At 51.8% G+C, this 106,698-nt stretch carries 92 protein-coding genes (1 of these 92 running past the window's edge); 53 read left to right on the top strand and 39 right to left on the bottom strand.

Translation table 11 applies throughout. The features are described from left to right. The coding region (locus tag KDM89_RS09380) for a hypothetical protein (RefSeq protein ID WP_212687677.1) at window positions 1–205 on the bottom strand (205 nt) is incomplete at its 3' end. Window positions 206–321: 116 nt separating this feature from the next. Between KDM89_RS09380 and KDM89_RS09375 the strand changes: the two genes are divergently transcribed. Continuing rightward, entirely contained in the window at window positions 322–1,074 is a 753-nt protein-coding gene (locus tag KDM89_RS09375; RefSeq protein WP_212687676.1) for a substrate-binding periplasmic protein, read from the top strand. Window positions 1,075–1,093: 19 nt separating this feature from the next. Here KDM89_RS09375 and KDM89_RS09370 read toward each other — a convergent pair whose 3' ends face one another. The 7 genes from KDM89_RS09370 to KDM89_RS09340 form a co-directional block, all read right to left on the bottom strand. Further along, window positions 1,094–2,038 (bottom strand): M23 family metallopeptidase, encoded by a 945-nt coding sequence (locus KDM89_RS09370; RefSeq protein WP_230427779.1) that lies wholly within the window; start codon window positions 2,036–2,038, stop codon window positions 1,094–1,096. Continuing rightward, window positions 2,038–2,268 carry a hypothetical protein gene (locus KDM89_RS09365; RefSeq protein ID WP_212687674.1) on the bottom strand — a complete coding sequence of 77 codons (231 nt, stop codon included), beginning with the start codon at window positions 2,266–2,268 and terminating at the stop codon, window positions 2,038–2,040. The genes KDM89_RS09370 and KDM89_RS09365 overlap by 1 nt, the downstream gene beginning before the upstream one ends. Then, window positions 2,268–2,894: a hypothetical protein gene (locus KDM89_RS09360; protein WP_212687673.1), complete on the bottom strand. Its 627-nt coding sequence runs from the start codon at window positions 2,892–2,894 to the stop codon at window positions 2,268–2,270. Before KDM89_RS09360 ends, KDM89_RS09365 begins: the two co-directional genes overlap by 1 nt. Window positions 2,895–3,097: 203 nt before the next feature. Next, window positions 3,098–3,358, bottom strand: coding sequence for a DUF3297 family protein (locus tag KDM89_RS09355; RefSeq protein ID WP_189356559.1), 261 nt, complete (start codon window positions 3,356–3,358; stop codon window positions 3,098–3,100). A 66-nt stretch (window positions 3,359–3,424) separates the two neighbouring features. Then, complete coding sequence (locus tag KDM89_RS09350; RefSeq protein ID WP_212687672.1) at window positions 3,425–4,210, bottom strand: tRNA-uridine aminocarboxypropyltransferase; 786 nt, start codon at window positions 4,208–4,210, stop codon at window positions 3,425–3,427. 795 nt (window positions 4,211–5,005) lie between these two features. Beyond that, window positions 5,006–5,629 (bottom strand): glutathione S-transferase, encoded by a 624-nt coding sequence (locus KDM89_RS09345; protein WP_229793097.1) that lies wholly within the window; start codon window positions 5,627–5,629, stop codon window positions 5,006–5,008. Between the two features lie 241 nt (window positions 5,630–5,870). Next, window positions 5,871–6,218 (bottom strand): KTSC domain-containing protein, encoded by a 348-nt coding sequence (locus KDM89_RS09340; RefSeq protein WP_230427761.1) that lies wholly within the window; start codon window positions 6,216–6,218, stop codon window positions 5,871–5,873. Between the two features lie 94 nt (window positions 6,219–6,312). Between KDM89_RS09340 and KDM89_RS09335 the strand changes: the two genes are divergently transcribed. Beyond that, window positions 6,313–6,555, top strand: coding sequence for a helix-turn-helix domain-containing protein (locus tag KDM89_RS09335; RefSeq protein ID WP_212687670.1), 243 nt, complete (start codon window positions 6,313–6,315; stop codon window positions 6,553–6,555). Further along, the gene (locus tag KDM89_RS09330; protein WP_212687669.1) at window positions 6,552–8,498 is read left to right on the top strand and encodes a DUF2075 domain-containing protein; all 1,947 of its coding nucleotides are present in this window, start codon (window positions 6,552–6,554) and stop codon (window positions 8,496–8,498) included. The genes KDM89_RS09335 and KDM89_RS09330 overlap by 4 nt, the downstream gene beginning before the upstream one ends. A gap of 293 nt (window positions 8,499–8,791) precedes the next feature. On the opposite strand, the gene KDM89_RS09325 is transcribed toward KDM89_RS09330, so the two are convergent. Then, on the bottom strand, window positions 8,792–9,253 hold the full coding sequence (locus KDM89_RS09325; protein WP_212687668.1) for a hypothetical protein: 462 nt from the start codon (window positions 9,251–9,253) through the stop codon (window positions 8,792–8,794). A gap of 599 nt (window positions 9,254–9,852) precedes the next feature. Further along, window positions 9,853–13,725, bottom strand: a complete 3,873-nt coding sequence (locus tag KDM89_RS09320) for a CHAT domain-containing protein (protein WP_212687667.1) — start codon at window positions 13,723–13,725, stop codon at window positions 9,853–9,855. A 169-nt stretch (window positions 13,726–13,894) separates the two neighbouring features. Between KDM89_RS09320 and KDM89_RS09315 the strand changes: the two genes are divergently transcribed. Further along, a protein-coding gene (locus KDM89_RS09315; protein ID WP_212687666.1) for an IS3 family transposase occupies window positions 13,895–15,000 on the top strand; the annotation gives its coding sequence in 2 pieces (ribosomal slippage) (window positions 13,895–14,150 and window positions 14,150–15,000; 1,107 coding nt in all). 11 nt (window positions 15,001–15,011) lie between these two features. On the opposite strand, the gene KDM89_RS09310 is transcribed toward KDM89_RS09315, so the two are convergent. The 6 genes from KDM89_RS09310 to KDM89_RS09285 all read right to left on the bottom strand — a co-directional run bounded on the left by KDM89_RS09310 (window position 15,012) and on the right by KDM89_RS09285 (window position 23,389). Then, window positions 15,012–16,817 carry a hypothetical protein gene (locus KDM89_RS09310; RefSeq protein ID WP_212687665.1) on the bottom strand — a complete coding sequence of 602 codons (1,806 nt, stop codon included), beginning with the start codon at window positions 16,815–16,817 and terminating at the stop codon, window positions 15,012–15,014. Window positions 16,818–17,178: 361 nt separating this feature from the next. Next, window positions 17,179–19,035: a TniQ family protein gene (locus KDM89_RS09305; protein WP_212687664.1), complete on the bottom strand. Its 1,857-nt coding sequence runs from the start codon at window positions 19,033–19,035 to the stop codon at window positions 17,179–17,181. Then, window positions 19,032–20,015 carry a TniB family NTP-binding protein gene (locus KDM89_RS09300; protein WP_212687663.1) on the bottom strand — a complete coding sequence of 328 codons (984 nt, stop codon included), beginning with the start codon at window positions 20,013–20,015 and terminating at the stop codon, window positions 19,032–19,034. Before KDM89_RS09300 ends, KDM89_RS09305 begins: the two co-directional genes overlap by 4 nt. Beyond that, a complete protein-coding gene (locus KDM89_RS09295) occupies window positions 20,012–22,045 on the bottom strand; it encodes a transposase (protein ID WP_212687662.1) in 2,034 nt (677 codons plus the stop codon). The genes KDM89_RS09300 and KDM89_RS09295 overlap by 4 nt, the downstream gene beginning before the upstream one ends. Next, on the bottom strand, window positions 22,042–22,971 hold the full coding sequence (locus KDM89_RS09290; protein ID WP_230427760.1) for a hypothetical protein: 930 nt from the start codon (window positions 22,969–22,971) through the stop codon (window positions 22,042–22,044). The genes KDM89_RS09295 and KDM89_RS09290 overlap by 4 nt, the downstream gene beginning before the upstream one ends. Window positions 22,972–23,077: 106 nt before the next feature. Beyond that, window positions 23,078–23,389, bottom strand: coding sequence for a hypothetical protein (locus KDM89_RS09285; protein WP_212687661.1), 312 nt, complete (start codon window positions 23,387–23,389; stop codon window positions 23,078–23,080). A 194-nt stretch (window positions 23,390–23,583) separates the two neighbouring features. Here KDM89_RS09285 and KDM89_RS09280 point away from each other — a divergent pair, with 194 nt between their 5' ends. From KDM89_RS09280 to KDM89_RS09265, 4 genes are all read left to right on the top strand, one after another. Further along, window positions 23,584–24,537, top strand: coding sequence for a hypothetical protein (locus tag KDM89_RS09280; RefSeq protein WP_212687660.1), 954 nt, complete (start codon window positions 23,584–23,586; stop codon window positions 24,535–24,537). Between the two features lie 270 nt (window positions 24,538–24,807). After that, window positions 24,808–25,020 carry an NYN domain-containing protein gene (locus KDM89_RS22975; RefSeq protein ID WP_212687659.1) on the top strand — a complete coding sequence of 71 codons (213 nt, stop codon included), beginning with the start codon at window positions 24,808–24,810 and terminating at the stop codon, window positions 25,018–25,020. Between the two features lie 78 nt (window positions 25,021–25,098). Then, window positions 25,099–25,347: a hypothetical protein gene (locus KDM89_RS09270; protein ID WP_212687658.1), complete on the top strand. Its 249-nt coding sequence runs from the start codon at window positions 25,099–25,101 to the stop codon at window positions 25,345–25,347. Window positions 25,348–25,367: 20 nt separating this feature from the next. Then, a complete protein-coding gene (locus KDM89_RS09265) occupies window positions 25,368–25,595 on the top strand; it encodes a hypothetical protein (protein WP_212687657.1) in 228 nt (75 codons plus the stop codon). Window positions 25,596–25,729: 134 nt separating this feature from the next. Here the strand turns inward: KDM89_RS09265 and KDM89_RS09260 are convergent, their stop codons facing one another. Continuing rightward, window positions 25,730–26,290 carry a hypothetical protein gene (locus KDM89_RS09260; RefSeq protein ID WP_212687656.1) on the bottom strand — a complete coding sequence of 187 codons (561 nt, stop codon included), beginning with the start codon at window positions 26,288–26,290 and terminating at the stop codon, window positions 25,730–25,732. Window positions 26,291–26,394: 104 nt separating this feature from the next. On the opposite strand from KDM89_RS09260, the gene KDM89_RS09255 reads away from it, so the two are divergent. The 4 genes from KDM89_RS09255 (at window position 26,395) to KDM89_RS09245 (ending at window position 33,329) form a co-directional block, all read left to right on the top strand. Next, window positions 26,395–29,022, top strand: coding sequence for an AAA family ATPase (locus KDM89_RS09255; protein WP_212687655.1), 2,628 nt, complete (start codon window positions 26,395–26,397; stop codon window positions 29,020–29,022). Between the two features lie 292 nt (window positions 29,023–29,314). Further along, window positions 29,315–29,428 carry a DUF6471 domain-containing protein gene (locus KDM89_RS22460; protein WP_230427777.1) on the top strand — a complete coding sequence of 38 codons (114 nt, stop codon included), beginning with the start codon at window positions 29,315–29,317 and terminating at the stop codon, window positions 29,426–29,428. 362 nt (window positions 29,429–29,790) lie between these two features. Further along, window positions 29,791–30,765: a HamA C-terminal domain-containing protein gene (locus KDM89_RS09250; protein ID WP_212687654.1), complete on the top strand. Its 975-nt coding sequence runs from the start codon at window positions 29,791–29,793 to the stop codon at window positions 30,763–30,765. Beyond that, window positions 30,762–33,329 carry a DEAD/DEAH box helicase gene (locus KDM89_RS09245; protein WP_212687653.1) on the top strand — a complete coding sequence of 856 codons (2,568 nt, stop codon included), beginning with the start codon at window positions 30,762–30,764 and terminating at the stop codon, window positions 33,327–33,329. Before KDM89_RS09250 ends, KDM89_RS09245 begins: the two co-directional genes overlap by 4 nt. Before the next feature lie 378 nt (window positions 33,330–33,707). On the opposite strand, the gene gyrB is transcribed toward KDM89_RS09245, so the two are convergent. The 3 genes from gyrB to dnaA all read right to left on the bottom strand — a co-directional run bounded on the left by gyrB (window position 33,708) and on the right by dnaA (window position 39,073). Continuing rightward, a complete protein-coding gene (gene gyrB, locus KDM89_RS09240; protein ID WP_212687652.1) occupies window positions 33,708–36,206 on the bottom strand; it encodes a DNA topoisomerase (ATP-hydrolyzing) subunit B in 2,499 nt (832 codons plus the stop codon). 230 nt (window positions 36,207–36,436) lie between these two features. After that, window positions 36,437–37,543: a DNA polymerase III subunit beta gene (dnaN, locus tag KDM89_RS09235; RefSeq protein ID WP_212687651.1), complete on the bottom strand. Its 1,107-nt coding sequence runs from the start codon at window positions 37,541–37,543 to the stop codon at window positions 36,437–36,439. A gap of 129 nt (window positions 37,544–37,672) precedes the next feature. Further along, window positions 37,673–39,073 (bottom strand): chromosomal replication initiator protein DnaA, encoded by a 1,401-nt coding sequence (gene dnaA, locus KDM89_RS09230; protein WP_189356550.1) that lies wholly within the window; start codon window positions 39,071–39,073, stop codon window positions 37,673–37,675. Window positions 39,074–39,657: 584 nt separating this feature from the next. On the opposite strand from dnaA, the gene rpmH reads away from it, so the two are divergent. The 5 genes from rpmH to mnmE all read left to right on the top strand — a co-directional run bounded on the left by rpmH (window position 39,658) and on the right by mnmE (window position 43,838). Next, window positions 39,658–39,792 (top strand): 50S ribosomal protein L34, encoded by a 135-nt coding sequence (gene rpmH, locus KDM89_RS09225; RefSeq protein ID WP_057289000.1) that lies wholly within the window; start codon window positions 39,658–39,660, stop codon window positions 39,790–39,792. Window positions 39,793–39,828: 36 nt separating this feature from the next. After that, window positions 39,829–40,245 (top strand): ribonuclease P protein component, encoded by a 417-nt coding sequence (gene rnpA / locus KDM89_RS09220; RefSeq protein WP_189356549.1) that lies wholly within the window; start codon window positions 39,829–39,831, stop codon window positions 40,243–40,245. Continuing rightward, window positions 40,242–40,550: a membrane protein insertion efficiency factor YidD gene (gene yidD, locus KDM89_RS09215; RefSeq protein WP_212687650.1), complete on the top strand. Its 309-nt coding sequence runs from the start codon at window positions 40,242–40,244 to the stop codon at window positions 40,548–40,550. The genes rnpA and yidD overlap by 4 nt, the downstream gene beginning before the upstream one ends. Before the next feature lie 8 nt (window positions 40,551–40,558). Further along, window positions 40,559–42,286, top strand: coding sequence for a membrane protein insertase YidC (yidC, locus tag KDM89_RS09210; protein WP_212687649.1), 1,728 nt, complete (start codon window positions 40,559–40,561; stop codon window positions 42,284–42,286). Between the two features lie 142 nt (window positions 42,287–42,428). Continuing rightward, window positions 42,429–43,838, top strand: coding sequence for a tRNA uridine-5-carboxymethylaminomethyl(34) synthesis GTPase MnmE (gene mnmE / locus KDM89_RS09205; RefSeq protein ID WP_212687648.1), 1,410 nt, complete (start codon window positions 42,429–42,431; stop codon window positions 43,836–43,838). Between the two features lie 3 nt (window positions 43,839–43,841). Here the strand turns inward: mnmE and KDM89_RS22725 are convergent, their stop codons facing one another. Then, complete coding sequence (locus KDM89_RS22725; RefSeq protein ID WP_268977858.1) at window positions 43,842–43,973, bottom strand: hypothetical protein; 132 nt, start codon at window positions 43,971–43,973, stop codon at window positions 43,842–43,844. Between the two features lie 149 nt (window positions 43,974–44,122). Between KDM89_RS22725 and KDM89_RS09200 the strand changes: the two genes are divergently transcribed. Next, window positions 44,123–44,905 (top strand): class II glutamine amidotransferase, encoded by a 783-nt coding sequence (locus KDM89_RS09200; RefSeq protein WP_212687647.1) that lies wholly within the window; start codon window positions 44,123–44,125, stop codon window positions 44,903–44,905. Next, window positions 44,902–45,828, top strand: coding sequence for a LysR family transcriptional regulator (locus tag KDM89_RS09195; protein WP_212687646.1), 927 nt, complete (start codon window positions 44,902–44,904; stop codon window positions 45,826–45,828). The genes KDM89_RS09200 and KDM89_RS09195 overlap by 4 nt, the downstream gene beginning before the upstream one ends. 364 nt (window positions 45,829–46,192) lie before the next feature. Here KDM89_RS09195 and KDM89_RS09190 read toward each other — a convergent pair whose 3' ends face one another. The 5 genes from KDM89_RS09190 to KDM89_RS09170 all read right to left on the bottom strand — a co-directional run bounded on the left by KDM89_RS09190 (window position 46,193) and on the right by KDM89_RS09170 (window position 52,325). Next, the gene (locus KDM89_RS09190) at window positions 46,193–47,323 is read right to left on the bottom strand and encodes a BMP family ABC transporter substrate-binding protein (RefSeq protein WP_212687645.1); all 1,131 of its coding nucleotides are present in this window, start codon (window positions 47,321–47,323) and stop codon (window positions 46,193–46,195) included. Between the two features lie 49 nt (window positions 47,324–47,372). After that, the gene (locus KDM89_RS09185) at window positions 47,373–48,284 is read right to left on the bottom strand and encodes an ABC transporter permease (RefSeq protein ID WP_212687644.1); all 912 of its coding nucleotides are present in this window, start codon (window positions 48,282–48,284) and stop codon (window positions 47,373–47,375) included. A 1-nt stretch (window position 48,285) separates the two neighbouring features. Continuing rightward, entirely contained in the window at window positions 48,286–49,350 is a 1,065-nt protein-coding gene (locus KDM89_RS09180; RefSeq protein ID WP_212687643.1) for an ABC transporter permease, read from the bottom strand. Beyond that, complete coding sequence (locus KDM89_RS09175; protein WP_329604642.1) at window positions 49,343–50,890, bottom strand: ABC transporter ATP-binding protein; 1,548 nt, start codon at window positions 50,888–50,890, stop codon at window positions 49,343–49,345. Before KDM89_RS09175 ends, KDM89_RS09180 begins: the two co-directional genes overlap by 8 nt. A 169-nt stretch (window positions 50,891–51,059) precedes the next feature. Then, entirely contained in the window at window positions 51,060–52,325 is a 1,266-nt protein-coding gene (locus tag KDM89_RS09170; protein ID WP_212687642.1) for a glycerate kinase type-2 family protein, read from the bottom strand. Window positions 52,326–52,398: 73 nt separating this feature from the next. On the opposite strand from KDM89_RS09170, the gene KDM89_RS09165 reads away from it, so the two are divergent. The 5 genes from KDM89_RS09165 (at window position 52,399) to KDM89_RS22865 (ending at window position 58,839) form a co-directional block, all read left to right on the top strand. Next, the gene (locus KDM89_RS09165; RefSeq protein ID WP_212687641.1) at window positions 52,399–53,580 is read left to right on the top strand and encodes a serine hydrolase domain-containing protein; all 1,182 of its coding nucleotides are present in this window, start codon (window positions 52,399–52,401) and stop codon (window positions 53,578–53,580) included. Window positions 53,581–53,600: 20 nt separating this feature from the next. Continuing rightward, on the top strand, window positions 53,601–55,001 hold the full coding sequence (locus KDM89_RS09160; RefSeq protein ID WP_212687640.1) for a metallophosphoesterase family protein: 1,401 nt from the start codon (window positions 53,601–53,603) through the stop codon (window positions 54,999–55,001). A gap of 328 nt (window positions 55,002–55,329) precedes the next feature. Then, window positions 55,330–56,520, top strand: coding sequence for a porin (locus KDM89_RS09155; protein WP_212687639.1), 1,191 nt, complete (start codon window positions 55,330–55,332; stop codon window positions 56,518–56,520). A gap of 10 nt (window positions 56,521–56,530) precedes the next feature. Continuing rightward, the gene (locus KDM89_RS09150; RefSeq protein WP_212687638.1) at window positions 56,531–56,944 is read left to right on the top strand and encodes a type 2 periplasmic-binding domain-containing protein; all 414 of its coding nucleotides are present in this window, start codon (window positions 56,531–56,533) and stop codon (window positions 56,942–56,944) included. Window positions 56,945–57,099: 155 nt separating this feature from the next. Next, on the top strand, window positions 57,100–58,839 hold the full coding sequence (locus tag KDM89_RS22865; protein WP_212687637.1) for a methyl-accepting chemotaxis protein: 1,740 nt from the start codon (window positions 57,100–57,102) through the stop codon (window positions 58,837–58,839). A 393-nt stretch (window positions 58,840–59,232) separates the two neighbouring features. Here the strand turns inward: KDM89_RS22865 and KDM89_RS09140 are convergent, their stop codons facing one another. Further along, the gene (locus KDM89_RS09140; protein ID WP_212687636.1) at window positions 59,233–59,808 is read right to left on the bottom strand and encodes an ATP-dependent Clp protease proteolytic subunit; all 576 of its coding nucleotides are present in this window, start codon (window positions 59,806–59,808) and stop codon (window positions 59,233–59,235) included. Window positions 59,809–59,882: 74 nt separating this feature from the next. After that, window positions 59,883–61,070: a M20 aminoacylase family protein gene (locus tag KDM89_RS09135; RefSeq protein ID WP_212687635.1), complete on the bottom strand. Its 1,188-nt coding sequence runs from the start codon at window positions 61,068–61,070 to the stop codon at window positions 59,883–59,885. Window positions 61,071–61,990: 920 nt separating this feature from the next. On the opposite strand from KDM89_RS09135, the gene KDM89_RS09130 reads away from it, so the two are divergent. From KDM89_RS09130 to KDM89_RS09095, 8 genes are all read left to right on the top strand, one after another. Then, window positions 61,991–63,082 carry a porin gene (locus KDM89_RS09130; protein ID WP_230427759.1) on the top strand — a complete coding sequence of 364 codons (1,092 nt, stop codon included), beginning with the start codon at window positions 61,991–61,993 and terminating at the stop codon, window positions 63,080–63,082. Between the two features lie 561 nt (window positions 63,083–63,643). Continuing rightward, the gene (locus tag KDM89_RS09125; RefSeq protein WP_212687634.1) at window positions 63,644–64,141 is read left to right on the top strand and encodes a hypothetical protein; all 498 of its coding nucleotides are present in this window, start codon (window positions 63,644–63,646) and stop codon (window positions 64,139–64,141) included. Window positions 64,142–64,311: 170 nt separating this feature from the next. Further along, a complete protein-coding gene (locus tag KDM89_RS09120) occupies window positions 64,312–65,052 on the top strand; it encodes a DUF1700 domain-containing protein (RefSeq protein WP_212687633.1) in 741 nt (246 codons plus the stop codon). A gap of 25 nt (window positions 65,053–65,077) precedes the next feature. Then, a complete protein-coding gene (locus tag KDM89_RS09115) occupies window positions 65,078–65,887 on the top strand; it encodes a GIN domain-containing protein (protein ID WP_212687632.1) in 810 nt (269 codons plus the stop codon). Window positions 65,888–66,036: 149 nt separating this feature from the next. After that, window positions 66,037–67,542, top strand: coding sequence for a S41 family peptidase (locus KDM89_RS09110; protein ID WP_212687631.1), 1,506 nt, complete (start codon window positions 66,037–66,039; stop codon window positions 67,540–67,542). 269 nt (window positions 67,543–67,811) lie between these two features. Further along, the gene (locus KDM89_RS09105) at window positions 67,812–68,918 is read left to right on the top strand and encodes a substrate-binding domain-containing protein (protein ID WP_212687630.1); all 1,107 of its coding nucleotides are present in this window, start codon (window positions 67,812–67,814) and stop codon (window positions 68,916–68,918) included. Between the two features lie 254 nt (window positions 68,919–69,172). Then, window positions 69,173–71,053 (top strand): sensor histidine kinase, encoded by a 1,881-nt coding sequence (locus tag KDM89_RS09100; RefSeq protein WP_212687629.1) that lies wholly within the window; start codon window positions 69,173–69,175, stop codon window positions 71,051–71,053. Further along, window positions 71,046–73,298 carry a bifunctional diguanylate cyclase/phosphodiesterase gene (locus KDM89_RS09095; RefSeq protein ID WP_212687628.1) on the top strand — a complete coding sequence of 751 codons (2,253 nt, stop codon included), beginning with the start codon at window positions 71,046–71,048 and terminating at the stop codon, window positions 73,296–73,298. The genes KDM89_RS09100 and KDM89_RS09095 overlap by 8 nt, the downstream gene beginning before the upstream one ends. A 24-nt stretch (window positions 73,299–73,322) precedes the next feature. Here KDM89_RS09095 and KDM89_RS09090 read toward each other — a convergent pair whose 3' ends face one another. Genes KDM89_RS09090 through KDM89_RS09075 form a run of 4 tightly spaced genes read right to left on the bottom strand, consistent with a single transcriptional unit; the run spans window position 73,323 to window position 79,155 of the window. Continuing rightward, window positions 73,323–74,585 carry a TolC family protein gene (locus tag KDM89_RS09090; protein WP_212687627.1) on the bottom strand — a complete coding sequence of 421 codons (1,263 nt, stop codon included), beginning with the start codon at window positions 74,583–74,585 and terminating at the stop codon, window positions 73,323–73,325. Continuing rightward, entirely contained in the window at window positions 74,582–74,911 is a 330-nt protein-coding gene (locus tag KDM89_RS09085) for a DUF3240 family protein (RefSeq protein WP_212687626.1), read from the bottom strand. Before KDM89_RS09085 ends, KDM89_RS09090 begins: the two co-directional genes overlap by 4 nt. 3 nt (window positions 74,912–74,914) lie before the next feature. Further along, window positions 74,915–77,998 (bottom strand): efflux RND transporter permease subunit, encoded by a 3,084-nt coding sequence (locus KDM89_RS09080; RefSeq protein ID WP_212687625.1) that lies wholly within the window; start codon window positions 77,996–77,998, stop codon window positions 74,915–74,917. After that, window positions 77,998–79,155, bottom strand: coding sequence for an efflux RND transporter periplasmic adaptor subunit (locus KDM89_RS09075; protein WP_212687624.1), 1,158 nt, complete (start codon window positions 79,153–79,155; stop codon window positions 77,998–78,000). The genes KDM89_RS09080 and KDM89_RS09075 overlap by 1 nt, the downstream gene beginning before the upstream one ends. Before the next feature lie 229 nt (window positions 79,156–79,384). Between KDM89_RS09075 and KDM89_RS09070 the strand changes: the two genes are divergently transcribed. The 6 genes from KDM89_RS09070 to KDM89_RS09045 all read left to right on the top strand — a co-directional run bounded on the left by KDM89_RS09070 (window position 79,385) and on the right by KDM89_RS09045 (window position 84,022). Further along, window positions 79,385–80,059, top strand: a complete 675-nt coding sequence (locus KDM89_RS09070) for a response regulator transcription factor (RefSeq protein WP_212687623.1) — start codon at window positions 79,385–79,387, stop codon at window positions 80,057–80,059. After that, the gene (locus tag KDM89_RS09065) at window positions 80,059–81,438 is read left to right on the top strand and encodes an ATP-binding protein (protein ID WP_212687622.1); all 1,380 of its coding nucleotides are present in this window, start codon (window positions 80,059–80,061) and stop codon (window positions 81,436–81,438) included. The genes KDM89_RS09070 and KDM89_RS09065 overlap by 1 nt, the downstream gene beginning before the upstream one ends. A gap of 57 nt (window positions 81,439–81,495) precedes the next feature. Further along, complete coding sequence (locus KDM89_RS09060) at window positions 81,496–82,755, top strand: BaiN/RdsA family NAD(P)/FAD-dependent oxidoreductase (RefSeq protein ID WP_212687621.1); 1,260 nt, start codon at window positions 81,496–81,498, stop codon at window positions 82,753–82,755. 105 nt (window positions 82,756–82,860) lie between these two features. Further along, window positions 82,861–83,187, top strand: a complete 327-nt coding sequence (locus KDM89_RS09055) for a hypothetical protein (RefSeq protein ID WP_212687620.1) — start codon at window positions 82,861–82,863, stop codon at window positions 83,185–83,187. A 121-nt stretch (window positions 83,188–83,308) separates the two neighbouring features. Beyond that, window positions 83,309–83,809, top strand: coding sequence for a YbaK/EbsC family protein (locus tag KDM89_RS09050; RefSeq protein WP_212687619.1), 501 nt, complete (start codon window positions 83,309–83,311; stop codon window positions 83,807–83,809). Window positions 83,810–83,815: 6 nt separating this feature from the next. Beyond that, window positions 83,816–84,022, top strand: a complete 207-nt coding sequence (locus tag KDM89_RS09045) for a DUF1289 domain-containing protein (protein WP_212687618.1) — start codon at window positions 83,816–83,818, stop codon at window positions 84,020–84,022. A gap of 70 nt (window positions 84,023–84,092) precedes the next feature. On the opposite strand, the gene KDM89_RS09040 is transcribed toward KDM89_RS09045, so the two are convergent. Both KDM89_RS09040 and KDM89_RS09035 read right to left on the bottom strand, forming a co-directional pair. After that, window positions 84,093–84,947, bottom strand: a complete 855-nt coding sequence (locus KDM89_RS09040; protein WP_212687617.1) for an enoyl-CoA hydratase-related protein — start codon at window positions 84,945–84,947, stop codon at window positions 84,093–84,095. Further along, window positions 84,947–85,579 carry a TetR/AcrR family transcriptional regulator gene (locus KDM89_RS09035; RefSeq protein ID WP_212687616.1) on the bottom strand — a complete coding sequence of 211 codons (633 nt, stop codon included), beginning with the start codon at window positions 85,577–85,579 and terminating at the stop codon, window positions 84,947–84,949. Before KDM89_RS09035 ends, KDM89_RS09040 begins: the two co-directional genes overlap by 1 nt. Before the next feature lie 149 nt (window positions 85,580–85,728). Here KDM89_RS09035 and KDM89_RS09030 point away from each other — a divergent pair, with 149 nt between their 5' ends. Both KDM89_RS09030 and KDM89_RS09025 read left to right on the top strand, forming a co-directional pair. Continuing rightward, window positions 85,729–86,805 (top strand): carbonic anhydrase, encoded by a 1,077-nt coding sequence (locus tag KDM89_RS09030; RefSeq protein ID WP_212687615.1) that lies wholly within the window; start codon window positions 85,729–85,731, stop codon window positions 86,803–86,805. Window positions 86,806–87,151: 346 nt separating this feature from the next. Further along, entirely contained in the window at window positions 87,152–87,304 is a 153-nt protein-coding gene (locus tag KDM89_RS09025) for a hypothetical protein (RefSeq protein WP_212687614.1), read from the top strand. A gap of 74 nt (window positions 87,305–87,378) precedes the next feature. On the opposite strand, the gene KDM89_RS09020 is transcribed toward KDM89_RS09025, so the two are convergent. Further along, on the bottom strand, window positions 87,379–89,580 hold the full coding sequence (locus KDM89_RS09020) for a xanthine dehydrogenase family protein molybdopterin-binding subunit (protein WP_230427774.1): 2,202 nt from the start codon (window positions 89,578–89,580) through the stop codon (window positions 87,379–87,381). A gap of 32 nt (window positions 89,581–89,612) precedes the next feature. Then, complete coding sequence (locus KDM89_RS09015; RefSeq protein ID WP_212687612.1) at window positions 89,613–90,083, bottom strand: (2Fe-2S)-binding protein; 471 nt, start codon at window positions 90,081–90,083, stop codon at window positions 89,613–89,615. Window positions 90,084–90,281: 198 nt separating this feature from the next. Between KDM89_RS09015 and KDM89_RS09010 the strand changes: the two genes are divergently transcribed. Then, window positions 90,282–91,112 carry a Rossmann-like and DUF2520 domain-containing protein gene (locus KDM89_RS09010; RefSeq protein ID WP_329604641.1) on the top strand — a complete coding sequence of 277 codons (831 nt, stop codon included), beginning with the start codon at window positions 90,282–90,284 and terminating at the stop codon, window positions 91,110–91,112. Here the strand turns inward: KDM89_RS09010 and KDM89_RS09005 are convergent. Next, a complete protein-coding gene (locus KDM89_RS09005; protein ID WP_212687610.1) occupies window positions 91,097–92,557 on the bottom strand; it encodes a sensor domain-containing diguanylate cyclase in 1,461 nt (486 codons plus the stop codon). The genes KDM89_RS09010 and KDM89_RS09005 overlap by 16 nt on opposite strands. Window positions 92,558–92,836: 279 nt before the next feature. Here KDM89_RS09005 and KDM89_RS22860 point away from each other — a divergent pair, with 279 nt between their 5' ends. Then, a complete protein-coding gene (locus KDM89_RS22860) occupies window positions 92,837–94,402 on the top strand; it encodes a methyl-accepting chemotaxis protein (protein ID WP_212687609.1) in 1,566 nt (521 codons plus the stop codon). Window positions 94,403–94,731: 329 nt separating this feature from the next. On the opposite strand, the gene KDM89_RS08995 is transcribed toward KDM89_RS22860, so the two are convergent. Further along, entirely contained in the window at window positions 94,732–95,277 is a 546-nt protein-coding gene (locus tag KDM89_RS08995) for a glycine zipper 2TM domain-containing protein (RefSeq protein WP_189356509.1), read from the bottom strand. Window positions 95,278–95,619: 342 nt separating this feature from the next. On the opposite strand from KDM89_RS08995, the gene KDM89_RS08990 reads away from it, so the two are divergent. The 10 genes from KDM89_RS08990 to KDM89_RS08945 all read left to right on the top strand — a co-directional run bounded on the left by KDM89_RS08990 (window position 95,620) and on the right by KDM89_RS08945 (window position 105,136). Continuing rightward, window positions 95,620–96,648 carry an AI-2E family transporter gene (locus tag KDM89_RS08990; RefSeq protein WP_212687608.1) on the top strand — a complete coding sequence of 343 codons (1,029 nt, stop codon included), beginning with the start codon at window positions 95,620–95,622 and terminating at the stop codon, window positions 96,646–96,648. A gap of 135 nt (window positions 96,649–96,783) precedes the next feature. Next, window positions 96,784–97,086: an antibiotic biosynthesis monooxygenase family protein gene (locus tag KDM89_RS08985; protein ID WP_212687607.1), complete on the top strand. Its 303-nt coding sequence runs from the start codon at window positions 96,784–96,786 to the stop codon at window positions 97,084–97,086. Between the two features lie 138 nt (window positions 97,087–97,224). Beyond that, a complete protein-coding gene (gene gshA / locus KDM89_RS08980) occupies window positions 97,225–98,523 on the top strand; it encodes a glutamate--cysteine ligase (protein WP_212687606.1) in 1,299 nt (432 codons plus the stop codon). Between the two features lie 48 nt (window positions 98,524–98,571). Then, a complete protein-coding gene (gene gshB / locus KDM89_RS08975; protein WP_212687605.1) occupies window positions 98,572–99,516 on the top strand; it encodes a glutathione synthase in 945 nt (314 codons plus the stop codon). A gap of 123 nt (window positions 99,517–99,639) precedes the next feature. Then, window positions 99,640–100,038 (top strand): PTS sugar transporter subunit IIA, encoded by a 399-nt coding sequence (locus KDM89_RS08970; RefSeq protein WP_212687604.1) that lies wholly within the window; start codon window positions 99,640–99,642, stop codon window positions 100,036–100,038. 24 nt (window positions 100,039–100,062) lie between these two features. Continuing rightward, on the top strand, window positions 100,063–100,332 hold the full coding sequence (locus KDM89_RS08965; protein ID WP_212687603.1) for an HPr family phosphocarrier protein: 270 nt from the start codon (window positions 100,063–100,065) through the stop codon (window positions 100,330–100,332). 115 nt (window positions 100,333–100,447) lie between these two features. After that, window positions 100,448–102,214: a phosphoenolpyruvate--protein phosphotransferase gene (gene ptsP, locus KDM89_RS08960; RefSeq protein WP_212687602.1), complete on the top strand. Its 1,767-nt coding sequence runs from the start codon at window positions 100,448–100,450 to the stop codon at window positions 102,212–102,214. A gap of 237 nt (window positions 102,215–102,451) precedes the next feature. After that, the gene (gene metX, locus KDM89_RS08955) at window positions 102,452–103,603 is read left to right on the top strand and encodes a homoserine O-succinyltransferase MetX (RefSeq protein WP_212687601.1); all 1,152 of its coding nucleotides are present in this window, start codon (window positions 102,452–102,454) and stop codon (window positions 103,601–103,603) included. After that, the gene (gene metW / locus KDM89_RS08950; RefSeq protein WP_212687600.1) at window positions 103,600–104,211 is read left to right on the top strand and encodes a methionine biosynthesis protein MetW; all 612 of its coding nucleotides are present in this window, start codon (window positions 103,600–103,602) and stop codon (window positions 104,209–104,211) included. Before metX ends, metW begins: the two co-directional genes overlap by 4 nt. A 31-nt stretch (window positions 104,212–104,242) precedes the next feature. Then, window positions 104,243–105,136, top strand: coding sequence for a M48 family metallopeptidase (locus KDM89_RS08945; RefSeq protein ID WP_212687599.1), 894 nt, complete (start codon window positions 104,243–104,245; stop codon window positions 105,134–105,136). 498 nt (window positions 105,137–105,634) lie between these two features. Here KDM89_RS08945 and KDM89_RS08940 read toward each other — a convergent pair whose 3' ends face one another. Further along, on the bottom strand, window positions 105,635–105,787 hold the full coding sequence (locus KDM89_RS08940; protein ID WP_212687598.1) for a hypothetical protein: 153 nt from the start codon (window positions 105,785–105,787) through the stop codon (window positions 105,635–105,637). Between KDM89_RS08940 and KDM89_RS08935 the strand changes: the two genes are divergently transcribed. Beyond that, a protein-coding gene (locus tag KDM89_RS08935) for a TonB-dependent receptor (RefSeq protein ID WP_212687597.1) crosses the window boundary here: on the top strand, window positions 105,786–106,698 show its 5' portion. Its footprint extends 1,460 nt past the window's final position; the window shows 913 of its 2,373 coding nt (coding positions 1–913); the start codon lies at window positions 105,786–105,788; the stop codon falls past the right edge of the window. The two genes, KDM89_RS08940 and KDM89_RS08935, sit on opposite strands and share 2 nt — an antisense overlap.

Genomic DNA, 106,698 nt, shown 5'->3' with positions numbered 1-106,698 from the left:
CCGCCAGCGCGAAAGCAGAACCGAAACCAGTGGCAACGCCTGCTGCAACAGAAACGAAAGCGGCTGAAGCTAAAACAGAAGCGAAACCAAAGAAAGTAAAGAAAGCGAAAAAGCACGCTGAAGGCGGCGCGGAAGTGAAACCGGAAGTCAAAGCTGAAGTAGCAAAACCAGCAGCGACAAAATAAACCTGTCTTGCTGCATCCATGTCAACCGGGCCTTGCGCCCGGTTTTTTGTTGCCACTTGCCTTCAGGAAAAAACTATTTTACGATTCCCTTACTCCGAATATGGTTAAATGAGAATCTATTCAATTCATTGCGCTTATGAAACGTTTGCTGATTCCTCTGATTGCCATTTGTCTGGCGGGTCCGGCTGTTGCCGGTCCGCTGCGCCTTGGCATTTGGGAGGCGGCAGAACCTTATTTTATCCGTCAGGGCGATGAATGGACTGGTATGTGTGCCGACATTCTGCGTGCGGTGACGGCGAATAACCCGCGTCAGCAATTTGTATTGCCAACGCAGGCTATGCCAGTGCGCAGAGTGGAGCATGAAATGCTGGCCGGACGTGCAGATCTGGTTTGCGGGGCACGCATTACTGCTGCCAGACAGACTGCAGGCATGCAATTTTTGCGCGTACCGATACACATTACCAGCGCAAGGCTGGCGGTGCGCGCTGACGATCCGATTCAGATACGTCAGTGGGATGATGTGCGCCAGCTTGGTGACAAAGGCATCGTGCTGATCGTACAGGGCAATTCGGAAATTGAACGTTTGCAGCGCGACGGTATACGGCTGGATGCCGGCTCACCGTCCGGTGAGCAGAATATCCGCAAATTGCTGGCGGGGCGCGGGCGCTTCTTTTACGCCCGTGAATCTTACTTTCACTACGTTGCACCCAAGCTCAAAGAATTCTCGCAAGTCCGGTTGTTGCCGGTATCATTCGACAGCGGTGGTATCTTTCTGTTTGCCGCACCGCATGTACCGACTTCTACCGTGGAACAGTTGAATCAGGATTTACAGCAACTGGTGAAGTCCGGTGAACTGGCGCGTATCGTGCGCAGTTACGAAATCGATTAAACCCTTCTGTAATAAGACTTTACTGCGGATTACGCCGCATACAGTTCAGTACATCCTGATCAATCAGATTACCCGGTTTTTTGCAGTCTTTCAAAGGCTTGTGCTGACCCGTTTCACCTCTGATGATTTTCACAGCTTGCACCCGGGTGCCGGTTTTCGGGCGGTAGTAACCGCTGGCCGGGTCCCAGAAGCGAAACGGAACGGAAGTGATTTTTCCGCGCTGGTTTACCTGCACATCAAAGTGCAGATGCGGGCCACTGGAATAGCCGCTGTTACCGGATAAGCCAATCAGATCGCCAGTGGCAATGCGCTGTCCGGCGACCAGTGCGGACGAGTTTTGCTTCAGATGTATATACGATGCAAAGCTGCCGTCACCGTGCAATATCATCACATAGTTCGCCTGATCATTCAGGGCTCTGTCCAGTCTGCCCGTATCCGGAAAATGCTTCACATTCGCGACGACCACGCCTTCACGCGCTGCCATCACAGGCGTTCCCATCGGCAGATCAATATCCAGTGCGAAGTGATTTTCAGAGCTGTTATGACTGTTATTTAAACGGTCTTCTGCCTGATTGATTAATCGTGCATCCGGCCAGAAAAACGGTGGCAGATATTTCGCATTCTGGTCATGCACTGCCGACGGATCGCCATGTGTTAATGAGTATTGATAGTGATAGTAAAATGCCTGCTTCGGATTTGCCGGCCGGAATTCATTCAGTACCACAGTAGAACGCGGAAATACCTGTCTTTCCACCGGCATAGGAAAGCCGCTGGCAGTGTTAGTGCTGCTGTTCAGCCAGACGCGCACGGTTTGCGGAATCACGCCATTGTTATACGCCAGCATCTGATCGTAACCGGCTTTTTTCTCAATACGAATATTGAATTGCGACGATTGTGCGCAGGTGTTGGCGGCGATAACGCTCGCTGTCATCGCCACAGCGATACGGGAAATACGGTGTTTCATCAATTTCTTTTGCGGCGCCAGAGTACGCGTGATCCTATGTTTTTCTGTTCGAGAAAACCCTGTGCTTCAAGTCGTTGCAGTGCATCGGCGGTGATCATTTGGGATTCCGCTACATCCGGCCAGCGTATCCACCAGTTGTGTATGCCTTCCAGCGTATCTGCAGACTCCGGACGCGCATTCAGATAGTTCCTGATCTCGCACATAATAAAATCGAGTAGATTTTCATTCATCACGGCAACTTCCTTTCATGCATATAAATCACGCGAGGGCAGGGTTCTTTGCGGGCTTCTTTCGGGCACCAGTACGACACGCTGACAGACCAGCGCTTGCAGGAAATTTCCACCAGATCGGCGCGGTCGCCCATGCCGGTGCTGCAAACGGATTCCAGCGCCTTGTCGATGCTCATTCCCTGAAAATACTGATAGCGCCAGATGCTTTGCACGGTGTCGACTGCTTTTTCCGGTGCCAGACTGCCGGGGCGTACCAGCAATTCCCGTTTGCCGAGCGCGACGATGGTTTCCAGCTCATCCTGCGCACATACCCACTGGTTGCCATCGCGCGCGCACTGGGTCACGTAGTACAAAGGGCGCTGACGTAAAGCCTTGTGCGGGCGGCAGCGCACATCGGCATACGATGCTTTGCCATTCGGCGTGAAGCTGCGCGCATCAATTTCCGCCGCTTCCAGCCCGTGCGGTTCCAGACAGGCCTGCTGGCTGATCTGAATTTGTTCCTGACGGCTTAATCTGGCGGGAAAGGTTTGCTCTTCGGCGCGGGCGGCGGTGCTGAACAGGCTCAGGCCGCTGCAGGCGGCGAGTGCAGCAAACGCGGCGAACAGGGCGCGGTGGCGTAAGGTCATGGGTGAATTCCGGTGAATAAGGACTTTTGAAGCATCAGCAGCATTCGCAGCATTTACAGCATCTGCAATCTTGCCATTGTAACCATCGCCAGCCGCTTCGTGCAGCCCTTGCGCCTGCGTGCAGCGCAAAGCAGGGCAGAGCGCCCATGAAAAACGCCGCCGGACTTGCGTGCGGCGGCGTGATTGCAGATGCGTGTTAACGATCAGGCAGCGGATTCGTCCAGATAAAAGGCTTCTACCGTGCCTTTGATCTTCACCAGCATGGCGCGGCCGTAGCGGTCACGTGCGCGGCCAGCGGCGACTTTGATCCAGCCTTCGCTGATGCAAAACTCTTCCACATCGTTACGTTGTTTGCCGTTAATACGGATACCTATGTCATGCTCCAGGACGGCAGCATTGAAATGAGGGCTCTTTGGATCAATCGACAACTGATCCGGAATCGGGGGGCGTGTAGGTGCGTTCATGGCCGCGATTATCGCGCAAAGCGGATTCCGGTTCAATGCCTGTCGTGCAACGACAGGCGCGGCATTTCAGTCCGGCAACCCTGCTTCAGCCTGCGTTACCCGCGCTTTTAGCGCACACAATTGCTGATGCAATGCATCGTTCCAGTCTGCCGGAAGCTGCTGTTTGGCACGCAGATAATGATCGCTGAAAGCATCAAACCATAACTCCAGCGCGGCTGCTGCTTCGTTATCGCCGCTTTGCTGCAGACACAGCGCTGCCACTTCGGCGGTACACAAATGATCATCGCGGCGCGAACGGCGCAGCGCATAGCGCGACACTTGCTCCGGTTGCAGACTCAGCACCGGCATCTGCGCCAGATACGGACTTTTCTTAAAAATTTTGCGTGCTTCCGACCAGGTGGCATCCAGCAGAATAAACAAAGGCCGCTTGCCGCCGCTTTGCTGTACTTCCGCTGGCGGCAGCGCAGAAATCACCCGCGATGGTTCGACAAATTCGCCCGGAAACACCAGATACGGCTGCCATTGCGGATCTTGCAGCGCCGCCAGCATTGCCGCATCCGGCGCGGTGCGCGACCACTCAAACGCCATCGTATCCGGCACCACATCCGCAATCAGCCAGCCGGTATTGCTCGGCTTTAAGGCTTCATGTTCATGCATGATCAGGCAGACACCGGCGCGGGTAGCCTGCACCGGACGATGCGCGCACAGGCAATGGCTGGGCAGCAAACGGCAGCCGCCGCAACGCTCACCCTTTGGCCCGCCGCGCGCCAGAAACGGCCGTGTACTGCGCAATAAACGCTGACTGCGCAAACGCGATACCGCATGCGGCGCTGATCCTGCTTCCTGTTGCATCCTGACTCCTGAATTCTGATTCTGAACTACCAATACCGCCAAACCCCGCGCCACGCCTGTGTTCGCAGGTAGGGGGTCTGGAAAGCAGCGCCAGCCGGACTTCTCCAGCTTATCACCGCTGCAGCCCAGTGTTTCTGCGGACTTCCGGAGGGCCCCCTTGGAAACCCGCATGGATACCGGGGGGTGTTTTTCGGGTTTTCGGCGATTTGGGGCAAAAACCGGTTTTCCGTGCCGCTGAACGGCAAACCGCAGAAAAATTTTCACGCCACCCCGCCGAACCCCGCACCACGCCTGCGTTTGCAGGCAGGGGGTCTGGAAAGCCGCGCCAGCCGGACTTCTCCAGCTCATCACCGCTGCAGCCCAGTGTTTCTGCGGACTTCCGAAGGGCCCCCCTGGAAACCCGCATGGATACCGGGGTGTGTTTTTCGGGTTTTCGGCGATTTGCCGTAAAAACCGGTTTTCCGCGCTGCTGAACAGCAAACCGCAGAAAAATTTCCGCACTACCCCGTCGAACCCCGCTCCACGCCTGCGTTTGCAGGCAGGGGGTCTGGAAAGCCCCGCCAGCCGGACTTCTTCAGCCCATCACCGCTGCAGCCCAGTGTTTCTGCGGACTTCCGGAGGGCCCCCCTGGAAACCCGCATGAATACCGGGGGGTGTTTTTGAGGTTTTCCGCACAATCCCCGAAAAACCCGTTTTCCACCCGCCGGCATCAACCGGCGCCAAGCATAACGGCAAGGGCAATAAAAAACCACCTGTGCCTGCGCAACAGGTGGTTTTGGCAGAGAACAGCAGCGATTACTTCGCGAACTGCGCGTAATACGCAGCAATCGCAGGCAAGGCTGCGATGCGTGCCATGTGCTGGTTCAGCAATGGCGCGGTTTTTTCTACCAGATCGGTCGGGATATGATCCAGACGACCGGAATTCAGCGTGCGCACATCCACAAACACGCGCAGATCCGCAATGCTCAGCGCGCCGCCGACAAAATACTCGCCGCCCGCCGCTTGCAGCTTTTGCTCCAGCCAGCGCAGATACACAGGGATAGAACCGTTCACCAGCGCCTCACGCGCCGCTTTCTGCTCTTCACCGGTCATACGGAAAGTCGGGCCCAGCTTGATCAGATTTTCTTCGATCACATACGCAATTTCATCGCACAGCAAAGCCTGATACGCATCCTGCGGATACAAACCGGCCAGCTTACCTGCGTAACGCAGAATCGCATCGGTTTGCGTGATTTGCACGCCATCCACTTCCAGCACCGGCACCTGACCAAACGGCACCGTCTTACGGATTTCCGCAAACTGCGGATACGCAAAGCGATGATCCTCAAACGCAATACCACCCAGTGTCAGCGCCAGACGAACCGGCTCGCCGCGACCACCGTGCATATCAAAATAAGTCAGCTTCAGCTTAGGCATCATTCCATCCTTCAAAAAGCCTGCAACATCGAAACTCCGGCAGCCCGCGCCGCCAGACCCGCGCGCAGTCTAGCACGAAACAAAAAACCGCTCAGAGCACGCAGAAAACGCATAAGCAGCGGATAGCGCCAGCCTGACGCCATTGCTCAGCAACCACTGCCACACGCCACCACAGCCGCGAAAACGGCGCTAAAACCGCCCTGAAGCCGTCCTGTATCCATGCAAACAGCGCGCATAAACTGCCTCAGCGCGGCGCAGAACCATCCGCCTCCGGTTGCGACGATGCATCGCCATCGTCCGCCGCACTGCTGTCCGGTGCAGACACAGAACCGCCACCAAACAAGGCATCCAGCGCCGCCCGTTGCGAACTCGCAGACCCCGCCACCCGCGCCCCCGCTTTGGCCGGAAACTCATCCTCGATATTGTCGCGGTAAAAACTCCACGCCACCCCCGACGCCGCAAACCGCCGCCACAAATCCGCACTGACCCCGCTGTACTCCAGCGCCGCCCCGCCTTCCAGCTCCACCCGCAACAAACGCCGCGCCGCGTCATAACCAATGGCGCGCAATTTACCGGAGTGGATTTTTTTCATGTCCATGTCATTCCCTCGATAGGTTAAATCAGTATACGTGACTTATAGTCCGTAGACCTATAAGTCTCACGTCACCATGATTGCTGGATTGATAATGCAAGGTGACGAAATGGTACAGCAAGAGCTACTGCAATTTGGATTAAGAGTTAAAGCGCTCAGAACTGCTCTAGGAATTAGTCAGGAGCAATTGGGTTTAATTGCGGAACTTGATCGCACTTACATTAGTGGTATTGAACGCGGTATTCGTAATGTCAGTTTACTCAACATCCATCGTATCGCACGCGCATTGCAAGTCCCCATTGTCGATTTATGCATTGTTGCCGAGGTGCAGCAATGACAAATCGCGCTTATTACTCAGCATCTGTGGTCGAATTTCTAGCGCATAGTGCAGAAGAAATTATTGGTAGGATTACCCAATTCCATACGCAAGATTTAGTCATCCAGCAAACGCAGGCATGGTTAAGACAAATTCAAATTTTGCAATCCAATTTACAAGACATCAAAACAGGCCATCTTTTCTTTGAATTCCAAATACCACGTATGGGACGTCGTGCAGATGTGGTTCTGATAGTTCAAAATTGCATTTTTATTTTGGAATTTAAGGTCGGTGCGAAGTTAATTCAAGCACACGATATGCGGCAGGTGCATGGCTATGCTTTGGATTTGCATCACTTTCATGAAGGAAGTCATAACGAAATCATTGTTCCAATTTTGATTCCGACCGATGTAAAGATTCAAGACATAACAATCTTAGGACATATTGATTGCGTATATGATCCCGTTGCTTGTAGTGCAAATCAATTGAATAAGGTTTTGAAAGATTTCATAAGTGAAAATACTTCAAATGCGCAAATTGATATTTATCGCTGGCTGAACTCACCGTATAAGCCGACGCCAACAATTATCGAGGCGGCTCAGGCGCTATATGCAAATCATGAAATAAGCGATATTTCACGTAATGACGCGGGTGCTGAAAATCTAAGTCTGACTTCAAAAGCACTTGAGGAAATTATCCATAACGCTCGCTTACAGCGGCGAAAGACCATCTGCTTTGTTACTGGCGTGCCGGGTGCGGGCAAGACTTTGGTAGGCCTGAATATTGCAACCAATGCGGGCGTCGAAAAAGAGGAGCAGGCGGTTTTCTTGTCGGGCAATGGTCCCTTAGTCGAAGTGCTCAATGAGGCATTAGCGCGCGACTCAGTAACCAGACAAACTCATAAGAGCAAAGCAAGTGCTCTACGAGCAGCATCAGCATCAATTCAAAACATTCATAAATTTAGAGACGAATACATCAAAGACACGTCTGCTCCCATTGAACATGTCGTTATTTTTGACGAAGCACAACGAGCGTGGGATCAAGAGAACACCAGTAAATTTATGAACAGTAAGCGCGGTCAAAAGGGATTCGCGCAATCCGAGCCTGAATTTCTGATTAGTGTCATGGATAGGCATCAAGATTGGTGTGTCATCATTGCATTGATCGGTGGTGGGCAAGAAATTAATACAGGCGAAGCTGGCTTACAAGGTTGGGCGGACGCATTGGCGAAGCAATTTATCCATTGGGATGTCTTCTACTCAGACAAACTGACACAGGTTGAATATGCAGGACGAGATGTCAATTTCTCTAATGTCGCTACCGCGAAACCTGTACCTAGTTTGCACCTAGCTACGTCGATGCGATCTTTCCGAGCAGAGAAACTATCGCACATGGTGCATCATCTGATTCATAACAATCCGCACGCCGCCGCTGAAATCTTTCAAAATCTTAGAGACAAATTTCCTATTTTCGTGACGCGCGATTTACAGGCAGCTAAAGCGTGGATCAAGCAACATGCGCGCGCCAATGAAACTAAAGGCATGATCGCTTCATCGGGTGCGGTACGCCTTAAGCCAGAGGGCATATTCGTAAAAAACCGTTTATCTGCCGCAGATTGGTTTTTGAACGATCAAGACGATGTACGTTCATGTCACTATCTCGAAGATGTCGCGACAGAGTTCGATATTCAAGGACTGGAACTCGATTGGTGCTTAGTGGCATGGGATGCCGATTACCGGTATGTGAATGGCCAATTTGAGCATTGGCGCTTTACTGGTACGACTTGGAAGCGGCGACAGCAAGCGGAACAGCAGCGGTATCTTGAAAATGCTTATCGCGTTTTACTGACACGAGCGCGGCAAGGGATGGTGATTTATATTCCAGATGGCGATGATTTTGATAGCACAAGGAAAAAAGAATTTTATACCGGCATTCAAAATTATCTGGAGTTCATATTCGCTTAAATTGATTGCGAGAAAATTGTAGATGTAAAAATGGCTTCCAGTCGGAGGCCATTTTCGTATTTCAAATTGAAAAATAACTTCAGCAAAAGCGCATCAAACGTCGCTGTTACCAGCGCGCAGCGCATTCGCCCTCAATAAACACCGGGCATGGTTGTACGTCATTGCCCATTAGTGGGGAGATCTGATCGGCAGCGATCAAGTTTTCGATCTGTACTTTTAGCAGTCGAAGAACTTCGGGAACCAAGGTAGTCACCAAGTGCGACCATTTAGTTTTGGTTTCTATTGAGAAGCGTTTATGTGTTTTTCTGAGAATGACCTTTTATCCACTGATCTGTATCACGGTGAATGCCTAGTCCAATTGCATCAAATTCATCACTCGCATGAGCTTGTGATACCCCTAGCGATTTCAGGGCGACGTTAATCGCGTTGATTTCGATGGCAATCGTTGTAATTGCTTTGCCATGCGAAAATTGTTGTGAGGCTTGTATTCCGGTGCCGCCGAAAATTTCTGCTTCGATATAGGCAATATGTCCGTTTTGGCTAAGTTTGCTCGCCAGTGCTCTTAATGGCGCAGTTAGTTCAGTTGCGCCGCCATCCGTTAGGGGACAAAACTCAATATCAAGTTTCAAACGCTGGTTCGTATCGAGCGGTATGAGTGCCATATCCTGTGGTAATTGCACTTGATGCAAACCGTCTGGTATTGGTGAAGGGAATACGCCAGTTTTTGCAATGAACGCTTGTAGTGTGTAGCTCATATTTATCTGAGTTCAGAAATCGACAGATGTAAAAATGGCCGCCAGTCGGAGGCCATTTTTGTATTTCAAACTGAAAAATAACTTCAGCAAAAGCGCTGTAGCAGGACACATAAAGTGAGATTTCCAGCATTGCTAAATAAGGCTTTGCGGGTTGTGGGAAGCATCGGATAAGATATTAGTAAGCATTGAGTGAGATTCTCCCTTAAAGCCAAATCTGCATAATAACGGAGTATCTACTATAAAAGTTCTATCATCATAATGGTCAATCAAAGTACGAGTAGCCTGTCCGGCCATGAGTGGCTGCGTTATTCAACTCAGAACCTTAGGTTCGACTATATTTTAGAGTACGTTGTACTTTGGCTTATTTATGGCAATCACGATACAAAATATCTGTTTGACGCCACAAGACTTAAGCTAATTGTCTTTGCTTTTCAATGCAAATTTCAGAAATGATGTCTTATCAGACGACCAAGCAGGGCATAGATGCTGAAATACAGGGCTATCCCCGACTCTAATAATGAAATAGCTTGTTTCTCAATTCTAACGATATAGAATTCACAACTAAACATTCTCAAGTACTGGCCTATTTAAGCTTGGTTTCAGGTTCCACTCTTTGCTAGCAAGACATCTCCATAAACACGCATTGCCAAGGAATACTGCGGAACGTCGCCTAGGCGCTGTGCGACCATATCATTTGCTTTCTTTGTTGCATCTAGGACAGTAGCTCCAGCTTCCCACTCCCTCAAAAAGGGGGCAAGCCAGTTGTACGTTACCATAACATTAAGCGGCCAAGGTGATGCAATGACTGCACGGCAGCCATTGTTTAGCAATTGCTTAGGAAGACTGATTGTTGAATTGTCCCAAGGATTTTTATCAATGCGGCCACCACTACAAACAAACAAGATAACTAGCTCAACTCCCGCTAAGGCTGTGGCTAGAGCCGAGGGAGCTTCGAAAAGATTTTCATCATCACGGATGCTGCGCAAGTAGCGACCCTCTTTGTCCAAACCACCATGGGCCGTCACTACAACCAAACCTGCATCTTTCATGTTTTTTGGCAGTTTGCGTCCGGTATCCACAACGAAGCCGAATTCCTCGAAGCATCCACTGAGACGTCTGAGCGCAATATCAAGAGTAGACTCCCGTTCAGGTTGTTCTTGGTAAACTCCATATTCATTTGTAACTTCTAATGATTCTCCAGACGCTGAATTTGCTGCAGCCGATATCCATGCCTTGTAGAGAGTTAAACCGCTGCGTTTGGCGACATTGACAGTTGATAGCCAACTTAACGAAGGAACAATACCAATAGCAGTTTTCATACCCGCAAAGTATCCAAATGTCCCGTCTTCAGGTTGCACGACTACAAGATTGGCAGTAAGTTGCTGCAAAAATGGTTCTGCAACCAAAACGAGCCTATCTGATAACGGCAGGCGAACATTGAGCTCTTCCATCGTTGTGAAAAAAATATTATTTCCTTCGCTACTGTCGATACAGCCATAGGTTTTGGGGTAATCCTGTAACCAGCTTCTTAAGCGACTCCGAAAATTTTGCTCAAGCCTGGGCTGTACTATTAACTTGGCCTGTCCATCACTTACATGTATAACCGTAAGTTCCCCTAGCGAATTCAGAGCGAGGAAGGCTACATCTAAGCCTGCCTGATTTAGCTCCGTAGCATATCGAACCGGCCACTCCAAAGTCATCTCAGGTACATTACCTGTTAGTGCAACGGTGTGATCTGCAAGCAGTTCAGTTGCAAATGCACTTTCGTTGGGTATTAACTCACCTTGTTGCTCCAGATCCAATAACCGTCTCGCCGCAACTTTAAGGACAGTGTAATCGCGAGAAACGTCTGACGTGTACATAGCACGCTCCACGCTATTGAACATAGCCAACACATCCTTCGAGGAAGGCTTTGCGGTCGAAACCGTGCGTATCAAGTCAGCCATACTGATGCCAATTTGAAAAAGTGCATTTTTCAATAATGCTCGTTTGTCTTGTGAAATGCTTACCCCTGCACCTTCGGCCTTGAGGAAAACCTGTCCTAAAAGAAGCGCGAGAGGAAATAGATTGGTCCTGTTTCCAAGCTCTTTACGGCAAGCCTCTGCGATTTTTTCAAGGAGCTCATCAAGCAGTTTAACTGCAGAGCCATCAGTTTCCATGAGTTGGAGCCCTAGATCTGCGCAGATATAGCGCGGGTCTTCTGTGGCATCAAACCCGAGATCAGACAAGAGTGTTTTCATTGTTGGGAGCAGCGCACGAGAAAGTTCAAACAGTCCTAGATCTCGTAGGATGCGATGAATACAGTAGGCTTCGTGCCAAAGGTCAGCCTTTTCCACTGCAACATCAACTGCCTGCGCACAGGCCAAGCCAACAAGTGCAACAACATGATTATGACAACGATGATAGATGTCACCAAATGCTTGCCAGGCCAGACGACGGCGATATGCACTAGATCGCCCCATAAGTAGGATTGCCTCGGCAAAATTGCGAGCCTGCTGAAACTGTCCTGCTACTGCGAATTGGCTTGCTAAATGCCTCATTAATCGAATATCTTCGTTACATGCCAATCCTGCATGAGGGCAAATGGCACACGCAAGCAATACCAACTTCCTCATATACTCCAAATCGACGTTTTCGCCCCTCTGAGCACTGGTGAGATGCACAAAACGACCAAGAGTTTGCACAACATCGTCAGGATTGGCGACTAACAATTCACGAGGCATAACTGTCACACCAGGTTCACCAACCCCAATGTCAGCTAACCACATGAAACCGTTCCTTATTGATGTTTCAATAGCCTCATTGATCTCTAAAGAGCGGGCTTCATCGGCATTAACACTCGACGGTACTAGGCGCACCCCTTGCTGGGTTAGGTCTAGCAACGTGAGCGCAGCTATGGGAATCCCCATTTCCCCACAAGATTCGACAGACAGCAACATAAGCAGTCTTAAACGAACATCATCGTCCTCTGGGTGCTGAGCGAGGAATCGGAATATCGCCTGGAATAAGTTCCGATAGTAGTCATGCCCACCTTCAGGAACAAGCTCCTTGAGCAGCATTACCTTGATTGATGAAAGGAGAATTTGAGTAGCCTGGCGACCATAGAGCTCTGACGAAGTAATGAAGCGAGCCGTATTAGCAGCTTCTATTGGCTTGCCAAAACTTTGTGCATGTATCGCACAACAAAGTACAGTTAGCTCCAACCAGTCCTGCCCCCATCCATCTGCTTCCTCGATAGCAGCTCCGTATTCGGGCTCTAAAGCAGACAGTCTTTTTTGCACCGTTAAATGCTGATCAGTAAAACCAGCCGTCGTGAATAGATGTGATTCGTCGGACCTTGTATTTCCAGAATTTATTAACAACCGGCGATCCCGATTTTCTCGAAGTCGTTTTGAGTAAGGAAAAAGCTCAGTAAGTCGCCCATCAAAAAGAGCGATTCGTTTGTTATCTTCTAAATAAGTAGAAAGTTCGAGAGCTTCCTCAAGCCGAAGTTGGTTGCTAATACCGTCTGCGGTTTCAGGTAACAGCTCCTCTACTAGCTCATCATCTCCCATCTGCTGAACAAATCTCGCTACCTGAATAGCCGCCTCAGTTGGGAGACCCGCAAGATATGGCCTTAGTTTAGCGATGACATCGAGCATCTCTTCATCCCTTCCAGTTCCTTGCAACAACTGAACAAGAAGATGAAGTCGTACACCATCGGGCAATGCTAACTCCTCAATTTCTGTTACGACTTCCTGCAGTCGCCCTTGAAGAACCATGAACCGCCATAATTGTGCGCGAGAAGTTATAATCTCTTCGGGATCCATCTCATAACCCAAGGATGCTACATAGCAATCGTCTATCGAAATCAGCAATTCCACATTGCTGGACTTTTGAGCTGGAATTTCCTGGACATGAATCAGCCCATACCCTTCAAGCTCTTTCACGATTGGAACAAGCTGCTGGCAAATCGAAGCTACGTGAGGTACCCACCGATCTTCACTCATCCGAACAGCAGAGGTGCCAAAGGCTGCAGCTAAGACGAGCGAAGTATTGCGATACTGGCTCGCGTCCGCGATCACAATAAGACACCGCCCCACTTGCTCCTTCACTGTACAGAACAGATCAGTGACTTCGAGTGATGGACTATTTACGACCTGCACACGCCGACGGAGAATTGGCTTTTCTTGTTCGTCAAGCTCAACACCACGAAGGTCTTTGATCGCATGAGCCAACGCGTCGAACACAGACTCCTTTGTGTGCTTAGTTACAATTTTTGGCGGAAGAACTATCACCGCCCTTCCGAAAGCTTGTTCACCATCCCTATTCTTCGCATTCAGAAGCAAAGCTACAACACCTCGTCCAATAACTTCTCGGAATGAGCCTCCCTGAATTAGATCCACACTGCCTAGCTCAAAACCATCTCCGAATAATGTGTAAGGGTTGAAACCTTGTAAGTCGAGATCAGCAGTAGAAACTTGTTCGCTCATGTATCTTTCCTTGAGATTTAGGGCTCATATATCACGCAAAAGCGTACAGAATAGCTATCTCTTTATCTTTTTGTTAGCGGCAGTAACAGCAAGTGTAACCCTCCCGTAAAATCGAACCATGCATAACCAGAGTTCTTGAGGCAAACTGAGATGCCAAAGGAGAGCACAAATGCGTAAGAGCCGATTTACCGAAACACAAATCATCGGAATTCTGAAGTCCGTCGAAGCGGGCCGTTTAGTGAAAGATGTTTGCCGTGAGCACAGCGTTTCCGAAGCTACGTACTATCAGTGGAAATCGAAATATGGTGGTATGGAGGCAGCAGATATCAAGCGCCTGAAAGACCTCGAAGAGGAAAATCGCAAACTCAAAATGATGGTTGCTGACCTGTCACTGGAGAATCATGCATTTAAAGAGGTGATCGGTTTAAAGCGCTGACCCCGGACCAGAAGCGAGATTACGTCAGGCAGTTGCAGGAGGTTGGTTTGAGTCAGCGCCAGGCGTGTAAAGCGATGGCGCTCTCGCGCTCTACCTTGAATTACCAGCCGAAGTACGTGACGGATGACGACATCATCACCGCTTTACAAGAGCTGGCCGAACGATTTCCGGAACGGGGATTCGGGAAGTACTTTCAACTACTCAGACGACGTGGTCATTGCTGGAATCATAAAAAGGTATATCGCGTGTATTGCCAGCTAAAAATGAATCTCCGGCGCATTGGGAAGAAACGATTACCCAGCCGATACCCCCAGCCACTAGCGGTACCTGACGAGGTAAACAAAAGCTGGTCGATTGATTTTATGAGCGATGCACTATGGTGCGGCAGACGCTTCCGTACGCTGAATGTGGTGGATGATTTTAATCGTGAAGTACTGGCGATTGAAATTGATCTGAATTTACCTGCATCGCGTGTGATTCGTGTGCTGGAGCGTATTGTGGCCTGGCGCGGATTTCCGGCGCAAATCCGAACGGATAACGGGCCGGAATTTATATCAGCAAGCCTTGCGGACTGGGCGCAAAAGCATGGGATTCATCTGGAATTTATTGAGCCGGGCAGGCCGATGCAAAATGGCTTCATTGAACGTTTTAACCGTAGTTACCGGCAAGGTGTGCTGGATATGTACGTGTTCAGGAGTTTACAGGAGGTGAAAGAGCGAACGGAACAATGGATGACCGATTACAACGAGCAATGCCCGCATGATTCACTCAACGGGATGACACCTGTTGAATACCGACTTTTCCATCAGCCTCAAAACTCTGGTAATACCTGGCACTGATTAGGGGAGGTTTACAGACCCACATTATCTGTCAGAAAAAGCTTATGCCACGGTAGCGTGGAAAAGAAAGCCGATGGCTCAAGAGTCTGATATTTCCCAGTGAGATTGTCATTAAATTCAGATTCGTAGAGGTTGAAGATCGCATCTTTTATAGACTTGCTTAGTGAACCTGTGGAATCAATTCCCGCATTGTCGAGACGGTCAATTAACCAGAAGCCCAATAAATAAAAATAATGATGTTTAGGTTGCTTACTCGAATCTTCGTTGGCTTGGGAAATAAGGTTATCAAGCGAATGCGAAAGATCAGTCACATGTTTATAGTTCAAGTTATCTAGGATATCGATCAATATTCGATATTCTGGACTTTGGGAGAAGTCGGAAGCTCGAAAATTTATCTCTTCACTCAAGGATTCAACTATTTCCAGCAAGAGTTCGCCAACATCTTGCGCAGCCTCGATCGTTCGAAGATATTCGTCGCGGACCATCTGCGAGAAACCTTTTTCAATCAATTGCATAGCTGGTGAGTCGTTTCGGTTACGTCGTAAAAGAAGTCGCTGAGTAAGATAGAAGAGGGCGACATTGCAGGTCGCAGGCCTGGAAAGAAGAAATATCTTGTAGCCGGCACTTTCATAACTAGGCAAAGCGTTGAGCAACATATGTTTAAGCACTGGCCGAGACATGGCTAACTCAAGTATCGCTTCAGGATAACCTGAAGACACGAGCGTCTGGCCGTCGACGTGTATACTCGCTTCCACAGTCGCTGCTAAAAGCCACGTATAAAAAAGATTTGGCTCGCGCCAGTGAGACCGAGACGATACTTTAACGCTATGCAAATTGCTTAGACCGTCTACATCTTTTAGAAAATAAGCTGAACTCAGCGTATTAAGCGTGTGCTTTTCCAGATCAATAGTTTCGGAAGCATCAGAAGGATCGGTTACCCTATCGCTATTAATGTTAATATTAATATTAAATCTCGTTAAAACGGGGCTCACAATATGCTGAAACGCTTGCTCGTTCTGAGATTGTTTTTGTAGGACAGTGACTGTTTGTTGAAGTGCACTATCGTTGGCAACCCAAGCAGCTAACTGCTCGTTAAAGTCGGTGCGCTCCTTGTTTTTATCCAATTCAAATAAAACTGGAATCGCACTTTCACAGTTCACTCGCAAGCAAGTGATCCAGTTCTTGAATGCTTGTACAGGATCCATTTTGTTGAATTCGTTCCACAGGTACGTACTTACCAATGGATTGAAATTTTCTTTGCCTGGCGGAAAATGATAGTAACCGTTCTCAAGGTGAAGAATTGGAAGGAGCTCGATTGCAGAGACTCCCCCAAACAGATTTGACAACGATTCTTCAAAGTCTTGTGCTTTGCAAATATAGTGTGCCTTAATGTAGCCGTTCCTGCCGTAGAGTATGTCTTTTAAATGATTAATGGCTTCAATCAATGGAACCAGGCTCGGATGGAGGCTTTCCAAGTTCTTTGGTGTGCAACAATGTACGTTTAGCCACCCCGCATAAAAACTCACGAAGCCATTGTCTTCCAAGAATGAGAGGGGGATAGTTGCACCCTTGAAATGGCTAACGTTGGTCGAGGTTGGCCATTTAAGCTGCCCAGAAAGCACTTCGGCGACAGTTTTTCTGTCAAGGACTGGAGTGGCCAAAGTTGCTCGTGCCAGAAATACTGCCATTGCATTTGCATGGAGATGTTCTTTGAGCGAATGGATATCAGAGTTACGCTCGAAGATAGGATACGCACCCAGAATATTTCTTAGGTGCAACCAGTTTGTTGAATAATTGTGTGTGCTTTGGTAGGGCATGGTGTCAGTTCATTGCTGTCGACATGGAGCATCGACGGTGGTGTTTATCTTATCCGCATCTGGCCTGTTCTCAACCACAGTCATTCGCCAATATGCAGCATCTCACTACTATCATTCTGTCTTTTGTGGGGCAATCTGGCGCAATACAACAACCCGCCAGAGATGGTAGTACGGCGACATACCTCAAAGCTAATATTTATGTGCATCCCGTGCAACTAATTGTTTACTTACTTTCGAATTGATAACCAATTTTGCGGATAACAGGGATAAAACGGAGCGAGCGCAACATTAACCCCGACCAACTATGGGCTAACGAATGATCAAATAGCTGCAATTAGTTAACGTCATTTGACGATTCAGGTTACTCAGGATCGGTAGAATGTGACCATTCAGGGAACATATCGTCCCTAGCCTTTGCTCCAGCTAGTGCTAAATGACCCAAATCAGCAATTCGAACCAGTTCACCTCGCATGACACCATCAGGGAGTCTTTTTGCACCTATCAATGTGATGTGGGGGCGCAGGCGTGCTATCGCTGATGACTTTGTACCCATCGCTCGCGCTAGATCTGCAAGTGGAAGATAGCTTTGTCGAAATGCGAAAAGCTGATGTGGCAGCACAATACGACAAGGTTGACCGCGCCGTTGTACTACTTCAGATTTAAGCAGTCCTTTGTCCACCCAGTGCGCAATGGACTCCCATTTCCACCCAGTTGCTTTGGCCAACTGCTGAATTGTCATACCCGACTCTATCAGCGGCATACCGAAGTATTTTGATACATCAGATCGTCGAAAGGTCAGATCGCCAATATGCTTAGCAGGTGAAACTGCTCTCACATCGCCATTGAAGATTGCCTTCATCAGCGACTCTATGGCTTGTTTCTCTCCCATACGCCGGCTGGTAAATGCAGCCCAAGTGACGGTAACATCGTCGATAGTCGTCGTTGGCTCCGCTAAGTGGCTCAATTTTTCAAGCAGGTTCCTTACTGACTGATGACTGACCGGCCCTCCTTTCAAAATGTCTTCCCGCCATCGTATATCTGACTGGATGATGCCTGCCGTTTTCATCCGATCCAGTACCGCTTGAGATATCCGTGCCATCTCGCAAGTTGCGGCGTCAGAAATCCATTCGGCTCGCTTCTGCTGTATTCGATCAACTTCGATGCATGGCACTTCGTAAACCTGACCACGGGTTCCTGTTCGTCTTATGCGGTGCGAGCATTCATTTTTCAGAATCGAGTCGAGAAGGCGGGAGCGACTGACGCCAATTGCTTTTGCTGCCTTAGAGGAGCGTATGTAGCCAGTGGAGGATTCAGCCATGGTTTTAGCTGAATCAAGGCCAAGTAAACAATCTGTTTGCTGTGCGGCGACGTCAATGACTATTTGTACGAATTGCTCAAGCTCGGTATCTAGAACAAGTTTGCGCAGTCGAATATACCAATCACCAAGCAGTGTGTTGAGTGTGCGAGCATTTTTACGTCCGACGGCAATGCGTTCCTCTACATGTTGCTTGAAGCCTATTGGCCAATCGGCGAGTAAAGCTTCTAATGGCGTAAGGAATCTAATGGACTCATGGACGGACTTTGGCGCAGGCACTGTGCCTTGCAGTTTTGGCCGTGTAGTGTCTGCATACTGGCACAAGATCTGAATAAACTTTGTTAGCATAGCAAGATCTATGTCATGCAGGTTCGGTGCCATGTTTCCAGAGTGCTGGCCATTGGTGGCGATAAGTGTTGATAACCATAACTGCACATAAGTCGCCGGTACTCGTGGCAAGTTGGCTAGATTTTGGCCACATGAACACAATCCGATATGTAGACGATCCCGCGAGAGGCTTTTGCCACACGAGTTGCAGCGATCAACCAACAACACCTGGTGATGAGGACAGGCGGTGGAATATGCATGTTCCCAGCTGTGCCGAATGTGCTGGGATTCAGCGATGCATCCAGGACATACGGCTTCAGAATGAGATCGATACAGCGATCTCCAACTACGGCAGAGAATTTCCTGCTTTCTGGCGTGTTCCGCCCATATCAATTCTAGTCCGAGATTTCTGGCTACTTCGTCGGTCCGCATTAGGAGCTGGCGTCGGTTCCGATCTACGCCAGCTGTATCAGTGAGATCGCGCCAACTACCAAATCCGTTATCCGAGGCAAGGCGTCGAAAGTAACCGAAACCAGCTTCTTCGTTTCGGGGGGCTGATGTGACGACAAGGCTCATTGTTGTGTAGCTCCATTTTTACGAACGGGGACGGGCATCGTGTTGCTGCTCAAAACATGGGCATATGCCTGTTTCAGAGCGGCGGGTTCGACAACCGCAATGTTATTGGGGTCTTGAAATGCCAGCCGATGTGGCGATCCGGCATGACTAACTTCCTCAAGTGCTCGCGCACAATCGAGATAGGTGACAGGCCGAGGAGCATCATTTGTCAGTAGGCGGGCGAGCTCCCGTATAAAGTCGGCAAGAACTCCTATAAGACCGCCAGTCAACAAGAAGCTTTGTTCTGTCAGGATGCGAGGGGGCACAGTAATCGGATAGCCAACAGCAGCGAACATCTTAGCGTAGCTAGCGACGCAAGAAGTGTACGCCGCCATTTGCCAATTATCGCCAGGGTCGTATGGCCGGAAATAGCGTGCAGGGCGAGCACGTCGTCTCAGCTGCTCATTTGCCGAGAATAGGCGTTCAAGTCGAGGAATTCCGAGAAGAATTAAGGTCATATCTAGTCTGTCAGACAAAGTTTTCAGCCAATCACTTGCAGCGCGAGGTGGCACTCTGGATCCTTCGTCAACCAAGTGCGAGATTTCGTCAAAAATAATCACACGTGTACCTGCCAGGCGAAGCTGCGTCACCATCAGATCGAACATAGTGCCTGCGGTAGTACGCGCCGCAACCGTAATGCCAAGTGCGGCTAATACGCTCTTCGGAAGTAATTTAGCTGTAGCGGACTGTGGAACTCTTACGATGAGAACAGGGATATATCTTCGACCTTCTAGACGGCTTTCCGGATATTTTCGTGCAATGGTGGTGACGATCGAGGACTTGCCAACTCCACTCGGACCAGGGATACGTTCGATCTTGGGCGCAAACCCAGCGATGGCATCATTGATGCGTTGCTCAAGTGCAGTGAGGTGTTCAACAAAAAATGGGTGAGGAAGCTCGCATGTCTCGATATCTTTGCGCAGTTGTTGGGCGATATTCATAATAGTTGTTTCCCAGTGTTTCTATTCACGATGGACATTGGTTGGACGGTGTCGTACCAGGAGTCATTTAAGGTGCTGCCTTCGGAACTCCATGCCGGCGCTGTCTCTGTTGCGTGTTCAAACTGTGTTGATGAAAGTAGAGGTCGTTTGATGCTTCGCTGAATGGCAGCATGTTCCTTCGCTCGCTGGGTTGTTTCCTTACTTTCTTCCCGTTTGCTGCGAGATTTTTCTTTGCGAGGCTTGTTATTTGCGGTCGCTGCATCGTCTAGGTCATCGTTGAATTTAGTCTTCGCATCGGGGTCAATCCAATCAGTCATACCAGCTTTAAAGCGTTCCTTCGCTTCAGCGAATGTCCATGCCGGGGTATCCGGGCGTACATGCTCGTGCGTAAGAGGTACGAGTGGACGCGCATCGTCTTCGTACACATACGCATGGCGAAAATCGTCGGGGTTATAGAGTATGTGGAGCAAAGCTCGATCCCCGTATCGGGATAGCAAGTAAGACATCGTGTCTCCCTTGTACCGAAAACCATGTTCCAGTGTTATTCCGGTCTTGGCACTGAGCACACATTGTTTATGCTCGAAGATTGCTGCCATCCATTTCTGCCGAGGTGGTGGCATGGTGATGGGATGCCCTATTTCTTCGGTTAGATAAGTGAGGCGCTCGAGTGGGGTTTTTCCCCTGACTGAGCTATCCAGTAATTCTTCCCAACGTAGCCGATCGAGAGGTGTGTTGATCCATTTCTCATAAAGCCATCGAACAATCCATTTCTCAAGTGCGCCAATGGTCATCAACTGATCACCCAAGGCCTCGGGATCGCGCTGGCCGTCTTTCCCATTGAATCGAGTACACCCTGGAAGGATTTGCAGTGCTTCTTTGAGCGCTCGGTTCAATCGCTCAATAAACGGTTTCCCTTGGGCTTCTTTCGCCTTGCAATGTTTAATGTCAATCTCGATTAACTCTAGGCGAATAATTCGCCCTCCCTTGCACTCTGGGCCGTTATCAAAAATGAGTTGTGACGGAGTGCCGTACAAGTCGCATGCTTGATTGATACCGAGCTCTTTAAATCGCTCCGTTTTTGCTGGCGTTAGATACATCTCGACGCAGGAAATTGAGTCCATTTCGCACGGAGCCCCAATAACGACTCGCCATCCAACTGGATATCCCGTACATGCATCAACAGCATGGACCAGATACACTGCTCTGGATATGCCGTGAGGAGTTTGCACAACGAAAGGTAAATGCAAGGCGTCCTGCTCAATGCGTGCGAAGGCAAATGAGGCGCGTATCCTTTTCTTTGCAAACGACTTGCCCGCTACACGGTCTAGTGGGTCCATTCGATCGTAGCTTGCATCAACGCTGAGGCTGCGGATTACCGAGTTCACAAACTTACGACTAATTGAGTGCTGTTTGACGTGAAGGCCACGGCGACGAGCTTCACGATTGACGTATTCCGTTAGATTCAGGACCGTCCATTTTGATTCTGTGACCAGATAGAGGTCACTGACAGTGACTTCGATGAACTCTAGAAGGTCTTTAGAGTACCTAGGCGTCGCATTTCCTTTATTTTTATCACCTTTTAGGACAGGAAGACCGAGTATCTGATTCTTGCGTGCTCGGAATAGTGTTGCACGCGACGGAAATGCTGCAATCAATACATCATCAGCGTGATTCTCTGCATATGCTTTGCGAGCAAGTGGAATGGCGGCGCCAAATGAAATGTTCCGTTTGTGTTGAATTGCTTCGATGTGCCTGAGGGTACTCTGTAGAAGGCACGCCCTTGCTTGCAGCACCGGATTATCATGCTGACTGGCAATTCCGACACGGGCCATCCCTTTGCGATGCAAAACAATATGACCGCTTGAGATGCCGCTTCGAATCTTTGCTTCTTCAATAAATCTGGCTTCGCGTTTCTTGGCGTCGAATATGTGTATTGAGCCAGCATGAATACGCGCATCCAGTATCTCAAGGTAATTTTCCGGATTGCCTGCAATGGCTAGCCTATCTCCGGTTCGCAGATCGGAATTCATGATAGCAGCTCCTCGATAAGGCAAAGATGGCTCAAATCACCAAATGCTGGTGACAATTCAAGAGATCCTTGAATTCGGTGACGGACCAGATCCGCTTGCAATACACCAATAACAAGCAAAGGTGGGATCATTCCAGGTGAAATTTGGATGTCAGCGCAAAGGTTGCGTTGTAGAACCGGGCCGGAAGCGCAGTAGCGCTCAACCTGATCAATCAGATCTGTTGTCAAATACTCATGTGCACGCGTTAAGGCAGGTTTGAGTAACTGGATGTTGACGAGGAGTGGATGTCGTTCATCCTCCGGTACTACTGCCGTGCATAACGAAATACCATGCGCTTCAATAATCTCCCGTGCACAGTCGATTTTGTCTTGATAGATGGTATCGCCTTCGTAGCCTTCAGTTTTGACTTCATACGCGCACTGCAAACCATCGATCTGAACGGTGGCAAAGTCTGGTGTGTACTCTATGTGCCCACGCAGGGCTTGGCGCATTTTGCGAGCTTCAGTGATTTCGGTGCGACTATATAGTAATCGCCGCTCAACTAAATCAACGGTAAATGGTTGTGGTTTGAATGATCGTACACGTGGATCGATACACAGCAGGTGCGCAACCAGGCGTTCGGCTGCGGACTCAACCGTGATATGGCCATTGGCCTTTTCGGCATAGGTGCCTATGCGTGCTTTGCCGAAGGTACTAGCTGTGACGCGAACCCCAGTATTTGTGAAATTCCGCCGACCACGAACTCCATAGGAGGGAGCATTTCTCATTGCCGCCCCCCGATGTGGTATTCGCACATAGAGATGATTTTTTTTGCCATAGCATTCCTCCTTGGCGCCTGCACGGCACCAATTATTCGATTTGATTTTTCGAAGTGTGTAACTGTCCCTGCTGGCGGCTTTGAAGCAGCTGAGCATCTTGACAGTCATGAGGGATCGGGGGCATACTCGACATCGGATCAACGTCATTGTTCCAATGCATTCAGCGGCCCATAAGTTAGCGCTTATGGGCCGTTTCGTTTTTGCCCCATTCTGTTTAACTCATGGGGTCTCCTTTCTTTTCATCTATTGCCGTGCTGACTTCGGAAGAATATGCGCCTCGAACTGAGGCCTGCTCACGTTGCGTGGCCAGCCACTTTGCTACATCGACAGATAAGGCAAACTTCCCACGGCGATTTTCTAAGGCAAACACAGGTACCGGGACGCTTTTCCTGACCAGCGCCTGACGAAATGCTTCCTTTGATGGATAGCCGAGTGCTTGTCGTAAATCATCGTTTGCGATAAGCGGCCCATATTGCTGCATCAAACCGCGTTCTAGCAGTTGCTCAATTGTTTCGTCGGTTTGCATTGTTGTTATTTGGATTCGGTTGTCACGTTCTGTCACGCTGGAGAGAGTCTAACTCTATCAGTAGCAATCGTGAAGAAAGTAAAATGGGCTCCATATTTTTACTCTATTTTGTCGATATTGAATTTCGTAACTTATTGAATTTATGTAATATTTTCTAGATTTACTGTATTTCGCACGGAGCAGATAAATACAAAATGACGAATCCAACTACCTCACGAGACCCAGTTGACGTGCTCCGAACGAAATATTGGTATGAAGGGTTGTGCCTTCGGCTTGGAGAGACTACGGCATATGCACTGGAGAAGAAAATTGAACCTGGTGCGTTTAAAAAGAATGGTGATAATGTTTCCATTCATCGAAATAAGTGGTGGCGTTACCGTAGTGGCTTACATACACCCAATGCCGCTACTTGCTCTAAAGCGGACGGGATTGTTATGGGATCTTCTGCGGATCTGAATCACCCGCTTTGGAGATCACTTCGGAACGAACCTCTGGCGCATGAGGCAGCAGGATTGTTACGTCAGCTCGCGCCGGAATTACAAATCATCTTGTTTGAACAGCATGACAATTTCCGGATTGAGGCGGGAAAAAGGTATCTAGGAAGAATTGAGCATCGAGCGAGCTTAGATGCCCTAGCTTGCCTTACGATATTGTTGAAAGTTAATTATGAAAAGGGACACTACGATCAGGTATGGGATTTTGCGCACAGAGTATTACGGATGCTGCTGATTCTTGGGGATGTATTCGATAAGCGAAAGATAGCAGAGGAAATATTTGAGGTTTATCGCAAACGGATTTTCAACCTTGTTCGACTCAATGGTGAAAGATTTTGCCTTGATGGGTATTGTTATTTAGGCAATGTCGCAATTCTTCATCACTACGCGCACAACACGAATTACACCAAAGGCCGGAGCTTGACTTGGAATGAACAAGTGAAGTTTATGCGGCGCATTCTTGATGGAGATTTTGGAATGGATCTTAGATTTTTACTAATGTCATCCATTCGCCCTGATTTGAGTATTGGGCCACCTACTTGCAAAAGTATGTTGCGTAAAAATCAGAGTGTGCGGCTGCGTAAATGGAGTTTACAAAATGTAGTTACCGGAGGATCAGAACGGTTTCCCCCGGCAAACATTTGGGAAGATTAACCTAGCTTGCTATTAAAGCATGGCTCGTTTTTATAAATTGGGAAACTCCCTTTCTTTTAGATAGTTTACGTGTGGACAGACCTTTCTCTCGACCCCTACAGGACAATATTTTGATCTACTGTCGTACTGTTTGTGGCTGTGCCTTAGGGTTTGGCAGTCGTGCTTAAATTTTGTAAGGGATGCAGCGTAAACGTTTGTATGTTAATCATTTGACTTTTGATCGTAACGTCGTCAATCACTAAAAAAATAGACACAGATATTGTCGCTACGATGATTGAGGACTCTTATGAAATAATTGAAGTTGGTGTTGATGAAATCACCCTAGTTTCCGGCGATGCTAACTATGTTCCCGCAGTAGAAAAGTTGAGACTTCGTGGAATTCCCGTTCACGTAGTGTTCTGGTCACATGCTTCGCGTGAATTGAAAGAATCGGCTACGAAATTTGTGGATTTGAATCTCTATTTGAACCACCTCTGCAAATGATCGGAAAACTAGATGGACTCAACATAAATGGTGTGGTACTTGGGACTTCTAGGAGCCTCGGCGGCGACTTTGGCTGGGATGGCTATCACCAAGCCCACACGCTATGAAGCTGTAGTTTCACCACTCGTTTTTAAAGCCGCTGTGCTTGTGATGGTCGCTGCATGTGCTTGGCAGGGAGGATTAATGGCGGTATTCAATTCTATAAAGCCATTCTTGTCGAACGTGGATGCCGCAACTAAGCAGTATTCGTCGCTTTATTTGGCCGGATGGCTTGCATTAGCCGGTGGATTTTTGCTGGTAATACTGTATCCCTTGCTCAATGCTTGAGTCTTTCAAGGGAAAATTCAATGGCCACATATCGTTTCGATGAAAAACACGACGCGACTATTCGTCCGGTGGAAAAACTTGCTAAGGGGCGTTATCGGTGTCTGGTTCACGTTGGACTCACGGATGGATCGCCAACGGATTCGTCTTTTGAAGCTGAAGGTAAAACTGCCAAGCAAGCTGAAAAGGCAGCATTGCAGTTGGCCAGTGACGCAATATCGGCTGGTAAAATCAAATATCTAGAAAAATAATGACCAAATCACAATTGAGCGAATAGCTGAATTGCATAAACAGGAGATAGCTTGTGCAGAGCGTATGGCGAGTATCCAGCGCAATACAGTAAAAGGCAGACATGGAATATGTTTGCCTCTAAATCGTCAAAGTGTTAAAAAAAAGTTTTCCATTTATTCCACCAGGGTTGGGATACGTTTTTTTGTTGTATTTCCGGTTTTTCTTCAATTTGTGACGGTGGCAAATGAAATTCCGTAATTCCTACCCCGTGTATTACGGTGGACTGTTTGTTCAGGGACAGAAAGAAGCGCCCGACCACGGTGCGATGATTGCCTTGGTTGACGTAATAGCGATCACCTAATTTTGAAAAAGACCAGTATTCTTTTCCTTCATGACTAGTGTAGTAACCAGGATTAGTCCATAAGCGTTCTATACACCGGTGGCCACGTTTCATCAGACCTTGATATTGGGATCGCCCATTATTGCTAATTGTTTGAGTTCTATCGGGACGTGTCGGAAGCAATTCAATCCAAGTGTGGCCAGCATAATCTGGATGCAATGTACCAACTACTTGCGCTAGATCTACCGATCCAATCATTTGCGTAAATGGCAAATCTAGCACCTCTCGTTTATCAAAATGCTCCATACGATCGTTAGCAAATTCTGGTGTTTCTGACTGAAGCAAAAAGTGTATGTCTGGGTGTATTGAGCTCATATGGACTTTTAAGTTGGAGATGTTCTGTTAAATCTGGAGCGATTGCCAAAAAAACTTTACTTCATAATAATGCACTTATTCGGACATTTTGATAAAGAGACTGTATGTCAGACATCCATGCTGAGTATCATCGGTTCTTGGAACATCTTTCAACGCGAGGGGTTCCGGAAGATGTGCATCGCCTTGCAAATTTAATATATGGTAATCTTGAACATCTTGCCGAAGTCGGCGCTGCTCGACGCAGCCGATCGGCACGTCTAGTTTCTCTTGCAATCGAACACTTCGAGGGAACTAATCCGATTTACAGCGAGCGACTAGAAAATGCTGCTCCTGGTGCAGTTTTCGAACGTTTAACCCAGCTTAGGGTTGGCCCATTTCGTGGGTTTATGCGACCAGAAGAATTCGATCTTAGTCGCGACATTACTCTGATCTATGGAGCCAACGGTACAGGTAAGAGTAGTTTCTTCGAAGCGTTAGAGCTCGCTATGCTTGGTTCTATCAGCGAAGCGCAAGTGAAGCGGTTAGACTTAAGAGAATACTGCAATAATGCCAGAATAGGTCGCCATACAGAGCCTGTGCTTCTGGGGCAATTTGGCGGAGCAAACTCAACCATACAAAGGGATGAATCTCGATACCGGTTTTGCTTTATTGAGAAAAACCGACTTGATGATTTCGCGCGTATTGCCGCACGCACTACGGGGGATCGGAGGCAGCTTATCGCTGCTTTATTCGGGTTAGATCAGTTTAGCGAGTTTGTTCGTGGTTTTAATCCAGAGCTTGACCAGAATTTAATGCTCATTGGAAATGAAGCAAAACGTCTGGCCGAGCAACGTCAGCAAATTGCGAATGCTGAGCAGATTATTTCTGGATATGCTCAAGCCGTCGCGAGTATTGAGGCCGAGGAAGAAGCGTATGCGGAGCGCATATACCCAGGGTTTGGATACAGAAAATTCGTGGATTGGCTACTTGGAACACCACATCAGCTTGGCAGGCTACCTTATGTTCAAGCTCAGCTCGATGCGCCATTGCCGACCATACATAACATTACCCAAGCTAAGTTAAACATCCTGCTCAATAGTGCATATGAGAATCATAATGCATACAATTCGGTTCAAGCATTAATTAGTGCTCGGGCCAATGAGATTTCTTTTCAAAATCTTTACGATGCTGTACTTGCATTTGCTGAGGGCGCCGAGTCTTGTCCAGCATGTGGTACGGCGCTCACTGATGTATCGGAAAATCCATTTGACAAAGCACGCAGTGGTTTGGATCAATTGCGTGAGCTTGCGGACTTACAGAAACAGGAAGTAGTCCTTCGCAATCAGCTAAATGAAGTGTTTAGGGTACTTTTGGAGGAAATGCGCCGTGTTCTCCTTGTAGCGCAAAGTGTATGTCCGCACAAAGTTATCGCCGAAAATCTTCCGAATTTACCTGAACATCACTTGGGAGATTGGCTAGCTATATGGGTAGCTGATGAAAAGCTTCTCTGGAAAAAACTATTAGAAATTGCAACATTGATCGAGGTATCGGATAAGCAGGCTCGTGATGCACATAAACAGCGTGATACGTTAGTTACTGAACGGGACACTCTGATTCAGTATCGGTTGGATATCGAGGGACTACGCACTCGTCGAACGGATGTAGGCAATAGTCTCAGATTAGCTCAGGAAAATGTCGCACGGTTTAATGCAGAAAATCAGGCATTAATTCAACTGGTTGAAAACGAAGTTCCGGTTGTACAACTTCATAAAAGGATTAAAGCGGCTTACGATGCGTTTCTTCCGGAAATCCAGTCATATTTGGCGGCGTTACCCGGATTAATGATCGAGGGGCTCGGTACGCTGGCTCGTGATCTCTACAACTCTTTCAATCGGGACGATTTAAAGGGGGATTATCTCGCTGGGTTGTTCTTACCAGTGACAGAAAGCCAGAGGATCGAGGTCGTCTTTGCTGGTGAACCTGACGTCCGCTATGACGCGTTGGTTGTATTGAGCGAAGGTCATATCAAATGCCTAGGATTGGCTATTTTACTGGCTAAGAATATTCAGCAAAGTTGTCCAGTAGTTATTTTTGACGATGTGGTCAATGCGATCGATGACGACCATCGCAATGGAATTTGGCGAACATTTTTTGAGGACCATTGGCTTGACGGGAAGCAAGTTATCCTAACTTCTCACGCCGAAGAGTTCTTGTTGCGAATTCAGCAGGAACTCGGTTCTGCACGTGCTGCAGCAATAAAATGCTACAAATTCCTGCCACACAATGGCGAGCACGAGTTGCGTGTTGATAGTGATCCACCAACAAAGAATTATGTCTTATTAGCACAACGTGCAGTGGACGATGATGACAAGAGAGACGCATTACGTCAAGCAAGGCCTGCATTGGAGAGTCTTACTGACCGACTTTGGACTTGGTTAGGCAAAAAAGGCGAAGGCCGTATCGAGCTAAAGCTCAGCGGTCCACGGGCGGATCGGGAATTAAATAACAAATGCGTAAAATTGCGACACGCGGTCGGTCGCATCACCGGCAATTATCTAGGTTTATCTGAAGCAGTGAATGCATTGAGTGAATTACTTAACGTCGGCGGTACAAGTATCGAATGGAGCTACTTAAACGGCGGTACGCATGACTCCGTGCGCGGCCATGAATTTGATCGTGCAACGGTCAAAAAAATAGTTGACGCAATAACGGAGTTGGATACGGCTCTGGATGTCCTTCAGAATAGGCAGTAGTTATTGGTTTGTTTCGGTTGAAATAGCGGGCGCCTTAGCGGCGCTGTTAATCTGAATGCCGGAGCTCATAACATTGCGCTCCGTTCGAACAGTCCACGTCCTGAATTTTCCTCGCGTTTGCGTAAATGCGCCGTTGGCCAAGCCGACGGCAAAGTCATGCAACGAAAGTGTCTTAACTCGCCGGCCGTTTGGCGATAAATACACTGTCACAGATGTGGTGTCGACCGTAGGCGCTCTCTTCGGGCAATTAAATGTGAGTTTGAACCCTGTAAAGCGCCGAATGCTCGAGTAACTGGGAATCAACGAGTCGCCGGACCAGATAAACCGCAAGGTCAATCGCAGGCGGTTCAGCGCGGCATTATTGGGCTTGCCTGCGCGCCATGGGTGTGGACACCATACTGATTAAATAAAGGCAGAGTCCCCCGAAGTTGACGACATACTTTCCATTCCAACGTATTCGCCCATCGCCAAACCTCTATTATTGCCGTCTCCCGCAATCACACCTACTCACAAATAGGGAGCACGACCAAGCAGGTGGTCAGCAAGGCAAATACTGGTTCATCGTAGTATTACTGCGTGCCGGCGTTGCACTAGCTTAAATTTTAAAAATAGACAACATTAGTTGGATTTTCGAGCTAAAAGTCCCCGAATTGTCGGTTACTGCAATAAATGCAGCCAGACAGTCAGTATTTCCCATTAGAATCATGAAAAAACGACATCTATGCCTTATCGAGTTTAATACCGCCGTAAAGTGAGCCGCCTGAAAAAATGGATACTGAAAAATCTGGGAACAGCCTTGATAGCCTCCGTGAAAATGATAAAGAGCTTGACCGTTATCTTGGCCTGATATCGGTTCCCGAGTGCGAGAATGGCGCGCACCGCCGCACCAAGCTTTTATTCTTGCGATTTGAAGAAGATGTACCTACAGATGACGCGTTCATTGAACACCTTCTAGATTCGATAATTGGATACGCAATTCCTAAGAAAAAGCGCTTGGCCGCCTTGGCTCGTTCTCATAGCTCACGAACGCAAGCGGATACCCGCCCGCTAGCGAGGCTACAACGGGAAGCGCGCAGGCTCTTTCTAGAGTATGACCCAGACAATACTGGTCGCTTTGGTGAGGTTGGCGAACTCATAGCTTACTGTGTCGCTGAGCGTCACTTAGGCGCCGCGCAGATTGCTGCAAAGCTTTCGTTGAAAACAAATAACAATATGCCCGTCCACGGGATAGATGGTATTCACGCGAAATTCGAAGACGGCGTAATGAACGTCTTTTGGCTTGAGTCCAAGCTCGCTCCGAGCGCAAACGACGGGGCGAAAGAATTCGCAATCTCCACTGCGACTTTCTTGTCAAACCGTACCCAGTACCTACGAGAGTTAACGATAGTGACTGATTTCAGTAACATTGACGCCTTGCCGCAAGATCAAAAGGATGTCTTGCTGAGCTACTTCGACATGTATGATTCTGATTCCGTGTTACAGAAGCGCGACAGACATGTTGGAGTGATTTGCTACGATGAGAATTTGTATGGCCAAGGCATTCCGGTAGACGACACCAAGCCTCCGTCGATACACGAAGAGCATTTTATTGAGCGCTATGCGAAAAAGCATAAGCATCATGACGATGCATTGATGAAACACCTAAAAAATCAAACTGTAAAATCTACGAAGTCATTAGCGTTTTTCATTGCCGTGCCCTCAGTTGACGGCTTACGTCAGAAATTTGGAGAGGCTCTGAAATGACATCGTTCGCAGAGCAGCTTTCGTCAAAGATATTGACCAATGACCAATTCTGGAATGACCTAGATTTTGTCAGTGCTCGCGGCCTTATGTCGGAAATTCGCGAATCGGCTGACGACTCGAGTGCTGAGGTCGACGACTTGCCTGATGCCACGGAACGATTGATGTACTCGGCGTCTGTGTTTGCCCAAACCGACTCCGACAATCATCGTTCACTCGCTCAGCGAATCGCCCTCTATTCGACTCTGGTATCCCACAATCCACTAGTGCTAGAGGCCTCAACTCGTATACTCGCAAGCATCGGCAATTTTCCGGGAGTAAAACAACTGGAGCGACGCCCAGAACGCTTCCGCCCATCCTTGACCACCTTGTTAACCAACTGCCTGCTCAGGGCCATTAACACGGAAGAGATTGGCGGGACTCCGGTTCCGCTAACTGACTTTCAGCGAGGCGTTTGGGAATTGTTACCGACTGGACGGAACGTCGCAGTTAGCGCCCCCACTTCCGCCGGAAAATCGTTTGTTGTATTGGCTCAACTTTGCGAGCGAGCCGAGAAAGAACCTAGTTTCTGCTGCGTCTACGTAGCGCCTACAAGAGCTCTTCTTGCTGAGGTGAACGAGAAGTTGAACTCTCGACTGGCTCATGTCTCAGACAAAGTACGTGTTTCTACAATTCCAACACTCGACAGCGAAGACCGGCCAGGGCAAGTGTTTGTATTAACACAAGAGCGCCTGATGGTGCTTTTAAGTGTCACCTCAATTCGTTTCGACATGGTCGTTGTCGACGAGGCGCAATCCATCGGTGACGATATTCGCGGGATGATTTTGCAGGACTGTCTGGAGCAATGCCGGGCTCGCAATTCAGTTGCCCAATTCGTTTTTCTGGCCCCGGGCGCTACTGGTTTCGAAACCTTAGGAAACTCTATTGGTATTGAGGAAATATCGGTAAGGAAGACCGGATTATCGCCAGTGCTTCAAAATCGTATCATCGTCACTCCAGACGCCGCAAATCCCACTCATCTGCAGCTAAAGCTACTCAATGCGCGGCAAACCGTTGAAATCGGGCGTGTCATTGGTAGCCGCGGGTTCCTAAACGAAAAAACCTTACTAGCGGCTGTTGCACTTGAACTCGGAAGCAAAGGTGCATCGTTGGTCTACGGAACCGGACCATCGCAGACCGAGAAGATTGCGCTTCAACTCGCGACAGACATGCCGAGAAAGCAGACTCCGGCGCTGCTTGACCTATCTAAGTTTATTAAGGACCATGTTCATCCCAAATACAGCCTCGCAGAACGTGTGCTGCACGGTATCGCGTTCCATTACGGTAAGATGCCTAGCCTTCTTCGGGAAGCCATTGAATCAGCGTTTAAAAATGATGATATTAAGTACCTAGTTTGCACAACAACACTCTTCCAAGGTATCAATCTACCGGCACGAAATGTCTTCATCGACACGCCAACGCGCGGCCGCGATGGAAAGTTGGACGCCGCTGCTCTTTGGAACTTCGCAGGGCGGGCTGGCCGATTGCATCACGACATCGTCGGAAATGTGTTCTTGGTGAACTACGACAAGTGGACCGACAAGCCCCTAAGTACCTCACAACCGTTCAATTTGCGGTCTGCTTTTGGGGTGGCGGTTACAGAAAAATATGCAGACGTGCTGGAGGTATTGGAGAGCCGAGTCAACAGTGACATTTCGAAAATCCCAGCTGATGCAAAAGCCGCGGCCGGTCTTATGATGTCGAGAGCCGCAAAAGGCTCATTGTCAAACTTCTTTGACAGGTTTGAAATGCCCTTGGATTCCGCAGCGCGTGAGGTTTTAATTGGGGCAGCGGAGCAAACGGTTAAGGAGCTAAACCTTCCAACAGAAGTATTGGAGAGTAATTGGACTGTAAATCCGTTTGGACAGGCCCGTCTTCTTGCACGGTTTCGCAAGCTCATCGCTGAAGGTCGTGCGCAAGAGCTTCTTCCACCACATCCGTCAGGAGATGTGTTCGAGAGCTACGTACAGGTCTTCGCACGCATTAACAAATACATTTTGGGGCTCAGTTTTTCTGGGTTTAACAAGAAGCTGGCGACGATTGGACTAGCTTGGATGCGAGGGGCACCACTTCCTGTTCTTATCGGAAAAAGTATCGAACTGGCGCAAACTAAAAAAAAGACAAATCGTGAAGTCAATGTGGACACCCACGTAAGAAGCACGTTCGAATTTGTGGAGGACAAACTACGATTCGAATATGTGCAACTTGGAAAAGCATATGTGGATCTCCTTCGGTTCGCGTTGCGTGAACAACAACTCGAAGTCGAGGCCAACTCGATTTTTGATTTTCCCCTAGCGCTGGAACTAGGGGTGTCCTCAGTTGCTGGCCAAGCATTCATTGAATTGGGTTTATCTCGTGTCACTGCGTCGTTGCTGCAAGACCTTATTCCGGATTCGAATCCAACGCTTGCCCGGGCTAAGTCGTGGCTTGCGTCAATCAGGGTAGAGGATTTAAAGCTATCCAAAATCATTGCTCAGGAGCTTGTGCAGAAAGGGCTTGTTGCAGCAACAATTGAATTAGACACTTGAAGTATGGCGAGCCCAAGGCTCATGATGGGCGCCAAAGGAAGGTGCTCTAGGACGACCTCACCTTCAAACAGAGGCCGTATTAATGCTCGGCAGGCTTATGCAAATTCTTGTCCAATGCGGTTTTCCCCGCAGAGTAGGCGGCTCTCTTTATCATGTTGTTTACAAATTTGAAGTTCTCCTTCGTTGGCGAGGATCTCGGCACGATGATTTTCGTGCAGTGCGCAAAAGAAAAGCGGCCCCTCACTGAGGTGGCCGCTTTCCGTTCGGACACGGTGGCAACTAGGTGCCATCAAGCCAAGCTATCGAGGCACATCCACCGATAACTGTCTCAGTGGATACTTCCCAAAATCTCAAATTATGGTTCCCGCTACAAGCGCATCAAACGTCGATGTTACCGGCGCGCAGCGCATTCCCTTCAATAAACGCACGGCGTGGTTCTACGTCGTCGCCCATCAGGGTGGTGAAGATCTGGTCGGCGGCGATGGCGTCTTCGATTTGTACTTTCAGCAGGCGGCGTACGGTTGGGTCCATGGTGGTTTCCCACAGCTGATCCGGATTCATTTCACCCAGACCTTTATAGCGCTGTTTAGAGACGCTGCGTTCGGCTTCTTCGCGCAGCCAGTTCATGGCCTGATGGAAGTCCTGTACCGCGATTTCGCGTGCTTTGTCGCCTTCGCCACGGCGGATATACGCACCGGCGCCCAGCAAGCCTTTAAAGGTGGCGGCGGCGTTGTTGAGCACTTTGTAATCGGCGCCGTCGATAAAGTCGGCGTCGATCAGGCTGACTTTGATATTGCCGTGGTGCAGGCGTTCTACGCGCAGGCCGAATGCGCCGGACAATTCGTCGGTAGTGACCAGTGCTTTGACTGCCGGATCATTGATCGCAGCGGTCAGCGCAGCGGCGGAGGCTTCTGCGTGTTCCTGGCTGTCCAGACTCAGATTGACGCCGGTCATGATGGCGGTCAGGGCTTCGCGGTCAATCACGCGGGCCAGACGGGTCATGACGGAATTCGCCAGATTGAACTGACCAACCAGTTCTTCCAGCGCGCTGCCGTTAATCGGCGCGGCACCGGCTTGCGGTACCAGCGTGGCGTCTTTCAGCGCCAGATTCATCATGTACTGCGCTTCTTCGGCATCGTCTTTCAGATAGCGTTCATCGCGGCCGGCTTTCACTTTGTACAGCGGTGGTTGCGCGATGTAGATGTGGCCGCGTTCTACGAGTTGCGGCATCTGGCGGTAGAACAGGGTCAGCAGCAGGGTACGGATATGCGCACCGTCCACGTCCGCGTCGGTCATGATGATGATGCGGTGGTAGCGCAGTTTGTCGGCATTGAATTCGTCCGGGCCGATGCTGGTGCCCAGTGTGGCGATCAGCGTGGTGATCTGTTCGCTGGACAGCATTTTTTCAAAACGGGCTTTTTCTACGTTCAGCACTTTACCGCGCAGTGGCAGAATCGCCTGGAATTTACGGTCGCGGCCTTGTTTGGCCGAGCCGCCCGCAGAGTCACCCTCGACGATGTACAGTTCGCACAGCGCCGGGTCTTTTTCCTGGCAGTCTGCCAGTTTGGAAGACAGACCCAGACCATCCATAATGCCTTTACGACGGGTCAGTTCGCGGGCTTTACGGGCTGCTTCACGCGCACGCGCTGCTTCCACGATTTTGCCGCAAATGATTTTGGCGTCGTTCGGTTTTTCCATTAAGAAATCGGTGAGGGTTTTCGCAACGATTTCTTCAACAGGGCCGCGCACTTCCGAAGACACCAGTTTGTCTTTGGTTTGCGAGCTGAATTTCGGCTCCGGTACTTTCACAGACAATACGCAGGTCAAGCCTTCGCGCATGTCATCGCCAGCGACTTCGACCTTGGCTTTTTTCGCTAGATCGTGTTCTTCAATGTATTTATTAATAACGCGGGTCATCGCAGCGCGCAGACCGGTTAAGTGCGTACCACCGTCGCGTTGCGGGATGTTATTGGTAAAGCACAGCACGGTTTCGTTGTAGGTGTCGCTCCATTGCATGGAAACGTCAACGCTGATCGTGGTGCCCTGGTCAGAGGCTTTTTCGCCTGTGGCCTGGAATACGGTAGGGTGCAGCACGGTTTTGGCTTTGTTGATGTATTCCACAAAGCCGCGTGTGCCGCCTTCAAATGCAAACAATTCTTCCTTGCCGGTGCGGTGATCATTCAGTTTGATACGCACGCCATTGTTCAGGAAAGACAGTTCGCGGATACGTTTTGCCAGAATTTCGTAATGGAATTCAACGTGGGTGAAGATTTCTTCATCGGCCCAGAAATGCACTTCGGTACCGCGTTTGTCGGTGTCGCCAATCACTTTGATCGGGGAAGTCACTACGCCGTCAACGGTTTCGATTTCGCGGTTTTGTGCCACGCCTTTAGCAAACTCCATCTGATGGATTTTACCGTCGCGGCGAATCGTCAGTTTCAGCAGTTTGGACAGTGCGTTCACGCACGATACGCCCACGCCGTGCAGACCGCCGGAAACTTTGTAGGCGTTCTGGTCGAACTTACCACCGGCATGCAGCTCGGTCATTACGATTTCAGCGGCGCTGCGCTTAGGATCGTGTTTGTCATCCCATTTAATGCCGGTAGGAATACCACGGCCATTGTCGGTAATCGAAATCGAATTGTCGGTATGGATGGTGACGTTGATTTCAGTACAGTGTCCTGCCAGTGCTTCGTCAATCGAGTTATCCAGCACTTCAAAAACCAGATGGTGCAAACCGGTCCCGTCCGAGGTATCACCAATGTACATGCCTGGGCGTTTGCGCACCGCTTCCAGACCTTCCAGAATCTGGATCGAAGACGCACCGTAAGCAGCGCTGTTTGGGACTGGTTGGTTTTCTTGGTTGTTATCGGACATAGCTACCTTCTTGTGTATTGACTGCTGTCGTAAAACGATTGTTTCAGTGTGGAAACCGGGTTTCCGTGCGCAGGCTGATTGCCTTTGCGTTTGGCAGGTACAACCTTCTGGCTGGCCTGCGGTTTAATTGCTGTTCTTTTTGCTGATTTGCTTTTTGCGGCTTCGGAAAATTGTCCGCTTCAAAGCTGCTTGCCTTCATATGATTGATTGAAGGCAAGCGCCTCTGCTTTTTAAATGCGCATCGGCATGACAACGTATTTGAAATCAACGTTATCAGGGATGGTGATCAGTGCGGACGAATTGGAGTCGCCCAGTGCAATATTCACCTGATCGCATTTGAGGTTGTTCAGCACATCCAGCAGATAGCTGACGTTGAAACCGATATCCACGCTGTCGCCACCGTAATCGATTTCGATTTCTTCCATCGCTTCTTCCTGATCCGCATTGGTGGACAGAATCTGCATGCTGCCCGGCGTAATCACGCAACGCACACCTTTGAACTTGTCAGAAGTCATGATCGCGGCACGTTGCAGTGCGCGCAGCCATTGTTCGCGGTTCAGTGTGAATTCGTTTTTGTAGCCTTTCGGTACCACGCGGTTGAAGTCAGGGAATTTGCCTTCGACCAGTTTGGAAATCAGTTCGATATCGGAGAAAGTCAGTTTGATCTGATTGTTCGCGATGTCGATCTGCACAGAATTCTCGCTGTCGTCCAGCAAGCGTTGCAGTTCCAGAATGGTTTTACGCGGGATGATGACTTCCTGACGCGCAAATTCCTGTTCCACTTCCACCTGGCAGAACGCCAGACGGTGACCGTCAGTGGCAACTGCCATGACTTTCTTGCCATCGACTACCAGCAGCAGGCCGTTCAGGTAATAACGGATATCCTGTTGCGCCATCGAGAAATGCACCATGTTGAACAGGTGCTTCAGGGTTTTTTGCGGCAGGCTGACGCTGGCATTGAAATGCTCTGCTTGTGCCACAGTCGGGAATTCTTCTGCAGCCAGTGTTTGCAGCGAGAAGCGGGATTTGCCGGACTGGATGCTCATGCGTTTGTTTTCCAGCTTCAGCACCACATCGTTGTCGTCAGGCAGCGCGCGCAGAATGTCCAGCAGCTTACGGGCTGCAACGGTCGTGGCGATGTCGTCACCACCGGAACCGATTTCGGCGTGCGTAGTGATCTGAACTTCAATATCCGTCGACAGGAAGGAAACCTGTTCACCGGTTTTGCGAATGAGGATATTGGCCAGAATCGGCAGTGTATGCCGACGCTCGACAATACCGCTCACAATTTGCAAAGGCCGGAGCAGGGTATCCCGGTGGGTTTTTACCAATTGCATTTGAAATCCTCGCTAAACGGGGTTAATGAGTTGAAAGACGTCAGAGTAAACAAGGTTTGCTGGCCTGCGTTGATCGCAGACCAGTCAGGGCAGAGCAGGAAAACTGGGCGTTTCTGCATGCGGTTGACCTTATCCCTTCAGGGTTTGCTCCAGCACGTGCAGTTCATGATTGCACTCGGGATTTTTTGCCCGGTCAGCGGCAATCTTGCGCACAGCATGCAGCACGGTCGTGTGGTCGCGGCCACCGAACAGTTCACCGATTTCCGGCAAACTCTTCTGCGTGAGTTCTTTGGCCAGATACATGGCGATCTGGCGCGGACGGGCGATATTGGCCGGACGCTTTTTGGAATACATATCGGCGACTTTGATATTGAAAAAGTCAGCCACAGTTTTCTGAATGTTTTCCACAGAAATCTGACGGTTTTGCACAGACAGCAAATCCTTCAGCGCTTCTTTCACAACATCAATCGTGATGTCTTTATTGTGGAAGCGGGAATACGCCAGAATTTTGCGCAGCGCGCCTTCCAGTTCGCGCACATTGGAGCGCAAATGTTTGGCAACGAAGAACGCCACGTCATCGGTCAGTTTCACGCCTTCGGAATGCGCTTTTTTCAGCAGAATCGCGACGCGCATTTCCAGTTCCGGCGGTTCGATGGCGACGGTTAAGCCGGAATCGAAACGTGAAATCAGGCGGTCATCCATGCCGGTGATTTCTTTCGGATAGGTATCGCTGGTGATGATGATTTGTTTCTTCGCAGCGATCAGTGCTTCAAACGCATAAAAGAATTCTTCCTGTGTGCGGCTTTTGCCACCGAAGAACTGAATATCATCAATCAGCAACAGATCGAGCGAATGGTAGTAACGTTTGAATTCGTCAAAGCCTTTGCGCTGATACGCGGTGACTACGTCACGCACATATTGTTCTGCATGGATGTAGCGGATTTTTGCAGCCGGATTATCGACCAGAATCTGATTACCAATTGCGTGAATCAAGTGCGTTTTACCCAGACCAACGCCGCCGTACAAAAACAGCGGGTTGTAGGAAATGCCCGGATTATTCGCGACCTGAATCGCAGCAGCGCGCGCCAGCTGATTGGCCTTACCGGTGACCAGACTTTCAAAGGTCAGGTCAGGATTAATTTTGCTTTGTTCACGGCGTGCGGTGGCCATTTCCACGACCGGATCCGGCGCAGGTGCCGGCGCAACCGGCATTGCGTGCAGACCGCCGCTCAGTGGTGTGTGTTCAGGTTCGCCTGCAGGACGCGCCGGTGCCAGCGGTTTTTTACCGGCACGCGGGTCAAGCACAAACTGTACTTCGACATCTTCATCCCAGTACTGGTTGGCCAGCTCTGTGATGCGGCTTGCAAATTGCGCTTTCACCCAGTCCAGTTTGAAGCGGTTCGGCGCTGCGATACGCAGCTTGCCGGCTTCATAATCCAGCGGCACCAGAGGTTTAATCCAGGCGCTGTACTGCTGAGGCGGAAGCTCTTGCTCTAATTGTGACGAACAGGCTTGCCAGAAATTTTCCATGAATCACTCGTATGAAATGCAAATGCGCGGTGCCGGTTTTGCCTGCAGTGCAGAAGACAGAGACACGTTTAGCGGCTGCTGCGCAAATTTTGCGTCAGGCCGCAGTGTATAAATCAGAAGTCTTCCACAGCACGTCAGGCGGAAATTTTCCGGTGCTTGCCTGCGCCGCAGGGGCGTCAGAGGCAGTTTCAGCAGAAAATTGTCAGTAAGACATAAAACGGTGCCGCGCTAATCCTCTATTTTAACCCTGCTTTGCAAAGTTATCCACAGCCTTCGACGGAATTTTCTAGTTTGCAGCGCATCACGTGCAACAACACAGGGCGGATCAGGGGCTGATTAAATTTTGTGCGTGTTATGCGCTAAATGATTGACAGCAAATGCAAAAATGGTGTCTAATTCAGGGTTCCCTACCCTCAATCATCTGTTGTTATCTTTCGCAAGCGTCAGAAAGCAACAGGAAAGCGGTTCCGGGGTGCATCAAAATAAAGGCGCAGGCCAGACGTTATAGCTCGAGCCAAAGTCGTATGTACGGCAGCCTTTATCCGTAATTCCGATTTTTAATTTGCTCAAATAGCGAGACCAACATGAAACGTACTTACCAACCTTCCGTCGTTCGCCGCAAGCGCACTCACGGTTTCCGCGCACGTATGGCAACCCGCGGTGGCCGCGCTGTTCTGAACGCTCGTCGCGCCAAAGGCCGTAAACGCCTGGCAGTGTAATTGTCACTGGTCTGCGGCAGCTCTGGCTGAATACGCATGATCAAACAATTGGCTGACTCAGTGCAGGCAGAAGCCGGCGGTGCAGATTTTGCACGCGTACGCCGCATCGTTAAAACGGATGAGTTTTCATCCGTTTTTCGTTTGCGGCCCGTGTATAAAACACCGCATTTCGTGCTGTATGCCCGCAGTAATTCGCTGCCGAATGCCCGTCTGGGCGTGGTTGCTGCGAAACGATTCGCACCCCGTGCCGTAACCCGCAACACTATCAAGCGGGTAACGCGCGAGGTGTTTCGTCACGCCTGTCTGAATAATATGGATTGCATCGTGCGCCTGTCGCGCCCGGTCAATACCAAAGACGGTCCGGCCCGCACGGCAGCCTTAAAACGCTTGCTGCGCAGCGAACTGCTGCATTTGTTCAGTGCGCCGGCCTGCCGCAAACCGGACCCGAAATGAAAACCCTGCTCCTGCTGCTGTTGCGCTTTTATCGCTATGCGATCAGCCCGCTGCTGGGGCAGAACTGCCGTTTTTACCCGAGTTGCTCGGCTTACGCGATGGAAGCCATACAGGTGCACGGCGCTGCCCGTGGCAGTCTGCTGGCGGGTAAACGTGTCTGCCGCTGCCATCCGTGGAGCGACGGCGGTGTCGATCCTGTGCCGCCAGCCCGTGAAAAAAGCACAAGTGCCCCCATATCGGAATCTTGTGCGTGCGGGCAGCCACCTGCTGACCGGCAAAATCATTCTTCTTCACCCCTTTCCTGACATTCAATATGGATATCAAACGTACCGTACTGTGGGTTATCTTTACGATGTCATTGTTCATGCTCTGGGATAACTGGGCCCGTTACAATGGCAAACCATCGATGTTTTCTCCGGCACCGCAGACCAGTTTCGCACCGGCCAGTGCCAGCGCTTCTGCGCAGGCTGTGGCAGCGAATGGCGCTGCAGCCGCTGCTGCTCCGGGTGCTGCTGCGCCTGCCGCGCAGCGTGAGCTGATCACCATTACCACCGATGTGTTTAAAGCGCAGATCGATACACTGGGCGGTGAAGTTAACCATCTGGAATTGCTGCAGTTTAAAGACCATCCTCAGCCCAAACATTTCTGGGATCCGTTCCTGGAAGTCATCGGCGCTAAAGAAAAAGCCAAAGACGTGAAAAACATCGTGCTGTTTGACGATGGTAAAAAACGTACTTATCTGGCGCAATCCGGTCTGGCGAATGAATTGTGGCCTAACCATAAATCGGTATTTACTGCGAAACCGGGTCCGCGCGAGCTGGCTGGTGGCGATACCGTACAACTGGTACTGGAAGCAGAACAAAACGGCGTGAAACTGAGCAAAACTTTCACGTTCAAAAAAGGCAGCTATGCGATTGATGTACGTCACGCAGTGACCAACCAGACTGCAGCACCGGTAACACCGTCGCTGTATCTGCAACTGGTGCATGACGGCACTAAACCGGAAGGCGCATCCTTCATGGGTGGCCCGGGTGAATTCTATGCACCGGCGATTTATTCCGATGCAGAAAAATTCCAGAAACTGGACTTTGAAAAAATCCATAAAGCAGAAAAAGAAAGCGCTGGCAGCAGCAATAACAACCACGTGAAATCCGCCGAGCAAGGCTGGGTTGCCGTGATTCAGCATTTCTTTGTGTCGGCTTTCATTCCGCAGGACAAAGGTCAGCGCGAATTCCGTACTGCGCAGGTACGTGATAACGTGTATTCCGTCAGCACCATCGTGCCGCTGGGCGCAATTGCTGCCGGTGCAACCAAAGAATCGAATGCCACGCTGTATGCCGGTCCGCAAACCACTTCCGTTCTGGAAAAAATTGCACCGGGTCTGGAACTGGTGAAAGACTACGGCGTTCTGGCGATTATCTGTAAGCCGATGTTCTGGCTGATGGATGTATTGCACAGTGCGATCGGTAACTGGGGCTGGACGATTGTGGCATTTACCGTGCTGATTAAACTGGCACTGTTCCCACTGTCGGCTGCCGGTTTCCGCAGCATGGCAAAAATGAAAGTCATGACGCCGAAAATGCAGGATCTGCGTGAACGTTATAAAAACGATCCGCAGCGTCTGAATCAGGCCATGATGGAATTGTACAAAACCGAAAAAATCAATCCTTTCGGTGGCTGTCTGCCTATCCTGATCCAGATGCCGATTTTCCTGGCACTGTACTGGGTACTGCAGGCCAGCGTCGAAATGCGCGGCGCGCCGTGGATAGGCTGGATTACCGATCTGACTTCGCCTGATCCGCTGTTCATTCTGCCGGTGATTTACGCGATTTCCATGTACATCACCACCAAACTGAACCCTGCACCGGCTGATCCTGTACAGGCAAAAATGATGATGATGATGCCGCTGGTATTTTCTGTGATGTTCTTCTTCTTCCCGTCCGGTCTGGTACTGTACTGGGTCGTGAATAACATCCTGTCGATTGGCCAGCAATGGGTGATCAACAATAAACTGATCCCGGCTGAACACCGCACCAAATAAGCCCTGTATCAGCTTCACAAAAAGCCCGTTGCGACGGGCTTTTTTGTTGAGCAGGGTTTCCGCTGTCTGCGCGTTGTTGCATGTATGTCACAATGCTGCTTTTGATCCCGCTGCTTCTGGCAGCAACGACTAGAATTTCTTCATGATCTACGATCCTGTTCCCATAGTTGCGATTGCCACCGCGCCCGGACGCGGCGGTATCGGTGTTGTCCGGATTTCGGGCAAAGATTTATCCGGTGTGCGCCGCGCCTTGTTTGGCGAGGCAGAACTGCGTGCGCGGCATGCGCACTATCTGCCGTTCACGCAGGCCGACGGCTCGGTGATTGATCAGGGCATCGTCCTGTATTTTCAGGGGCCGCATTCTTATACCGGCGAAGATGTGATCGAACTGCAGGGCCACGGCGGCCCGGTCGTCATGCAAATGCTGCTGACGCGCTGTCTGGAAGCCGGCAAAGAATCCGGTCTGCGTCTGGCGGAACCCGGCGAATTTACGCAGCGCGCCTTTATGAATGACAAGCTGGATCTGGCGCAGGCCGAAGCCGTGGCAGATCTGATTGAAGCATCGACTGAAGCGGCGGCCAAATCGGCATCGCAATCGCTGTCAGGCGCCTTTTCCAGAGTGATTCACGAGCTGGTCGAGCGCGTGATTAACCTGCGTATGCTGGTCGAAGCAACGCTGGATTTTCCGGAAGAGGAAATTGATTTTCTGGAAAAATCGAATGCACGCGGTCAGTTGTCCGGTATCCGCAGCGCACTCGAAAAAGTGTTTGAACAGGCATCACAGGGCGCGATGCTGCGTTCCGGTCTGAATGTAGTGTTAGCCGGTCAGCCTAACGTGGGTAAATCTTCATTGCTGAATGCACTGGCAGGCAATGATGTCGCGATTGTCACGCCGATTGCCGGCACCACGCGCGACAAAATCACGGAAACTATCCATCTGGAAGGTATTCCGCTGAATATCATCGATACCGCCGGTATCCGCCACGATGCGGATGAAGACCATGAACCCGGTGGTCTGGTGAATATGATTGATATGGTGGAGCGTATCGGTATCGAGCGTACCTGGGCCGAAGTCGATAAAGCCGATGTGATTCTGCATTTGCTGGATGCCAGCCGTGGCCCGACCCGTGCCGATGAAAATATTGTGGAACGTTTCCCGCAGGGCGTTCCGGTGATTCGTGTCTGGAACAAAATTGATTTGTCCGGTCACCATGCCAGCATCGATATCATGAGCGATGCAACACACATCTATTTATCGGCACAGGAACATGCCGGTATGGATTTGCTGCGCAAGGAATTGCTGCGTATCGCCGGCTGGGAACAAACCGGTGAATCTCTGTATATGGCGCGCGAACGGCATCTGATTGCGCTGAAACATGCGCGTGAACATCTGATGCAGGCGGCGGAATATGCAGCACAGGATGATCAGTCACTGGATTTGCTGGCAGAAGAATTACGTCTGACTCAGGACAGACTGAGCAGCATTACCGGCGAATTCACGCCGGATGATTTGCTCGGTGTGATTTTCTCGCGTTTCTGTATCGGAAAATAAGCGTCAGTACGCGCCGCTGTTCAGAATTGCTGCATGCTGGCAGCGGTGGCTTGCTGTTTCTGATCCGGCGGCAATCTCCGCCAGCTCCGGAATCCCTTTCAGTACCGAATCATTGAAGCGGCGCTGTAACGCCATGTTTTCTCCTCGTTTGTTTCAGGTGCTTGCCAAGATAATAAGCAAACCGCATTGCAATGCAGGGATTTGCATATTCCGCGCGGGCACACAGCGCAATACGCAGCCTGCTTATGTTAATGTGACCCGTATGACTATTTAAACTCTGCATCATGTGTCAATTACTAGGAATGAATTGCAATACGCCGACGGATATTGTCTTCAGCTTTACCGGCTTTGCGACCCGTGGCGGGCTGACCGATGAGCATAAAGACGGCTGGGGCATTGCGTTTTTTGAAGGGCGCGGGGCGCGGCTGTTTGTTGACCATCTGCCCGCCGTCAGTTCGCCGGTGGCAGAACTGATCAAGCGCTATCCGATTAAATCGGAAAACGTGATTGCGCATATCCGTAAAGCGACGCAGGGTGAAGTCAATCTGGAAAACTGTCATCCGTTCGTGCGTGAATGCTGGGGGCAATACTGGGTGTTTGCGCATAACGGTGATCTGAAAGAATTTAATCCGGTGCTGAACGGTCAGTTTTTGCCAGTCGGCAGCACCGACAGCGAACGCGCGTTTTGTTATCTGTTGCAAAGCATGCGTGCCGAGTTCGGTGATCAGCCGCCGACGACAGGGCAGGTCGCACGTTTTCTGCAGGAAAAATGCCGCGACATTGCGGCGCACGGTACCTTCAATATGATGTTATCGAACGGTGAAGCGCTGTTCACGCATTGTTCGACCAAGCTGCATTACGTGGTGCGCCAGCATCCGTTTCCGGTCGCGAATTTATCCGATCAGGAATTACGGGTCGATTTTTCTGAAGTCACCACGCCCAGCGATAAAGTTGCGGTGATCGTGACTGAGCCGTTGACCACGAATGAATGCTGGACGCAGTTTGGCAGCGGGGAATTTAAAGTATTTGTCAAAGGAGATGTACTGATGCCGGAGCAGTGGCAATGAGCAACCGTTTAATGGATCAGCTCGATACCAATTTGCTGCGGGTGTTGTACACCCTGCTGACCGAACGCAGCGTGACGCGCACTGCCTTAAAGCTGGGGCAATCGCAACCGGCGATCAGCAATATGCTCAAGCGTCTGCGCGAGATTACCGGCGATGCGATTCTGGTACGTGGCCGCAATGGTATGACGCCGACCGATCGCGGTCAGGAATTGCTGCAACTGGCGCAGCAGGCGCTGAAGCTGATGGAAAGCATCGCCAGTCCGGCGCCGGATTTTGTCCCGGCGCATACGCAGCGCGTGTTTCATCTCGGTGCGCCGGATTATTTATCGGTGCAGCTGTTGCCGCTGGTGATCGGCAAAATCCGTGAAGTGGCGCCGCAGGCAGGGCTGGTGATTCATGCGCTGAACGCCGGCTTCGATTACGCAGCGGCGCTGGAAAACGGTGAACTCGACTGTGTGATCGGTAACTGGCCGGATTTGCCACCGCATCTGCATATCGCGCAATTGTTTGAAGATGAAGTGGTGTGCATGGTGAACCGCAATCATCCGGTGGTCAGCAAAGGTTTGTCTCTGAAATATTATCTTGAGATGGCGCATCTGGCACCGACACCTTACATGGCGGGACATCGCAGCATCATCGACAGCACGCTGGCGGAAATGGGTCATAAGCGTCGCATTCAGATGACGCTGCCGTATTTCGGTATGGTGCCGTATGTGCTGGCCAAAACCGACTTGCTGTTCACCACCAGCCGCAGCTTTGCGCAGCAATGCGCCAAAGACTGGCCGATTGCGGTGTTGCCTGCGCCGGTGGAAATCCCGAAAATGCGCTTCTTCATGCTGTGGCATGAACGTGTCCATGCGGCGCAGGAAGTGCAATGGCTGCGCCGTGTGATTGCGGAAGCGGCTGGCGAAGTGTTCAGCTGATTCTTCAGCGCTTCTTTCTTCCTGTATTTCTTTAAATACGTTTCCTTGCATCCTGCACTGTTGTTGCAGGATGTTTTCCCCTGTCTGCAAAGCAATCACGGCACTGACGCCAGCCTCGGCGCTGTTCGGACCTGTCCGTAACGGGTGAAAAGCACCTGAAACTGCCTGAAAATGCCCCAAATGCGGAGTCCTGCATAGCGATCCGGCGGTCGTCGGCAGAAAGTCCGGCTCTCCGGAATTGCCTGATGCGGAGTTCTGCACAATTGCTACGGTTTTTCAGGTTAGAATGATAAAAAAACGCTGCAGTCCGGTGTGTCCGGAATGCAGCGTTTTGACTTCGCTCTGGCAGCGACAAAGAAAGGGATTAACCCGGTACTTTGCCGTCCACGCCTTCTACGTAGAACTTGATTGCGTGCAGGAATTTGTCATCCGCGACGACATCTTTGCCCAGCACTTCCTTACCGGTATTGTCTTTCAGCGGACCTTTCCAGATCGGACGGCTGCCGTCGATCACGCCCTGACGACGCTCTTCCAGCAGTTTTTTCACATCTTCCGGCAGCGTCGCATTGTAGTGTTTCAGATCGATCATGCCTTCTTTCAGACCCCACCAGGTGCTGCCGGTCTGCCATTTGTTCTCCAGCACGGCGGCAACACGTTTGCCGTAGTACACATTCCAGTCGATGCTGGACGCGGCAACGTGGGCTTTCGGGCCGAATTTGCTCATATCGCTGTCCCAGCCGAAGGCCAGTACGCCTTTTTCTTCCGCAGTCTGCACCACAGCAGCCGAGTCAGTGTTTTGCATCAGCACATCCACGCCCTGACCGATCAGGGTGGTTGCTGCTTCGCGTTCTTTACCCGGATCAAACCATTTGTTGACCCAGACCACGCGGGTCGTCGCATTCGGATTCACAGAGCGTGCGCCCAGTGTGAAAGCGTTGATGTTACGCAGCACTTCAGGAATCGGTACGGAAGCAACCACGCCCAGTTTGCCGGACTGGCTCATTTTGCCAGCAGCCACACCGGCCAGATATGCACCTTCATAGGTACGCACATCGTATTGCGCCAGATTGTCTGCGGTTTTGAAACCGGTCGCGTGTTCGAATTTCACATCCGGAAAATCTTTCGCAACTTTCAGCATTGCTTCCATGTAACCGAAGGTGGTGCCGAAAATCAGTTTATTACCCTGACCTGCCAGATCGCGGAAGACGCGCTCTGCATCGGCAGCGCTTTCCGGTACGCTTTCCACGAAGGTAGTTTTCACTTTATCGCCGAATTGCGCTTCGACTTGTTTGCGGGCTGCATCATGCGCGTAAGTCCAGCCGGCATCGCCAACCGGGCCAACGTAGACGAAAGCCACTTTCAGGGCTTCCGGTGTGGCCGCAGAAACAGGAACGGAAGGTGCGCTGGCAGCTTCTTCTTTTTTACCGCAGGCAGCCAGACCCAGTACCGCGAACGATACGGCTGCCAGCAGAGATTTGCGACGGGACATCATCATCTGTATTCTCCAGTGAATTGTGATTAACTAAATATTAAAATAAGAAAATTTAAGGGCGGAACGGTTTGCCCAGCGAAGCGGGCATATTCAGCCGTATCCAGTCCGGATTGCGCGAAATCAGTACCAGTACCAGCACCGTTGCCGCATAAGGCAGCATCGATAAAATCTGCGAAGGCACGGCAATGCCGACTGCCTGAAAATGGAATTGCAGAATCGTGACGCTGCCGAACAGTAATGCACCCAGCAAAACCCGTGCCGGACGCCATGTGGAAAACGTGGTCAGTGCCAGCGCAATCCAGCCACGACCGGCCACCAGACCCTCGACCCACATTGGCGTGTAAATCATGGCCAGATACGCACCGGCCAGACCACACAGCGCACCGCTGAACAATAGTGCAAAGAAACGGATACGCAAGACCGGATAGCCGAGCGCGTGCGCAGATTCCGGCGATTCACCAACCGCACGCAGAATCAGACCGGCGCGGCTGCGGTATAAAAACCAGACCAGCGCCGCGCAGATCAGCAGGCTCAGATATACCATCCAGTGATGATCAAACAGCGCCTTGCCTATCCACGGTAAATCACGCAAACCCGGAATGCCGTGTGCCGTGGCAGGCAGCGACATGCCGACATATTTTTGTCCGGCAAATGCCGATAAACCGCCGCCGGCAATCGATAAAGCCAGACCGGTGGCAACCTGATTGGTCGCCAGTACCAGCGCAAAAAAAGCAAACAGAGCCGCCATCACCATGCCCGCCGCTGCACCGGCTGCAAAGCCCAGCGTCATGCTGTGGGTTTCATACGTTGTGGCGAAACCGGCAATCGCTGCGACCAGCATCATGCCCTCCGCACCCAGATTCAGCACGCCGGCGCGTTCGTTAATCAGCAGACCCAGCGCTGCAATCAGCAGCGGTGTGCCTGAGTTGATGGAAGCAGCCATCAGAGCAGCCAGATTTTCCATATTATTTCTTCCAGCGTAAGCGATAGTGAATCAGGGTGTCACAGGCCAGCAGCATGAATAACAGCATGCCCTGAAACAGGCCGGTGATTGCCGATGGCAGACCCAGACGCGATTGTGCCATTTCACCACCCAGATAAAACAAAGACAGTACCAGCCCGCCCAGCAGCGTGCCGAACGGACTCAGACGACCGATAAAGGCCACGATAATTGCGGCGAAGCCATAGCCCGGCGAGATCGACGGTAATACTTGCCCGATTGGTCCCGCGACTTCAAATGCACCGGCCAGACCGGCAAAGCCACCGGAAATCAGTAAAGACATCCACAAAGCGCGGCGGCTGGAAAAACCGGCGTAACGTGCTGCCAGCGGCGCCAGACCGCCGACGGTCAGGCGGTAACCGGCAAAGCTGCGGAACAGGAATACGCTCATCGCACCGCAAGCCAGCAGCATGACAATGAAGCCCAGATGCAGACGGCTGCCGCTGAACAGATGCGGCAATAAGTATTCTGAAGAAAATACTTTAGATTGCGGGAAGTTCATGCCGTTCGGATCTTTCAGCGGGCCATTCACCGCATACATCAGCAGCAATTGCGCGATGTAGGTCAGCATCAGCGACACCAGAATTTCGTTGGCATGGTATTTGTCACGCAGCCATGCTGTGATGCCAGCCCATGCAGCACCACCGGCAATACCGGTCAGACTAGCCAGCGTCAGCACCATCAGCGGCGAATACAGCGTGCCCTGATCAAGCAACAGAATCACGCTGCCTGCGCTTAAGCCGCCGCAAATCAGCTGGCCTTCAGCGCCGATATTCCAGACATTGGCGCGGTAACAGACGGACAGCCCGAGCGCACACAAGACCAGTGGCGTGGTTTTCAGTAACAGCTCCGATACCGAACGCCAGTTGCGCAGCGGTTCCACGACGAAAACTTCCAGACCGGTGAGCGGATTTTTACCGAGCAGCGCGAATAACAAAGCGCCGCCCAGCAGCGTCAGCAATACCGCCAGCACCGGCGAGGTGTAAGCCATCAGGCGGGACGAGCCGGAACGCGGTTCCAGTTTAAACATGCTGTCCTCCGTTCTGCGCCTGATCCTGCTGCCACAAACCACTCATCCACAATCCTATCTGTTCACGTGTGACATCCGCCGTGCTGACCGGTGGCGACATACGCCCCTTGGCAATCACATACAAACGGTCACACAGGGTAAATAACTCATCCAGTTCTTCGGAAATCACCAGCACCGCGCAACCCTGATCGCGTAACTGACGGATTTCTTCATGAATCTGCGCAGCTGCGCCGACATCCACTCCCCAGGTTGGCTGTGCCACCACCAGCACTTTTGGCTGGCGCGTGATTTCGCGGCCCAGAATAAATTTCTGCAAATTACCGCCGGATAAACTGCGGGCCAGTGCCTGCGGACCCGGCGCTTTGACTTTGAAGCGCTGCAGAATCGCGCTGGCAGCGGCCACTGTTGCGGCCGCGCGGATTAAGCCGCGCTGTACAAACGGCGGCTGATGATGTGACAGCAGCATATTGTCGGTCAGCGACATTTCCGGCACGGCGCCGCGTCCCAGACGTTCTTCCGGTACGAAACTCTGCCCCAGCGCACGACGCGCATCCGGGCCGCGCTGGCCAACGTTCTGACCGCATAACTGCAGCATTTCTGCGGCGGCACGCCGGTCTTCACCGGACAGCGCTGCCAGCAATTCCTGCTGACCATTACCGGACACACCGGCAATCCCGACAATTTCACCGCTGCGCACTTGCAGCGATACTTGTTCCAGCGAGGTGCCGAATGCGTGCGAGCGTGGCAGGCTGAGTGCCTTTACCGCCAGCCGCACTTCACCCGGTGCCGCAGTTGCAGGGCGCGCCTGCGGCAGGGTTTCTGCGCCGGTCATTAAGCGTGACAGACTGGCAGCAGTTTCCTGACGCGGATCGCAATGGCCGGTGACTTTGCCGGCACGCATCACAGTGGCGGAATGGCAGAGTTCGCGGATTTCATCCAGCTTATGGCTGATGTATAAAATGCTGCAGCCTTCTGCCGCAATCTGGCGCAGCGTCACAAACAGTTTTTGCACGGCCTGAGGTGTCAGCACCGAAGTTGGTTCATCCAGAATCAGCAATTGCGGTTTGGTCAGCAGGGCGCGCACGATTTCCACGCGCTGACGTTCACCGACCGATAAGGTATGCACATGGCGTTCCGGTTCCAGTTCCAGCCCGTAGGTCGCACCGGTTTCACGGATTTGCCGCGCCAGCTCCTGCAGGTCGGTATCGCCATGCAGACCCAGCGCGATGTTCTCGGTGACGGTCAGCGTGTCGAACAGGGAAAAGTGCTGGAACACCATGGCTACGCCGAGCTGGCGTGCCATTTGCGGCGAACTGATACGCACTTCTTCACCATTCCAGCGCATCTGACCGGCATCCGGTTTGACCGCGCCGAAGATGATTTTCATCAGTGTGGATTTGCCCGCACCGTTTTCGCCCAGTACCGCATGGATTTCGCCGGGCGCAACAGTCAGGCTGACGTGATCATTCGCAATCACGGCAGGATAGGATTTACAAATGCCGGCGAGTTCCAGTCGCGGCGGTACAGCGTGTGGTGTCACTTTATCCTTTCAGGCGGGAGCCAGGCACAGCATGCCTGCACGATGCAATCCGGCGTTACCGGACGAAAAGCGTCAGCATCTCCGGCAAGCGGAGGTGACGCTTTGTGCTTCATCATGAAACGGGTATGTTGAATATTTGTCCGGCATTATAAACGACCGAACAGTCAGTTCACAAAACCAGAATCGCCCGAAAATCGTTCACATTGGTACGGGTCGGGCCGGTTGTGATCAAAGCGTTCACACTCTGAAAAAAATGATAAGCATCATTGTTATCAAGCATGACACGCGCGGACAGTCCGGCGTCAGCGGCTTGTGCCAGCGTATCCGGACCGCAAACCGCACCGGCATTGTCTTCTGAACCATCGATGCCATCGGTATCGCAAGCCAGCGCCCAGATGCGCGGATTGCCCTGAACGGTGTGTGCAAAGCTCAGCAAAAATTCTGCATTGCGTCCGCCACGGCCATTGCCGCGTACCGTGACCGTGGTTTCGCCGCCGGACAATATCAGGCAGGGCGCAGTGAATGGTTGCCCTTTACGGGCGACTTCAAGTGCCAGTGCGCCATGCATCTTGCCAATGTCACGCGCTTCGCCTTCAATGCCATCCGACAGGATATGCGCCGGAATACCGGCAGCTTTTGCAAATGCTGCAGCTGCCTCCAGCGCCATTGCGGCCGTGGCAACGATGCGGGTCTGATGTCCGGCGAAACGGACATCATCCGGCCACGGGGTTTCACCGCGACCGGATTCCAGGTGTTCCCGCACATGCGGCGCTACGGTGATTGCATATTTACCGAGTATCGCCAGCGCATCCGCGCAGCTGGTGGCATCGGGTAAGGTCGGGCCGCTGGCGATGATGTCGGGATCATCACCGGGCACATCCGAGATCAGCAGCGTGACCACCTTTGCCGGTGCGCAGGCCAGCGCCAGTCGTCCGCCTTTGATCGCGGATAAATGTTTGCGTACGCAATTCATTTCATGAATGGTGGCACCGCTGCGCAGCAATGCGCGGTTGATCTGCTGTTTATCCTGCAACTGTATGCCCGGCGCAGGCAGCGCCAGTAATGCAGAACCGCCGCCGGAAATCAGACACAGCACCAGATCATCGGCGCTCAGACCGCTGACGGCGGACAGAATGTCCTGCGCCGCTTGTTCGCCGGCCGCATCCGGCACCGGATGCGCAGCTTCCACCACCCGTATGCGCTCGCATGCTGCACCGTGCCCGTAGCGGGTGACAACCACGCCGCTGAGTTCTCCCTGCCAGTGCTGCTCCACCACTTGCGCCATCGCCGCTGCGGCTTTTCCGGCGCCGATCACCACAGTGCGTCCTGCCGGTGGTGCAGGTAAGGCAGCAGGCAGGCAGCGTGCAGCGCTGACGCTGTCGACCGCGTGCTGAAATAAAGACTGTAAAAACACGGCAGGCTGTTGAATTGACATGATCGCAGTTCAGGTAAGATGTGGACTTTTCTACGCATGAGCGGCGCAGTGCGCTGCAAACATCATAATCGAAATGCAATACGACTTTGGTGAAGTAAATTCAGCAATGCAAAAGTATGTCGACCGCCAGATTATTGCCGGCGTATCGACTGCTGTCCTGCATGGTCAGGAACTGGTACATCTGCATTGCAATGGCTGGGCAGACCGTGAACATCAGATCGCGCTGCGCGATGATCATTTGTTCCGTATTTATTCGAATACCAAACTGATTACCTCGATGGCAGTGATGCAGCTGATTGAACAAGGCAAGCTGGCGCTGGATGATCCGGCCGATTACTGGCTGCCGCAATTGCGCAATCGCCGTGTACTGCGCCCCGGTGCGACCTCGCTGGATGATACAGAACCTGCGCAGTCTGCCATTACGGTACGCCAGTTACTGAACCATACGTCCGGCCTTAGCTACGGTTTGCTGGACCACGGTAGTCTGCTGTACAAGGCGTATAACGAAGTCCGTATTCTGAATGCGTTTACCACGCTGGAAGATATGATGAATTTGCTCCAGCCTTTGCCGCTGAGTTTTCATCCGGGACAATCCTGGCAGTATTCGATTGCGACCGACGTGTTAGCGCGGCTGGTGGAAGTGGTCAGCGGCAAACGCTTTGATCAGTATCTTCAGCTGAATATTTTTAATCCGCTCGGGATGGATGACACCGGATTTTTTGTGCCGGAAGCCAAACACGACCGGCTGGCGGCGTATTACGGCGGCAGCGATCCGCAGAATATTCTGCAGCGCGGTTTGCGCAGACTGGATAAGTCACCGTATCCGGGCGCATTCTTGCAGCCGGTAGCGCGTTTGTCCGGTGGTGGCGGACTTGTTTCCAGCATGCACGACATGCTGGCGCTGATGCGCAGTTTTTTATCCGGCGGTGAAACTGTGCTGAAACCGGAAAGCATTACACTGATGATGCAGAATCATTTACCAGCCGGGCAGGGCATCAGTTTCCCCGGTGTCGGTGATGTACCGAACAAAGGTTTCGGTCTCGGTGGTGCGGTGACTTTGTATCCGACCGAAAGTGATCCGCCGGGTTCGCGGGATGAATTTGAATGGGGTGGTATCGCCGGTACGCACTGGTGGATTTCGCCGCGCCACAATCTGGCCGGTGTGCTGATGACACAGCGGCTGATGAGTTTCTGGCATCCGTTTTCATTTGATTTTAAACGCCTCGCTTATCGCGGCGCAGGCATACAGCGCTGAGGCGCTGACCGGGAGAGAAAATGCAAAAAAATATGATGATCAGCGCAGTGACGCTGGCACTGGCCGGATGTGCCACCACCGGCACTCAGCCGACTGCACCGCAGGGATTACAGTCTGCATTTGTCTTGCTCGGTGAAAACGGCGTGCCGGTGGCGCGCGCCATCACCACAGATGCAGTGTGTCCCGCGCTGGAGGTGGATGGCCGCTCGCTCGCGATGCAAGTGCGCATGCCTGCGGAAACGATTGCGCAGCGGAAAACGGCCAGCAAACCTGAAGATTCCAAACCTTCTGCATTTCCTGTGCTGACCTGTGATGCGACACTGCCGGTGGGCGCGCGCAGTGCAACTCTGGCAGGGCGCACATTACCGTTACCGGAACCGGAAATCAAAAAGATTGTGGTGATCGGCGATACCGGATGCCGCATGAAAACGGCCGATAACTACTTCCAGTCCTGTAACGACAGCGAGAAATGGGCGTTCCGCGAAATGGTGGAATCGGCGGCTGCACAAAAACCGGATCTGGTTCTGCATGTCGGTGATTACCACTACCGCGAAAATGCCTGCCCGGACGGCAATAAAGAATGTGGCGGCAGTCCGTGGGGTTATGGCTGGGATACCTGGAAAGCGGACTTCTTTGACCCTGCCACAGCGTTGCTGAAAGCGGCGCCGTGGGTAATGGTGCGTGGTAACCATGAAACCTGTGTGCGTGCCGGTCAGGGCTGGTGGCGCTTTATGGACCCGCGTGCAGTGCAGGGCGGACGTGATTGCAATCAGGAACAAAACGATACGCTGGGTGATTACAGCGATCCGTATGCAGTGCCGCTGGGATTGCCGGGTGCTATGCAGACGCAACTGATTATTTTTGATTCTTCTAAGGTCGGCTACAAAGCATTGCCTGCGCAGGACCCGGTTTTCCGCCGTTATACCGGTCAGTTACAGCATGCCACTGCCTTATCCACCCGCGCACCGTGGAATTTCTTTGTACAGCATCATCCTCTGCTGGGATTTGCGGTTGAACGCAGTAAGAGTGGCGATCTGACTGTGTTTCCGGGCATCGTGCCTTTGCAGGATGGATTGAAAACCCTGCATCAGGACAAATTATTCCCGGCGCAGGTGCAAACCACGATTGCCGGTCATGTGCATTTGTTTCAGGCAGTGACTTACAAAACCGGTCAGGCAGCGCAATTCATTTCCGGTAACGGCGGTTCTTCGCTGGATGTTCCGCTGACGGCGGCGGCAATTCAGGGAAAAACGCCGATGCCGGGCGCTGAAGTGGATTTTTTCAGCAATTCAAATGAGGTTGGTTACATGGTGCTGGAACGTCAGAGTGATTTCTGGCTGGCGACGGCATGGACGCGCAAAGGACAGGTGCTGACACGCTGTGAAATCCGTCGTGATGTCACACGCTGTACCGCTTCTTAATTCAGTTTCACCGTCGTTTCAAAAAACGGAGCCGCGTGCTCCGTTTTTTATTGAGACGAAATCCGCATAGCCTTTTGTGCATCCTGCGCAACGCTTTCCATTGTTTTGAGTAAACACTCTGGAATTCATGTTCTCCCTGACATAACTTGAAAGAATCAGTTTCCTCCCTGCGGAAACCGTGATTCCTGCGCCTCAGATACCACTGGATGCCGGTGGCAAAGGGATTCGGCAGCGCAACAGCATTTGTAGAATTTTGTTTCCTGAAGGAATTTATGCTTTAAGGAAACTTTCCCGCAATTAAAATGGTAATACTTTAAAAGGAGATACCATGAAATTAAAACCAGTTGTTGTTGTTCTTGGTCTGGCGATCTCTGCGATGGCTTCCGCGCAGGAAAGCAATTTTACGCTGACCGGTTTCGGTACCGCCGCAATGACACGCACGAATACCAGTGATGCAGAATTTGCGCGTCAGGCGCAGTTGAACGGTGCCCGCGATTCTTTCAATACAGGCGTTGATTCCAACCTCGGCCTGCAGGTTTCTTACAAAGCCAACGACTGGTTATCGTTCACCGGTCAGGGTCTGGTCAGCAAGCATATTACTGACGAATTCGGCGCAGAGCTGACATGGGCATTTGCGAAGATGAAAGCATCGGATAACCTGAGTGTGCGTGTTGGCCGCATGGGTATTCCGGTCTACATGATTTCTGATTATCAGAACGTGGGTTACTCCAGCACATTCATTCGTCCGCCGGTGGAAATGTACAGTCAGGTTCCGCTGACTTATGTCGAAGGTGCTGATGCGATTTATCAGATGGATCTGGGCGATGGCAGCCTGTCCGCGCAGTTCGCTTATGGCCGTACTGAAACCAAAGGTACGGGCAATTCCTACACCGCAAAATTCAAAGACCTGATGGGTTTGAATCTGGTGTACGACAATGGCCCGTTCACTGTGCGCTTCGGTCATATCCGCACCAAATTCTCGGTGGATGATTCGGCATCGCTGAATGCGGTGGTTGGTGGTCTGACTAAATTCGGTTTTCAGGATGCTGCGAATGCGCTGACGATCAAAGATACAAAAGCGTCATTTACATCGCTGGGACTGGGCGTGAACTGGAAAGGCTGGACTGGTCAGGCAGAATACGGTGTGCGCCGTTCTGATGCCCGCAGCCTGCCGGATACAACATCGTGGTACACACTGGTTGGTTATAAGTGGAGTAATTTCACACCGTATTACATGCATTCCGATATCAAACAGGATAGCGGCCGCACCATGGCAGGTTTACCAACCACTGGCCCGCTGGCAGCACTGGTGGCCGGTGCGAATGCGTATGCATCGAATGCACCTGTACAAAGCAGTAACAGCATTGGTCTGCGCTGGGACTTCCACAAAGCCGCTGCGCTGAAAGTTCAGTATGACCGTATTTCTCCGAAAGACGGAGCCGGTACGTTTGTCAATCCTAAACCGGGTTTTGCAGGGCCGGTCAATGTGTTGGCAGTCGGTATCGATTTTGTATTCTGAGGAGAAGCGTATGAAACGTGTAATTCAAACTATGTTGATGGCAGCTGGCTTACTGTCTGCCTCTGCTGCGGTGCAGGCTGCGGAAATTGTGATTATCGTGAATCCGGCGAATCCGGCAACAGCCATGACACCAACACAGGCATCGCAATTTTTCCTCGGAAAATCGCAGATGTTTGTACCGGTGGATTTGCCGGAAAGTTCACCGATCCGCGCTGAGTTTTACAAAAAAGTGTGCGATAAAGATCAGGCCGAGGTGAAAGCACTCTGGTCTAAGCTGGTTTTCACCGGTAAAGCTACTGCACCAAAAGAGTACAGTTCTGCGGCAGAGATTAAAAAAGCCGTTGCATCCACCCCGAATGCAATTGGTTATATCGACAAATCTGCGGTGGATTCCACTGTCAAAGTTATCACGACCCTTCACTGATCCTGCCTGAACAAATATGAGGGCGAAAGCCCTCATATTTAAACATCTGTTTCATTTCTGATCTGTTTTTTCCGGCGTGCAGTCCTATAGTGACTGTCAGGGGGAAGCTTGTATAAATTTTACCGAAATTCCTGACACCATCAGCCGAGGATAATATGAAATTTTTTATTGACATGAAGATATCTGCAAAACTCATTACGGGTTTTACCGTAGTGCTTTTGCTCACTTTGTTTGTCGGAATATTTTCCATCACGCAACTTTCTAAGGTCAATGAAGCTTCTGTCGAGTTAGGGACTAACTGGATGCCCAGTGTGAAAGCAGCGATGGGTATCAAAGAGCGGGTATCGCGTCTGCGTGCGCAGGAAGCGCAAATGGCGTTTGCGGATACGCCGGAAGATATTGAAAAATATGCAAAGCGCTCAAAAGAAGCGATAGATGGTCTGATTGAAAATCAGGCTGCTTATGAAAAACTGATTTCTTCTAATGAAGAGCGTCGTACGTTTGATGTGTATCGCAAAGAAGCCTTAGCTTATTTCGCGCTATCCGAAAAAATGACGGCGATGGCTAAAGCTGGTCAGAAAGATGAAGCTGTGCAACTGCTGCGTGGCGAATCTTCCAAACTGAATTCTTCGCTGCGCGATGTGGTCGATAAACTGGTCGATACCAATGCAGACGGTGGTAAAGCTGCGTATGAACAGGCAGCCAAACGTTATGAAACGGCGAAATGGCTGGTTTCCATTGCACTGATTGCCGCTGTGGCGATTGGATTCGGGCTGGCGTTTTTCATTGCGCGCATGGTTTCGCGTCCGCTGGAATACGCGGTCAAAGTGGCTGAAACGGTGGCAACCGGTGATCTGACCAGCCGGATTGAAGTTCACAGCCACGATGAAACCGGCATGCTGCTGGAAGCCCTGCGCAAAATGAATGAGAGTCTGGTGCGGATTGTCAGCGAAGTCCGTACCGGTACCAGTGAAATCCGCCATGCATCGAAAGAAATTGCAGACGGCAATATGGAATTGTCCAGCCGCACAGAAACCCAGGCCGGTTCACTCGAAGAAACCGCTTCTTCGATGGAAGAAATCACGTCCACTATTCAGCACAATGCCGATAATGCCCGCCAGGCTAACCAGCTCGCTAATTCCGCGTCCGAAGTGGCACAGCGCGGTGGCAATGTGGTATCTGAAGTGGTCAGCACGATGGGTTCGATTAATGAATCCTCCAAGAAAATTGTCGACATTATTTCAGTCATCGACGGCATCGCTTTCCAGACCAATATTCTGGCGCTGAATGCTGCCGTGGAAGCTGCCCGTGCCGGTGAGCAGGGCCGTGGTTTTGCGGTGGTGGCATCCGAAGTCCGAAGTCTGGCGCAGCGTTCTGCCAGCGCAGCGAAAGAGATTAAAGAACTGATTAATAACTCGGTTGATAAAGTTGAGCAGGGTTCGCGTCTGGTGGATCAGGCCGGTTCCACCATGAGTGAAGTGGTGGACAGCGTGAAGCGCGTCAGCGACATCATCAGCGAAATTACCGCAGCTGGCCTGGAACAAAGTGCCGGTATTTCACAGATCAATGATGCAGTCACCGAGATGGATACCCTGACGCAGCAGAATGCGGCGCTGGTGGAAGAAGCGGCTGCCGCTGCCGGCTCATTGCAGGAGCAGGCAGAGAAACTGAATGATCTGGTCAGCGTATTCCGTGTCAGTGCGAATGAAGTACCTGCGCAGGCAAGTTTCAGTGCGGACGTCGCAAAGCCGGTGACCAGACAGGCTGTCAAAGCACCGGTGAAAAAGCCCGTCGCTGCGGTACGTTCTCTGCCGAAAGCGCAGCCAGCCAGCCGTCCGGCACCGAAAGCGCAGGCGCCAAAAGGTAGTGATGAAGGTGACTGGGAAGAATTCTGATTCGGTTGACGGCAGCATGCGTGGCTGACGCATTGTCTGCCGGTCATCGCAGTGCCGCAGCAGACGGCGCTGTATTCAGGCGGGCAATCTCTGGTTGCCCGTTTTTTTTTGCCTGATGCGGTCACAGACAATGGCAGTTTTTCCTGCAGTTCAGCACTTGAGTAATTCGTCGTTTGATACCGGTACTGTGCAAATATCGTCATCAGGCAAAAACGAAGGCCCGGACTTTCTGCCGACGACCGCCAGGGTGCTGTGCTGAACACCGCATTTGAGGCATTTTCAGGCCAAAAACCGGCTCCACACAGCCGGCTTAATGGTTGCCGTACCGGACACGTAAAAAATCCCCGCGTCCGGTCAGGAGGCGGGGATGTTCTGGCTAAGCGCTTGCAGTGATCAGCGCAGGTCGCTCTGGCGCTCGATGATGCGGGAAATCAGACCGTATTCCAGCGCTTCTTCTGCAGTCATCCAGTAATCACGGTCGATATCGTTAGTGACTTTATCCAGCGACTGACCGGTTTGTGCCGCGATCAGTTTAGCAATGCGTTCACGCACTTTGACGATTTCACGTGCCTGAATCGCGATATCGCTGGCCTGGCCGCCGCAACCACCACTAGGCTGATGAATCAGGAAGCGGGTATTTGGCAGACAAACGCGTTTTTCTTTCGGTGCCGACAAAAATACCGTGACTGCCGCACTGCCAACCCAGCCGCTGCCGACCATATTCACTGGCAATTCGGTGAAGCGGATCATGTCATGAATCACATCACCGGATTCCACGTGGCCACCCGGCGAAGAGACCAGCACGGTGACCGGATCAGCCGATTCTGCTGCCAGCGCGATCAGGCGTTTGCTGATGTCAGCAGCCTGTTTGTCATTGATCGTGCCGAACACCAGCACAGTGCGCGACTGAAAAGCTTTTTCTTCGAGAAAATTGCTGCGGACAGCGTTATCGTCTTTTTGTTCGGACATAGTTGCATTCTGTAAATGGTTGAAAACTCAGCTTACCGGATTCCTGTGAAACACGGTAGCGTCCTGACCTTGCACTATTTTAAATAAGTTTCTGCCAGCCGTACCCAGTAACTTGCGCCGACCGGTATCAGATCGTCGTTAAAGTCATAACTCGGGTTGTGTAAATTGCAGGGGCCGAGGCCATGACCGGCATCGCGGTGGCTGCCATCGCCATTGCCGAGGAATACATAACACCCCGGCTTGTGCTGCAGCATGAACGCGAAATCTTCCGCACCCATGGTTGGCTCCACGTCCGCATCCACCATTGCATCACCGGCCAGTTCGCGCATTACGCCAACTGCAAATGCGGTTTCGGCTTCATGGTTAATCAGCGGCGGGTAATTCCGTTTAAAGCGGAAATCGACGCTGGCGCCGAACGCCGCTGCCGTGTGTTCGGCAATCGTACGCATGCGGGTTTCGATCAGATCCAGCATTTCATTGCTGTAGGTACGGACTGTGCCGCAGATGCTTGCATCGTCAGGCACGATATTGGTCGCGCTGCCGGCGTGGATTTGCGTGACCGACAACACCGCCGATTCATGCGGGCTGGCGTTGCGGCTGATGATGGTTTGCCAGCTCTGCACCATTTGCACGGCGGTCATCACCGGATCTGTACCACGATGCGGTTGTGCCGCGTGACAGCCTTTGCCACGTACCGTGACATAAAATTCATTCGATGATGCCATCATCGCGCCGCTGCGCACACCAAACTGTCCGGCAGCCAGCCCCGGCCAGTTGTGCAGGCCGAATACGGCTTCCATCGGATAATCGCGGAATAAACCATCTTCTATCATGGCCCGCGCACCGGCACCACCTTCTTCCGCAGGCTGAAAAATCAGATAGACCGTGCCATTGAAATGGCGGTGCTCCGATAAATAGCGCGCAGCAGCCAGCAGCATCGCCGTATGGCCGTCATGACCGCAGGCATGCATTTTCCCCGCATGCACCGACGCATGACTGAAGGTATTGGTTTCTTGCAGCGGCAGCGCATCCATATCGGCACGCAAGCCGATTGCACGCGGACTGTCACCGTTTTTCAGAATGCCGAGCACCCCGGTTTTGCCCAGACCGCGCACGACGGGAATGCCCCATGCGGTCAGCCGGTCAGCCACCAGGTCCGCAGTACGGACTTCTTCATAGCAAAGTTCAGGATGCGCATGGATATCGCGCCGTATCGCCTGAATTTCAGGCTGCAATTGCTGGATAGGTTCAATGAGTTTCATAGTGGAGAGTCTCCTGATTGCCCTCAGTTGAGTTTTAAGTATGCACGGGCAATATGAAAACCGGCCTGCCACAGTGCCGGTTCAGTGTTTTATAACGATACCAGATTCATGCGTTTCAGGCATGACGCTGTGCAAGAGTCGGCATGCAGGTATCGAAAACCGCTAAGTTATGTGCTTCATGAATGATTGATATAGGAAGAATAAAGCAGACTTATTTGATGCGCTGCAGTAAAGTTACACCTGTCTCCTCCAACACCTCCTAAGGTTTGGATTTAACCCGCAACCCCTTGGTTGTGGGTTTTTTTTTGCCGGTACGGTTTGCTTCAGTCTTTTGTTACAGCGTTTACCGTGCCGTTACGGTTATGCGGTTTACTAATGACCGATATGCGAAAAACTTCCTTGGGATTTATGTTGCACTGCGATATAGTGGCAACTGTCTCCTCCAACACCTACAAAGGTTTGGATTTAAGCCCGCGAATAGCGGGCTATTTTTTTGCCCGCCGATTTCCCTCTTCTTTTTTTTTCTCCGTATAGCCTGCTTCTTACGCATGGCAGTTACATCCGCATTGCTGATATTCAGGTTTCATATAGGGGATATTCCGAGAATAAAGCAGACAGCAATATTGCGGCGCAGTATAGTGTCAACAGTCTCCTCCAACACCTCCTAAGGTTTGGATTTAAAGCCCGCATATCAGCGGGCTTTTTTTTCGCCTGTACCAAACGGGAGGCTTAGTTATGCTTTGTCGATTCGGTATAAATCAATTGATAACGAATCTGTTGTAGTTTGGTGAAAAAGCGTGAAATGCTGCGATTTCCGGATGTGCGTTCGCAGCAAAATGCGTATCATCCCGCCCATTCCGGCTGTGCGCTTTTCTACCCGTCTGCACAGCCTGCCGGTTTTTTTTAAGCAGGAGTTTTTCATGAAAGCAGTAATGTTCAAATCCGGTATCGCAGCAGCGATGGCATTGTGCGCCACCGGCGCATTTGCTCAATCCAGCGTTACCGTTCAGGGTCTGGTCGATGTGTATGCCGGTTCGGTCAAATTCAGCGGCGACAACGGTTCGCGTGCTTCTGTCAACAGCGGCGGTATGACGACATCGTGGGTTGGCTTTAAAGGTTCCGAAGATCTGGGCGGCGGTCTGAAAGCAGAATTCGCGCTGACCAGCTTCCTGCAGGCAGATACCGGCACTTCCGGCCGCTTTTTCGGCGACACCATGTTTTCGCGCGATGCGAACGTCGCACTGAAAGGCGACTTCGGCCGTGTATCGCTGGGTCGCGATCTGGCACCGAGCTTTTTGCCAACTGTCATCTTCAATCCTTTCGGCGACTCGTTCAGTTTCTCCCCGCTGGTGTTGCATACCTGGGTACCAAACGGTGATTTCGGCAAACGCACCTGGCCTAACTTTCTCGCCGGTGATTCAGGCTGGAGTAATGAAATCATTTACACGACCCCTGACATGGGTGGTCTGACAGCGAATGTGCATTATCAGTTCGGTGAAAAAACCGGCGACACCGGTACGAAAAACATCGGTATCAATGCCTTGTATTTCAATGGTCCGCTGGCACTGAGCGGCTATTACCATCAGGTACAGGCGGGTAATCCGACACCGGGCGCACTGATTGATGCCACCGCAGCACCGGTCAATTTTGCTTCTGTCACGAATCAGAAAACCTGGTTTGCTGCGGGTAGTTATGACCTGAGCGTCGCAAAACTGTATGCGACTTACTCGCAAAGCAAAAACGATGCAGCAGCAAATACATCGATGAAAGACAAAACCTACAGCCTCGGTGCAAAAGTACCGGTGGCCGGTGGCGATATTCTGGCTGGCTTCGCGAATACCCGCCGCAGTGGTTCGCTGGTTGGTGCCGAACTGAAGCGCGATACCCTGACCATTGGTTACGACTATCGTTTGTCCAAACGTACCGACGTGTACGCGCTGATGATGAGTGACAAGCTGTCGAATGCGGAACGCGCCAGCAGTCTGGCTGCAGGGATGCGCCATCAGTTCTGATGTACTGATCTGCAGCGCGACAGAAAATGCCGGTGTCTGCCTATGCAAACACCGGCATTTTCTTTGGTGATTCACTGCCTTGTGACTATAGTGATAGTAGAACTCATTTCATAAATAGCCACGAGTGCGAACGCGAGGTGTCGGGAGGCAGTGCGCGGCGGCGTAGCAGGACAAATGGATTGCACCGCAATCCACCTGCGAAGCGACTTCCGCATATTTGCGGAAGGCTACACTCAGCAGCACAGGCTGGTGCCTGTGCAAGCAACGCAACAAAGCGATGCGCCCGGCACCTCCGTTCCCGGAGGATTTGTATCATAGCGCACGCTGGGCAGCGTTGGACTCGTTGTGAATAGCACAGCTATTCACTGCCTTGTCCCCTTGCAGGGCGCATGTGCGCTGGTAAGCGCACATCGTTACGCAGGCATGCAGCTTGGCTGCATGAATTCCCTGCAGCACCCTTGCCAGCCCGCGCTATGAGGCAAACGCATCTCGCGGGTATTTATGAAATGAGTTCTAGTGCTGGTAATCGCAGCAGGAAAATCAACATCGCGGGGATACAGTATGCAGGTACCGGTTGTGATTGCGCTGGAAGCATCCGCTCCGGGACGTGGCGGTTTTCCGATTGAGGTCGGATATTCGCACCGGCACGGTGATGGCTGGTGTTCGCTGGTCAGGCCGGAACCGGAATGGCGCGACTGGGATGAAACCTGTTTCTGTCGTCACCTGATCGCCCGCGATATGCTGCAGATTGCCGGTCGCACAACGCCGGAAATCGCTGCTTTGCTCAACCAGCGTTTGCAGGGACTGACCGTGTATTCTGAAGCAGAAGGCGGCGGGTATTACCGCCTGCATCAGCTATTCAGTGCGGCGGGAGCCGAACCTGCCTTCCGCCTCGCCGATCTGCGCGAAATCATTTCAGCGCCACAAAGGCAAATCTGGCAACTGACCCGCATACAAATCGAAAAAGAATTATCACTGACCCGTCGCCGCGCTAGTAATCAGGCAAAAATTGCCCAGCTGACCTGGCTGCGCACCTTCGACACTGTTCACGCCGGTTGAGATCACCTGCTTCCGCCACAAAAGCATCCGGCCGCGCTGTGATGTTGCGTTGGTTCTGATGTGATCTGCAGTTTGTTCCCCGAATTTGTCACCCTGTCGCAATCCGCTGGATTGCTACTTCTGGTCTCATTATTCTGAACTTCATCAGACAAGACAACACGGAGATCAGAATGAATACCCAAATGTATCTTGAAGAACTTACGCTGGCGCTGAGTGCTCTGCATACCGGGCAGCGCGAAGCCATTGTGAATGCGGTCAGGGCAGAGTGTGAACAGAAGATGGCGGATGGGATGTCAGAGGAAGATGTTCTGAAGTCTATGCCATCAGCACAGATTCTGGCCCGCCGTAAAATCGTTGAGCATAATTACCGTGATCTCAAAACCAGTTTCAGTCCGCGCGGATTCTGGCGCTGGTTGCTGGCGCTCGGCGGACTTGCAGTGGCCAATTTTGCGCTTTTTGTTCCTGCAATCACCTGGCTGAGCATTCTGTTTGCCGGTTTCTTCAGTGCACTGATGATGTACGGCAGTGGCGTTATGCTGACTGCCAGTGCGGTATCCGGCAATCAGCAATTCAAACTGGATGTGCCCGCACACATGTTGCAGCTAGGCGATATCCATGAACATCGTCGCGAAGTCAGACATGGTCAGATTATCGCCGGCGGCAGTGAAATCGCCGTTGTTGCGGCAACATCCGAACCGCCACAACCGGGTACTGGTATGACAAAAGATGAAGGTGCTACCAAGCTGGAATTCACATTCCGTCAGACTGCATTGCCACGTATCAGCTCAGGCATATTTCTGATTATTCTGAGTTTTCTGACAGCATGGGTCATGATTAAATTGTCCGCCCTGAGCTGGCGCGGGCTGGTCGCGTATCTTCGCTGGAACCGTCAGGTATTGCAGAGCGCGTAAGACATGTATCAATACGGAGGACATCATGAAAACGGCCGTTAAGCATCAGCCAGTGCGATTATGGATAACAGGTTTTATCGTTGCTGTGAGCTGTCACTCCGCTTTCGCTTCGCTCCCCGCAGCACCGGATGCAGTTTCCGGCGGGCAGGCCAGTGATGTCCGTACTATTACCCCCGCAATTGAGCGTGTGGTGATATCCGGTCCGGTGGAATTATCGGTTCGCCCTGGTGCAACACCAGAGCTGATTGTTAAAGGGGACCCGCGTCTTGTACCGCGTGTGACGACACGAATGGAGGGGAAAACACTGTTTATCTCGACGCGCGGAATCTTTGTTTCTGTCAATCGTCATGAATCAGCGAGAATTGATCTGAATTTGCCGCAACTGACAGAGCTGGTTTCTGATGCCAGCGGCGATGTTACTGTCCGTGGGTTTGAGCAAGAACGGATGGAAATACGACTGGCGGGTTCCGGTCAGATTCTGGCAGATAGCAATATCCGGCAAATGAAGGCCGTATTAAGCGGAAGCGGAAACCTGAATCTGACATTGCCATCGGCAAAATCCATTGATTTACAGCATACCGGCAGTGGTAATGCCATTCTGAAGGGGCATGTCCGCCAGATTCAAATGAAACTTCAGGGTACCGGTGATGTCAATGCATCATCTCTGGAAACAAGGATACTCTCAGTTTATACCAGTGGCAGCGGTAATGCGCATGTGTGCGCCAGTGAGGAAGCCAGTGTTGTGATGAATGGCAGTGGTGATGTGACTGTGATTGGTCGTCCTGCTAAGCGCCACATAGAAAAACAATCTCAGGGCGATCTGATCTGGAAATAATTCCGGTGTTGAAGAGAGAGCGGTAAGGAAATTTTTGTTCGCTTTAAACGTTACGCATAAAGCGATAAAATTAACAATGAATTATTTGCTCAATAATTATTTTAATAAAATATATCAGATTGCCATAACCGAGAATAATGAAAACAATCGTGACCCGTCTGTCAATGGTGCTGCTGAGTAGCACCATTTTCTCTTTGTCTGCATTCGCAGATTCAGCTCCGCCTTTACCGGATACGCCAGAGGTGTGGCAACAGACTGCCCGCAATGATATCGAATCTGCGTATCTTGAAACTAAAAACAATCATCCTGGCATGGTTGATCCGCAAAATCCGGCTTTTTTTGCGCGCCTGATTCAGGCAAAGGAACGCAGTCTGCACTATGCAGCGTCGGTAACAGATGCCGGCGGCTATCGTGCAGCGCTGCAGATTTTTAATAATCTGATTCATGACGGACATGCCGGTGTCCGGGTCACGTTGCCTGCAGACAGTGTATATGCGCAGAAATGGCCTGGGTTTCACGCAGTCTGGCGTGCTGACAAAATGATGGTCTACGCTTCTGAGCTGGCAGAAGTGCCGGCGGGTGCGGTACTGACAGCCTGTGACGGAAAACCTGTCAGCACCTGGCTGCAATCGAATGTTTTCCCGTTTGCAGGACATGAAGAAAATCAGGGCGACTGGTGGACGCACGCAGAAAAGCTGATGCGTGATAACGGTAATCCGTTTATTCAGTTACCCGGAAAGTGCGAGCTTGAGCTTGACGGAAAGCGCTGGGCACATACGCTGCGCTGGACCAGAATCAGCGCACAGGGTAAAGAATGGGAGCGTCGTGCTTCGGATGGTGAGCGGCTGCCGGTAGGGATCACTTCGCCGAAAGCCGGGTGGTACTGGATTGCAGCGCAAACATTCAGCCCGGATGAAAGTGAACGGGAAGCTTACCGGAAAATGTATCAGGAGATCAGGGATAAGCGTCAGGACTTGCAGAAAGCCACAGCGATTGTGATTGACCTCCGGCATAACAGAGGCGGATCTTCCGGCTGGAGTCGTGATCTGGCAAAAGCATTATGGGGTGACGACAGGGTAAACCGCAGAACGAAAGCGTATTTCGCAGACACGCAAGTTTGGTGGCGTGCCAGCGAAGGGAATGTTGCTTATCTCGAGAATCTGGTGGGAGTGCTGCATAAAGAAGGGCAGCTTCCGGTTGCAGACATGCTGGAAAAAGTGGCGGCCCAGATGCGTATCGCTCAACAAGCCGGTGAACCGTTTTTTAAAGCGATTCCTGCACCGGTGGCTATGAACATGCGTGAAGCCAGAGCAGACACCGCAACTGACCCGGCAGCGTTGTCGGCACCGGTGTATGTGATTGTGCCGTCGCGTTGTGTCAGTGCCTGTCTGGATGCGCTGGATATTTTCCAGTTATTCGACCGTGTGCGTTTCATTGGCGCGCCGACCGGTGCAGATTCCACTTACATGGAAGTCAGAACCGTTCCATTACCATCCGGCTTTGGTGTGACCGTAATACCGAATAAAGTGTATCTGAATCGCCCGCGTGGAAACGGAATTGCGTACCAGCCTCATATTCTGTTCGGGAAACTGGAGTGGTCGGCGAAGAATTTTATGCAAATGATAGAGGAAGATGTAACAAAATCCCGTTCTTAATACTCTTCAGCGATCCGCTTGCTGATCTGCTATGCACCTTTCCGGTGAAAAATGTGGTTATTTGTCGTTATTTTGGCAAAAAAGCTGCATTTTTCGCCGGTTTTATTTTGTTATACCGCGTAACAAAGGAAAGTATGTTTACACCAGAGGTAATTCTGAATACTCTTTGCTGACCACCCGGTTGCTGAACTTTAACGCAGCGCCGGACATAAAAATATGCCTGCCGGAACATTTCCGTGCAGCTCACATAAACTTTACCAGCCAGTATCATGAGTGCTTTCACCAGTAAGTGCCTGACCTTGATGTTTGTAGCGGTATCGATGATTGCAGATGCTGCAGCACAGGAAAATCCGATGCAGTTTCTCAGTCGTGCGAATGCAAAAACTGCGCGAGCTGCTTCGCTGAAAAATAAGTGGGACGGGCCGGTTGATGGTCCGCGGCTGGTAAAGGGAAAAAAAATTGTGCTGATCGCCCAGGATCTGCGCGATGCAGGCGTTCTTGCTATTCTGAATAATATGCGTGAGGCTGGTGCCGCCGGTGCATGGGAAGTACTGTTCATTGATTGCCGTGGTAATTGCAGTACCGGTGCCGGCCTGATTAAACAAGCCATCGATATGAAAGCGAACGGTATTGTTCTGGTCGGCGTTGACGTGGCGACTCAGGCAAAAGGTTTGCCATTAGCAGTGGATGCACATATCCCTGTCGTTGGCTGGCATGCCTCCGGCAAAACAGGCGCGTCTGATGGCTTATTCACTAATATCGGAACACAGCCAAAAGAAGCCGGACAGATCGCTGCAATGGCAACTATTGCGGACTCTAATGGCAAAGCCGGTATTGTTGTACTGACCGATAATACCAATCCTTACCTCGCTCAGCGTGCAGCCGGAATCACAGAAGTTATCAAGCAGTGTGAGAGCTGTCGTTTGTTGAGTGTGGAAGACGTGCCATTGTTCGATTCTCCGGCACGTGTCAGACAAACCATCGAAAATGCGGCGAAAAAACACGGGAGCAAGTGGACTCATGTTATCGCTGTCAACGACTTCTATTTTGATTTCCTCGAAAATCCGCAAATTGCTGCTGTGTTCGGACAAAATAAAGTTTCCGGTGTTTCTGCAGGAGATGGTTCTGCAAATGCGTATAAGCGGATTAAAGCTGGTGCAGTTCAGGTTGGTACGGTTCCAGAACCTCTGGCGCTGCACGCCTGGCAACTGGTGGATGAACTGAATCGCGCATTCAATAATCAGCAGCCAAGTGGCTACCACGCTCAGCCACATCTGACCACATCACAAAACATTTCTTACGATGGCGGTAATCGCCTGACATTTGATCCGTCTAACGATTATAAAGCTACATACAAGCGTATCTGGGGACACTGATCCGGTGTGTCCTGATCAAAACCCGCCTTTTTCAGGCGGGTTTTTTTGTTGTGTATATGTACATCATCCGTTGTAGTGATGTGACTCACTTGCATGCATTCATAGCAGATGTCTTCCGGTCATACTGTGTTTGCACTATTCTGAAACTGCAGAAGATTTACTACTCGTAATCGCTGCGGATAGCGGCAACAAAAACGGTCGTGTCGCCAATAATTTGGTGACCTGTACGAATGATGTTTGTTTGCGGAGTGCTAATGCCGATTTCAAGGATTCGCCATTTTTCAGTTCGTCAGCGCATGGCATTTCTGGCCGCGTATTTTGCTGCGGTTATCGGAATATTGCTGGCACTTTTGCTGTATGAGCATGCTTCTTATCTGGAAGATCATCAGATGAGTATGGGCATGACGGAATCTGAAATTCAGTTGCTGAATCTGCGGCGTGATGAGAAGGATTTTATTGCCCGTCTTAAACCGGAATATCTGCAGAAATTTGAGGCGCGCAGTGAAGCCTTATCAAACAAAATTGATCAGTGGTTTAGCGTGCTGGAACGCGCCGGATTTCACAGCCAGAAAATGCCAATGTTGCAGCAGGCAATGCTGACCTATCGGGTGAATTTTCTCGAATATGTTGAATATCGCAGGCAATTAGGCATCTATAAAAACGAAGGTCTCTCCGATGAGCTGAACAGGCTTTCTATCCGTATGATCAGCGATCTTGCTGAAGATAAGCGAAATTTCAAAACAGGGTTGGTGCGTTTGCAAAGTCTACATCAACTGTTTTTGTTTGATCCTCAGGATGACCTGTTACATGAATTTGAACGGTTGGCTACGGAAATGCAGCCCGGGTTGCCTGCGTCACATCAACAGATGTTTCGTGAATACCGGGATCATTTTCAGAATGTTGTGCGTATCAGTAGCCTGATGGGCTATTCAGAAAATGAAGGCACGCACTACTTATTGCGTAAAGCTGCGCACGAAATGGAGCAGGACTTTCAGGCATTATCGGTTTTAGTGTCAGATTTCACTGCATTTCGCTACGTGCAGCGTGTGACGATCATTCTGTGCTGTTCTGCCTTACTGATCTTACTTTCAGCCATGGTATTGCGACGTATCGCGCACAGTATCAGTTTTCCTCTGCGCCAGTTGAAGGCGGATGTTGAACTTCTCCGGCAGGGACGGCGCGATTTGATTTTCGAATTTGAAAGTGATGAAATCGGTAAGGTATTTGCCAGTCTGCGCGAATTCCAGAATGATCTTGCGCAACTGGATGAAATGCAGGAAAAAGACCGTGCGCATCAGCAGGTTTTAATGCAGGAAAAGAAAAAACTCGAGGATGCGCTTGAGGCTTTGAAAGAGGCTCAAAGTCAGTTGGTGCAAAGTGAAAAGCTCGCATCGCTGGGTTCGCTGGTTGCAGGTGTTGCTCATGAAATTAATACGCCGCTGGGAATTGCGCTGACGATGGGAACGACGTTCTCAGATCATTTGCGCGATTTTTTCCGTCAGATGCAGGCAGGACAATTACGGCGTACTTATGTGGAAGAGTTTCAGCGTGATTCAGAAGAAGGTTTGCAAGTCATGCAGACTGCCTTGCACAGGGCAGCGCATCTGATTCAGAGTTTTAAACAGGTTGCTGTTGATCAGGCGAGTGAAGAGCGGCGCTTATTTAATTTGCAGCAAACTGTTCAGGGTATTCTGCAAACCTTGCATCACATGACAAAGCGCAGAGCTATCGATATTCAGGTACTGATTCCGGAGACAATTTTCCTGGACAGCTATCCGGGGCCGTTTGGTCAGGTGATTTCAAATCTGGTCAACAACACTTTATTGCACGCATTTACCGAAGAGCAAACAGGTTCTATCACTATTTCTGCGATTCAGGAGGAACAACGGGTCTTGCTGAGTTTCAGTGATAACGGTGCAGGGATTCCGGCAAAAAATCTGTCCCGTATTTTTGAACCCTTTTTTACAACAAAACTGGGGCAGGGTGGTTCAGGACTGGGGTTGAATATTGTTTATAACATTGTTACCGGCATTTTAGGTGGCGAAATTACTGTCGATAGTGAGCCGGGCGAAGGCGCATGTTTTCATCTGATCCTGCCGGTAACCGTTCCTGAAAAGGAGAAAACACATGAATGAAGAGTTTATTCAGATTTTTTCCGAAGATGATGTGGCCGGTAATGTTTCCGGGAAATCGGTGCAACAAAAGCTGCAGCCATGGAAGGTTGCCATTATTGATGATGAAGCTGATGTGCATCAGGTTACAAAAATGGCGATGAAAGGCGTGGAGGTTTACGGACGCCCGCTGATTTTTCTCAGTGCTTATTCTGCGGCTGAAGGTTATACGCTGCTACAGGACCATCCCGATACCTGCCTTGTTTTACTGGATGTAGTGATGGAAACACACGATGCCGGACTCTGCCTGGTAGACCGGATTCGTAATGAACTCAGGAATTCCCATGTACAGATCATCTTGCGCACAGGTCAGGCAGGATATGCACCGGAAGAGCAGGTCATCATCCGGTATGAGATCAATGCCTACAAGACTAAAAGTGAGTTAACCAGAAATAAATTATTTACATCCATTGCCACGGCGATTCGCAGTTTTCAGCAATTACAGTCGATTGAGCAAAGCAGGCAGGGCTTGCGGAATATTATTCACGCATCCGCTTCGATGTTGCAGGAAAGATCGGTGATTGATTTTTCACGCGGTGTACTGAAGCAGATTGAAGCATTGTTTGAACTGAGTTCGCGCAGCCTGTTTTGCGTATCACAAAAGCCATTGCGCGGGCCCTACGCGATTCAGTCCGGTAACGGTGGTTACATTGTGGTGGCAGCGGATACTCAGTATCAACAGTATATCGGTACAGATTTACGTCAGCTGGAAGGTCGCTTACCAATCGCGGGATTTGTTGCAGAAGCGCTGGAAAAGAAAAACCACTGTTATCGTGATGGTAATGCCGCATTGTATTTAACAACTCCTTCCGGTTGGGAAGGGGTTATTGTTTCCGAAGAATCCGTCAGTTTTGAAGATGCTGATCAGGAACTGTTGCAATTGTTTTGTATGAATATTGCACTGGGTCTGGAGAATGCAAAATTTTTCAGTTATCTGAATACGGCAGCCTATGAAGATCAGGTCAGCGGATTGTTAAACCGGCTTGGGCTGATTGATCAGATCAGCCGCAGTATGCTGACGGATGGCAATCATGCACGGTGGTCTGTATTTGTGCTGGATCTGGATTATTTTCATCATATTGTTGAGTCGCTGGGCTATGAATTCGGCAATCAGTTACTGAAGAAGACCGGAGAGATGCTCAGTAGTTATTTTGAACAGGCAGTGGCAATCGCGCGCCTGCATGCTGATGTGTTTGCGGTTTGCCTGAAAGATACGCATCTTGGGCCGCATGACGTGGCTCTCCGCAGCTCCAAACCAGTCTGGGTAGATGGCCAGTCGATTCGAATCAGCATGACAGCGGGTGAGGCCAGTACGACAGGCGGAAATGATGATATTTCACCGGAATTACTGTTACGACAGGCAGAGATTGCGTTAAAGGTAGCGAAGGAACAAAAACGCGGGTCGGGTGAAGTTTTCCGCGAGCAGTTTGAACAGGAATCCAGAAACCGGATGAATTTGCTCAACAGTCTGCGGATAGCGCTGGAGCAGAAAGAGCTTTATCTGATGCTGCAGCCCAAAGTCGATATGCAGTCAACTGAAGTTTGTGGGTTTGAGGCACTGATACGCTGGCAGCATCCGGTACACGGCATGATCCCGCCGACGGCATTCATTCCCACCGTCGAAAAATCAGGGCTGAATTATGATCTGGATTTATACGTGGCTGAAAGGCTTTGCGAAATCCTGAAAGCTGCACCTCAGATGACTGCCCCGGTGTCCCTGAATATTTCAGCGAATTCACTGAACCACGACAGCTTTGTCGGTGATTTTTATCAGATCTTTCAGCGGCATCAGCTGGAAACTTCCCGGATACAGATAGAAGTGACTGAGAATGCGCTGATTCATTCAGATCAGTCGATTGTACGCCTGCGGGAATTACGCGAGCTCGGATTCGTTATGGTGCTCGATGATTTCGGGGCGGGGTTTTCTTCGCTGAGTTATTTACTGCGATTACCGCTGCAGGTAATCAAAATTGATCGGACCTTTGTCTCAGAAATTTCTGACAACGAGCATGCCTACCAGTTACTGAAGGGGATTATTCATATCGTGCAGGGATTGCACATGGAAACAGTGATTGAAGGTGTGGAAACGGAAGCGCAGCTGGCGCGCATACGCCCGCTCGGCGTGGATCAGATCCAGGGGTATATTTATTATCCGCCACTGAAAGTGTCAGAGGCCTTTGCATTACTGATGCCGGCGCAAACCAGTTAAATTTGCGCCGGATTTTTCTCATACTCAGTGATGTGCGTCGAATGGCCAAAGCCGGTGCGCATCCAGCTCAAAGCGGGCTTCTGCAAACAGCGCATCCAGTTGTGCCTGTTGTGCACTGAAAGCTGTTTCCAGTGCTGTTTTGCGGATTTGCAGACTGTCAGACAGTGAAATTTCCCCAAGCTGGTAAGCTTTCATCATCAGCTGACTTTGCTGTTCGCTTTGTCGCTTTGCCTGATCCAGTGCTTTCCAGATTGTGTACATCTGGTTACGCTGCTGAGTCACTTTCAGCGCTTCGCGCCAGACTTTTTGTCGTACAACATCCAGCCTCGCCTGTGCCATACCCGCTTTACCGGCGGCCTGACCTGTATCTGCACGGCGGGACTGGCCGCCCAGCGGAATCGCAATGCTGAAACCAACCAGCGTATCCTGCCCGTTACGTTCTCTTGCAGCGCGCACGCCGATCACCGGATCAGGCATTTCATCTTTTGCAGTACGGGACAATTGCAGTTTCGCGTAATCCGCTTCTAATGTGGCCAGTTCCAGTTCATGGTTATCTTCCATGATCGCCTCAATCCTGTGTTCGGCACTGGCGGCGCTAGGTATTGGTAATTCACGGACTACCGGCAATTTCAGTGCGGGGTAGTGGTACTGCAGCAATTCCAGTTGCCGCGCATGCTGCATTTCCGCAGTTTGTAATTGCGCTTCCAGTTTGCTGACTTCTGTTTCTGCCAGTTGCAGATCGAGTCTGGCGGCTTCGCCTGCTTTAACACGTTTGGCGGCAATATCCCGTAGCTGACGGCTGAGCTGTAATTGCTGCTCATACTGGGTGACAGCCGCTTGTGTGCGCAGGCTGTCAAACCAGTCATTCAGTAATGTACGGGCGGACTCATGCCAGCTGTCGGCGTAGGCAATTTTGGCAACTTCACGGCCTTTTTCCCCGAGACGCATGTCATGCTCCGTTTTACCGAACCAGCGCACCGGCCGTTCCAGACTGATTTCCTGATCCCGTGTCCGAATGTTGCCGGTTTCTTTGCGTTCGGTCTGAGACAGACGTAATTGCCATTCATGACCGCCGCTTTGCAGTTTCTGATCCTGCGCATCAGCGATATCCTGCTGAAAACGGCTGGTCCGCATGGCAGGTAATTGCGTCAGTGTCTGCCGGATCAGATTACTGTCCGGCAGCAGCGATTCTGCTGTATTACCGCTGATGGTTTCTGCAACACTGCCCGCTGAGCTGATCGCCAGCACTGAAACCAGTAATGCCTGTGAAAATCTGGTTAATCTCATCGTAAACTCCCGCTTTTTAAAACCGGCGTGACCCAGAAGTGAATATCAGCACCGCGGTAATTGTCGTTCAGTAATGTCAGCACACTATCAATCTGTGCGATCGGCGCTTCGCTCATAAACAGCTGACGCCGGCTTTTCCCTTGCACCTGTTCCATGACACTGCCGAAAATACTGTTCGGTCCCATACCATTTGCGCTGACACTGGTAAAACCGCTGATCAGCGCAGAATGGCTGCGCAGAAAGTCTGCGATTTCATCGTCAAGGGCGACCGGTACCGACAAGCACAACAGAGCTGACGGCGAGGCAGAAGAAATTGAAGATGTCATAAATCACTCTTTATGTTGACGGTCAGCACTGCCGGCATAACCGAAACGTGAAAACAGAACCGGCAGCAGGAACAGCGTCAGTGCTGTGGCACTGATCAGTCCGCCGATCACAACGATTGCCAGTGGTTTCTGAATCTCTGAGCCGGGCCCGCTGGCCAGCAGCAAAGGAATCAGACCAAATGCGGTAATGCTGGCGGTCATCATGACCGGGCGGAAACGGCGCACAGCCCCCTCCGTCACCACTTCACGAATTGCAACACCGCGAGCTTTGAGCTGATTGAAATAACTGATCATGACCAGACCATTCAGCACTGCAATACCCATCAGTGCAATAAAGCCCACCGATGCCGGTACGGATAAGTATTCACCGCTGATACCAAGCGCCACTACGCCGCCAATCAGTGCAAACGGAATATTTGCCAGAACCAGTAAGGCCTGACGCAGGCTTTGCAGGCTGGAAAACAGCAGTAAAAAGATCAGTGCCAGAGCAACCGGTACCACGACCATCAGACGTTGTGCAGCGCGTTGCTGGTTTTCAAACTGACCACCCCAGCTGATCCGGTATCCGGCAGGCAGACTGACTTTTTCTGCAACGATACGCTGTGCTTCAGCAACGAATGACACCAGATCGCGGCCTTTCACATTGGCGCGTACCACGGTCAGGCGTGATGCATTCTCACGCTCAACCTTCACCGGGCCATCGGTATGTTTCAGCGTTGCAATTTCCGACAAAGCGATCGTGATACCACTGCTGACAGGTAAGCGAAGCTGTGCAAACAGTTCCGGCGACATACGCAGGTTCTCGCCGCCCCGGATCAGTACAGGTAAGCGTTGTGCTTTTTCAGTGACAATACCGCTCTGCTTACCTTCAACCAGCATACGCAGATCGTTTTGTATTTGTTCAACCGACAATCCGAGACGACCTGCACGGATGCGGTCAATCTCTACCTGCAAATACTGCACGCCTTCGTTCTGAGTACGCATCACATCCTGCGCACCATCGACACCGTTCAGTAATTTGCTGACCTGTTCAGATAACTGATCAAGAATAACGGGATCAGGACCGTAAATTTTGACAGCGAGATCACTGCGCACACCCGACAGCATTTCTGAAGTACGCATTTCAATTGGTTGAGTAAAGCTGAAATTCACACCGGGGAAATCAGCCGTTACTTCGCGCAATTTTTCGGTCAGTTCCGCTTTGTTTTTTGCATGCCATTCAGCGCGTGGTTTCAGCACAAGAAAGCTGTCTGTTTCATTTAAACCCATCGGATCCAGACCAAGTTCATCCGAACCGGCGCGGGCGATCACTGCAGAAACTTCCGGTACTTTTTCAAGTATGCGTTTTTGCACTGCCATATCGATACGCGCTGATTCCTGCAGATTGACTGAAGGCAGTTTTTCGATCTGCAGAATGATGTCACCCTCATCGAGTACCGGCATAAATGATTTACCGAGGAACGGAAAAATCAGGAGAGCGCTGACTAATGCGGCAACAGCACCGCCCATCCACCAGCGTTGATGTGCCAGTGCGGACAACAGAATGCGCCGGTATACCGCTTCCATTTTTTGCACGATGACCGGTGTGGCATGATGTCCGTCACGCAGCATCCAGGAGGCAAGCACAGGAATGACGGTCAGCGAGAGCAGCAGGGAAGCGCCCAGTGCAAAAATAATGGTCATCGCAACCGGAGCGAATAACTTGCCCTCCAGTCCCTGCAAGGTCAGCAAGGGCAGGAATACGATCATGATCACGCTGATACCACTTGTGACCGGCAGTGCAACCTCCCGGACTGCACGGTAAATGCTGTGCAGACGCGGTATCCCTTTGCTTTGCTCACCTGAAGGACTGGCCTCGATGTTTTCCACCACGACGACAGCCGCATCAACCAGCATACCGATCGCAATGGCCAGTCCGCCCAGTGACATCAGATTGGCTGACAGTCCGAAATAATGCATCAGGATAAAGGTGCTGAGCGCCGACAAAGGCAGTATGCAAGTCACGACCAGTGCGGAGCGCAGGTTACCGAGAAACACATACAGCAAAATCACTACCAGAACACTGGCTTCAGCCAGCGCACTGATTACCGTGCCGGTTGCACGTTCCACCAGATTGCCGCGGTCATAAAAAGTCTGAATTTCCATGCCTTTTGGCAGACTGGACGCAACGGCTGCGAGCCTGCTGCGTACCTGAGTGACCACATCGCGGGCATTCGCACCACGCATAGCCAGAACCAGACCTTCAACTGCTTCGCTTTGCCCGTTACGTGTGACGACGCCGTAGCGTGTTAATGCACCGGTGCGGACTTCGGCTACATCGCCGACACGGATCGCGACACCTTGTTTCTCGGTGATCGCAATTGCTTTCAGATCGTCCAGCGTGCGGATATTGCCATCGCTGCGCACCAGCAGGGATTCTTCACCGCTGTTCAGACGTCCCGCGCCATCGTTACGGTTATTCGTTTCGATAGCAGCTTCCAGTGCGGCCAGCGACAGGCCACGTGCTGCTAACGCTTCCGGATCGGGAATTACTTCAAAGCTGCGGACTTGTCCGCCCAGCGAGTTCACATCGGCTACACCGGGGATATTGCGCAGCAAAGGGCGTATCGTCCATTCCAGAACGCTGCGCTTTTCCATCAGCGATTGCGGACCTTCAATGGTGAACATAAAAATTTCACCCAGTGGTGTCGTGATCGGTGCAAGGCCACCGTTGACAGAGGCCGGTAAATCTTTCATCACGCCGCTGAGCCGTTCGCCGACCTGCTGACGCGCCCAGAACACATCCGTACCTTCTTCAAAGTCCAGTGTGATATCGGCAATCGCGTATTTCGATGTGGAGCGCAGTATCGATTGTTTCGGAATGCCGAGCAGTTCCTGTTCGACAGGCGCAACAATCCGGCTTTCAACCTCTTCCGGCGTCATACCGGGCGCTTTCAGAATGATTTTGACCTGCGTGCTGGATACATCGGGGAAAGCATCAATCGGTAAACGCTGAAATGCGGTGTAGCCCGCGGCGGCAAGTAAAACCGTCAGCACAGCAAGCAGTAAGCGCTGTGCCAGAGAAAAAGCAATCAGTCGGGCGAGCATCAGTGGTCTCCCTCTTGTTCACCACCCATACCCAGCATCAGACCTTTCAGGCCGGAAATGCCTTTCACAACGACTTGCGCACCGGCGGCCAGTTGTTTTTCCTGTACCGCGCGTATCCAGGATTGTTCTCCCTGCTGCTGAACAATGGTCACAGCGACCGGCAGGTAACCTTGCGGCTGACGGATAAAGATCCACGATTTACCCTGCAACTGAATGATTGCGGAACGTGGTAATGCGAAGCTGGCAGCCGGGATTTGCGCGCTCTCCAGTCTTCCTTCCACAAACTGATTCAGTTGCAGGCAGGACTCGGGTTTGCTTTGCTCGGCACGCACAATACGGTTTTGTGTTTCAGCCTGTACATGGGCTGCAACAGCCGTTACTCTGAGTGCATCCTGACAAGCTGCAACCCGTATCTGATCGCCGGTTTTGATCTGCGCTGCCAGACTCGCAGCCACCTGAAACTCCACCCAGAATGCACCGTTTTTACTGATCGTCGCGACCGGCATACCGGCATCGATTTTCTGCCCCGGTTTTAACTGCAGCTCGGTCAGCGTGCCGCTGCTGTTTGCAGTAATTGCCAGCGTGGTCTGGATTTGCTGCTGCTGAACCAGTTGCTTTAAAGCTGATTCCGGAAAACCGGCGGCTTTCAGTGTTTGCTGTCGTTCACGCGCACCGGCTTCTGCCTGTATCAGCAGCGCGCGGCTTTCTTCAACCCGGCTGCGAGCAATGATGCCATCCTGAAACAAGCCTTCATCACGTTCTTTTTTCTCGCGTGCCAGTTTCGCCTGAATTGCCAGTTGCAGATATTCGCGCTGCAGGCTCATGGCTTCCGGGCTGATCATGGTCGCCAGTACCTGTCCCTGCTTTACTGTCTGCATGGCGCTGACACGGACATCCTGCACATGTCCGGACAGCAGCGGGCTGACCAGCGTCTGTGCGTTACGCGGGCTGACTACCTGACCGGATAAACGCAGTCCGGGTGCCGGACGAGTATCAGTTGCCGGTGCGGCCAGATTTTGTACCTGTATGCCGAGTTGCTGTTGCTGCGCGGCGGAGACATGCAGGATGGCCGGTTCAGCGGCCTGTGCCTGCAGTACCGTGCTCAGCAATGCAGTCAGGATGACGGTGCGACGGATAAGCTGTTTTGATTGTTTCATGGCGATCGTCGGTGTTGAGGTTGATATCAATATAGAACGCAATACATTTCTGGCAGAGCATTTCATCCTGTAGTAGCTACGGTTTATTGACCGGAAATACGATCCGGTCTTCGTCTGCGCAAAAGAATAGAAATTTTCTGATGTCTGGTATTTTGTCGTGCGGAACTTAAGGATTTCTTAAACTGAGCGGCGGATAATGCAGATCAGGAACACATGATGAGGAAAGCGTATGCGTATCTTGCTGGTGGAAGATGACCCGCAACTGGGGCGTATCACCCAGATTGGACTGGAACAGCTGGGAATGACGGTTGACTGGCTGCAGCGCGGAGAAACCGTGCTGACGGCGGTTGCAACGCACCAGTACGCTTGTTTGTTACTCGATCTGGGCTTGCAGACGATGGATGGCATGCAGTTGCTGCGTAATCTGCGGCGCGGTAACCGGCCATATCAGGGAGCGATTCTGATTGTGACTGCACGTGATCAGATCCCCGACCGTATCGCCGGTCTGGATGAAGGCGCCGATGATTTCATCATTAAACCGTTTGATCTGGATGAACTCGCGGCACGGATACGCGCTGCCTGCCGCCGCAGTCATGGCCGCTTGCATGAAGTACTGCAACACGGTGAGCTGACGCTGGATGTGGCTGCGCGTGAAGTTCGCTATCAGGGGCAACTTGTGGTGCTGACTGGCAAAGAATTTTGTGTTTTGCAGTATCTGATGGAAAGACACGGACAAGTTGTGACAAGGGAGCAGCTGGAGGAAGCGCTGTACGGCTGGGGCGAAGAAATCGAAAGCAATGCCGTACAGGTGCATATTCACCATTTGCGCAAAAAAATCAGCAAACACTGCATACGTACTGTACATGCTCTCGGCTATACCATGTCCACGGACGGAGAATCCTGATGCATTCTGCAATCACTTTGCGCAGCGGCAGCTGGTCACTGAGGCGTACCTTATTAGGCATTTTGCTGAGTCTGACGATTACCGTCTGGGGGGTCAGCGCGGTGGTCGTGTATCTGAATGCGGATACCGAAAGCCATGAGTTATTTGATCAGTCGCTGGCAGAAACCGGACATTTGCTGTTATCGCTGGCCGAACATGAAATGCAGGAGCGCGGCGTGCATTCTGCCCACCGTTTCGCTGATGTATCAACCCGGCGCGACAATACCTATCTGCTGTTCCAGATTCACGATGCAGACGGACAACTGATTTATAAAAATACGGGTGCGCCGGACCAGCCTTTTCTCCAGCTGAACAGTCCGTCCGGTTATGGCTGGATACAGTTGCGTGGGCAGCGCTGGCGCAGCTATGTGGTCTGGAATGACAGCCATACGCTGCAAATGCAGGTGGTGGAACCGGATACCCACCGGCGTGACATTACCGGTCGTTTTACCTATCAGTTACTGGCATTTGCACTGGCAATCGCGCCGTTGCTGGTACTGGGTATCTGGTGGACGGTGAATCGTGTCTTCAACAGCCTGCGCCATTATGCTCATCAGCTGACGCAGCGCCGCCCCGGTGATTTTTCCGCACTGAGTCCGCAGGGGGCACCAGCGGAAATTCTGCCGCTGGTGGCTGCGCTGAATCAATTGTTTGTGCGCGTCAGTCAGACCCGGGAACGGGAGCAGCGCTTTACCGCTGATGCCGCCCATGAATTGCGTACGCCGCTGGCTGCAGTCAAAACCAGTCTGCAGGTCTGGCGTCGTGCACGCAATGCAGAGGAGCGGCAGGAAGCGGAAACTGCACTCAGCGACAGCATAGAGCGCGCCAGCAGACTGGTTACGCAGTTGCTGGCCTTGTCGCGCTCAGAGCCGGAAACCAGTGCAGTGCCGGCTTTGCCGCGTACTGATCTGGCAGCATGGTGCCGCGCGCAGACGGCAGAATGGCAGCACGACATCGCACAGGCAGGACATACGCTGACGACCGATTTTCAGACCGTATATACGGGGATGGATGCAATCAGTATGAGTATGCTGATGCGTAATCTGATCGACAATGCCTGCCGCTACACACCGGCTCCCGGTCATCTGCATCTGCGTTGCGGTGAACAGCAGGGGCAGGCCGTACTGGAAGTCAGCGATAGTGGTCCAGGTATTCCGGCAGCACAGCGCAGTCAGGTGCTGGAGCGTTTCGTTCGCTTATCCGATGCCAGCATTCCCGGCAGCGGTTTAGGTTTATCGATTGTGGCCAATATCGCGCAGGCGCATGGTGCCAGCCTGCGTTTACTGGATGGCAATGACGGGCAGGGGCTGACCGTGCAATTGCGCTTTCCGCTGTCCTGATTTCTGGTCAGCAGCCGGACGCACGCGTATCATGTCGGACTTCCCTGCCTGAACTGTATGCTTATGTCCGCGAATTCCCCTGTTTCTGCTGCCCGTGTTGTGATTATCGGAGCCGGTCCGGCTGGCCTGATGGCGGCTGAAGTACTGGCAAGCGCCGGTGTGGCAGTCGATATTTACGATGCGATGCCATCGGCCGGGCGCAAGTTTCTGCTGGCGGGCAAAGGCGGGATGAATCTGACGCACTCGGAGCCATTTGCCCCGTTTCTCGCACGTTATGGTGACCGTGCTGAGCGGCTGCATGACACGATTGCTGCATTTGATAATCAGGCCGTGTGCCGCTGGGCAGACAGTCTGGGCGTGGCGACGTTTACCGGCAGTTCCGGTCGTATTTTTCCCGTCGATATGAAAGCGGCACCGCTGTTACGTGCCTGGCTGCACCGGTTGCGGGAACATGGTGTGCGTTTTCATATGCGGCACCGCTGGACCGGCTGGAGCGAAGATCAGCAAAGTCTGCGTTTTCAGACACCGGACGGTGAGCACATGGTCAGCGCAAACGCGGTATTGCTGGCACTGGGCGGTGCCAGCTGGCCGCGTCTGGGATCGGATGCGGCATGGGTGCCTTTGCTGACTGTACGCGGTGTGGCGGTGCAGTCTTTACATCCGGCCAATTGCGGCTTCGAGCGGCCGTGGAGTGACAGCTTCCGCAGCCGTTTTGCCGGTGCGCCGCTGCTGACTGTGGCGGCCAGCGTGGCAGGTACTGAGCAGCCACCACGGCGTGGCCAGTTTGTGATGACGGAACACGGTGTCGAAGGTAGTCTGATTTACGCTTTGTCTTCCGCCTTGCGCAGGCAGTTGCTGGCACAGGGCGAAGCCGTGTTGTTACTGGATTTGCTGCCGGATTTCAGCGATGACAAAGTGCGCAGTTTGCTGGAAAGCGGACGCGGTGCGAAATCCCTGTCTTCATTTTTACAAAGCCGTCTCGGTCTCGATAAACTGAAACTGGGCTTGCTGCACGAATGCCTGAGCCGCGAACAGATGCTGGATACAGCGCAACTGGCGGCTGCGCTGAAAGCCCTGCCTCTGCGTTTGCATGGCATGCGTCCGGTCGAAGAAGCGATCAGCACAGCCGGTGGTGTGTGCTTTGATGCGCTGGACCCGCACCTGATGCTGAATGCCGTTCCCGGTGTGTTTTGTGCCGGTGAAATGCTGGACTGGGAAGCGCCGACGGGTGGTTATTTGCTGACCGCCTGCCTTGCGACCGGACGTCAGGCAGGGCTGGGCATGCTCGCTTATCTGCAACAACAGGCCGCAGGATGACGACAGTGTCATCAGCATTTCACGCGCCGTCTGCACGATCGTGCTAAGTCTTGTTACAATTTACGGTTTGCAGCTTTTTCCCTGCTTTGTTTTGACTGATCGTTTATGAGTGATTCGCGCGCTTCTTCCCGTTTGCCAGTTGCCTGGCGGGCTGCTATTCAGGTGGCTCCGGGACGTATTGTGCCGGCCAAAGTCATTAACTTCTCGGCTTCCGGGATACAAATGCAATGCGCAGTCATGCTGCGTGAAAAACAAGCGTATCAGATGATGATGGAAGTGCCGAGTCAGCGTGATGCTTCCGTTCGTACCCGTGTGGTATTTACCGCAACCTGCGTCTACACCATCCTCAGCGGCAGCGAATACCGTTCCGGTATGAAATCCAGCGACTACCCGCCAGAACACCGCGAATTACTGCAAAGCTGGGGCGGTTAAGCCTGCAGCCCAGCGTTTTGCGGTGCTGACTGACAGCCTGACGGTTTTCTGACCGTATATTCTCTGCTTCTGAATCTGATAAGATTGTCTATGTTTTTTCTGACAAAGCAGGAGTCTTCGCATGGAAAGCACAAGCCTTGATTTACCGGAGTCAGTACAGCGCGTGGTCGCCTGTCTGCGTCAGGCTGGTCACAGTGGTGAAGTGGTGATGCTGCCCGAAACCGGTAAGACATCGGCGGAAGCGGCTGCCGGACTGGGTTGCAGCGTCGCGGAAATTGCTAAATCGGTCGTGTTCCGGCGCTTGTCAGACGATGCGGCGGTGATGGTGGTGGCCAGCGGTGCAAACCGGGTGGATGAACACAAAGTGGCAGCGCATACCGGGCCGCTGGGAAAAGCGAATGCAGCGTTTGTGCGCGAAAAAACCGGTTATGCGATCGGCGGTGTATGTCCGGTCGGACATCCGTCCAGGCTGATTATGCTGATCGATCAGGATTTATGCCGTTATCCGCGCGTCTGGGCTGCTGCGGGTCATCCGCATGCCGTTTTCCCGCTGACGCCGCAACAATTACAACAAATGACCGGCGCACCACTGGCCGATATTGCACAACAGATTGCAGAGTAACAAGCCATGAATATTCTTTACGATTTTGAACCGGCAGAACATCCACAGGGGAAGGTCGTGCCTTCGCCTTGCGTCGGCGTTTGCCGTATGGATCAGGAAAAAGGCTGGTGTGCCGGTTGTTTCCGCACAATTGATGAGTTAACCGGCTGGAGCAAAGCCAGTGATCAACATAAGCTGGTAGTCTGGCATCAGGTCAAACAGCGTATGTTCTGACCTTATCTGCAGCAGATAAAAAAACAGCCGGAATTATCCGGCTGTTTTTTTTGCTCTGTGCGAGCAGCGATTATTTCAGCGGATAGTCGCTGTCGGCAAAATACTGCAGCGGCGCCAGATCCGGGAAATTCGTCGGACGTTTTTGCTGTTTCGCCATAAACGCTTCCAGCAGATTACTGCTTTGCCAGATACCGGCCTGCAGCCAGGCCATTTGCTGTAATGCATCGTGCGTAGAGTGATCACGCGCATAGTGAATGGCTTGTTTGCTGCCCCAGATTGCCACCGGTGGTTTGGAAGCAATTTCTGCGGCCATTTCCATCGCAGCTGCCAGCATTTGCTCCTGCGTTTCAAACACGTCGTTCAGCAAACCGCATTGTTGTGCGCGTTGTGCTGCCAGACGGCGGCCGGTGTAGGCCATTTCATGCACGATGCCTTCCGGGATCAGTTTCGGTAAACGTTGCAGAGTACCGAGATCCGCCGTCATGCCGATATTGATTTCCTGAATACAGAAAAAACTGTCGCTGCTGCCGAGGCGGATATCCGTTGCGCAGATCAGATCGACACCGCCACCGATACAGCCGCCCTGAATCGCAGCAATCACCGGCATACGCAGGTCTTCCAGCTGGTTGATACAGCGATGCATATCCTGCACCACCATCGCCAGACTGGCGCGACCAGCCGCTGTGCTGTCATCAATACGGAAGCCGCCGCTGGTGAAGACATCGAGCGACATACCGGCACAGAAATGTTTACCGGTGGAAGACAGCACCAGCACACGGGCCTGGCCGGATTGCTGCAGTTCGCTGAGAATGGCGCTGAGCTCACGGAAGAACACCGGTTGCATGGTGTTCATCGCATCCGGCCGGTTCAGGGACAGATGCGCAATACTGTTCTGAATATCAAGCTTGAAACACTGGTACGTCATTATGCCTCCTGAGCAGTCTGTAAATAATGCAGAACGGCTTCCACCGCGCCTTCATACAGCTTCGCGGCGTCGGTATCGCGCAAATAAAAACCTTTGAGTTCGAGGCTGACTACGCCGTGCATCGCGGCCCATAACTGGCGTGCGGCAGTGCTGGCGGAGCCTTGCGGAATCTGTCCCAGCGTCATGGCAGCAGCGAATTCGGTGACCAGCGGCGTAAAGCTGTGCCAGGCCAGCTGGCTGGCTTCTTCACCCGGTGTGAAGCGCGGCATCGCATCGCCGAACATGATCTGGTAATACGCACTCTGTTCATGTGCGAAACGGCGGTAATGCATTGCATACCAGCGCAGGCGATCCAGTCCCGGTGCGACTTCTGCCTGTTGTTCACCGAGCGCCAGATAAGCGTCGTAAAACAGACGGAAGCCTTGCTGATACAGCGCATCGGCCAGCCCGTCTTTGCCACCGAAACAGGAATACAGCAGCGTGGTGGAGACATTGACCGCTTCAGCAACCTTGCGCACCGTCAGACCGGCAATACCGTCTTGCTGCAGAATACGGGCTGCGGCATCCAGCATCGACTGGCGTAAAGTCTGACGCAATGCATCTTGTGCCAGCCTGTGATCGTAAGATTCCATGATAAAACGCTGTTTTTGAAAAAAACAATCATAACAGAGGCTGGGCAGCAAAAGAACCGGCTTTGTGGTCCGCTGTGGCATCAAACGCATTCAAGTTTGATGGCGGAATGCCGTAACCGGACTATTCCCTAACAGAAATACAGAACATTATGCGCCGCTACCTCGCTCTGCTGGTGTCCATGCTGATCGCGACCGTTGCTCAGGCCAACGATTCGTCTGCATCGGCGACATCGAAACCGATTAAGCCCGCGGCGAAAGAAAGCCGCGACAAAGAGGAGAGTGGCAGCTCCGACAAAAAAGACAGTAAAAAATCTGCCAAAGAAAGCAAAGAAACCAAGGAAAGCAAAGAAGCGCTGCAGCCGGATGAACTGGCCGCCAAAATTGCGGAAAAGCTGGCGGTGATACGCAAGGATAAAGAGGAAGCCACCCGTGCTGCACCGCGCCCGGTGGTGCGCCCTGCATATTCTCAAGTACGCCGCACGGAACCCGCCAAAGCCAAGGAGCCGGAACACGGTTCAGCGGCAGTGGTCGCTGCCATGGGCGGACACGGTGCTGTGCACTGGAGCTATCAGGGTGAAACCGGCCCGCAGAACTGGGGCAAGATGAATCCGGCGAATGCCAAATGCGACAGTGGCGACCGCCAGTCACCGATTGATATCCGCGACGGCATTAAAGTCGATCTGGAACCGATCATGTTTGATTACAAACTGAGCGGCTTTAATGTGATTGATAACGGTCACACCATACAAGTGAACCCCGCTGCCGGTAATTACATTACGGTCATGGGTAAGAGTTACGAGCTGGCGCAATTCCATTTCCACAAACCTTCCGAAGAGCGCATCAGCGGTAAGAGCTTTGAAATGGTGGTGCATCTGGTGCACAAGGATATCGATGGCCGTCTGGCAGTGATTGCGATTCTGCTGGAGCGCGGCAAAGCCCACAGCGTGATTCAGCAAGTCTGGAATAATCTGCCGCTGGAAAAGAATGAAGCGATGACGGCCCTGACGGCGCTGGATCTGAATCTGCTGCTGCCGGTCAAGCGCGAGTATTACACCTACATGGGTTCGCTGACCACGCCGCCGTGCAGTGAAGGTGTGTTGTGGATGGTGATGAAGGAACCGGTAGAAATTTCGCATGAACAGCTGGCGATCTTCAGCCGTCTGTATCCGATGAATGCACGTCCTATTCAGAAAACTTCCGGTCGTCTGATCAAGGAATCGAACTGATGCTGATACCACGCTGTTTCTGACAGATCCTTTTCTGAGTACCGCAACGCCACCGCACAACGGTGGCGTTTTTACTGGGGCAATCGAAAGCAAGCGGAAAGCCGGACGACTCCGGCACGGAAAAGCGCTGCTAAGGGCTGCAAAATGCCTGAAAATGCCCCAAATGCGGAGTCCTGCACAGCGATCCGGCGGTCGTCGGCAGAAAGTCCGGCTCTCCGGAAATGACGAATGCGGATAGCTGCACAATCATCGTGCTACATATCGTTACGCTTACAGGTCAACGGGCGTACCTTCAGCAGCGCTTACGGTTTACAGGCGGTTCGCTTGTTGAAATCGGGAGGTAATGATGAAAAAACTCAGATGGGGAGTGGTCATTGCACTGCTCTGGCAGCTTGCCGGTTGCGCTGTCGTGGTACCGCGTCCTTATGTGGCCGGTCCGGTGTTTGTACCTGCACCAGTGGTGGTTGTGCCTTACGGCGGGCATCGTCACTGGCATTAAGCACATCAGAATAACAAACGGCGCATTTTTTGCGCCGTTTGTTATTGCTGCCATCAGTCCGTCAGGAATACGAATTACGCAAACTTAAACGGTAGTTCGCGCTGACGTTTTTTATCCAGTCTGGCCAGTGCATTGGCGAAAGCCGGCGCTAACGGTGGCAGACCCGGTTCGCCCATGCCTTTCGGTGCATCGGCGCTGGCGACGATGTGTACCGCGATCTGCGGCATATCGGTGATGCGCGCTACCGGATAATCGTGGAAATTGCTTTGTTCCACCACACCGTCTTTCAGCGTGATCGCATTGCCCGGTAAGCAGGTGGACAAGGCCATCAGCGCCGCGCCCTGTACCTGCGCTTCCACGCCGCGCGGATTGACCGCCAGATTGCAGTGCACACCAGCGGTGACTTTCAGCAGACGCGGCTTGCCTTTCTGCAGGCTGGCGACCACCACATACGCGACGACCGATTCAAACGATTCATGCACCGCCACGCCCCAGGCTTGTCCGCGTGGCAGCTTTTTACCGTAACCGGACTTTTCCACTGCGAGTTTCAGTGCTGCGGCATGACGCGGATGTTTATCCGCCATCAGTTTTAAGCGGTAAGCCACCGGATCCTGTCCGGTCGTCACCGCGATTTCATCCAGCAGGGTTTCCATCACATACGCGGTATGAGTGGAACCCACGCTGCGCCACCACAGCACCGGCACATTCACTTTCGGATGATGAATCTGCAAACGCATAGGAATGTCGTAAGGATCGCGCATGCCTTCGGTAATCGTGCCGTCGATACCGTCTTTGATCATCATGCCTTCAAACAGCGTACCGGCAACAATCGATTGTCCGACGATGGTGTGATCCCAGCCCAGAATATTGCCTTTCTGATCGAAACCGATTTCGGCGCGGTGCAGATGCAGCGGACGGTAATAGCCGCCGCGGATATCATCTTCACGGCTCCAGACGGTTTTTACCGGCGCATCCAGCCCCGCACCGATGGCGGCTTTCACCACGGCACAGGCTTCCGCCACATAGTCGGCAGTCGGCACTGCGCGGCGGCCAAAACCGCCACCGGCCATCTGCGCATTGACTTTCACCGCTTCCGGTTTGATGCCCAGCACTTTGGCGGCTGCCATACCGTCAAAGCCCGGCATTTGCGTGCCCATCCACAATTCCGCTTTCTGACCGGTGAACGCGACTGTGCAGTTCAGCGGTTCCATCGGCGCATGGGCCAGATACGGGAAGCTGAATTCCGCCTGCAGCTTATGCGGCGCCTTCGCGATTTTGCTGACATCGGCATCCCATTTGACGGCGCCCGGACGCTTGGATAATTCGCGGTATTGCTGCACCAGTGCCGTGGTGTCAGCCTTGGTGACCTTGCTGTTATCCCAGCTGATTTTCAGCTTGTTACGCGCCTGCAGTGCCGCCCAGTAACCGTCGGCAATCACAGCCACACCTTGCCCGCCGCGATCGGTGGCAATACGCAGAATCGCACGCACACCCTGTACCTTAATCGCTTCGCTGTCATCCAGCGATTGTATCGATGCGCCGAATACCGGCGGTCTGGCGACCACCGCTGTCAGCAGGCCGGGCAGTCTGACATCCAGACCGAATTGCTGGCGCCCATGCGATTTATCAGAAGCATCCAGACGGTTGGTGGCTTTGCCGATCAGGCGGAATTGCGCAGCATCTTTGAGACTGATTTCCTGCGGCACCATTTCGCCCATGGCTTTGTCTGCCAGTTCGCCGTAACTGAGCTGACGCCCATCCGGTGCGATGACTTTGCTGCTGTCGGTGCGCAATTGCGCTACCGGCAGATTCCAGACTTTTGCGGCGGCCTGCAGCAACATGCCACGCGCACGCGCACCCAGTTCGCGGTATTGCACAAATGAGTTTTTGATCGAATTCGAGCCGCCGGTGATGTGAATCCCGAATTTCGGGTCAGCATAGGCCGGATCATTGGTGCCGAGTTTTGCGCCAACCTTTGCCCAGTCTGCATCCAGCTCTTCTGCCAGTATCAGTGGCAGTGCCGTTTGCACGCCCTGACCGAATTCCAGACGGTTCACTGTGACGGTAATGCGTCCGTCGCGGTCGATTTGCAGAAACGCGCCCGGCTGCGCATTTGCAGGCAGGGTACCGTTGTTATTCACCGGTACATTCGCCAGCGCCGCTTCCGGCAGGCAGGCCAGCGCAAAGCCGGAAGCCACACTCATTTTTAAGAACAGGCGGCGGCCAGGCTGCGGAACTTCCGTCAGAAAATGACGCAACGCCGGTGGAATTTCCATGCGGTTATCAAATAACATGATCGCTCCCTGTCTCAGGCCAGATGCGCAGCAGCATCGTGGATCGCTGCACGGATACGCTGATACGTACCGCAGCGGCAGATATTGCCGGACATCGCCGCATCAATATCGGCGTCGGTCGGCTTTTTGTTCGATTTCAGCAAGGCGGTCGCGCTCATGATCTGACCGCTCTGGCAATAACCGCATTGCGCCACATCGTGCTTCACCCACGCATCCTGCACCACCTTACCAACCGGATCGTTTTCCAGCGCTTCAATGGTCGTCAGTGCCTGACCGCTGACGCTGGATACCGGTGTGATACAGGAACGAATCGCCTGACCATTCAGATGCACGGTGCAGGCGCCGCACAAGGCCTGACCGCAGCCGAATTTGGTGCCGGTCATACCCAGCGCATCGCGCAGTGCCCACAGCACCGGCGTGGCCGGATCGATGTCTAACTGATGTTGCTTCTGATTCACGCTGAGCGTGACTTTGCTTGTGCTCATATCGGGGTCTCCTCCGGGAATTGGTCGCTTTGCTGCGTCAGTTGCTGCGGAAAAGGCAGCAATGTGCAGCAAAACTGCAGCAAAATTGCAGATTGCCACAACTATAGGACAAATTTTGTTGTCCGGTGCGGCAATCGCTTTTTTGGCGGTGGCAGACTGCATACAATGCCAACGTCAACTGCAATCAAGGGAGTTTCTGTGCATGAACTGAATCTGATCGGTGCCGGTAAAGTCGGGCAAGTGCTGGCGCGCTGCTGGTGGCAGGCCGGTGTTGCAAAGCCGCAGCGTATTTTGAACCGCAGCACAGACAGCGCAGCGCGGGCGGCGGCGTGGATCGGCGCCGGTGCGCCGCAGCCTGCAGATCAGCCTTTTCTGCCAGCGTCATTGTGGATGCTGAGTGTCAGCGATGATCAGATTGCGTCAGTCGCCCGGCAGCTGGCAGACAGTCAGGTCTTGCGTCCCGGCGATGTGGTGTTCCATTGCAGCGGAGCCAAAGCATCGGCGCTGCTGGCACCGGTAAAAGCGTCCGGCGCACTGATCGCTAGTTTGCATCCGGTGCGCAGTTTTGCGGATAAAGAGGCATGTGCGGCTGCATTTGCGGGGACGGTCTGCAGTCTGGAAGGCGATGAAGGTGCGCTGCAGGCGCTGGAGACTTGTCTGCATGCGATTGCGGCTGAAACCGTGCGCATCCGCGCCGAAGACAAACTGGTGTATCACGCGGCAGCGGTGTTTGCGAGTAATTATCTGGTGACGCTGATGGATACCGCGCTGGCAGCGTATCAGGCGGCCGGGATTCCGCGCGATATGGCGCAGAAAATGGCAGAGCCGCTGGCCAGACTGACGATGGACAATGTATTCAGGCTGGGGCCGGAACAGGCGCTGACCGGGCCGGTAGCGCGCGGCGACTGGGAGCTGGTGCGCCAGCAGGCGGCTGCTGTGCATGGCTGGCAGCCGCAGGCCGGACAGTTATACGATGCGATGGTGACACTGACGGCGGCGCTGGCCGCCCGTCATCACTCGGCGAAATAAACGCTGTTACGGCCGTTTTCTTTGGCCTGATACAGTGCCTGATCAGCGCGCTCAAACACGCTGTCTTCGCTTTCATTATCTTTGCACTGCGCCACACCCATACTGACAGTCACATTCATGCGGGTTTTCAGTAAATCTGTGGTGCGTGAAAAGTCGTTTGCTTCAATCGTGCTGCGCAGATTTTCTGCAATCGACGTCGCCTTTTCCAGCGTGCAGTTTTTCAGCAGAATCAGAAATTCCTCACCGCCCCAGCGGCACAGCACATCGCTCTCTCGCAGTGAACGGCGGGTGATGGCAGCGATTTCTTTCAGTACGTGGTCACCCACCAGATGACCGTGTTTATCGTTCACTTTTTTAAAGAAATCGATATCCATCAGTACGGCACACATAGGCTGGCGCGAACGCTCTGCATCCAGAATCGCTGCCTTGAATACGAAATCAAAGGCCTGACGATTCAGCAAACCGGTCAGCGCATCGGTGGAAGCAGAACGCTCCAGTCTTTGCTGATAACGGCGCACCATGAACAGCATGATGACGGCAATCGTCAGCGTAATGCCTGCACTGATTGCGATATTCACCAGCAGCATGTTTTGTACCGGACGCAGTTCGCTTTCCAGCTCCTGCTCCACCAGCAAATGCCAGCCCAGTTCCGGCAGGAAACGGGAATTCAGCAGTACCGTGCCTTTGTCACCCGCATATTCCAGATGCAGCGACTGGCTTTTCTTATTTGCCAGAATTTCCTTTGCCACCGCGTTCAGTCCGGGCATATCCTGCAGCCGCTGCACTTTCAGACGGTAACCGGAACCGGCCAGCATGATTTTGCCGCTGGCATCCGCGAACATGATGCGGCGTGCAAAACGTTTCTGGTAGGAATCAATCAGCTGGCGCAGCGTATCCAGCGTCAGACCGATACCGGTCACGCCGAGAAACTGCCCCTGATAATCTTTGATACGGTAATTGACGAAAATGGTGACGGCATCATGGTTCGCCAGATCCACATCCACATTGGTTTCGTAATCGGATTTGAGGTTTTTGACGCGGTAAAACCAGACATCGCGCGGTTCACCTTCTTTGATGGTTTTCAGTAAGCCATCCGCGTGGTAATAATGCAAAGTCTGGTTCGACACCAGAAAACTGGTCACTGCATTATTTTTGATTTTGACTTCTTTCAGGTACTTGGTGATCAGTTCCTGATCTTCTTCCCCGTTTAGCATCCAGTCGCGCACAAAGGTGTCATGCGCCATCAGCGACGAGGTGAACACCGGCCGCAGGATATCTTTCTGAATTTCTGAATAGACATTATCACCGGTAATCGGCAGCGTCTGTTCCGCCAGACTTTGCTGCAGCGTGTTTTTGGACGTCAGATAGCCCGCAACCGATGTAAAAATGAAACCTCCGGCCAGCAGAAACGTCAGCCAGACCAGCAGACCATATTTTTTAAACATGTTGTTTTTGAAATGAAGACCGGGCAAAAAATTGCCATCCGATAATACTAACTTCTGCACCTGCCCTGACGCAAACTTTGTCTGCAAGGAATAAGCATATAACGCGCTTTTGTCGCGAAATTCTTAAAAATCCCCTGGTTTTCTGGGAAGTCCCGGATTCTTCACCTATGCTGAATATGACTGCTTATTGTTTCAAATGCATCACTGTTGTCCGACAGAGGGTAGTGAAGCGCGGGCAGCCTGGTTCCGGTTAATCAGAATAACCATTTAGGGGGGAATATGTCGTTTTTCCATAATTTGAAAATATCCGCCAAGCTGTACGCCGGATTTTCCATGCTGATGCTGATTACGGGTTTGCTGGGTGCTTTTTCGATCTGGCAGCTGGCCAGAGTCAATGAAACGGCAACTGAACTGGGAACCAACTGGATGCCCAGCGTGAATGCTGCGATGGGTATCAAGGAACGTATCTCGCGGCTCAGAACGCAGGAAATGCAGATCGTGCTCTCGGCCGGCGATTCTGAAAAAATCGATTTTTATGCAAAACGCTGGCGTGAGTACACCGGACAGTTGCAGGAATATCAGGCGACGTTCACGGGATTGATTACCACTGACACTGAACGTCAGCAAATGCAGGAATTCAAAAGTCTGTGGGATAAGTACGCTGCACAAAGTGAAATACTGATCCGGTTGTCACGTGAAGGGAATCTGGAGGAAGCCAGAACGGTACTGCGCGGCGAGTCATCCAAGCTGAATGCCGCTTTGCTGAAAATCGCTGACAATCTGGTGGATGTGAACGTGAACGGCGGCATCAGTGCATATCAGGACGGTACCCGCATTTATGAATCGTCGCGTATCTGGATTGCCGCTGCGATCGTCAGCAGCGTACTGATTGGCAGTTTTCTCGCTTATCTGATTGCACAAGTGGTTGCACGCCCATTACGCCGCGCGGTGGATGTCGCCAAAACCGTGGCTTCCGGTGATCTGACCAGCGTGATTGAAGTGCGTGGTCAGGATGAAACAGCAGAATTACTGGGGGCATTGCGCGACATGAATGGCCAGCTGCAAACACTGGTCAGTCAGGTGCAACAGGGAACAGAACTGATTGCGGATGCCACGGCGGATATCGCCAAGGGCAATATGGATTTGTCGGCACGTACGGAAAGTCAGGCAGGTTCTCTGGAGGAAACGGCGTCGTCAATGGAGGAGCTGACGGCTACTGTTCGTCACAACAGCGAGAGTGCACGGCAGGCACATCAGCTTGCACGCAGCGCCAGTGCTGTTGCGGTCAAAGGTGGTGACGTGGTGCAGGAAGTCGTGACCACGATGGGCGATATTGATGCTTCATCGAAAAAAATCGTGGATATCATCGCCGTCATCGACAGTATCGCATTTCAGACCAATATCCTTGCGCTGAACGCGGCAGTGGAAGCTGCCCGGGCCGGTGAGCAGGGACGCGGTTTTGCGGTGGTTGCGTCGGAGGTGCGGACGCTGGCCCAGCGCTCGGCAACGGCGGCGCGGGAAATCCGGCAACTGATTCATGACTCCGTTGAAAAAGTCGGACGCGGTTCCGGTCTGGTCAGTCAGGCCGGCGATACCATGCAGGAACTGATGCAAAGCGTACAAAAGGTCAGCGATATCATCGCGGAAATCAGTAATGCCAGTTCCGAGCAGACAGCCGGTATTGAGCAGGTGAATCAGGTCGTGATTCAGATGGATCAGATCACGCAGGAAAATGCGGCACTGGTGGAGGAAGCAGCGGCGGCGGCGACGTCCCTGCAGGATCAGGCCGATAGTCTGCGGCGGCTGGTGGGCAGCTTCAAACTGCACCGTCGCGCTTATTCATAACGCTGTTAACCTGAGAACCGGTCGTCGTAATATGCAGCTATCGTCATTCGTGAATTTGCGAGGCCCGGACTTTCTGCCGACGACAGCCGGATCGCTGTGCTGAACTCCGCATTTGGGGCAATTTCGGGCCAATTCCGGGCAAAAACAGCGCTGCGGGGACTTCTGTGAGAAAGCAGTTCACAGTGGAAGTGCTTTTGTACCGGTATGTTGTCGCCATGCAGTCAGCGGAAATGGCGCCGCCCAAAACAAAAAAGCACCGGACCCGATAAGGTCAGCGGTGCTTTTTTTGTTGCCGGTCAGCGATGACGATGTATCGCTGATCAGGCAGATTAAGGACGCGGTGTCAGCGATACATGCAGACGCAGACGTGAACCCGGATCGTAAGGCATGATCGTGGTGTAAGTACGGTTCATGTATTCATACGTCACCGCATAACCGGTGGTGCGGGTTTCCCAGCTATCCATATTGCGGCACTGACGCACTGGACGGGTTTCGTAGCTTGGCTGGTTGTTGTAATTGTTGTTATTACCGTTGTTATCCATGCGGTCACCGACTAAAGCACCGGTAATCGCACCGGCCGCAGTGGCTGCCAGACGGCCATTGCCGCCACCAACCTGACTACCGAGCAAACCACCGGCAATACCGCCGATGATGGCGCCGCCATTGCTGCGTTCAGCCTGACGTTGCTGCTGGTGACGCGGTACTTGTTCGTATTCGGTACGGCAATCCTGACGCGGGTAATTCACTTGCTCGACTTGCGGCGTAACACTGATCACGCGGGCAAAGTCATCATAATCTGCAGCGGATGCCTGAGTGGCAAATCCGAGTGCAATGGCAGACATCAGGAACAGAGCGGGTTGGCGAACAGATTTCATAATAGCCTCGTAACAGATAAACAGCGTAGTAACAGTATTAACGCACGATATGGACATTACGCTGACAGTGAAAATGTAATGACTTGTTTCACTTTGTAGCCACCGGCAGCGCAGGCTGCGTATCGCTTTCAAAACAAGTCGGCATGCAGTCAGGATAGAAATATGCGCCTTCAATAACAATAAAAACAGGAAAAGGTGCGTTAAATGCGCCTTTTTCGGTAGCTGGCCGCAACTGTGATTAGTCGCGTGATGATAAAAAATCTCCATTATTACCGTCGCGCAGGCTGCGCCAGTGTGATTCAATGCCTGCTTTGCATCAGCAGATCAACCATAAGGAACGCCATGCCGCCGCTCAATTTCTCCGAACAACAAAAGCAATCCTGGTGCGAACTTGCCTCGCTGATTCTCGCAGGGCTGGCCTTGTGGATGGTGCTGAAAGCCGGTCTGGTGCTGGCACTGTTTTCCGGTTTGCTGATTTTTTCGCTGATACACAGCATGGAACCGCTGATTGCAGCGCGTTTTCGCCATCGGCAACCGCGTATGCTGGCGCTGATCGTGCTGGCCCTGATTCTGAGTACCGCGATTTTTGCCGGCAGTTGGGGCGTCCACGCATTTTTGCGTAGCGATGGCGGGAATTTACATACCCTGCTGCAAAAAATGGCCGACATTATCGAAGCTTCGCGCTCACAAGTGCCTGACTGGCTGGCGAATAATTTGCCGGAAGACGTGGCAGCGCTGCAGGATTTGCTGATTCACTGGCTGCGCGAACATGCAGGTGAAGCTAAAACCCTGTTGCCGGAAGCCGGACATTTACTGGTACACCTGATTCTGGGCGTGGTGATTGGCGCGATGGTGGCGGTATCACGCGCCAATCCGGATCAGCCGGCCGGGCCGCTGGCGCTTGCGCTCAGTGAACGGATTGCGAATCTGGCGACGGTTTTCCATAAAATCGTGTTCGCGCAGGTACAGATTTCCCTGATCAATACTGTCATGTCAGCGATTTATCTTGCGCTGGTACTGCCCTTGTTAGGCGTGCATTTGCCACTGGTAAAAACCATGATCGCGATTACCTTTATCGCCGGTCTGATTCCGGTGGCGGGTAATATTATTTCAAACACCGTGGTAGTGATTGTGGCCTTGTCGCACTCTGTGCATGTGGCGGCGGGTTCCTTGCTGTTCATGGTATTGATACACAAAGCCGAGTATTTCCTGAATGCCCGCATTATCGGTGCGCAAATCAATGCCAAAGCCTGGGAATTGCTGACCGCCATTCTGATCATGGAAACCTTGTTCGGGTTGCCGGGGCTGGTGGCCGCGCCGGTGTTTTACGCCTATATCAAGGCAGAACTCAGCCAGCGCGCACTGATCTGAGCAAGCCATCCGGCGCTGGCTGACATGAACAAAGTTCAGTGCAGCGCCGGAAAGATGAAAAGCTTATGCGTTTCCTGACCGGTGCGGCACAAACTGTCATAATGCAGAGATTGATGACCCACCTGTGAGCGAACTATGATACTTGAGGTAGCCGATATCCGGATTCAGCCGGGACAGCAAGAAGCGTTTGATCAGGCCATACAGCGCGGCCTGCAGGATGTGATTTCCAAAGCCAAAGGATTCCGCGGATTCAAAGTGCAGAAAGGGATCGAATCTGCTGACCGTTATCTGCTGATGATTTACTGGGAAACGCTGGAAAATCACACCGTTGATTTCCGCGAATCGCCTGCGTTCATACAGTGGCGTGCAATTGTCGGCCCGTTTTTTGCCACGCCGCCGGTGGTTGAACACTTTAATTTGCTGGCTGAATCGGCCTGAATACTGTAAGGGTATTCAGTTTTCCCCTTGATTCCTGCCGTTTCATCCCAAGCTAGACCGTTCGTCTAGAAAGCGGCGGGAATTCATGCTTTTTTGTTATGAATGCTGCTTTCGTGCTGTTCATTCCAAAAGGTCTTTATGGTTCCGCATCTCGTTACCGCCCTGAATGGTCCGCTACTGGATCTCGAAAAGAAAATCCTCGAAGCGACCCCCGCAATTGAACGCTGGTTCCGGCTTGAATGGCAGGAACACACGCCGCCGTTTTACTGCTCTGTCGATCTGCGCAATGCCGGGTTCAAGCTGGCACCGGTCGATACCAATCTGTTCCCCGGCGGTTTCAATAATCTGGCACCGGAAATGCTGCCGCTTGCAGTACAGGCCGCAATGGCGGCGATCGAAAAATATTGTCCGGATGCACGCAATCTGCTGGTGATTCCGGAAAGTCATACCCGCAATGCGTTTTATCTGCAAAACATCGCGCGCATGATGCAGATTTTCCGTCAGACCGGTCTGAATGTGCGCCTCGGTTCGTTGTCACCGGAAATCAAAATACCGACCCCGGTACTTCTGCCGGATGGTCAGGAATTATTGCTGGAACCGCTGGAACGTTCCGCCAACGGGCGCCGTCTGGTGCTGAATAATTTCGATCCTTGCACGATACTGCTGAACAACGATTTATCGACCGGTATTCCGGCCATTCTGGAAGAACTGAACGAACAAACCCTGCTGCCGCCGGTACACGCCGGCTGGGCGCTGCGCCGCAAGAGTAACCACTTTTCAGCGTATGACGAAGTCGTCAAAAAATTCTCGAAAATGGTCGATATCGACCCGTGGATGCTGAACCCTTACTTCATGAAAGTGCAGGGCGTAGATTTCCATCAGGGTACCGGCGAAGATGCGCTGGCGGCAGCGGTGGATACGGTGCTGGCGAAAATCCGTAAAAAATATAAAGAATACGGGATCAAGGAAAAACCGTTTGTGATTGTCAAATCCGATGCCGGTACCTATGGCATGGGCGTGATGACGGTACATAATTCTTCTGAAATCCGCGAGCTGAATGCCAAGCAGCGTAACAAAATGGCGGTGGTCAAAGACGGTATGACCGTCACCGATGTGATTGTGCAGGAAGGTGTGTACACTTTTGAGCAAGTGCACGAAGCGGTGGCCGAGCCGGTGGTGTATATGATCGACCGCTATGTGGTCGGTGGTTATTACCGCTTCCATCAGGAACGCGGTGTGGATGAAAATCTGAATGCGCCGGGCATGCAATCGATGCCGCTGGCGTTTGCGCAGCAGCATGCGGTGCCGGATATGCGCGCGCAGCCGGGAACGGCAGCACCAAACCGTTTCTACATGTACGGCGTGGTGGCAAGGCTGGCTTTGCTGGCTGCATCGCTGGAACTGGAACGCACTGATCCTGATCCGGAAATTTACTGAGCGGCAGCAGAGCGCCGCTGCCTCTGATCTGAGAATAAGAGAGAAACGATGAAACTGGCTTTCCTGACTGATCCGCTCGATAGTTTTAAAACCTACAAAGATTCCACGTTTGCGATGATGCGCGAAGCCGCATCGCGCGGACATCGCTTGTTTGCGTTCGGGCCGGAAGATATGGCGCTGGAAAACGGACAAGTCGTGGCACGCAGCCGTGAAATCCGGCTGACCGGTGACAGTGAACACTGGTATCAGGCCGCCGCGCCGCAGGATACGCCGCTGCAACAATTTGACGCGGTGCTGCAACGTAAAGATCCGCCGTTCGATATGGAATATGTGTACGCCACCTATCTGCTGGAACTGGCAGAGCAGCAGGGCGCACGCGTGTTTAACCGTCCCGCAGCAATCCGCAGTCATAATGAAAAGCTGTCGATTGCGCAGTTCAGCCAGTTCACAGCACCGACGCTGGTGACCCGTGATGCAGCGCGTATCCGCGCGTTTCATGCAAGTCACGGCGACATCATTCTGAAACCGCTGGACGGCATGGGCGGTTCCGGTATTTTCCGCGTGCGTGAAGATGGTTTAAATCTGGGCAGCGTGATTGAAGGCTTGACGCAACTGGGGAGCCGTACCATTATGGTGCAGCGCTACATCCCGGAAATTGTGCACGGCGATAAACGGATTTTGCTGATTGGCGGCAAAGTCGTCCCGTTTGCACTGGCGCGCATCCCGCAGCAGGGTGAGGTGCGCGGCAATCTGGCAGCAGGTGGCACAGGTGTTGCTCAGCCTTTGTCTGAACGGGATCTTGAGATCGCGCAGACGCTGGCACCACAATTGGCGCAACGCGGTTTGTTGCTGGTAGGATTGGATGTGATCGGTTCATATCTGACTGAAGTGAATGTCACTAGCCCGACCTGCTTCCAGGAAATCACGGCACAAACCGGTTTTGATGTGGCGGCGATGTTTGTGGATGCGCTGGAAGCTGCGGTAGCAGCCTGAAATACCCCCGGGGGTATTTGTAACACCCTGCAATTTACTTAGGCGTGCAGCCCGAAATCGGGGATACTCCCCCTCCGGACATTCCGGACTAGAGTCGGGCAGTGCGCTGGCAAACAGGTGATTATGGTTGGAATTCTTTTAATGACCCATGCACCGCTGGGGTCAGCGTTTTTACAGGCAGCAGCCCATGTTTTCCGTGGCATGCCCGAGCGGCTGGAAGCCATCGACGTGGTGGCAGATCAGAATACGGACGATGTGCATAAGCTGGCTGCAGACGCGGTACAGCGTCTGAACGATGGTACCGGCGTGCTGGTGATGACAGACATGATGGGTGGTACGCCATCCAATTGCTGCCGCAGTCTGGGTGATCCCGATCAGGTGGCCGTGATCGCAGGTATCAGCCTGCCGATGCTGCTGCGTGCGCTGACTTACCGCCATGACGCACTGGACGTCGTGGTGGAAATGGCGCTGGCCGGCGGACAAAACGGCGCGTTGCGGATTGATTGCCGTACCCGGATCTGAAGCATTATTCAAACAGGTAAAACTATGATTCAGCAGGAAATTGAAATCATCAACAAACTGGGATTGCATGCCCGTGCGTCTGCAAAATTTACCCAGCTGGCCGGAAAATTCCGTTCTGAAGTGTGGGTGGCCCGCAATGGCCGCCGCGTCAATGGCAAATCCATTATGGGTGTCATGATGCTTGCCGCCGGTAAAGGCAGCAAAATTCAGCTCGAAATCAACGGTGAAGATGAACAAGCCTGCTTCGACGCCATGTGCGCACTGATACAGGATCGCTTCGGAGAAGGCGAATAAGAATCGTCCGCAACGGACAATTCTCATCCAGACTGCGTCAGCAAAGCCGCTGCCCGCTGCCTCCGGGCGACTTGCTGTCGCCGTTGCAGATAAAGATTCAACAGGGAGACTAGGCATGGCATCGTTTACTTTGCAGGGCATTCCGGTATCGCGCGGTATTGCGATTGGCCGCGCCCATGTGCTGCACCCTGCAGCACTCGACGTCGAACATTTTCTGGTGGCGCAGGAGCAGGTCGAAGCCGAAGTGCTGCGCCTGCAGGAAGCTATCGCGCAGGTTAACCGTGACCTGCAGACCCTCTGGTCTGAACTGCCGCAGGATGCACCGACTGAGCTCGGCGCATTTATTGACGTCCATGCGCTGATTCTGGCCGACCCCATGATTTCCGAAGCGCCGCTGGATATCATCCGCACCCGCCATTACAACGCCGAATGGGCGCTGGCAACGCAGGTCGAAGAACTCTCCGCTCAGTTCGATGAAATCGAAGATGAATACCTGCGCGAACGTAAAGCCGATATTCAGCAGGTGGCGGAACGGATACTGAAAGTGCTGACCGGCACTGTGCATCAGGTTGTGCGCTCCGAAGGGATCGATGAGCGTACCGCGAATATGATCGTGGTGGCGCGTGATATTTCTCCGGCTGACATGATGCAGTTGCGTGACGATGCCTTCACCGGTTTCGTCACCGATGAAGGCGGGCAGAACTCGCATACCGCGATTGTGTCGCGTAGCCTTGGCATTCCGGCCGTGGTCGGTATGGGAAACGCATCCCATCTGATTGCACAGGACGACTGGTTAATTATCGACAGTGATGCCGGTGTTGTGATTGTGGCGCCCGACAATGCGGTACTGGAACAATATCGCGACAAACAAGCCAAACTGGCACGTCAGAAAAAGAAACTGGCACGTTTGCGCAAAACACCGGCGGTCACACAGGACGGTGTCGAAATTACTTTGCTGGCCAATATTGAATTGCCGGAAGACACTGCACATGCACTGGATGCAGGTGCCAGCGGTGTTGGTTTGTTCCGCTCTGAATTTCTGTTTATGGAACGTAGCGGGCAGGAGCACCGTTTGCCGACCGAAGAAGAACAGTTTGAAGCCTATCGTCAGGCGGTGCAGGGCATGAAGGGCCGCCCTGTGACGATACGCACGCTGGACGTTGGTGCGGATAAACCGCTGGACAGCTCTGACCATAATATTTTGAATCCGGCGATGGGTTTGCGTGCGATTCGCTATTGCCTGTCTGAGCCGCAATTATTTATGACACAGTTGCGGGCTATTCTGCGTGCATCGGCTTTCGGTAAAGTCAAAATCCTGATTCCTATGCTGGCGCATTACCATGAAATCGAACAAACGCTGGCGATGCTGGAGCAGGCGAAGGCTGAGCTCACCGCAGAGGGCATGAAGTTCGATCCGCAAGTGCCGGTCGGTGCAATGATAGAAGTACCGGCTGCCGCGCTGTCATTGCCAATGTTCGTCCGCAAACTCGATTTCCTGTCAGTCGGTACCAATGATCTGATTCAGTACACGCTGGCGATTGACCGTGCTGATCATGAAGTCGCGCATTTGTACGATGATCTGCATCCTGCGATTATTCAGCTGATGCACAGCATTATTTCAACCGCTGTCAAAGCGGATATTCCGGTATCGATTTGCGGTGGTATGGCCGGTGATATCCGTCTGACCCGCTTGCTGATTGCGATGGGTTTCCGCGAACTGTCGATGCCAGCCGCTTTAATGCCGGAAATTAAACAGGCGATTCTGAATACGCAACTGGACTTACTGCAGCCGCACCTGAAAAAAATCCTGCGCAGTTTTGATCCGCAATCGATACGTGAAACCCTGACTGCGATGGAGCAGGCGGGCGTCGTCATGCACTGATTGCGGCTATGCAGAAAAACGCAGCGGATGTTTGACGGCATCCGCTGACTTGTTTATCCTTATACCCTTAGTGAATAAGCGCCGATTTGAGTTTCAGCTTGCGGGCGCTTTCCGGTCACTCCGGAAAATAAATACGGCTAAAGCGAGCCTGAATGTCTCCTTTCCCCTCCATTCAGCCCCCCTTTTAGCCTTCCTTCAAATGTGTTTTTGACGGGTTTACACCCGGTGGAAGAGTATATGTCTGTGTCTTCTCAGTCTGTCGGCATCGTGACGCCACAAGCGTTCCATTTTGCCGAAGCTTTGCCTTTGAAAAGCGGTGCCAGCATTTCAGATTACACGCTGATGGTGGAAACCTATGGTGAACTGAATGCGGATAAATCGAATGCCGTGCTGATTTGCCATGCGCTGAATGCCTCACATCACGTTGCGGGTGTGTATGCGGATCAGCCGAAAAATGTGGGCTGGTGGGATAACATGGTGGGTCCTGGCAAACCGGTGGATACCAATCGCTTTTTTGTGATCGGGATTAATAACCTCGGTTCCTGTTTTGGCTCGACCGGGCCTATGCATACCAATCCGGCAGGTACGCAGCCTTACGGCGCTGATTTTCCTGTCGTAACTGTAGAAGACTGGGTGCAGGCACAAGCGCGGGTCGCTGACCGTTTCGGTATTCAGCAATTTGCAGCTGTCATGGGCGGCTCACTTGGCGGTATGCAGGCGCTGGCGTGGAGCATATTGTTTCCTGATCGTTTGCGTCACTGCATCGTGATTGCATCGACCCCGAAACTGTCTGCGCAGAATATTGCATTCAATGATGTCGCGCGTCAGGCGATTCTGACGGATCCGGATTTTCACGGTGGTCACTTTTATGCACATAAGGTTGTGCCGCGCCGTGGTTTGCGTGTGGCCCGTATGATTGGTCATATCACGTATTTGTCCGATGACGATATGGCAGAAAAATTCGGCCGTGATTTAAAAACCGGCAGCCTGCAATTTGGCTACGGCGTGGATTTTGAAATTGAATCTTATCTGCGTTATCAGGGCGATAAATTCTCGGATTATTTCGATGCGAATACCTATCTGCTGATTACCAAAGCCCTCGATTATTTTGACCCTGCGCGTGAAACCGGTGGTGATCTGGCAGCAGCGCTGGCGGTGACCAAAGCGAAATTCCTGATTGCTTCATTCACGACCGACTGGCGTTTTTCACCGGAGCGCAGTCGCGAAATTGTGCGCGCACTGGTCAGCAGCCGCCGTCCTGTGACTTACGCAGAAATTGATGCGCCGCATGGACACGATGCCTTCCTGCTCGATGACAGCCGTTACCTGAATTTAGTTGCCGCATATTACGACCGCATTGATGCGGAACTGAAGGGAGAATCCGCATGACCATTTCTGAACTGAATCAGTTACGCCCCGATCTGGCGTTTATTGCCGACTGGATTAAGCCGGGCGCACAAGTGCTGGACGTTGGTTGCGGCGATGGCGAAATGCTTGACTACCTGCAATCTGCCAAACAATGTCATGGTTACGGTATCGAAATTGCTGACGATAAAGTGCTGGCCTGTGCGCGACGTCAGGTCAGCGTGATCCAGCAGGATATTGATCAGGGGCTGGGTATGTTCACCGATAACAGCTTTGATACCGTACTCTGCCTGTCATCGCTGCAAATGATGAAGCATGTGGAAAACACGCTGCGTGAAATTGCCCGTGTTGGTCAGGAAGCGATCGTTTCGTTTCCAAATTTCGGTTACTGGCCGCATCGTACTGCATTGCTACGCGGACGGATGCCGGTCTCCAAGTCGCTGCCGTATCAGTGGTACGATACGCCGAATGTGCGCTGTGCCACGATTTATGATTTTGCTGATCTGGCACATGACGTCGGTCTGGAAGTACTGGAATGCGTAGCCTTGCATGAAGGCCGACCCGTCCGCATATTACCGAACTGGCGCGGCAGTCTGGCGGTGTTTCGTTTGCGCCGTCGCCAGCCGGTCTGAACATAGTCTGCTTAGAAATAAGGAAACAGGGATGAAGCTTTTTCGCACGGGTCTGAATACAGGTTTGCTGGCGCTGATGCTGGCCTGGCCAGCCGCATTTGCCCAGGATGGTGTACAGGTCGGACAAATGTCGCCATTGCGAAAAATTGTGCCGGCCGGTACCGGTGCGCTGGAACAGCAGGCAGCGGCTCAGTATGTGCAAACCCTGAATCAGGCGAAGCAGCAGGGAGCATTAGCGGCTGATAATGATCCGCAATTGCTGCGTCTGCGCGCGATTGCAAAGCGGATTATCCCTTTTGCGTTACCGTGGAACGCGCGCGCCAAAGACTGGAAATGGGAAGTCAATCTGCTCGGCTCTAAACAAGTCAATGCTTACTGTATGCCGGGTGGCAAGATCGCGTTTTACACCGGCATTCTGACCACGCTGCGCATGACGGATGATGAAATTGCGATGGTGATGGGCCATGAAATCGCCCATGCATTACGTGAACACGGCGCGGAACGTGCGGGCACAGCCACGATTGCGAATATCTTCGTCAGAGGTGCGGAAATTTTTGCCGCAGCCAAAGGCTATGATCCGAATATGGCTGGGCAAATTGCCGGTGGCGCTGCTAAGGTGACGATGCTGAAGTTCTCGCGCGATGATGAAACGGAAGCTGATATCGTTGGTCTCGATATTGCCGCACGTGCCGGATACGATCCGCGTGCCGGTATTGTGTTGTGGCAAAAAATGGGGATGGTGAATAAGAACGCGCCGCCGCAATGGTTATCGACGCACCCGTCGGGAGGCAGCCGGATTGAGGAAATCCGTCGCCATTTACCGGAAGTGATGCCTCTGTACGCGAAAGCAAAATCGGCACAGTTGTCTGCACTGCCGCCGTATCAGCCGAATGTGAAGGGTATTTCCCCTGTCACCTATCCTTAAAACAACCATTAAAATTGTTTATCAGATAATTTTTCTGAAAGACACAATCGTCCGGCATTTGAAAAAAAATGTCGGATTTTCTGACTTTTTGGTATTAATCCCCGAAAAAATCTTTTCACTCGCTGAAGTGAAATGTCTATAATCACGCCTTAATCAGCACTTAAAGTGTTGAAAAGTGAGTAATATTGCAAGATGTTGTGGCTTTGTGACAGTTTTGCGTGGTTTACACCACGCTGTCATGAAGCTTTCATATTTGGATGTAACACTCTGTAATATTAAAAAAAGTAATGTGATAGACTGATTTCACATACCTGAATACCCGATTTCCCGAATATTTGATGCCGGTTCTGTGCCGGATTATCTAAAAAATAAGACGAATCTGCTTTCGTCTCATTTTTTTGTACGAAAAGCAATCGTTTGCGCACTCTTCCCACGAGTGATGCGGTCAGTATAGCAATCGATTGCGCTGAGATGATCAGTGCACAGGGATAGCCAGCATCATGAGGGAAACATAGTTGTGCCTGCAGCTTTTTTATGACCAGCAATGGTCAGAACAATAAGTAATGGCGGAGACCTACCGGGACCTTTTGATCCCGGCGCAGCAAACCAGTTTGAAACAATTATTTTTGCAATCTGATCAGGAGCATTCATGAACTTCAAGAAAGCATCGGCAACGCCTTTCCGTCTGACGATGGTAGCGGTTGCATGCCAAATCGCTTGTCTGAGTATGTCCTCTGCTTACGCAGACGAGAAAGACAATCAGCCAACCGACTCTAAACAAGTCACCATTACCGGCAAAAAAGTCGGTATGGGTCTGATGGTGCAGGAAAACGCGCCAAAAGCACGCAGCACGATTACTGCGGAAGAACTGGCAAAACAGCGTCCTACAGGCAATGCCTATGAAGCGCTGGAACTGATGCCAGCAGTTAACAGCTATAACTATGACGCAACCGGCCTGTTTGGTGGTGGCTTGTCTCTGCGTGGCTTCAACAGCGACCAGATTGGCGCGACCATCAATGGTGTGCCAGTTAATGACTCCGGTAACTTTGCTGTATACCCACAAGAATTCGTTGATCAGGAAAACACCTGTACACAATTCGTGACTCAGGGTTCTACTGACGTTGACTCCCCGCAAATCGGTGCAACCGGCGGTAACTTCGGTATCACCACTTGCGATCCGTCCAAAGAAAAACGCTTCCGCGTGATGCAGACTCTGGGTGGTCTGAACCTGAAAAAAACTTACCTGCGTTACGACACAGGTCTGGTATTTGATAACAAATCCCGTTTCTTCATTTCCTATTCCAACGCACAAGCGGACAAATGGAAAGGCGCGGGTGGTGCACGCCGTGATCACGTAGACATGGGCTTCCGTACCGACTTCGACCGTTTCAACTCGGTTTCCGGTACCATCCTGTACAACCGTGCAATCAACCAGAACATCAGCACATTCAATCTGGCTGATCTGAACAAAAACGGTTACTACTACGATTACTCCCAGTCTTTCATCGGTCACGTAACACCGACTAAAGGTAAAGCGGACAATGATCCTAGCCAGGCAAATG

Origin of the sequence: Cognatundibacterium luofuense (assembly GCF_018139685.1) — a bacterium.
Lineage (GTDB): Bacteria > Pseudomonadota > Gammaproteobacteria > Burkholderiales > Burkholderiaceae_D > Undibacterium > Undibacterium luofuense.
The sequence above is the reverse complement of the archived record's forward strand: the minus strand, read 5'-3'. Positions and strand labels throughout refer to the sequence as shown.

Excerpts from the sequence above, each read along its gene's own strand:
- KDM89_RS09090 (WP_212687627.1), bottom strand. The coding sequence starts at position 74,585 with ATGAGATTAACCAGATTTTCACAGGCATTACTGGTTTCAGTGCTGGCG.
- KDM89_RS08985 (WP_212687607.1), top strand. The coding sequence starts at position 96,784 with ATGATACTTGAGGTAGCCGATATCCGGATTCAGCCGGGACAGCAAGAA.
- KDM89_RS09360 (WP_212687673.1), bottom strand. The coding sequence starts at position 2,894 with ATGACCTTACGCCACCGCGCCCTGTTCGCCGCGTTTGCTGCACTCGCC.
- KDM89_RS09055 (WP_212687620.1), top strand. The coding sequence starts at position 82,861 with ATGAGTGATTCGCGCGCTTCTTCCCGTTTGCCAGTTGCCTGGCGGGCT.
- KDM89_RS09335 (WP_212687670.1), top strand. The coding sequence starts at position 6,313 with ATGCAAGGTGACGAAATGGTACAGCAAGAGCTACTGCAATTTGGATTA.
- KDM89_RS09115 (WP_212687632.1), top strand. The coding sequence starts at position 65,078 with ATGAAAACGGCCGTTAAGCATCAGCCAGTGCGATTATGGATAACAGGT.
- KDM89_RS09285 (WP_212687661.1), bottom strand. The coding sequence starts at position 23,389 with ATGCAAACCGACGAAACAATTGAGCAACTGCTAGAACGCGGTTTGATG.
- metX (WP_212687601.1), top strand. The coding sequence starts at position 102,452 with ATGTCTGTGTCTTCTCAGTCTGTCGGCATCGTGACGCCACAAGCGTTC.
- KDM89_RS08990 (WP_212687608.1), top strand. The coding sequence starts at position 95,620 with ATGCCGCCGCTCAATTTCTCCGAACAACAAAAGCAATCCTGGTGCGAA.
- KDM89_RS09185 (WP_212687644.1), bottom strand. The coding sequence starts at position 48,284 with ATGGAAAATCTGGCTGCTCTGATGGCTGCTTCCATCAACTCAGGCACA.
- KDM89_RS09155 (WP_212687639.1), top strand. The coding sequence starts at position 55,330 with ATGAAATTAAAACCAGTTGTTGTTGTTCTTGGTCTGGCGATCTCTGCG.
- KDM89_RS09300 (WP_212687663.1), bottom strand. The coding sequence starts at position 20,015 with ATGAATATCGCCCAACAACTGCGCAAAGATATCGAGACATGCGAGCTT.
- KDM89_RS09060 (WP_212687621.1), top strand. The coding sequence starts at position 81,496 with ATGCTTATGTCCGCGAATTCCCCTGTTTCTGCTGCCCGTGTTGTGATT.
- KDM89_RS09305 (WP_212687664.1), bottom strand. The coding sequence starts at position 19,035 with ATGAGCCTTGTCGTCACATCAGCCCCCCGAAACGAAGAAGCTGGTTTC.
- KDM89_RS09105 (WP_212687630.1), top strand. The coding sequence starts at position 67,812 with ATGAGTGCTTTCACCAGTAAGTGCCTGACCTTGATGTTTGTAGCGGTA.
- gshB (WP_212687605.1), top strand. The coding sequence starts at position 98,572 with ATGAAACTGGCTTTCCTGACTGATCCGCTCGATAGTTTTAAAACCTAC.
- KDM89_RS09045 (WP_212687618.1), top strand. The coding sequence starts at position 83,816 with ATGAATATTCTTTACGATTTTGAACCGGCAGAACATCCACAGGGGAAG.
- KDM89_RS09070 (WP_212687623.1), top strand. The coding sequence starts at position 79,385 with ATGCGTATCTTGCTGGTGGAAGATGACCCGCAACTGGGGCGTATCACC.
- KDM89_RS09140 (WP_212687636.1), bottom strand. The coding sequence starts at position 59,808 with ATGTCCGAACAAAAAGACGATAACGCTGTCCGCAGCAATTTTCTCGAA.
- KDM89_RS09350 (WP_212687672.1), bottom strand. The coding sequence starts at position 4,210 with ATGCAACAGGAAGCAGGATCAGCGCCGCATGCGGTATCGCGTTTGCGC.
- ptsP (WP_212687602.1), top strand. The coding sequence starts at position 100,448 with ATGGCATCGTTTACTTTGCAGGGCATTCCGGTATCGCGCGGTATTGCG.
- KDM89_RS22975 (WP_212687659.1), top strand. The coding sequence starts at position 24,808 with ATGATTGAGGACTCTTATGAAATAATTGAAGTTGGTGTTGATGAAATC.
- dnaA (WP_189356550.1), bottom strand. The coding sequence starts at position 39,073 with ATGGAAAATTTCTGGCAAGCCTGTTCGTCACAATTAGAGCAAGAGCTT.
- KDM89_RS09255 (WP_212687655.1), top strand. The coding sequence starts at position 26,395 with ATGTCAGACATCCATGCTGAGTATCATCGGTTCTTGGAACATCTTTCA.
- dnaN (WP_212687651.1), bottom strand. The coding sequence starts at position 37,543 with ATGCAATTGGTAAAAACCCACCGGGATACCCTGCTCCGGCCTTTGCAA.
- KDM89_RS09330 (WP_212687669.1), top strand. The coding sequence starts at position 6,552 with ATGACAAATCGCGCTTATTACTCAGCATCTGTGGTCGAATTTCTAGCG.
- KDM89_RS09295 (WP_212687662.1), bottom strand. The coding sequence starts at position 22,045 with ATGAATTCCGATCTGCGAACCGGAGATAGGCTAGCCATTGCAGGCAAT.
- KDM89_RS22860 (WP_212687609.1), top strand. The coding sequence starts at position 92,837 with ATGTCGTTTTTCCATAATTTGAAAATATCCGCCAAGCTGTACGCCGGA.
- KDM89_RS09125 (WP_212687634.1), top strand. The coding sequence starts at position 63,644 with ATGCAGGTACCGGTTGTGATTGCGCTGGAAGCATCCGCTCCGGGACGT.
- KDM89_RS09130 (WP_230427759.1), top strand. The coding sequence starts at position 61,991 with ATGAAAGCAGTAATGTTCAAATCCGGTATCGCAGCAGCGATGGCATTG.
- KDM89_RS09065 (WP_212687622.1), top strand. The coding sequence starts at position 80,059 with ATGCATTCTGCAATCACTTTGCGCAGCGGCAGCTGGTCACTGAGGCGT.
- KDM89_RS09195 (WP_212687646.1), top strand. The coding sequence starts at position 44,902 with ATGAGCAACCGTTTAATGGATCAGCTCGATACCAATTTGCTGCGGGTG.
- KDM89_RS09320 (WP_212687667.1), bottom strand. The coding sequence starts at position 13,725 with ATGAGCGAACAAGTTTCTACTGCTGATCTCGACTTACAAGGTTTCAAC.
- KDM89_RS09020 (WP_230427774.1), bottom strand. The coding sequence starts at position 89,580 with ATGGAAATTCCACCGGCGTTGCGTCATTTTCTGACGGAAGTTCCGCAG.
- gyrB (WP_212687652.1), bottom strand. The coding sequence starts at position 36,206 with ATGTCCGATAACAACCAAGAAAACCAACCAGTCCCAAACAGCGCTGCT.
- KDM89_RS09260 (WP_212687656.1), bottom strand. The coding sequence starts at position 26,290 with ATGAGCTCAATACACCCAGACATACACTTTTTGCTTCAGTCAGAAACA.
- KDM89_RS08965 (WP_212687603.1), top strand. The coding sequence starts at position 100,063 with ATGATTCAGCAGGAAATTGAAATCATCAACAAACTGGGATTGCATGCC.
- KDM89_RS09015 (WP_212687612.1), bottom strand. The coding sequence starts at position 90,083 with ATGAGCACAAGCAAAGTCACGCTCAGCGTGAATCAGAAGCAACATCAG.
- KDM89_RS09160 (WP_212687640.1), top strand. The coding sequence starts at position 53,601 with ATGCAAAAAAATATGATGATCAGCGCAGTGACGCTGGCACTGGCCGGA.
- KDM89_RS08995 (WP_189356509.1), bottom strand. The coding sequence starts at position 95,277 with ATGAAATCTGTTCGCCAACCCGCTCTGTTCCTGATGTCTGCCATTGCA.
- KDM89_RS08940 (WP_212687598.1), bottom strand. The coding sequence starts at position 105,787 with ATGAATGCTCCTGATCAGATTGCAAAAATAATTGTTTCAAACTGGTTT.
- KDM89_RS09080 (WP_212687625.1), bottom strand. The coding sequence starts at position 77,998 with ATGCTCGCCCGACTGATTGCTTTTTCTCTGGCACAGCGCTTACTGCTT.
- KDM89_RS09340 (WP_230427761.1), bottom strand. The coding sequence starts at position 6,218 with ATGAAAAAAATCCACTCCGGTAAATTGCGCGCCATTGGTTATGACGCG.
- KDM89_RS08970 (WP_212687604.1), top strand. The coding sequence starts at position 99,640 with ATGGTTGGAATTCTTTTAATGACCCATGCACCGCTGGGGTCAGCGTTT.
- KDM89_RS09095 (WP_212687628.1), top strand. The coding sequence starts at position 71,046 with ATGAATGAAGAGTTTATTCAGATTTTTTCCGAAGATGATGTGGCCGGT.
- KDM89_RS09375 (WP_212687676.1), top strand. The coding sequence starts at position 322 with ATGAAACGTTTGCTGATTCCTCTGATTGCCATTTGTCTGGCGGGTCCG.
- KDM89_RS09200 (WP_212687647.1), top strand. The coding sequence starts at position 44,123 with ATGTGTCAATTACTAGGAATGAATTGCAATACGCCGACGGATATTGTC.
- KDM89_RS09280 (WP_212687660.1), top strand. The coding sequence starts at position 23,584 with ATGACGAATCCAACTACCTCACGAGACCCAGTTGACGTGCTCCGAACG.
- KDM89_RS09290 (WP_230427760.1), bottom strand. The coding sequence starts at position 22,971 with ATGACTGTCAAGATGCTCAGCTGCTTCAAAGCCGCCAGCAGGGACAGT.
- KDM89_RS22725 (WP_268977858.1), bottom strand. The coding sequence starts at position 43,973 with ATGGCGTTACAGCGCCGCTTCAATGATTCGGTACTGAAAGGGATTCCG.
- KDM89_RS09180 (WP_212687643.1), bottom strand. The coding sequence starts at position 49,350 with ATGTTTAAACTGGAACCGCGTTCCGGCTCGTCCCGCCTGATGGCTTAC.
- KDM89_RS09025 (WP_212687614.1), top strand. The coding sequence starts at position 87,152 with ATGAAAAAACTCAGATGGGGAGTGGTCATTGCACTGCTCTGGCAGCTT.
- mnmE (WP_212687648.1), top strand. The coding sequence starts at position 42,429 with ATGATCTACGATCCTGTTCCCATAGTTGCGATTGCCACCGCGCCCGGA.
- KDM89_RS09345 (WP_229793097.1), bottom strand. The coding sequence starts at position 5,629 with ATGATGCCTAAGCTGAAGCTGACTTATTTTGATATGCACGGTGGTCGC.
- rnpA (WP_189356549.1), top strand. The coding sequence starts at position 39,829 with ATGATCAAACAATTGGCTGACTCAGTGCAGGCAGAAGCCGGCGGTGCA.
- KDM89_RS09050 (WP_212687619.1), top strand. The coding sequence starts at position 83,309 with ATGGAAAGCACAAGCCTTGATTTACCGGAGTCAGTACAGCGCGTGGTC.
- gshA (WP_212687606.1), top strand. The coding sequence starts at position 97,225 with ATGGTTCCGCATCTCGTTACCGCCCTGAATGGTCCGCTACTGGATCTC.
- KDM89_RS09075 (WP_212687624.1), bottom strand. The coding sequence starts at position 79,155 with ATGAAACAATCAAAACAGCTTATCCGTCGCACCGTCATCCTGACTGCA.
- metW (WP_212687600.1), top strand. The coding sequence starts at position 103,600 with ATGACCATTTCTGAACTGAATCAGTTACGCCCCGATCTGGCGTTTATT.
- KDM89_RS09310 (WP_212687665.1), bottom strand. The coding sequence starts at position 16,817 with ATGCCCTACCAAAGCACACACAATTATTCAACAAACTGGTTGCACCTA.
- KDM89_RS09370 (WP_230427779.1), bottom strand. The coding sequence starts at position 2,038 with ATGAAACACCGTATTTCCCGTATCGCTGTGGCGATGACAGCGAGCGTT.
- KDM89_RS09035 (WP_212687616.1), bottom strand. The coding sequence starts at position 85,579 with ATGGAATCTTACGATCACAGGCTGGCACAAGATGCATTGCGTCAGACT.
- KDM89_RS09150 (WP_212687638.1), top strand. The coding sequence starts at position 56,531 with ATGAAACGTGTAATTCAAACTATGTTGATGGCAGCTGGCTTACTGTCT.
- KDM89_RS09325 (WP_212687668.1), bottom strand. The coding sequence starts at position 9,253 with ATGAGCTACACACTACAAGCGTTCATTGCAAAAACTGGCGTATTCCCT.
- KDM89_RS09120 (WP_212687633.1), top strand. The coding sequence starts at position 64,312 with ATGAATACCCAAATGTATCTTGAAGAACTTACGCTGGCGCTGAGTGCT.
- KDM89_RS09100 (WP_212687629.1), top strand. The coding sequence starts at position 69,173 with ATGCCGATTTCAAGGATTCGCCATTTTTCAGTTCGTCAGCGCATGGCA.
- KDM89_RS09005 (WP_212687610.1), bottom strand. The coding sequence starts at position 92,557 with ATGTTTAAAAAATATGGTCTGCTGGTCTGGCTGACGTTTCTGCTGGCC.
- KDM89_RS22865 (WP_212687637.1), top strand. The coding sequence starts at position 57,100 with ATGAAATTTTTTATTGACATGAAGATATCTGCAAAACTCATTACGGGT.
- KDM89_RS09040 (WP_212687617.1), bottom strand. The coding sequence starts at position 84,947 with ATGACGTACCAGTGTTTCAAGCTTGATATTCAGAACAGTATTGCGCAT.
- KDM89_RS09270 (WP_212687658.1), top strand. The coding sequence starts at position 25,099 with ATGGCTATCACCAAGCCCACACGCTATGAAGCTGTAGTTTCACCACTC.
- KDM89_RS09265 (WP_212687657.1), top strand. The coding sequence starts at position 25,368 with ATGGCCACATATCGTTTCGATGAAAAACACGACGCGACTATTCGTCCG.
- KDM89_RS09165 (WP_212687641.1), top strand. The coding sequence starts at position 52,399 with ATGCAATACGACTTTGGTGAAGTAAATTCAGCAATGCAAAAGTATGTC.
- KDM89_RS08945 (WP_212687599.1), top strand. The coding sequence starts at position 104,243 with ATGAAGCTTTTTCGCACGGGTCTGAATACAGGTTTGCTGGCGCTGATG.
- KDM89_RS09030 (WP_212687615.1), top strand. The coding sequence starts at position 85,729 with ATGCGCCGCTACCTCGCTCTGCTGGTGTCCATGCTGATCGCGACCGTT.
- KDM89_RS09365 (WP_212687674.1), bottom strand. The coding sequence starts at position 2,268 with ATGAATGAAAATCTACTCGATTTTATTATGTGCGAGATCAGGAACTAT.
- KDM89_RS09355 (WP_189356559.1), bottom strand. The coding sequence starts at position 3,358 with ATGAACGCACCTACACGCCCCCCGATTCCGGATCAGTTGTCGATTGAT.
- KDM89_RS09135 (WP_212687635.1), bottom strand. The coding sequence starts at position 61,070 with ATGAAACTCATTGAACCTATCCAGCAATTGCAGCCTGAAATTCAGGCG.
- KDM89_RS09190 (WP_212687645.1), bottom strand. The coding sequence starts at position 47,323 with ATGATGATGTCCCGTCGCAAATCTCTGCTGGCAGCCGTATCGTTCGCG.
- KDM89_RS09170 (WP_212687642.1), bottom strand. The coding sequence starts at position 52,325 with ATGTCAATTCAACAGCCTGCCGTGTTTTTACAGTCTTTATTTCAGCAC.
- rpmH (WP_057289000.1), top strand. The coding sequence starts at position 39,658 with ATGAAACGTACTTACCAACCTTCCGTCGTTCGCCGCAAGCGCACTCAC.
- yidC (WP_212687649.1), top strand. The coding sequence starts at position 40,559 with ATGGATATCAAACGTACCGTACTGTGGGTTATCTTTACGATGTCATTG.
- KDM89_RS09250 (WP_212687654.1), top strand. The coding sequence starts at position 29,791 with ATGGATACTGAAAAATCTGGGAACAGCCTTGATAGCCTCCGTGAAAAT.
- yidD (WP_212687650.1), top strand. The coding sequence starts at position 40,242 with ATGAAAACCCTGCTCCTGCTGCTGTTGCGCTTTTATCGCTATGCGATC.
- KDM89_RS09085 (WP_212687626.1), bottom strand. The coding sequence starts at position 74,911 with ATGACATCTTCAATTTCTTCTGCCTCGCCGTCAGCTCTGTTGTGCTTG.
- KDM89_RS09245 (WP_212687653.1), top strand. The coding sequence starts at position 30,762 with ATGACATCGTTCGCAGAGCAGCTTTCGTCAAAGATATTGACCAATGAC.